At 68.2% G+C, this 111,973-nt stretch carries 107 protein-coding genes (2 of these 107 cut by a window edge); 60 read left to right on the top strand and 47 right to left on the bottom strand.

Features of this window, described 5'->3' with window-relative positions:
• The 4 genes in view from HPS01S_RS02165 to HPS01S_RS02150 are tightly spaced (at most 30 nt apart) and all read left to right on the top strand, a layout consistent with a single transcriptional unit that may run on beyond the window.
• On the top strand, positions 1–395 hold the 3' portion of the coding sequence (locus HPS01S_RS02165) for an amino acid ABC transporter permease (RefSeq protein ID WP_255284128.1). 805 nt of this gene lie to the left of the window's left edge; 395 of the gene's 1,200 nt are visible here — the last part of the coding sequence; its start codon lies off the left edge, out of view; it ends in the stop codon at positions 393–395.
• 1 nt (position 396) lies between these two features.
• On the top strand, positions 397–1,500 hold the full coding sequence (locus HPS01S_RS02160; protein ID WP_127803580.1) for an amino acid ABC transporter permease: 1,104 nt from the start codon (positions 397–399) through the stop codon (positions 1,498–1,500).
• A gap of 30 nt (positions 1,501–1,530) precedes the next feature.
• Complete coding sequence (locus HPS01S_RS02155) at positions 1,531–2,286, top strand: amino acid ABC transporter ATP-binding protein (protein WP_066150520.1); 756 nt, start codon at positions 1,531–1,533, stop codon at positions 2,284–2,286.
• 12 nt (positions 2,287–2,298) lie between these two features.
• Positions 2,299–2,583, top strand: coding sequence for a hypothetical protein (locus HPS01S_RS02150; protein WP_066150517.1), 285 nt, complete (start codon positions 2,299–2,301; stop codon positions 2,581–2,583).
• A 17-nt stretch (positions 2,584–2,600) separates the two neighbouring features.
• On the opposite strand, the gene HPS01S_RS02145 is transcribed toward HPS01S_RS02150, so the two are convergent.
• Positions 2,601–3,065: a Cd(II)/Pb(II)-responsive transcriptional regulator gene (locus tag HPS01S_RS02145; protein ID WP_157576038.1), complete on the bottom strand. Its 465-nt coding sequence runs from the start codon at positions 3,063–3,065 to the stop codon at positions 2,601–2,603.
• A 73-nt stretch (positions 3,066–3,138) separates the two neighbouring features.
• Between HPS01S_RS02145 and HPS01S_RS02140 the strand changes: the two genes are divergently transcribed.
• From HPS01S_RS02140 to HPS01S_RS02100, 9 genes are all read left to right on the top strand, one after another.
• Positions 3,139–3,774, top strand: coding sequence for a cation efflux transmembrane domain-containing protein (locus HPS01S_RS02140; RefSeq protein ID WP_079365022.1), 636 nt, complete (start codon positions 3,139–3,141; stop codon positions 3,772–3,774).
• Positions 3,775–3,805: 31 nt separating this feature from the next.
• The gene (locus HPS01S_RS02135) at positions 3,806–4,153 is read left to right on the top strand and encodes a hypothetical protein (RefSeq protein ID WP_066150510.1); all 348 of its coding nucleotides are present in this window, start codon (positions 3,806–3,808) and stop codon (positions 4,151–4,153) included.
• A 70-nt stretch (positions 4,154–4,223) separates the two neighbouring features.
• Positions 4,224–5,495: a TolC family protein gene (locus HPS01S_RS02130; RefSeq protein WP_157576036.1), complete on the top strand. Its 1,272-nt coding sequence runs from the start codon at positions 4,224–4,226 to the stop codon at positions 5,493–5,495.
• 1 nt (position 5,496) lies between these two features.
• Positions 5,497–6,885, top strand: coding sequence for a multicopper oxidase family protein (locus tag HPS01S_RS02125; RefSeq protein WP_066150506.1), 1,389 nt, complete (start codon positions 5,497–5,499; stop codon positions 6,883–6,885).
• Between the two features lie 47 nt (positions 6,886–6,932).
• Positions 6,933–7,418 (top strand): cupredoxin domain-containing protein, encoded by a 486-nt coding sequence (locus tag HPS01S_RS02120; RefSeq protein WP_066150929.1) that lies wholly within the window; start codon positions 6,933–6,935, stop codon positions 7,416–7,418.
• 23 nt (positions 7,419–7,441) lie between these two features.
• A complete protein-coding gene (locus tag HPS01S_RS02115) occupies positions 7,442–7,924 on the top strand; it encodes a DUF411 domain-containing protein (protein ID WP_066150503.1) in 483 nt (160 codons plus the stop codon).
• 15 nt (positions 7,925–7,939) lie between these two features.
• Positions 7,940–8,236 (top strand): copper-binding protein, encoded by a 297-nt coding sequence (locus tag HPS01S_RS02110; RefSeq protein ID WP_066150500.1) that lies wholly within the window; start codon positions 7,940–7,942, stop codon positions 8,234–8,236.
• Positions 8,237–8,397: 161 nt separating this feature from the next.
• A complete protein-coding gene (locus HPS01S_RS02105; RefSeq protein WP_066150498.1) occupies positions 8,398–9,972 on the top strand; it encodes a methyl-accepting chemotaxis protein in 1,575 nt (524 codons plus the stop codon).
• Positions 9,973–10,012: 40 nt separating this feature from the next.
• The gene (locus HPS01S_RS02100; protein WP_066150495.1) at positions 10,013–11,347 is read left to right on the top strand and encodes a TAXI family TRAP transporter solute-binding subunit; all 1,335 of its coding nucleotides are present in this window, start codon (positions 10,013–10,015) and stop codon (positions 11,345–11,347) included.
• A 22-nt stretch (positions 11,348–11,369) separates the two neighbouring features.
• Here HPS01S_RS02100 and HPS01S_RS02095 read toward each other — a convergent pair whose 3' ends face one another.
• The 5 genes from HPS01S_RS02095 to HPS01S_RS02075 form a co-directional block, all read right to left on the bottom strand.
• Entirely contained in the window at positions 11,370–13,442 is a 2,073-nt protein-coding gene (locus HPS01S_RS02095) for a DUF1631 family protein (RefSeq protein WP_066150492.1), read from the bottom strand.
• Positions 13,443–13,543: 101 nt separating this feature from the next.
• On the bottom strand, positions 13,544–14,095 hold the full coding sequence (locus HPS01S_RS02090) for a DUF1415 domain-containing protein (protein WP_218016578.1): 552 nt from the start codon (positions 14,093–14,095) through the stop codon (positions 13,544–13,546).
• A gap of 8 nt (positions 14,096–14,103) precedes the next feature.
• A complete protein-coding gene (gene ettA / locus HPS01S_RS02085; RefSeq protein ID WP_066150489.1) occupies positions 14,104–15,765 on the bottom strand; it encodes an energy-dependent translational throttle protein EttA in 1,662 nt (553 codons plus the stop codon).
• Positions 15,766–15,840: 75 nt separating this feature from the next.
• Positions 15,841–16,398 carry a hypothetical protein gene (locus HPS01S_RS02080; protein ID WP_066150486.1) on the bottom strand — a complete coding sequence of 186 codons (558 nt, stop codon included), beginning with the start codon at positions 16,396–16,398 and terminating at the stop codon, positions 15,841–15,843.
• Positions 16,399–16,425: 27 nt separating this feature from the next.
• Complete coding sequence (locus HPS01S_RS02075; RefSeq protein WP_066150483.1) at positions 16,426–18,588, bottom strand: DUF1631 family protein; 2,163 nt, start codon at positions 18,586–18,588, stop codon at positions 16,426–16,428.
• Positions 18,589–18,893: 305 nt separating this feature from the next.
• Between HPS01S_RS02075 and HPS01S_RS02070 the strand changes: the two genes are divergently transcribed.
• The 4 genes from HPS01S_RS02070 (at position 18,894) to HPS01S_RS02055 (ending at position 23,845) form a co-directional block, all read left to right on the top strand.
• The gene (locus HPS01S_RS02070) at positions 18,894–20,666 is read left to right on the top strand and encodes a DEAD/DEAH box helicase (RefSeq protein ID WP_066150480.1); all 1,773 of its coding nucleotides are present in this window, start codon (positions 18,894–18,896) and stop codon (positions 20,664–20,666) included.
• 87 nt (positions 20,667–20,753) lie between these two features.
• Positions 20,754–21,416, top strand: a complete 663-nt coding sequence (locus HPS01S_RS02065) for a response regulator transcription factor (RefSeq protein ID WP_066150478.1) — start codon at positions 20,754–20,756, stop codon at positions 21,414–21,416.
• Entirely contained in the window at positions 21,413–22,762 is a 1,350-nt protein-coding gene (locus HPS01S_RS02060; RefSeq protein WP_066150475.1) for an ATP-binding protein, read from the top strand. The genes HPS01S_RS02065 and HPS01S_RS02060 overlap by 4 nt, the downstream gene beginning before the upstream one ends.
• A gap of 45 nt (positions 22,763–22,807) precedes the next feature.
• Complete coding sequence (locus HPS01S_RS02055; RefSeq protein WP_066150472.1) at positions 22,808–23,845, top strand: endonuclease/exonuclease/phosphatase family protein; 1,038 nt, start codon at positions 22,808–22,810, stop codon at positions 23,843–23,845.
• Here HPS01S_RS02055 and HPS01S_RS02050 read toward each other — a convergent pair.
• From HPS01S_RS02050 to HPS01S_RS02035, 4 genes are all read right to left on the bottom strand, one after another.
• Complete coding sequence (locus tag HPS01S_RS02050) at positions 23,842–24,936, bottom strand: WD40/YVTN/BNR-like repeat-containing protein (RefSeq protein WP_066150469.1); 1,095 nt, start codon at positions 24,934–24,936, stop codon at positions 23,842–23,844. The two genes, HPS01S_RS02055 and HPS01S_RS02050, sit on opposite strands and share 4 nt — an antisense overlap.
• Before the next feature lie 31 nt (positions 24,937–24,967).
• Positions 24,968–25,237 carry a MoaD/ThiS family protein gene (locus tag HPS01S_RS02045; RefSeq protein ID WP_066150466.1) on the bottom strand — a complete coding sequence of 90 codons (270 nt, stop codon included), beginning with the start codon at positions 25,235–25,237 and terminating at the stop codon, positions 24,968–24,970.
• A 72-nt stretch (positions 25,238–25,309) separates the two neighbouring features.
• Complete coding sequence (locus tag HPS01S_RS02040; protein WP_066150464.1) at positions 25,310–25,693, bottom strand: cupin domain-containing protein; 384 nt, start codon at positions 25,691–25,693, stop codon at positions 25,310–25,312.
• Positions 25,694–25,752: 59 nt separating this feature from the next.
• Positions 25,753–26,235, bottom strand: coding sequence for a DUF4148 domain-containing protein (locus tag HPS01S_RS02035; RefSeq protein ID WP_066150461.1), 483 nt, complete (start codon positions 26,233–26,235; stop codon positions 25,753–25,755).
• A 226-nt stretch (positions 26,236–26,461) separates the two neighbouring features.
• Here HPS01S_RS02035 and HPS01S_RS02030 point away from each other — a divergent pair, with 226 nt between their 5' ends.
• From HPS01S_RS02030 to HPS01S_RS22340, 4 genes are all read left to right on the top strand, one after another.
• On the top strand, positions 26,462–27,394 hold the full coding sequence (locus HPS01S_RS02030; protein WP_066150458.1) for a LysR family transcriptional regulator: 933 nt from the start codon (positions 26,462–26,464) through the stop codon (positions 27,392–27,394).
• Between the two features lie 99 nt (positions 27,395–27,493).
• Positions 27,494–28,339 (top strand): hypothetical protein, encoded by an 846-nt coding sequence (locus HPS01S_RS02025; protein ID WP_066150455.1) that lies wholly within the window; start codon positions 27,494–27,496, stop codon positions 28,337–28,339.
• 32 nt (positions 28,340–28,371) lie between these two features.
• Complete coding sequence (locus HPS01S_RS02020; protein ID WP_143434181.1) at positions 28,372–28,947, top strand: RNA polymerase sigma factor; 576 nt, start codon at positions 28,372–28,374, stop codon at positions 28,945–28,947.
• Positions 28,944–29,981: an ankyrin repeat domain-containing protein gene (locus HPS01S_RS22340; RefSeq protein WP_066150450.1), complete on the top strand. Its 1,038-nt coding sequence runs from the start codon at positions 28,944–28,946 to the stop codon at positions 29,979–29,981. Before HPS01S_RS02020 ends, HPS01S_RS22340 begins: the two co-directional genes overlap by 4 nt.
• 42 nt (positions 29,982–30,023) lie before the next feature.
• Here HPS01S_RS22340 and HPS01S_RS02010 read toward each other — a convergent pair whose 3' ends face one another.
• Positions 30,024–31,025, bottom strand: a complete 1,002-nt coding sequence (locus HPS01S_RS02010; RefSeq protein ID WP_066150447.1) for a GlxA family transcriptional regulator — start codon at positions 31,023–31,025, stop codon at positions 30,024–30,026.
• Positions 31,026–31,117: 92 nt separating this feature from the next.
• On the opposite strand from HPS01S_RS02010, the gene HPS01S_RS02005 reads away from it, so the two are divergent.
• The gene (locus HPS01S_RS02005; RefSeq protein ID WP_066150444.1) at positions 31,118–31,462 is read left to right on the top strand and encodes a DUF2834 domain-containing protein; all 345 of its coding nucleotides are present in this window, start codon (positions 31,118–31,120) and stop codon (positions 31,460–31,462) included.
• 15 nt (positions 31,463–31,477) lie between these two features.
• On the opposite strand, the gene HPS01S_RS02000 is transcribed toward HPS01S_RS02005, so the two are convergent.
• Positions 31,478–32,461, bottom strand: coding sequence for a 2-hydroxyacid dehydrogenase (locus HPS01S_RS02000; RefSeq protein ID WP_066150441.1), 984 nt, complete (start codon positions 32,459–32,461; stop codon positions 31,478–31,480).
• Between the two features lie 8 nt (positions 32,462–32,469).
• Positions 32,470–32,817 (bottom strand): FKBP-type peptidyl-prolyl cis-trans isomerase, encoded by a 348-nt coding sequence (locus tag HPS01S_RS01995; RefSeq protein WP_066150438.1) that lies wholly within the window; start codon positions 32,815–32,817, stop codon positions 32,470–32,472.
• 173 nt (positions 32,818–32,990) lie between these two features.
• On the opposite strand from HPS01S_RS01995, the gene HPS01S_RS01990 reads away from it, so the two are divergent.
• Positions 32,991–33,806, top strand: coding sequence for a hypothetical protein (locus HPS01S_RS01990; RefSeq protein WP_066150435.1), 816 nt, complete (start codon positions 32,991–32,993; stop codon positions 33,804–33,806).
• Positions 33,807–33,821: 15 nt separating this feature from the next.
• Here HPS01S_RS01990 and HPS01S_RS01985 read toward each other — a convergent pair whose 3' ends face one another.
• From HPS01S_RS01985 to HPS01S_RS01975, 3 genes are all read right to left on the bottom strand, one after another.
• Complete coding sequence (locus HPS01S_RS01985) at positions 33,822–34,550, bottom strand: nitroreductase (RefSeq protein ID WP_066150431.1); 729 nt, start codon at positions 34,548–34,550, stop codon at positions 33,822–33,824.
• A gap of 72 nt (positions 34,551–34,622) precedes the next feature.
• Positions 34,623–35,075 (bottom strand): acyl-CoA thioesterase, encoded by a 453-nt coding sequence (locus HPS01S_RS01980; protein ID WP_066150428.1) that lies wholly within the window; start codon positions 35,073–35,075, stop codon positions 34,623–34,625.
• Positions 35,076–35,101: 26 nt separating this feature from the next.
• Positions 35,102–36,070: a histone deacetylase family protein gene (locus HPS01S_RS01975; protein WP_066150425.1), complete on the bottom strand. Its 969-nt coding sequence runs from the start codon at positions 36,068–36,070 to the stop codon at positions 35,102–35,104.
• 230 nt (positions 36,071–36,300) lie between these two features.
• On the opposite strand from HPS01S_RS01975, the gene HPS01S_RS01970 reads away from it, so the two are divergent.
• Complete coding sequence (locus tag HPS01S_RS01970) at positions 36,301–36,843, top strand: phasin family protein (RefSeq protein ID WP_066150422.1); 543 nt, start codon at positions 36,301–36,303, stop codon at positions 36,841–36,843.
• A 226-nt stretch (positions 36,844–37,069) separates the two neighbouring features.
• Here HPS01S_RS01970 and HPS01S_RS01965 read toward each other — a convergent pair whose 3' ends face one another.
• Positions 37,070–37,993, bottom strand: coding sequence for a patatin-like phospholipase family protein (locus HPS01S_RS01965; protein ID WP_066150419.1), 924 nt, complete (start codon positions 37,991–37,993; stop codon positions 37,070–37,072).
• 54 nt (positions 37,994–38,047) lie between these two features.
• On the opposite strand from HPS01S_RS01965, the gene HPS01S_RS01960 reads away from it, so the two are divergent.
• Both HPS01S_RS01960 and HPS01S_RS01955 read left to right on the top strand, forming a co-directional pair.
• On the top strand, positions 38,048–39,088 hold the full coding sequence (locus HPS01S_RS01960; RefSeq protein WP_066150416.1) for an extracellular solute-binding protein: 1,041 nt from the start codon (positions 38,048–38,050) through the stop codon (positions 39,086–39,088).
• 88 nt (positions 39,089–39,176) lie between these two features.
• Complete coding sequence (locus HPS01S_RS01955; RefSeq protein WP_066150413.1) at positions 39,177–39,935, top strand: 3-hydroxyacyl-CoA dehydrogenase; 759 nt, start codon at positions 39,177–39,179, stop codon at positions 39,933–39,935.
• A gap of 141 nt (positions 39,936–40,076) precedes the next feature.
• On the opposite strand, the gene HPS01S_RS01950 is transcribed toward HPS01S_RS01955, so the two are convergent.
• Entirely contained in the window at positions 40,077–41,900 is a 1,824-nt protein-coding gene (locus HPS01S_RS01950; protein ID WP_169803925.1) for a GspE/PulE family protein, read from the bottom strand.
• Between the two features lie 238 nt (positions 41,901–42,138).
• On the opposite strand from HPS01S_RS01950, the gene HPS01S_RS01945 reads away from it, so the two are divergent.
• Positions 42,139–43,974 carry a gamma-glutamyltransferase family protein gene (locus HPS01S_RS01945; protein WP_066150922.1) on the top strand — a complete coding sequence of 612 codons (1,836 nt, stop codon included), beginning with the start codon at positions 42,139–42,141 and terminating at the stop codon, positions 43,972–43,974.
• Here HPS01S_RS01945 and HPS01S_RS01940 read toward each other — a convergent pair.
• The gene (locus tag HPS01S_RS01940; RefSeq protein ID WP_066150408.1) at positions 43,971–45,617 is read right to left on the bottom strand and encodes an acyl-CoA synthetase; all 1,647 of its coding nucleotides are present in this window, start codon (positions 45,615–45,617) and stop codon (positions 43,971–43,973) included. The genes HPS01S_RS01945 and HPS01S_RS01940 overlap by 4 nt on opposite strands.
• A 43-nt stretch (positions 45,618–45,660) precedes the next feature.
• On the opposite strand from HPS01S_RS01940, the gene dnaG reads away from it, so the two are divergent.
• Both dnaG and rpoD read left to right on the top strand, forming a co-directional pair.
• Complete coding sequence (gene dnaG, locus HPS01S_RS01935; RefSeq protein WP_066150405.1) at positions 45,661–47,649, top strand: DNA primase; 1,989 nt, start codon at positions 45,661–45,663, stop codon at positions 47,647–47,649.
• 302 nt (positions 47,650–47,951) lie between these two features.
• Positions 47,952–50,276 (top strand): RNA polymerase sigma factor RpoD, encoded by a 2,325-nt coding sequence (rpoD, locus tag HPS01S_RS01930; RefSeq protein ID WP_066150403.1) that lies wholly within the window; start codon positions 47,952–47,954, stop codon positions 50,274–50,276.
• A 398-nt stretch (positions 50,277–50,674) separates the two neighbouring features.
• On the opposite strand, the gene HPS01S_RS01925 is transcribed toward rpoD, so the two are convergent.
• Positions 50,675–51,523 carry a class III extradiol dioxygenase family protein gene (locus HPS01S_RS01925; RefSeq protein WP_066150401.1) on the bottom strand — a complete coding sequence of 283 codons (849 nt, stop codon included), beginning with the start codon at positions 51,521–51,523 and terminating at the stop codon, positions 50,675–50,677.
• Positions 51,524–51,539: 16 nt separating this feature from the next.
• Positions 51,540–51,884, bottom strand: coding sequence for a protocatechuate 4,5-dioxygenase subunit alpha (locus HPS01S_RS01920; RefSeq protein WP_066150398.1), 345 nt, complete (start codon positions 51,882–51,884; stop codon positions 51,540–51,542).
• Positions 51,885–51,977: 93 nt separating this feature from the next.
• Between HPS01S_RS01920 and HPS01S_RS01915 the strand changes: the two genes are divergently transcribed.
• Together HPS01S_RS01915 and HPS01S_RS01910 are read left to right on the top strand one after the other, a co-directional pair.
• Positions 51,978–52,877 carry a LysR family transcriptional regulator gene (locus HPS01S_RS01915; protein WP_066150919.1) on the top strand — a complete coding sequence of 300 codons (900 nt, stop codon included), beginning with the start codon at positions 51,978–51,980 and terminating at the stop codon, positions 52,875–52,877.
• Between the two features lie 74 nt (positions 52,878–52,951).
• Positions 52,952–53,962, top strand: coding sequence for a lysylphosphatidylglycerol synthase transmembrane domain-containing protein (locus tag HPS01S_RS01910; protein WP_066150395.1), 1,011 nt, complete (start codon positions 52,952–52,954; stop codon positions 53,960–53,962).
• A gap of 3 nt (positions 53,963–53,965) precedes the next feature.
• Here HPS01S_RS01910 and arsA read toward each other — a convergent pair whose 3' ends face one another.
• From arsA to HPS01S_RS01885, 5 genes are read right to left on the bottom strand one after another with little or no spacing between them, the layout of a single operon-like run.
• Positions 53,966–55,756, bottom strand: a complete 1,791-nt coding sequence (gene arsA / locus HPS01S_RS01905) for an arsenical pump-driving ATPase (protein WP_066150393.1) — start codon at positions 55,754–55,756, stop codon at positions 53,966–53,968.
• Positions 55,757–55,799: 43 nt separating this feature from the next.
• Entirely contained in the window at positions 55,800–57,176 is a 1,377-nt protein-coding gene (locus HPS01S_RS01900; RefSeq protein WP_066150390.1) for a HAMP domain-containing sensor histidine kinase, read from the bottom strand.
• Positions 57,173–57,874, bottom strand: coding sequence for a response regulator transcription factor (locus HPS01S_RS01895; protein ID WP_066150388.1), 702 nt, complete (start codon positions 57,872–57,874; stop codon positions 57,173–57,175). Before HPS01S_RS01895 ends, HPS01S_RS01900 begins: the two co-directional genes overlap by 4 nt.
• A gap of 4 nt (positions 57,875–57,878) precedes the next feature.
• The gene (locus HPS01S_RS01890; RefSeq protein ID WP_241559589.1) at positions 57,879–58,169 is read right to left on the bottom strand and encodes a hypothetical protein; all 291 of its coding nucleotides are present in this window, start codon (positions 58,167–58,169) and stop codon (positions 57,879–57,881) included.
• On the bottom strand, positions 58,162–58,632 hold the full coding sequence (locus HPS01S_RS01885; protein ID WP_066150383.1) for a Spy/CpxP family protein refolding chaperone: 471 nt from the start codon (positions 58,630–58,632) through the stop codon (positions 58,162–58,164). Before HPS01S_RS01885 ends, HPS01S_RS01890 begins: the two co-directional genes overlap by 8 nt.
• A gap of 194 nt (positions 58,633–58,826) precedes the next feature.
• On the opposite strand from HPS01S_RS01885, the gene HPS01S_RS01880 reads away from it, so the two are divergent.
• Positions 58,827–60,179 (top strand): esterase-like activity of phytase family protein, encoded by a 1,353-nt coding sequence (locus tag HPS01S_RS01880; RefSeq protein ID WP_066150380.1) that lies wholly within the window; start codon positions 58,827–58,829, stop codon positions 60,177–60,179.
• Between the two features lie 12 nt (positions 60,180–60,191).
• Here HPS01S_RS01880 and HPS01S_RS01875 read toward each other — a convergent pair whose 3' ends face one another.
• The 7 genes from HPS01S_RS01875 to HPS01S_RS01845 all read right to left on the bottom strand — a co-directional run bounded on the left by HPS01S_RS01875 (position 60,192) and on the right by HPS01S_RS01845 (position 66,274).
• Positions 60,192–61,190, bottom strand: a complete 999-nt coding sequence (locus HPS01S_RS01875; RefSeq protein WP_066150377.1) for an aldo/keto reductase — start codon at positions 61,188–61,190, stop codon at positions 60,192–60,194.
• 76 nt (positions 61,191–61,266) lie between these two features.
• Complete coding sequence (locus HPS01S_RS01870; RefSeq protein ID WP_066150375.1) at positions 61,267–62,217, bottom strand: Gfo/Idh/MocA family oxidoreductase; 951 nt, start codon at positions 62,215–62,217, stop codon at positions 61,267–61,269.
• A 15-nt stretch (positions 62,218–62,232) separates the two neighbouring features.
• Complete coding sequence (locus tag HPS01S_RS01865) at positions 62,233–63,111, bottom strand: class III extradiol dioxygenase subunit beta (RefSeq protein ID WP_066150372.1); 879 nt, start codon at positions 63,109–63,111, stop codon at positions 62,233–62,235.
• A 2-nt stretch (positions 63,112–63,113) separates the two neighbouring features.
• Positions 63,114–63,557, bottom strand: coding sequence for a protocatechuate 4,5-dioxygenase subunit alpha (ligA, locus tag HPS01S_RS01860; RefSeq protein WP_066150370.1), 444 nt, complete (start codon positions 63,555–63,557; stop codon positions 63,114–63,116).
• A gap of 12 nt (positions 63,558–63,569) precedes the next feature.
• On the bottom strand, positions 63,570–64,505 hold the full coding sequence (locus tag HPS01S_RS01855) for an amidohydrolase family protein (RefSeq protein WP_066150367.1): 936 nt from the start codon (positions 64,503–64,505) through the stop codon (positions 63,570–63,572).
• 9 nt (positions 64,506–64,514) lie between these two features.
• Positions 64,515–65,198: a 4-carboxy-4-hydroxy-2-oxoadipate aldolase/oxaloacetate decarboxylase gene (ligK, locus tag HPS01S_RS01850; RefSeq protein ID WP_066150365.1), complete on the bottom strand. Its 684-nt coding sequence runs from the start codon at positions 65,196–65,198 to the stop codon at positions 64,515–64,517.
• 29 nt (positions 65,199–65,227) lie between these two features.
• Entirely contained in the window at positions 65,228–66,274 is a 1,047-nt protein-coding gene (locus HPS01S_RS01845; protein ID WP_066150362.1) for an amidohydrolase family protein, read from the bottom strand.
• 123 nt (positions 66,275–66,397) lie between these two features.
• Here HPS01S_RS01845 and HPS01S_RS01840 point away from each other — a divergent pair, with 123 nt between their 5' ends.
• Positions 66,398–67,300: a LysR substrate-binding domain-containing protein gene (locus HPS01S_RS01840; protein ID WP_066150360.1), complete on the top strand. Its 903-nt coding sequence runs from the start codon at positions 66,398–66,400 to the stop codon at positions 67,298–67,300.
• Between the two features lie 12 nt (positions 67,301–67,312).
• Here the strand turns inward: HPS01S_RS01840 and HPS01S_RS01835 are convergent, their stop codons facing one another.
• The 7 genes from HPS01S_RS01835 to HPS01S_RS01805 all read right to left on the bottom strand — a co-directional run bounded on the left by HPS01S_RS01835 (position 67,313) and on the right by HPS01S_RS01805 (position 74,318).
• A complete protein-coding gene (locus tag HPS01S_RS01835; protein ID WP_066150357.1) occupies positions 67,313–68,269 on the bottom strand; it encodes an AEC family transporter in 957 nt (318 codons plus the stop codon).
• An 18-nt stretch (positions 68,270–68,287) separates the two neighbouring features.
• The gene (locus HPS01S_RS01830; RefSeq protein ID WP_066150354.1) at positions 68,288–69,199 is read right to left on the bottom strand and encodes an NAD(P)-dependent oxidoreductase; all 912 of its coding nucleotides are present in this window, start codon (positions 69,197–69,199) and stop codon (positions 68,288–68,290) included.
• 12 nt (positions 69,200–69,211) lie between these two features.
• Positions 69,212–70,201: a Bug family tripartite tricarboxylate transporter substrate binding protein gene (locus tag HPS01S_RS01825; protein ID WP_066150351.1), complete on the bottom strand. Its 990-nt coding sequence runs from the start codon at positions 70,199–70,201 to the stop codon at positions 69,212–69,214.
• Positions 70,202–70,321: 120 nt separating this feature from the next.
• On the bottom strand, positions 70,322–71,638 hold the full coding sequence (locus HPS01S_RS01820; protein ID WP_066150348.1) for a TRAP transporter large permease: 1,317 nt from the start codon (positions 71,636–71,638) through the stop codon (positions 70,322–70,324).
• Positions 71,639–71,657: 19 nt separating this feature from the next.
• Complete coding sequence (locus HPS01S_RS01815) at positions 71,658–72,179, bottom strand: TRAP transporter small permease (protein WP_066150345.1); 522 nt, start codon at positions 72,177–72,179, stop codon at positions 71,658–71,660.
• A 156-nt stretch (positions 72,180–72,335) separates the two neighbouring features.
• Complete coding sequence (locus tag HPS01S_RS01810; RefSeq protein ID WP_066150342.1) at positions 72,336–73,364, bottom strand: TRAP transporter substrate-binding protein; 1,029 nt, start codon at positions 73,362–73,364, stop codon at positions 72,336–72,338.
• Between the two features lie 174 nt (positions 73,365–73,538).
• Complete coding sequence (locus HPS01S_RS01805; RefSeq protein ID WP_066150339.1) at positions 73,539–74,318, bottom strand: IclR family transcriptional regulator; 780 nt, start codon at positions 74,316–74,318, stop codon at positions 73,539–73,541.
• A gap of 123 nt (positions 74,319–74,441) precedes the next feature.
• On the opposite strand from HPS01S_RS01805, the gene HPS01S_RS01800 reads away from it, so the two are divergent.
• From HPS01S_RS01800 to HPS01S_RS01780, 5 genes are read left to right on the top strand one after another with little or no spacing between them, the layout of a single operon-like run.
• Positions 74,442–75,413 carry a Bug family tripartite tricarboxylate transporter substrate binding protein gene (locus HPS01S_RS01800; RefSeq protein ID WP_066150335.1) on the top strand — a complete coding sequence of 324 codons (972 nt, stop codon included), beginning with the start codon at positions 74,442–74,444 and terminating at the stop codon, positions 75,411–75,413.
• 30 nt (positions 75,414–75,443) lie between these two features.
• The gene (locus HPS01S_RS01795; RefSeq protein WP_066150332.1) at positions 75,444–76,127 is read left to right on the top strand and encodes an RraA family protein; all 684 of its coding nucleotides are present in this window, start codon (positions 75,444–75,446) and stop codon (positions 76,125–76,127) included.
• Complete coding sequence (locus HPS01S_RS01790) at positions 76,124–77,062, top strand: NAD(P)-dependent oxidoreductase (RefSeq protein ID WP_066150330.1); 939 nt, start codon at positions 76,124–76,126, stop codon at positions 77,060–77,062. The genes HPS01S_RS01795 and HPS01S_RS01790 overlap by 4 nt, the downstream gene beginning before the upstream one ends.
• Before the next feature lie 23 nt (positions 77,063–77,085).
• Positions 77,086–78,072 (top strand): Bug family tripartite tricarboxylate transporter substrate binding protein, encoded by a 987-nt coding sequence (locus HPS01S_RS01785; protein WP_066150326.1) that lies wholly within the window; start codon positions 77,086–77,088, stop codon positions 78,070–78,072.
• A gap of 33 nt (positions 78,073–78,105) precedes the next feature.
• Positions 78,106–79,032: an SMP-30/gluconolactonase/LRE family protein gene (locus HPS01S_RS01780; RefSeq protein WP_066150324.1), complete on the top strand. Its 927-nt coding sequence runs from the start codon at positions 78,106–78,108 to the stop codon at positions 79,030–79,032.
• Positions 79,033–79,105: 73 nt separating this feature from the next.
• On the opposite strand, the gene HPS01S_RS01775 is transcribed toward HPS01S_RS01780, so the two are convergent.
• Both HPS01S_RS01775 and HPS01S_RS01770 read right to left on the bottom strand, forming a co-directional pair.
• Positions 79,106–80,143: a TRAP transporter substrate-binding protein gene (locus tag HPS01S_RS01775; protein ID WP_066150321.1), complete on the bottom strand. Its 1,038-nt coding sequence runs from the start codon at positions 80,141–80,143 to the stop codon at positions 79,106–79,108.
• A 37-nt stretch (positions 80,144–80,180) separates the two neighbouring features.
• The gene (locus tag HPS01S_RS01770) at positions 80,181–80,975 is read right to left on the bottom strand and encodes a GntR family transcriptional regulator (RefSeq protein WP_066150318.1); all 795 of its coding nucleotides are present in this window, start codon (positions 80,973–80,975) and stop codon (positions 80,181–80,183) included.
• A gap of 139 nt (positions 80,976–81,114) precedes the next feature.
• Here HPS01S_RS01770 and HPS01S_RS01765 point away from each other — a divergent pair, with 139 nt between their 5' ends.
• Positions 81,115–82,242 (top strand): 5-methyltetrahydropteroyltriglutamate--homocysteine S-methyltransferase, encoded by a 1,128-nt coding sequence (locus HPS01S_RS01765; RefSeq protein ID WP_066150315.1) that lies wholly within the window; start codon positions 81,115–81,117, stop codon positions 82,240–82,242.
• Between the two features lie 9 nt (positions 82,243–82,251).
• On the opposite strand, the gene HPS01S_RS01760 is transcribed toward HPS01S_RS01765, so the two are convergent.
• On the bottom strand, positions 82,252–83,115 hold the full coding sequence (locus tag HPS01S_RS01760; RefSeq protein ID WP_066150313.1) for an amidohydrolase family protein: 864 nt from the start codon (positions 83,113–83,115) through the stop codon (positions 82,252–82,254).
• Between the two features lie 113 nt (positions 83,116–83,228).
• Here HPS01S_RS01760 and HPS01S_RS01755 point away from each other — a divergent pair, with 113 nt between their 5' ends.
• The 14 genes from HPS01S_RS01755 to HPS01S_RS01690 all read left to right on the top strand — a co-directional run bounded on the left by HPS01S_RS01755 (position 83,229) and on the right by HPS01S_RS01690 (position 98,471).
• The gene (locus HPS01S_RS01755) at positions 83,229–84,020 is read left to right on the top strand and encodes a crotonase/enoyl-CoA hydratase family protein (protein WP_066150310.1); all 792 of its coding nucleotides are present in this window, start codon (positions 83,229–83,231) and stop codon (positions 84,018–84,020) included.
• A 37-nt stretch (positions 84,021–84,057) separates the two neighbouring features.
• A complete protein-coding gene (locus tag HPS01S_RS01750; RefSeq protein ID WP_066150307.1) occupies positions 84,058–85,914 on the top strand; it encodes a feruloyl-CoA synthase in 1,857 nt (618 codons plus the stop codon).
• Positions 85,915–85,924: 10 nt separating this feature from the next.
• A complete protein-coding gene (locus HPS01S_RS01745) occupies positions 85,925–87,175 on the top strand; it encodes a thiolase family protein (RefSeq protein ID WP_066150305.1) in 1,251 nt (416 codons plus the stop codon).
• Position 87,176: 1 nt separating this feature from the next.
• Entirely contained in the window at positions 87,177–87,941 is a 765-nt protein-coding gene (locus tag HPS01S_RS01740) for an SDR family NAD(P)-dependent oxidoreductase (RefSeq protein WP_066150303.1), read from the top strand.
• 10 nt (positions 87,942–87,951) lie between these two features.
• The gene (locus HPS01S_RS01735; RefSeq protein WP_066150299.1) at positions 87,952–88,371 is read left to right on the top strand and encodes an acyl-CoA thioesterase; all 420 of its coding nucleotides are present in this window, start codon (positions 87,952–87,954) and stop codon (positions 88,369–88,371) included.
• A gap of 55 nt (positions 88,372–88,426) precedes the next feature.
• Positions 88,427–89,560 carry an ABC transporter substrate-binding protein gene (locus tag HPS01S_RS01730; protein WP_066150296.1) on the top strand — a complete coding sequence of 378 codons (1,134 nt, stop codon included), beginning with the start codon at positions 88,427–88,429 and terminating at the stop codon, positions 89,558–89,560.
• A gap of 113 nt (positions 89,561–89,673) precedes the next feature.
• Positions 89,674–90,714 (top strand): branched-chain amino acid ABC transporter permease, encoded by a 1,041-nt coding sequence (locus HPS01S_RS01725; RefSeq protein ID WP_066150293.1) that lies wholly within the window; start codon positions 89,674–89,676, stop codon positions 90,712–90,714.
• 1 nt (position 90,715) lies between these two features.
• Positions 90,716–92,485 (top strand): branched-chain amino acid ABC transporter ATP-binding protein/permease, encoded by a 1,770-nt coding sequence (locus HPS01S_RS01720; RefSeq protein ID WP_066150290.1) that lies wholly within the window; start codon positions 90,716–90,718, stop codon positions 92,483–92,485.
• On the top strand, positions 92,486–93,220 hold the full coding sequence (locus tag HPS01S_RS01715) for an ABC transporter ATP-binding protein (protein WP_066150287.1): 735 nt from the start codon (positions 92,486–92,488) through the stop codon (positions 93,218–93,220).
• 26 nt (positions 93,221–93,246) lie between these two features.
• On the top strand, positions 93,247–94,971 hold the full coding sequence (locus HPS01S_RS01710) for a tannase/feruloyl esterase family alpha/beta hydrolase (RefSeq protein ID WP_066150284.1): 1,725 nt from the start codon (positions 93,247–93,249) through the stop codon (positions 94,969–94,971).
• A gap of 32 nt (positions 94,972–95,003) precedes the next feature.
• Positions 95,004–95,687 (top strand): flavin reductase family protein, encoded by a 684-nt coding sequence (locus HPS01S_RS01705; RefSeq protein ID WP_066150281.1) that lies wholly within the window; start codon positions 95,004–95,006, stop codon positions 95,685–95,687.
• Positions 95,688–95,747: 60 nt separating this feature from the next.
• Entirely contained in the window at positions 95,748–97,427 is a 1,680-nt protein-coding gene (locus HPS01S_RS01700) for an acyl-CoA dehydrogenase family protein (protein WP_066150916.1), read from the top strand.
• Between the two features lie 43 nt (positions 97,428–97,470).
• Entirely contained in the window at positions 97,471–97,998 is a 528-nt protein-coding gene (locus HPS01S_RS01695; RefSeq protein ID WP_084396942.1) for a MarR family winged helix-turn-helix transcriptional regulator, read from the top strand.
• A gap of 125 nt (positions 97,999–98,123) precedes the next feature.
• Positions 98,124–98,471 (top strand): winged helix-turn-helix transcriptional regulator, encoded by a 348-nt coding sequence (locus HPS01S_RS01690; RefSeq protein WP_066150278.1) that lies wholly within the window; start codon positions 98,124–98,126, stop codon positions 98,469–98,471.
• Between the two features lie 7 nt (positions 98,472–98,478).
• On the opposite strand, the gene HPS01S_RS01685 is transcribed toward HPS01S_RS01690, so the two are convergent.
• Positions 98,479–99,324: a fumarylacetoacetate hydrolase family protein gene (locus HPS01S_RS01685; RefSeq protein WP_066150274.1), complete on the bottom strand. Its 846-nt coding sequence runs from the start codon at positions 99,322–99,324 to the stop codon at positions 98,479–98,481.
• 135 nt (positions 99,325–99,459) lie between these two features.
• Between HPS01S_RS01685 and grpE the strand changes: the two genes are divergently transcribed.
• From grpE to dnaJ, 3 genes are all read left to right on the top strand, one after another.
• Complete coding sequence (grpE, locus tag HPS01S_RS01680; RefSeq protein WP_066150271.1) at positions 99,460–100,008, top strand: nucleotide exchange factor GrpE; 549 nt, start codon at positions 99,460–99,462, stop codon at positions 100,006–100,008.
• 128 nt (positions 100,009–100,136) lie between these two features.
• Positions 100,137–102,083: a molecular chaperone DnaK gene (gene dnaK / locus HPS01S_RS01675; protein ID WP_066150268.1), complete on the top strand. Its 1,947-nt coding sequence runs from the start codon at positions 100,137–100,139 to the stop codon at positions 102,081–102,083.
• Between the two features lie 86 nt (positions 102,084–102,169).
• Positions 102,170–103,306 (top strand): molecular chaperone DnaJ, encoded by a 1,137-nt coding sequence (gene dnaJ / locus HPS01S_RS01670; RefSeq protein WP_066150910.1) that lies wholly within the window; start codon positions 102,170–102,172, stop codon positions 103,304–103,306.
• Positions 103,307–103,418: 112 nt separating this feature from the next.
• Here the strand turns inward: dnaJ and HPS01S_RS01665 are convergent, their stop codons facing one another.
• From HPS01S_RS01665 to HPS01S_RS01655, 3 genes are read right to left on the bottom strand one after another with little or no spacing between them, the layout of a single operon-like run.
• Complete coding sequence (locus tag HPS01S_RS01665) at positions 103,419–104,393, bottom strand: Bug family tripartite tricarboxylate transporter substrate binding protein (protein WP_066150265.1); 975 nt, start codon at positions 104,391–104,393, stop codon at positions 103,419–103,421.
• A gap of 44 nt (positions 104,394–104,437) precedes the next feature.
• Positions 104,438–105,697 carry an alkyl sulfatase dimerization domain-containing protein gene (locus tag HPS01S_RS01660; RefSeq protein ID WP_066150262.1) on the bottom strand — a complete coding sequence of 420 codons (1,260 nt, stop codon included), beginning with the start codon at positions 105,695–105,697 and terminating at the stop codon, positions 104,438–104,440.
• Positions 105,694–106,407 carry a TetR/AcrR family transcriptional regulator gene (locus HPS01S_RS01655; protein WP_066150258.1) on the bottom strand — a complete coding sequence of 238 codons (714 nt, stop codon included), beginning with the start codon at positions 106,405–106,407 and terminating at the stop codon, positions 105,694–105,696. Before HPS01S_RS01655 ends, HPS01S_RS01660 begins: the two co-directional genes overlap by 4 nt.
• A gap of 83 nt (positions 106,408–106,490) precedes the next feature.
• Between HPS01S_RS01655 and HPS01S_RS01650 the strand changes: the two genes are divergently transcribed.
• From HPS01S_RS01650 to HPS01S_RS01635, 4 genes are all read left to right on the top strand, one after another.
• Positions 106,491–108,641, top strand: a complete 2,151-nt coding sequence (locus HPS01S_RS01650; RefSeq protein WP_066150254.1) for an acetate--CoA ligase family protein — start codon at positions 106,491–106,493, stop codon at positions 108,639–108,641.
• The gene (locus HPS01S_RS01645) at positions 108,638–109,996 is read left to right on the top strand and encodes a DUF1254 domain-containing protein (RefSeq protein ID WP_066150250.1); all 1,359 of its coding nucleotides are present in this window, start codon (positions 108,638–108,640) and stop codon (positions 109,994–109,996) included. The genes HPS01S_RS01650 and HPS01S_RS01645 overlap by 4 nt, the downstream gene beginning before the upstream one ends.
• A complete protein-coding gene (locus HPS01S_RS01640; RefSeq protein WP_066150248.1) occupies positions 109,993–111,360 on the top strand; it encodes a DUF1254 domain-containing protein in 1,368 nt (455 codons plus the stop codon). The genes HPS01S_RS01645 and HPS01S_RS01640 overlap by 4 nt, the downstream gene beginning before the upstream one ends.
• 67 nt (positions 111,361–111,427) lie before the next feature.
• On the top strand, positions 111,428–111,973 hold the 5' portion of the coding sequence (locus HPS01S_RS01635) for an NAD(P)/FAD-dependent oxidoreductase (RefSeq protein ID WP_066150907.1). It continues 594 nt past the right edge of the window; the window shows 546 of its 1,140 coding nt (coding positions 1–546); it begins with the start codon at positions 111,428–111,430; its stop codon lies off the right edge, out of view.

The following is a 111,973-nucleotide window of genomic DNA, read 5'->3' as shown; positions in this document are numbered from 1 at the left end:
TGGCGCTGCTGCTGGGTCTGGTGACGTACACCGCCTCGTTCATCGCCGAGATCGTGCGCTCGGGCATCTCGTCGGTGTCGCTGGGCCAGCACGAGGCCGCCGCCTCGCTGGGCCTGAGCAAGCGCCAGTCCATGCGCCTGGTGGTGCTGCCGCAGGCGCTGCGCGTGATCATCCCGCCGCTGACCAGCCAGTACCTGAACCTGACCAAGAACTCCTCGCTGGCGGTGGCCATCGGCTACCCGGACCTGGTCTCGATCGCCAACACCACGCTCAACCAGACCGGCCGCGCCATCGAGGCGCTGTCGATCGTGATGCTGGTCTACCTGACGCTCTCCCTCCTCACCTCGGCGCTGATGAACTGGTTCAACGCCAGTGCCGCCATCCAGGAGCGCTGACATGCAGAGAACCTACCAACCGATCGAAGCCCGCCCGATGCCGGGCCAGCAGACCGGCGCCATTGCCTGGCTCAAGGCCAACCTGTTCTCCAGCGTGGGCAACAGCCTGATGACCGTGGCGCTGGTGGCAGTGGCATTCTGGGCGCTGTCCCACGCGCTGGACTGGAGCGTGTTCAACGCCGTGTTCGGTGCCAACCTCGAAGCCTGCAACAACCTGCGTGGCATCGGCGCCTGCTGGGGTGTGGTGGCCGAAAAGGGCCGCCTCATCGTGATGGGCCGCTACCCCGACACCGAACACTGGCGCCCGGTGATCGCCACCGCGCTGATGCTGGGCGTGGTGATCCTCAGCTGCATGCCGCGCTTCTGGAACAAGGCGCTGCCGCTGGTCTGGGTGGTGATGCTGGCCGTCTACTTCACGCTCATGAAAGGCGGCGTGCTGGGTCTGACCGAGGTGCCCACCGACCAGTGGGGCGGCCTGCCGCTGACCGTGATGCTCACCGTGGTGTCGATGACGATGGCCTTCCCGCTCTCGATCTTCGTGGCGCTGGGGCGGCGCTCCAACATGCCGGCCATCAAGACCCTGTGCACGCTCTATGTGGAGCTGATCCGCGGCGTGCCGCTGATCACGGTGCTGTTCATGGCCTCGTTCATGCTGCCGCTGTTCATGCCGCACGGCGTGAGCATCGACGTGCTGATCCGGGTCGTGGTGGGCATCACGCTGTTCTCGGCGGCCTACATGGCCGAGGTGGTGCGCGGCGGCCTGCAGGCCCTGCCCAAGGGGCAGACCGAAGCGGCGGCCACGCTGGGCCTGACCTACTGGCAGACCCAGCTCAAGATCGTGCTGCCGCAGGCACTGACCACCGTCGTGCCCTCGCTGATGAACACCTTCATCGGCATGTTCAAGGACACCTCGCTGGTGACCATCGTCTCGCTGTACGAGCTGACCGGCGCACTGGCGCTGGCGCTCAACGCCGACGCCGACTGGCGCCCGTTCAAGCTCGAAGCCTATTTCTTCATCACGCTGATCTATTTCGTGTTCTGTTTCGCCATGTCGCGCTACAGCCTGTGGGTGGAAAAACGCACAGCTGTCAGCAAAGTCCGCTGAACGCCCGCTACATCGCTACGAAAGCCTCTCATGACCCAACAAGAAGCTCCCATCATCCAGTTCGAAGGCGTCAACAAGTGGTACGCCAGCAATGGCTACCACGTGCTGCGCGACGTGAACCTCAGTTTCGCCAAGGGCGAGAAGGTCGTGATCTGCGGCCCGTCCGGTTCGGGCAAGTCGACGCTGATCCGCTGCATCAACGCCCTGGAGGAATACCAGCAGGGCAAGCTCACGGTGGACGGCACCGTGGTCGGCGACGACGTCAAGGGCATCGACAAGGTGCGCCGCGAGGTCGGCATGGTGTTTCAGCAGTTCAACCTGTTTCCGCACCTGACCGTGCTGGAGAACCTCATCCTCTCGCCCACCTGGGTGGCCAGGATGCCGCGCAACGTGGCCATCGAAAAAGCCATGGTGCAGCTGGAGCGGGTGCGCATCGCCGAACACGCCAACAAATACCCGCTGCAGCTCTCCGGCGGTCAGCAGCAGCGCGTGGCGATCGCGCGTGCGCTGTGCCTCACGCCCAAGATCATGCTGTTCGACGAGCCCACCTCGGCGCTCGACCCGGAGATGATCAAGGAAGTGCTGGACGTGATGATCGGCCTGGCCGACCAGGGCATGACCATGCTGTGCGTGACGCACGAGATGGGCTTTGCCAAGGCCGTGGCCGACCGCGTGATCTTCATGGACCAGGGCCAGGTGGTGGAACAGAACACCCCCGAGGAGTTCTTCAACCACCCGCAGACCGACCGCAGCAAGGACTTCCTGTCCAAGATCCTGGGGCACTGAAGGAGAACTGCCATGGGCACCGATCCCTCCGCTCGGCTGGCGGCGCTCACGCAGTCGCTGGACGCACTGCGCCGCGGTGAACTGTCCTTGCAGGACTTTTCGGCCGCGGCCCGTGGCGACGCGGTGCTGCTGGCCGCGCTGCCGCCGCGCTACGCCGAGGTGCTGAACAACCTGCTGGACCGTCTGGAGAGCAGCGCGCTGTTCAGCGAGGAGAGCTGCTCCTTCAGCCAGAACGACCTGACCGGCGCGGTGCAGCACTGGATCGACAAGGCCAGCGCCACTCTGGCCGGCCGCTGAGGCCGCGGCCCGCGCGCTCAGACGTGGCGCCGCGGGCCGGCGGTGGCCACTTCCGCCAGGGGCGCATCGGCCCGCTCGTGCAGGGCCTCGATGATGTGGCAGTGGTCGTCGGAGCCGTCGCAGCGGTCGCGCAGGCCGCGCAGGTCTTTCTCCAGCGCGCGCAGCTCGGCCAGCCGCTCGCGCACATGCGCCAGGTGCGCGTCCAGCACCTCGCGCGCACGCACGCAGTCGGCCTTGCGGCCCAGGTCCAGCGACAGCAGCGACCGCACCTCCTCCAGCGACATGTCCATCGCGCGGCACAGCCGGATGAAGCGCAGGCGGTGCACGTCGTCCTCGCTGTAGAGGCGGTAGTCGTTGTCGGCGCGGGCCTGCGGCGCCAGCAGCCCCTCGCGTTCGTAGTAGCGGATGTTGGCCGCGCCCACGCCGCTGCGGCGCGCAGCCTCGCCGATCTTCCACCGGGGTTCGTTTGAAGCGTACGACATCATGGGCTTGACCTTGAAGTGACTTGAAGGTTTCCAATCGTGGCACGAATTCATCTCCAGCGAAAGGTTTCCTGTGTCCTGCGAATGTCACGATCACTGCACCATCGAATCCCAAGGCCGGGACAGCGTCACCAACCCGGCCTGGCGCCGCGCGCTCTGGATCGCCCTGGTGCTCAACCTCGCAATGTTCGTGGTCGAGCTGGCCGCCGGCCTGCAGGCCGACTCGGTGTCGCTGCTGGCCGACGCGGTGGACTTCGCCGGCGACGCGGCCAACTACGGACTGTCGCTGGCCGTGCTGGGCATGGCGGTGGTCTGGCGCAGCCGCGCGGCCCTGGTCAAAGGCCTGTCCATGACCGCCTACGGCCTGTTCGTGATCGGCAAGGCGGCCTGGGTGCTGCACAGCGGCACCGTGCCCGAGCCGCTCACCATGGGTGTGGTGGGGGCCATCGCGCTGGTGGTGAACACGGGCGTGGCGGTGCTGCTCTACACCTTCCGCACCGGCGACGCCAACATGCGCAGCGTCTGGCTCTGCTCGCGCAACGACGCGCTGTCCAACCTGGCGGTGATGCTGGCGGCGCTGGGCGTGTTCGGCACCGGATCGGCCTGGCCCGACCTGGTTGTCGCCGGGGTGATGGCGGCGCTGGCGCTCAGCGCCGGGGTCACGGTGGTCCGGGAAGCCCGGCGCGAGCTGGCCGCCGTGCCCGCCTGAACTTTCCGCATCGGGACGTATCATTTCCCCCATGCGCCGCTGGTTCGTCGTCCTCCTCATCGTGCTCCTGCCCTGGCGGGCCTGGGCGGGTGACGCCATGGTGCTTTCGATGGCGGCATCTCCGGAGCAGGCTCAGGTCGCCGCGGTTGCCGATGCCGCCACCGCGCCCCACTGTGCCGACCACGCGGTGGCCGATCCCGCCAGCCCTGGCGAAACGGCCCTGCACGCCGCCTGCGACATCTGCAACGGCCCGCTGCTGGCGACCACGTCATGGGCAGCCGCCGGGCCAGAGCCCCTGCCCCCCTCGCGCCTGACCGCTGGCGCCGTACGCTTTGCCAGCGCCCTGCCCCACCCGGGGCACAAGCCGCCCATTTCCTGACCTCACCCACCCGTGGTGCGTCCGCTCGCTGGCCGGGCGGTGCACCGGTTCGTGACCTCAGGAGATTTCCATGAATGCAATGAAGCGGGCCTGGCCCGCCGTTGTTGCGCTCGCCGTGCCGTGGTGGCCGGCGTGGGCGCAGACACATACACCGACCCCGCCGGACAACCCGGCCCTGAGCGAAGCCCGGCAACAGTGGCGCGAGGCCAACGAGCGCGTGGGCGAGTTCCCGCGCGGGCACATCGACCTGCTGAAGTGGGAGCAGCGCAATCTGCCGCCAGCGGCCACGCCGGCGCGTCCCGGACCGGCGCTGACCGCCGACGAGGCGGTGCGCCGCGCCCTGCGGCTGCGGCCCGAGCTGTTCGGTGCCGCGCCCGCCAACCCGGTGCAGGCCCGCGAACGCCACCTGGCCCTGCTGGCCCACATCACCCGGGTGCGCCAGGCCTGGCAGGACGCGGTGCTGGCCGCGCAGGCGCTGGCGCTGCAGCAGGCGCGCAGCGAGGTGGCCGACAGCGGCGCCGAGCTGGGCCGGCGCATGGTGCAGGCGGGCAACTGGAGCCAGGCCCGGCTGCTGCGTGAGCAGGTGACGCAGGCGCGCGAGGGCCTGGCCCTGGTGCAGGCCCGGCAGGCCGAACGCGGTGCGCGCGAGCGCCTGGCGCGCGAGCTGGGGCTGACCAGTGCCAGCGAGGTCGCAGCACTGGCGCCGCAGCTGCCCGCCGAACTGCCAGAACCGCCCGCGACCCTGGACACACCGGATATCGACACCATCGCCTCGCGTGTCGTCGCGGCCGACGCGGCGCTGGCCCAGCAGCGGCTCGACACCGGACGACAGGTCGGCGCCCTGCCGGGCGGCCTGCTGGAGCAACTGGCCCGTGCCCGCGAAGGCGCCGTGGCCACCCTGCCGTCCGACGGCCTGCCCGCCAGCGCGCCGGTGATCACCGACACCCGCCTCACGCGCGAGCACGCGTTGGGCGAAGCCGCCGAGGCCCAGGCCGCCCTGGTCCGCGCCGAGACGGAACGCCGCTCGCAGGCGCGCGAGGCCTGGGGCCGGCTGCAGGACCAGCACGCCCTGGCCCGGCAGACGGGTACGCTGATGCTGCCGTTGGTGACTGCGCAGGAGCAGGAAACCCTGCTGCGCTACAACGGCATGCTGCAAAGCACCTGGGAGCTGCTCGACGCCACGCGCGAGCGGCTCGCCGCCGCCACCGCCGCCGCCCAGGCACGCCACGCCTACTGGACCGCCTGGCTCGACTGGCAGCTGCTGCTGGCCGGCGGCCCCTACCGCGCCACCGCCACCGATGCCCCGTCGGCCTCCGCCGGCACTGCTTCCGAGGACCACTGAGATGCAACGACGCCACTTCTTCACCGGCGCCGCCACCGCGCTCGCCGCCGCCGGCGTGGGCCGCGCCGCGCTCGCCGCCATTCCCGAGGCCGTGCAGCAGACCTCGGCCGACACCGCTCCGCCCTGGACGCCGCCCGGCGTCACCGGCGCGGGCCGCCCCTACAGCCCCGTGCTCACGCTCAACGGCTGGACCCTGCCCTGGCGCATGAACAACGGCGTCAAGGAGTTCCACCTGGTGGCCGAACCCGTGGTGCGCGAGATGGCGCCCGGCTTCCTGGTCAACATGTGGGGCTACAACGGCCAGAGCCCGGGCCCGACCATCGAGGTGGTCGAGGGCGACCGCGTGCGCATCTACGTGACCAACCGCCTGCCCGAGCACACCACCATCCACTGGCACGGGCAGCGCCTGCCCAATGGCATGGACGGCGTCGGCGGCCTGAACCAGCCGCAGATCCCGCCGGGCAAGACCTTCGTCTACGAGTTCGAAGCGCGCCGGCCCGGTACCTTCATGTACCACCCGCACGCCGACGAGATGGTGCAGATGGCCATGGGCATGATGGGCTTCTGGGTCACGCACCCGAAAGGCAAACACCCGCTCATCAACGAGGTGCAGCGCGACGTCTGCTTCCTGCTCAATGCCTTTGACGTCGAGCCCGGCAGCCGCACGCCGCAGGTCAACACCATGCTGGAGCAGAACATCTGGGCCTGGAACAGCCGCGTCTTCCCGGGCATCAGCCCGCTGGTGGCGCGCTTGGGCGACCGGGTGCGGGTGCGCATCGGCAACCTGACCATGACCAACCACCCGATCCACATCCACGGCATCGAGTTCGATGTGACCGGCACCGACGGCGGCCCGGTGCCCAAGACTGCGCGCTGGCCCGAGGTGACCACCGACATCGCCGTGGGCCAGATGCGGCAGATCGAGTTCATCGCCGACGAGCCCGGCGACTGGGCCATGCACTGCCACAAGAGCCACCACACCATGGGCGCCATGGGCCACAGCGTGCCGACCATGATCGGCGCCGACCACCGCGGCCTGGTGCAGAAGATCCAGCGCCACACGCCGGATTACATGCTCATGGGCGAGCGCGGCATGGCCGACATGGGCGAGATGCAGATGGAGCTGCCCGAGAACACCTTCCCCATGATGACCGGCACCGGCCCCTACGGTCCGATCGAGATGGGCGGCATGTTCACCACCCTCAAGGTGCGCGCCGACCAGAAGCCCGGCGACCACACCGACCCGGGCTGGTACACCATGCCGCCTGGTACGCAGGCGCGCGAGGTGCCGACGCCGGGCGCTGCTTCCCGCGCGCCTGGCAACACCACCGACCCGAACACCCCGACCGACGCGTCCGCCCGCAAACCGGCGGGCCACCACAACCACTGAACCGCAACGACACCATGACCGCTCTCACTCTCCACCGGCGCCAGCTGCTGCGCACGCTGGCCCTGCTGGCCACTCCGGCCCTGCTGCCCGCCACCGTGCGCGCCCATGGCGACAGCCATGCCGGCGGCCCGCGCGAGGTCGTGCGCGAACAGAAGCCCTGGGGCATCGCCGCCGCCCCGGCCGAGGCCACGCGCACCATTCAGATCCGCATGGACGACAAGATGCGCTTCACGCCCGCGCACATCAACGTGCGCGAAGGCGAGACGGTGCGCCTGCGCATCGCCAACCGCGGCAAACTGCTGCACGAACTGGTGATCGGCACGCGCGAAGAACTGCAGGCCCACGCCGAGCTGATGAAGAAGCACCCTGGCATGGAGCACGACGAGCCCTACATGGCCCACGTGTACGCCGGCAAGCGCGGCGAGATCACCTGGACCTTCAACCGCCCGGGCGACTTCGAGTTCGCCTGCCTGATCGCCGGCCACTTCGAGGCCGGCATGCGCGGCACCATCCGCGTCAACCCGAAATCCTGATCCTTTCCTGAATGGAGCACACCATGCAACGACGTTCCCTCCTCCTCGGCGCCACCGCCCTGCTCGGCGCCACTACGCTCGCGGCCCGCGCCGCGGCACCCGCCACCAAGACCGAGGCCCTGCCCGTGATGCAGGTCTGGAAAGACCCGAACTGCGGCTGCTGCAAGGACTGGATCGCCTACCTGCAGCGCGACGGCTTCCAGGTGCAGGTCTTCGAGACCGGCAACACCGCGGTGCGTCAGCGCCTGGGCATGCCGCAGAAGTACGCCTCCTGCCATACCGCACTGATCGGCGGCTATGTGATCGAGGGGCATGTGAACGCCCCGGAGATCCGCCGCCTGCTGGCTGAGAAGCCCCAGGCCCTGGGCCTGTCCGTGCCGGGCATGCCCATTGGCAGCCCCGGCATGGACGGCCCGGAGTACGGCGGCCGCAAGGACCCCTACGACGTGGTCCTGGTCCAGCGCGACGGCAGCAGCCGCGTCTACCGTTCCTATTTCCGCACCTGAACCCCGGAGCTACACATGAACCACCTCCTGCGCACGCTCATCGCCTCCACCAGCCTGATCGCCACGCTGGCGGCCGCCGCCGACCCGCTGCCGCTGGTCGACGCCGAAGTCCGCAAGGTCGACACGGCAGCCGGCAAGATCACGCTCAAGCACGGCGACATCCCGAACCTGGACATGCCGGCCATGACCATGGTGTTCCAGGTCAGGAACCCGGCCACCCTGCCCCCGCTCAAGGTGGGTGACCAGGTGCGCTTCCGGGCGGAGAAGGTCAACGGCGCCTACGTGGCTTCGGACATCGAACCCAGGCGCTGAGCCCCTCGAACAGCGGGCATTTGCTGGCGCTGCTCGGCCCTTTGCGCATCGGGGAAATTCCTAGACTTGATCCGCCCAAAGGTCTCAATTTGAGACAGGCGGCCTCAAGTCGGATGAGCCTTTGACGAAAGTCATTCAGCGAACTCCAAAGGATTTCTCTTATGCGCACCAATCTGCCCGTCACCCAGCAGGAGTTCGTCATCCCGGATGGCGTCACGCTGGTCTCCACCACCGACCTGACCAGCCACATCACCTACTGCAACCCGAACTTTGTCTCGGTCAGCGGGTACAGCCGGGAGGAGCTGCTGGGCCAGCCGCACAACCTGGTGCGGCACCCCGACATGCCGTCCGAGGCCTTCCGCGACATGTGGGCCACGCTGCAGAGCGGCTCGCCCTGGTGCGCAGTGGTCAAAAACCGGCGCAAGAACGGCGACCACTACTGGGTGATGGCCAACGCCACCCCCATGCTGGAAAACGGCCAGGTCATCGGCTACATGTCGGTGCGCACCAAGCCCACGCGGGAGCAGATCGAGGCGGCAGAGTCGCTGTACGCCCGCATGCGCGCCGAAGCCGAATCGGGGCAACGCACCCTGGCGCTGCGGCGGAGCCACCTGGTCCGCACCGGATGGCGCGGCAAGCTGCGCGATTGGACACGACCCACCTTGGGACGCAAGCTCTCGCTGCTGACCCTGGGGCTCGCATTCGGCGTCCAGTTCCTGGAAAGCGCTACCGAAGGCTCGCCGGAATGGGTGCACCTGACCGCGGTGGCCTTGACCGCTGTGCTGTCGCTGGTGACCGCCGCGGTCATGACGCGCATGCTGGTGGCGCCGGCCGGACAGGTGCTGGCGTTTGCCAACCGGATGGCGGCGGGCGACCTGTCGGCCCGGCTGGAATCGGACAGGTCCGACGAAATCGGCGAGCTGATCCGGGCGCTCAACCAGCTCAATGTGAACCTGATGGCGGTGGTCACCGACGTGCGCCACGAGGTCGAGGGCGTGCAGGTGGCCTCGGGCGAAATTGCCAGCGGCAACCAGGACCTGTCGGCGCGCACCGAGTCGCAGGCCAGCAGCCTGGAGGAGACAGCTGCGTCGATGGAAGAGCTCACCAGCACGGTCGAGAACAGCGCCACCTCGGCCCGGGAGGCCGCGGCACTGGCCGGCAAAGCCACCCACGTGGCCCGCCAGGGCAACGAGGCCATGGGCGCCGTGGTCCAGACCATGGGCGACATCAGCCGCTCGTCCAGCCGCATCGGCGAGATCATCCAGGTCATCGAAGGCATCTCCTTCCAGACCAACATCCTGGCCTTGAACGCCGCCGTGGAAGCGGCCCGTGCTGGCGAACAGGGCCGAGGCTTTGCCGTCGTCGCCGGCGAGGTGCGCAGCCTGGCCCAGCGCACCTCCGAAGCGGCCAAGGAAATCAAGCAGCTGATCGACGACTCCACCGGCCAGGTGCGGCGCGGCAGCGAGCTGGTCAACAACGCCGGCAGCACGATGGGCCATGTGGTCGAAGCGGTGCAGCAGGTGAACACCCTGATCGGCGAGATCACCAGCGCCGCGCAGGAACAGACCATGGGCCTGGCGCAGATCAACCAGGCCATCGGCCAGCTCGACTCGGTCACCCAGCAGAACTCGGCCATGGTCGAGGAACTGGCGGCCGCGGCGTCCTCGCTCAAAGGTCAGGCCACCGTGATGCAGGAATCGGTGAAAGTGTTCCGACTGAACAGTGTGTCGCGCTGACCGTCACGGGCGGCCAGTCCGCCCGTGCTAAGGTAGCGCGATGCCCCACAACATCCGCTACACCCTGCTGTCGCTGCGCGATCTGCTGGCGTCGATCGGGCCCTTCGTGCTGCTGACGCTGCTGTTGCTGGCACTGACCTACTGGTGGCTCGACCCGAACCCGCCCAAACGCGTGGTGCTGGCCACCGGCCCGGCGCAAAGCGCCTACGACGAGTTCGGCAAGCGCTATGCCCAGGCCCTGGCGCGCTACGGCATCACGGTCGAGCTGCTGCCCTCCCAGGGCTCCTCGGCCAACCTCGAACTGCTGCGCACCGGCCAGGCCGACCTCGGCTTCGTGCAGGGCGGCAGCGCCGACATCGGCTACGACGACGAAGAAGCCATCACCTCGCTGGGCAGCCTGTTCGTGGAGCCGCTGTGGCTGTTCTACCGCGAAGACTCGGCACAGCGACTCAGGCAGAGCCCGACCATCCAGTCGCTGGGCGATCTGGTCGGCTGGCGCGTCAACGTCGGCACACCCGGCAGCGGCGTGCCGCGCCTGTTCTCGACCCTGCTGGACGTCAACCGCATCGACCGCCAGCAACTGCAGCTCAGCGAGCTGGAGCAGACCCCCGCCACGGTGGCCTTCCTGGACGGCCAGATCGACGCCATCGTGTTCGCCTCCGCCCCCGAGTCGCTGATGGTGCAGATGCTGCTGCAGTCGCCCGGCGTGCGCCTGCTCAACTTCTCGCAGAGCGAGGCCTACTCGCGCCGCTTCGGCTACCTCACGCCGGTGGTCATGCCCCAGGGCGTGGTGGACCTGTCGAAGAACATCCCCGACACCGACATGCACCTGGTGGCCTCGACCACCAGCCTGCTGGCCGGCGCCAAGACCCACCCGGCCATCCTGCAGCTGTTCGCGCAAACCGCCACCGGCCTGCACAGCGGCGGCAGCTGGTTCAACCGGGCGCGCGAGTACCCGAGCCTGGAGCACAGCGAAGTGCCGATCTCGCCCGAGGCGGTGCGCGCCATCAAGAACGGCCCGCCCTTCCTTCAGCGCTACCTGCCGTTCTGGCTGGCCAACCTGGTCGAGCGCATGTGGCTGGCCATGGGCCTGATCCTGGCGCTGGCGCTGCCGCTCTCGCGCGTGGTGCCGCCGCTCTACACCTTCCGCATCCGCTCGCGCGTGTTCCGCTGGTACGCAGAGTTGCGCAGCATCGAGCAGCGGTTCACCGAACCGGGTGGTGCGCCGGTGCCGGTGGACGAGCTGGTCGAGCAGCTGGACCGGCTGGAGGCCCGGGTGGAGCAGGTGGTGGTGCCGCTGTCGTACACCGACGAGCTCTACGCCCTGCGCAGCAACATCGGGCTGGTGCGCAAGAAGCTGCTGCGCCAGGGCTGAAGGCCCCGGCGGACGGACCCTCTCAGGCCAGCCGGCCCGAGTTGACCCAGGCCAGGCGGGCCACGGCCGCGAGGGCTTCGTCCACCACACCGTGTTCGGCCACCACCCGCAGATGGCTGCTGGCCTCCAGGCGGTCCATGCCCTGCCGGGTGAGCGACACCGACTGCCCTTCGGCGGTGGCGAACAGGAACAGCGTGCGGTGCGGACTCGCCCAGCGCAGCTGGCAGCGCTGCACATGGTCCGGGTATTGCAGCTCGATCCAGGCGCCCACCGCCAACGTGTCCCCGCTGCCCAACGGCTGCTGGCAGGTGGCCGGCTCGGTGTCCGCGAACTCGGTGACCATCAGCTGGGTGTCGATGAACCCGGACTCCCGGGCCTCGTGGCCCTGCAACCAGGGTTCCGCTGTGGCCACCGGCTGCTCCTGGTGGCGCAGGCTCGTTTTCATCATCCCGCCGCTGCGGTGCGACTTGTAGGCCGCCTCGTGCAGACCCATCAGGGCCTGGAAGAAGGACTCGGCCTGCGGGCGGGGAAAGTCGATCGCGTCCAGCCCTTCCCGCAGCGTGCGCAGCACCACCGGCACCACGCGCACCAGGCGCGCCCGGTTCTGGCTGGCCTGCGCGAGCTGGCAGGACCAGAGCAGGTCGGTGAGGATGTCCATGTAGCGCTCCGAAGGCACATCGCGCACCTCCAGCAGATCGTGTTGTGTCGCCAGCTCCCCCAGAATGTCGGCCGACAGGCGGGCATGTGCCACCGCCTGCGCCCAGGGTCCACACAGAAAGCGCTTGACCAGGGCGGGCGCGCGGGCGAAGTCGTCCCGTGCCCGGATCTCCCGCGCCACGCGCTCGGCCAGCAGGTGCCGCTGTTCGACGCGCACCAGGGTCTGCATGGCCGGGCCCTGGTCGGTCAGCCCCAGGGACTCCATGCGCTGCATGCAGGCCATCACGCGCTCGGGCAGGTCGGCCGACGGCGTCTGCAGCGACTGCACCGTGTGCAGCACCTGCCCGGCGAACTCGCCGAACCCGGTGTCCTGCTCGTGGATGTAGGCCAGGCTGCGCGCGGTGATCGCGTCCAGCAGACGGCGGGCCGGGTTGTCGCGGTCGGCGAAGAAGCGCGGATCGGTCTTGGCCAGGTGCAGCAGCGCAGGCTTGAGCTGCATCACCAGATCCCGCACAGGCGTCAGCAGCCGCCGGTCTTCGGCGATCGTGCGCAGCATCAGCGTCACCACCTCGGCCGCCAGCGTCCGCACCAGGGCATTGCCCGAACCCGATGCGCCATGGTCGGACACGCCGGCACCGCCCTGGGCCAGGTTGCCCACCAGCAGCCGGTGCAGGTGGTCCAGCGTCAACACCAGCGGGGCGTCCGCAGCGACTGCTTCGGATGCGGGTTCTTCAACCTGATCGTCGGCAGGCGCGCGGGCCGGGCGCACCGGCAGCACCGTGGGTACCACCACATAGCCGGCCGGCTGCACACCGTCCGCTTCCAGATGCCTCACCAGCGCGGCATAGAACCAGCCGAGTTCCTGCCCCAGTGGCACAGCCCCCGCGTGCAGCCAGTGCAGCCGGGCCGTCTCGTCAATGCGCAGTTTGGTCAGCGCCGCCATCAGGGTGTCGATGACGACATCGGGGCGCAAGGGGTTGGCCTCGGCACGCACGGTGCGCAGGCCGCGCGCGGCGCTGAGCAGCGCGTCCAGTGTGATCAGTTCGTCGTCCACCGCCATCCTGACCACCTGCTGCAGCCGGGCCAGCTCCACCGAGGCCTGCACCTGGCCGTGGTCCATCAGTGTCAGGTCGTCCATGCTCAGCGCGACCCTCGGCTTGCGTGGGGAGGCCGTTGGCGAGCCGCGGTCGCGCGCCACGTCGGCGTGAACCGCGCTGGCAAACGCCGTCACCAGGCGGACTTCGAGCCGGTCCCGGCATGCCATCAGCACCGAGCGCGCATGTCCAAAGCCGCGCTTCTCGTGCGAGGCGCCCGCCGCAGCTTCCCGCTGCACCAGAGCGGCCTGCAACTGGTCCAGCCAGCGCGGAATCCAGTCGGCGGACAGGACCAGCGCGGCCTTCAGGCAGCTGTCGAAGGGGGTGTAGGTGCGGGCGTTCATGGGGTGGAGCACAGATCGTTCGGTCGGGACCTCATGACCGAGGATTGTGGGCAACCCCTCCGGGCGACAAAGCCCGGATCAGCCCTGGAATTTCGCGCAGTTCAGGGCTTAGAAAGCAAGGCTTTCCAGCCCTCGGCGCCCAGCGTGCGCAACGTGGCGATGTTGCGTTCCACGATCTTCTCGGCGTCCCCGCCCTCGCTGGCCACCGCGCGCTCCACGCTGTCCTCGCGCAGCAGGTGCAGCGTGGGGTACGGCGCGCGGTTGGTGAAGTGGCTGGGGTCGTCCGCCGCCTCTCCATCGAACAGGAACTGCGGGTGGAAGTTGGCCACCTGGATCACGCCTTCGAGCTCGTGTTCGGCCACCACGTCGTCCACCACGTTCATGAAGTCGTTGAAGACCTCGAAGTCCGGGAACAGCGTGGGGTGCACCAGCAGCGTGGTGTCGATCTCTTCGGCCGGCGTGTTCACCAGCAGGTCCAGCTCGCGGTCCAGCTCGTCCAGGAAGGCGTCCAGGTGCCGCGCGCGGCTGACCACGATGCGCACCTGGTTCTTCACGTACACCGAACGGGCAAACGGACACAGGTTCAGCCCGATCACCGCCTTCTCGATCCAGCGGCGGGTGTCGGCGAGAACCTGTTCGTCGGTCACATCCATGGCGGGCGTCAAATGCTTTTGAAACGGGTGCGCTTCGGACGTGCACCCTCTTCGCCCAGGCGCTTCTTCTTGTCGGCTTCGTACTCGGTGAAGTTGCCGTCGAAGAAGTACCACTGGGAGTTGCCTTCGCAGGCCAGGATGTGGGTGCAGATGCGGTCGAGGAACCAGCGGTCGTGCGAGATCACCATGGCCGAGCCGGCGAATTCCAGCAGTGCCTCTTCCAGAGCGCGCAGGGTTTCGACGTCCAGGTCGTTCGAGGGTTCGTCGAGCATCAGCACGTTGCCGCCCTGGGCCAGGGTTTTGGCCAGGTGCAGGCGGCCGCGCTCACCGCCGGAGAGGTTGCCCACCAGCTTCTGCTGGTCGTTGCCCTTGAAGTTGAAGCGGCCGATGTAGGCGCGCGAGGGCATGACGAACTTGCCCACGGTGATGTTGTCCAGCCCGCCCGAGACGTCTTCCCACACGGTCTTGCTGCCGTCCAGGCTCTCGCGGCTCTGGTCCACGAAGGCCAGCTTGGCGGTCTGGCCGATCTCGACCGTGCCCGAATCGGGCTGCTCGACGCCCTGGATCATGCGGAACAGCGTCGACTTGCCGGCGCCGTTGGGGCCGATGATGCCGACGATGGCGCCCGGGGGCACCGAGAAGCTCAGGTTGTCGATCAGCAGGCGGTCGCCGAAGGACTTGCTGACGTTCTTGAACTCGATCACCTGGTTGCCCAGGCGCTCGGCCACCGGGATGAAGATCTCGTTGGTCTCGTTGCGCTTCTGGTATTCGACGTCGCTCAGCTCCTCGAAGCGGGCCAGACGCGCCTTGCTCTTGGCCTGGCGGCCCTTGGCGTTGGAGCGCACCCACTTCAGTTCTTCCTTCATCGCCTTGGTGCGGGCGTCTTCGGACTTCTGTTCGGTCTCCAGGCGGCGTTCCTTCTGGTCCAGCCAGTCGGTGTAGTTGCCCTTGTAGGGAATGCCGTGGCCACGGTCGAGTTCGAGAATCCACTCGGCGGCGTTGTCCAGGAAGTAGCGGTCGTGGGTGATGGCCACCACGGTGCCGGGGAAGCGCTGCAGGAAGTGCTCCAGCCACTCGACCGACTCGGCGTCCAGGTGGTTGGTCGGTTCGTCGAGCAGCAGCATGTCGGGCTTGGACAGCAGCAGGCGGCACAGGGCCACGCGGCGCTTCTCGCCACCGGAGAGGTTCTTGATGATCGCGTCCCACGGCGGCAGGTTCAGCGCGTCGGCGGCCAGCTCCAGCTGCAGGTCCGAGTTCTCGGACCCGCTGGCGGCGATGATGGCTTCGAGTTCGGCCTGCTCGGCGGCCAGGGCATCGAAGTCGGCGTCGGGTTCGGCGTAGGCGGCGTACACCTCTTCGAGGCGGGCCTTGGCCTTGAGCGCACCGCCAATGCCCTCTTCCACCGCCTGGCGCACGGTCTGGTCGGGGTTGAGCTGCGGTTCCTGCGGCAGGTAGCCGATCTGGATGCCCGGCATGGCGATGGCTTCGCCTTCGATCTCCTTGTCGATGCCGGCCATGATCTTGAGCAGGGTCGACTTGCCCGAGCCGTTCAGACCGAGCACGCCGATCTTGGCGCCGGGGAAGAAGCTGATGGAAACGTCCTTCAAGATCTGCCGCTTGGGCGGCACGGTCTTGGTGACACGGTTCATGGAAAAGACGTACTGGGCCATGGCTGATGAGCTCGCTGGTGAAGGCGCGTTGTTCCGGCGAAAGGCACCGGATGGGGCAAAGGGGAAAACCAGGGATTATCGCCCGGAGGCCGGTTTGTCGAGGTCGGGCGGCAGCGGGCGGTCCAGCAGGTCCCGCACCGCTGCGGGTGTCATGGGCTCCTGCAGCCACTCCGGCAGCGGCTCGGGCAGGTTCCAGTGGGTCTGCGGGAGCACCAGCGCGAGCCCCCGGTACCACAGGTGCATGCCCTTGCGGCTGAGCCGCAGCACCAGCGGGCCGGCGCCGGTTTCGAAGTTCAGGGTGACGCCCTGGGGCGCGGCCTGGGTCGTGATCCGGGTGCACAGGCGCCGCTGCGGGTCGCTCTCCTGGCCGGGCTGTTCGCGGCCCGCCCGGATCTGCGCCGGTCGCTGGCCCGGGGCGGCCTCGTGCAGCGACAGCTGGTGCTCGATCGACGCCCGCGCCCGGGGTGCGGCGCCGCCCTGCTGCCCTGGAGTGGACTCCTCGAACACCTTCAGCATGGGCCCCAGGATGCTGCGCACCATGCGCCGGGTCAGCCAGAGCGTGACGTCCTGATCGTGCACCCGCATCCAGATGCGGTCCTGCGCCGGGTCGTAGCCGAAGGTGGTCGTGGTCAAGAGAAAAACCTGCGCGGGTCCGCCGTGTCAGAGACCGGTGTCCGGATCGGCCTCCTGCGCGTTGCGCAGGGCCTGCTGGGCCACCGCGTCCAGCGCCCCCTCGACCACCCCGCCGCGGGAGATGATGCGCAGGGCGTCCTTGCCCAGCAGCTTCTCCAGCGTGCGCCGGGTCATGGAATGGGCCAGGCCATTGGCGGAGATGAACATGAACAGGCCGCCCCGCGGGCTGGTCCAGGTCAGCTGGGCCCGCAGCCACTCGCCCTGCACCTTGAGGTCGACCCAGGCGCCAGGCGCCAGGTCCATTTCGACGACGTTCAGTCCTTCGAGGGGCATGGGGCCGGTCTCGGCCTCCACAAAACCGGCGTCTTCGGCCTCCTTGCCCGCGATCCAGAACGAATCGTCGATGGGCAGCTCCTCGACCGACATGCCCAGGGTGATCGGATCGTCGAGGGCGTCGACCTCCGCCCCGGCCCCGGACGCGTCGGTCAGCGTGGGCACGTCGAAGGCTTTTTCATGCACCGTCACCAGCGCGTCGAAGAACTGGCCGGTGAGTTCGGCGGGGTAGGCAATGCGCTGCAGGCCCTGGCGCATCTGGCCCAGCAGGCGGGGCACCAGCCGCGCCAGTCGGTCGGTGTCGCGCCGGATCAGGGCCGGCTGCACGCTCCAGATCAGGTCGTCGGCGACCACGTCCAGCGAATCGCCCTCGTTGCCCGGCAGGCTGCCTTCGAGCTGCGTTTCGGCCAGCACCTGGGCCCAGGGACCGGTGAGAAAGCGCTGCACGAACTCCGGCACGTCCTTGTCCTGCATGCGCTGCTGGAAATCGGCGGCCAGCCGCTCGGCCAGCACCTGCCGCTGCTCGGCGTGCAGCAGCGCACGCGCCGCCTCGGCCCGCCGCTGGTTCTTGCGGGCGTCGTCCTCTTCCCAGCGGCGGCGCAGGCGTTTGAGCAGACGGGCAAACACCTCTTCGCTGGCGTCGACGCGCTGCAGCGAACGCACTGCGCCGGTCACCGATCGCAGCAGGTCGCTGAAACCGTCTTCGCTCTGGCTCTGGTAGCCCAGGCTGCGCTGCGTGATGCTCTCCAGCAGCTGGCGCGCGGGGTGCTGCCGGTCGCTGAAGAAGCGGGGGTCGGCCTGCGAGAGCCGGGTCAGCGAGGGTTCGAGCAGTCCGATCTGCTGGCGGATGGCCGGCAGCAGGCGCTCGTCCTGCGTCAGGTTGTCCAGCATGAGGCGAACCACCTCCTGGCCCAGCAGCCGGCCCAGCTGATGGCCCGAGACCACCGGCAGCTCGGCCACAGGACCCTGACCAGCGGCCCGTTCCGGCCGCTGGCGCAGGCGCTGCATCAGGGGCTCGATGAGCCCCAGGTCCTCCAGCGCCGACATCGACGCCGGCACCGTGTGCAGGAAGATCTGCCCGCCTTCCTGCTCGCCATTGAGATCCCCGGCCAGCAACTGGCGCAGCCGGCTCAGCGTCAGCAGGGTGCGGCCCACCGCATTGCGCGGCGCCTTGTCGGCCTGCAGCGACTGCGTGGTGTTCTCGAGTGGCTCGACGCCGTGCGCCATCAGCCACTGGATCAGTTCGCGGTACACCTGCCGCAGGCTCTCGCCCATGATGCCGGCCACCGGCACGAACAGTGCGGTGCGCTGGTGCGGATCGGACACGTGCTGGACCATCACCGCGCGCAGCGCCCGGGCGTAGGCCGAGGGTCGCAGCGGGTTCAGGTCGGGCTGCACCGTGAGCCAGCCCATGAGGTTGCTCACCAGGGCGTTCAGACGCGGCAGCAGTTCCTGCGTGGACTTGGTCAGCGCCTGCTCGGCGATGGCGAATTCGATGCTGGCGTCCAGTTGCCGGTCGTCCAGCAGCCGCAGATCGTCAAAACGCACCGTGGCATGCAGGTCCGGGTCCTGGACCTCGCCGTGGTAGAAGACCTGGCGCAGCTGCTGCGACCAGGTGCGCTTGATGGCATCGGCTTCGTGGATCCAGCGGTCGATCTGCCCCACGTCCACATGCTCCAGTTCCATGGGCAGGTTGGCCAGGCGGTCCGGGTCGGCCACCGCCTCCAGCTGCGCCAGCAGCTCGTCGATCATGGTGTCGGCGATCGACAGAGCGGCCTCCAGGCAATGCTGGAGTGTCGGGCGCAGCTTTCCCGCGTCATTGGCCACACCGGACCGGATCAACTTGTGCGAATCCATGGCTTCTCGTGGAGGGTGGGATCGTCCCGGCCGGGGCCGGCGTGAGGGCGGACCGACATTATGGAGACAGGCACTGACAGCCGGCTCCCGCAATTCTCCAGACGGTCGCTGGGCAAGACGTGCGACAATACGCCCCGTTGCGTCGCATCAGTGGCCCGCAACACCGGCAACCCCGCCGGAGGGTCGGCCCCCAGTTCCTGGTCCTGCCACCCGCTTTGTAGACCCCGTCTGCCTTCAACTGAACAGTTGCTTCGGCAACCGCACAGGCAGATGCCCCCAGCGCCCTGGACGGGTGCCTCTCATTGATGAAATTCGAAGATCTGAACCTGGCTCCGGCCATCGTGCAAGCTGTGCGCGAGCACGGTTACGAGACCCCCACCCCCATCCAGGTTGAGGCCATCCCGGCCGTCCTGGCCGGCCGCGACCTGCTCGGTGGCGCCCAGACCGGCACCGGCAAGACCGCTGCCTTCACCCTGCCGATGCTGCAGCGCCTCTCGCAGGGCGAGCGCGGCCAGAACCGCTTTGGTGGCAACGCCATCCGCGCCCTGGTGCTCACGCCGACCCGCGAACTCGCGGCCCAGGTGGAAGAGTCCGTGCGTGTCTACGGCAAGCACCTGTCGCTGACCTCCACCGTGGTCTTCGGTGGCGTCGGAATGAACCCGCAGATCAACGCCATGAAAAAGGGCGTGGACATCCTGGTGGCCACCCCCGGCCGCCTGCTGGACCTGCAGCAGCAGGGCTTCCTGGACCTCTCGCAGGTGCAGATCCTGGTGCTCGACGAAGCCGACCGCATGCTCGACATGGGCTTCATCCACGACGTGAAGAAGGTGCTGGCCCTGCTGCCCCAGAGCAAGCAGAGCCTGCTGTTCTCGGCCACCTTCAGCGACGAGATCCGCGACCTGGCCAACAACCTGCTCAAGGACCCGCAGAGCATCCAGGTGACCCCGCGCAACACCACGGTGCAGCGCATCACCCAGGTGATCCACCCCGTGGGCCGCGGCAAGAAGAAGGCGCTGCTGGTGCACATCATCAACCAGCACAACTGGAGCCAGGTGCTGGTCTTCACCCGCACCAAGTTCGGCGCCAACAACGTGGCCGACTACCTGACCAAGAACGGCATCAAGGCCATGGCGCTGCACGGCAACAAGAGCCAAGGCGCCCGCACCCAGGCACTGGCCGACTTCAAGAGCGGCGAGATCCGCGCCCTGGTGGCCACCGACATCGCGGCCCGCGGCATCGACATCGACGAGCTGCCACACGTCGTCAACTACGAGATCCCCAACGTCTGCGAAGACTACGTGCACCGCATCGGCCGCACCGGCCGTGCCGGCCGCGAAGGCCAGGCGGTCAACCTCGTGAGCCTGGACGAAGAAGGCTTCATGATGGACATCGAGCGCTTCACCAAGCAGCAGATTCCGGTGGAGATCTTCCAGGAGTTCATGCCCGAGCCGGGTGAGAAGGCCGAACCCATCGCCATGGGCCGCCAGACCATCTGGGGCGGCGCGGGCAAGCCGCCCAGCCGCGACGTGATGGCCGCCGCCGCCAAGGCCGCACGCCAGGAAATGATGACCCGCATCCGCGAGAAGAAGGCCGAGGGCGGCAACAGCGGACGCAGCAACAACAACGGCGGTGGCCAGCCGCGCCAGCGCGCCGAATCCGGTGAGGGCCAGCCCCCCGCCGAGGGCCAGGGCGAAGGCCGGCGCCGCAACCGCAACCGCCGTGGCGGTGGGGGCGGCAACGGACAACCGCGCCAGGCCAACGCAAACGGCAACCCCAATCACAACGGTCAGCCGCGCCAGCACCAGGAGCGCACGCCGCGCGCACCGCGCGAAGACCGCTACGAAGGCGAAGACCGCCCCGAGCGCCAGCCCGGCCCCAATGCCCACCTGGGCAGCCTGCGCATCCGGGAACCGCGCGCCCGCGCCGCCTCGCCGGGCGGCCAGCCTGATCCGCTGCGCACCAGCATCGATTCGATGCGCACCGGCAACCGCAACAAGAACAAGGGCGGTGGTGGACAGCGCGGTGGCAACGGCGGCGGTGCCGATCCGCTGCGCACCAGCTACGGCCGCATCCGCTGAGTTCGTTTTTCGGTCCGATCGGCAGCACGGCGGGCACATGCCCGCCTTTTTTTCGTCGGTACCATTGCGCAATCAGAGGTCCACACCATGAAACTGCTGCTTGCCGAAGACGATGTGATGCTGGGTGCCAGCATGGAAAAAGGGCTGGATCTGGCCGGGTTCCAGGTGGACTGGGCCAAGACCGGTGACCAGGTCGTCGACGCCCTGGGCCGCCGCAGCTACGACGTGGTGCTGCTGGACATCGGCCTGCCGAAGCCCGATGGGCTGCAGATCCTGCGATGGATGCGCAACGAGGGCCAGACGACCCCGGTGATGCTGGTGACTGCGCGCGATGCCGTGCCCGACCGCGTGGCCGGGCTCAACCAGGGCGCCGACGACTACCTGACCAAACCCTTCGACCTGGACGAACTGTGCGCGCGCATCCATGCGCTGGCGCGCCGCCAGGGCGGGCGCGCCAGCGCCCACATCCAGCTGGGGCGCCTGGAGGTGCGGCCGGCCGAGCGCGAGGCCCTGCTGGGGGGCAAGCAGCTGGCGCTGTCGCAACGCGAGTTCGACCTGCTGACCACCTTCGCCCGGCAGCCTGGGGTGGTGCTCTCGGTCGAGCAGCTGGAGAAGCAGCTGTATGGCTGGAGCGAAGACATTTCCAGCAACGCCGTGGAGGTGCACCTGCACCACCTGCGCCGCAAGCTCGGTGAGCCCTGGATCGTCAATGTGCGCGGGGTGGGCTACAAGCTGGTGCAGCAGCCTTGAAACTGCGCTCGATCCGCTCCCAGCTGCTGATCTGGCTGATCTCCTCGGTGCTGATCACCACCCTGGTGGTCGGTTTCCTGACCGCGCGGCTGACCTGGAGCGGCTTCAACAATGTACGCGACATGGGTCTGGAGCAGATCGCCCAGACGGTGGTGCGCCACGACGAGGCCGCGCCCGCTCAACCCCCGGCGCCGCTGCCCTCGACCGCACTGGCCGATGACGACCTCGACCAGTTCGTCAGCCAGATCTGGGACCACTCGGGCCAGCTGGTCTATTCCTCGCTGGCCGATGTCGGCCCGCCCCTGCAGCGTCCGGGACACAACATCGTCACCTGGGAGGGCGAAAGCTGGCGTGTGTACACACAGGCGCACGACCGGCGCATCGTTCAGGTGGCGGTCACCACCAAGATCCGGCGCCAGCACTTCTACTCACTCACCCCATGGCTGCTGATTCCGCTGGTGCTGCTGGTGCTGGTGCTGGCGGTGCTCACCAGCACGGGCGTCGACCGCGTGCTGCTGCCGCTGGAACAGCTGCGCAGCGACATCGCCCGCAGCGACCCGGAAGGCCTGCAGCCCATCGACACCTCCGGCCTGCCCGCCGAGGTGGCGCCACTGGCCGACACGCTCAACCAGCTGCTGGCCCGCATCGAGCATATGCTCAACCACCAGCGCCGCTTCCTGGCCGACGCCGCGCACGAGCTCAATACACCACTGGCCGTGGTCAAGCTGCAGGCGCAGCTGGTCCGGCGCTCCAGGCCGGGCGAATGGGAGGGTGCGCTGGACCAGCTGGATGCGGGCATCGAACGGGCCTCCCGGCTGGCCTTCCAGCTGCTCCAGCTCGCACGCCTGGAGCCCGAAGCGCAGACGGCCCAGCAGCAGACCCTGCGGCTGGACGATCTGCTGCGCGAGGCCGTCGCCGGCTTTTCGGCGCGCGCCGAACAGCAGGGCTGCGACCTGGGACTGGTGAGCGCCGAGCCGGTGTCCCTGGTCGGCGACCCGCATGCGCTGCGCACCCTGGTCGACAACCTGATCGGCAATGCGCTGACCCACAACCCGGGGCCGGTGCGCATCGACGTGGGCTTGCACGTCGATGGCGGGGCCGCGGTACTGGAGGTCAGCGACAACGGCACCGGCATCGCACCGGAGGACCGCGCGCGGGTGCTGGAACGTTTCGTCCGGCTCTCGCCCGGCGACGGCAAAGGCAGTGGCCTGGGCCTGTCCATCGTCGGCGAGATTGCGGCCCTGCACGGCGGCAGGGTGGAACTGGCCGACACACCCGGCGGGGGGCTGACGGTGCGCGTGCACCTGCCGCTGTTCACCTCCCGCACCGAACCGCTGAGCCCCTGACGCAGACGGAAACCCGCCGCACCACTCTGTATATACAGTGCAGCCATGGCCAACACCTCTCCGCCGCCACCCTCCCGCTGGGCCACGCTGACCGTCGCCAGCGCCAACGTGCTGAACCTGGCGCAGCCGGGCCGCCACTTCTACGACGGACAGGACCCGTACAGCCAGAACGAGTTCGAGCGCAAGGTCGAGTGGCTCGGCGAGCGCTTTCGCGTGCTCAACGCCGACGTGCTGGCGGTGCAGGAGGTCTGGGACGAGGTGGCCCTGCGCGCCGCCATCGCCCGCAGCGGCCTGCAGTACAGCACCGTGGCCGTGCCCGGCGCCGAGAACGGCCCCGGACAACACGGCGCCCAGGGCACGCCGCGCGTGGGCCTGGTGACGCGGCTGAAGGTCGAGTCGCTGCAGTCGATCGCCGACTTTCCCGCCGCCGCCGTGGTGCAGGTGCCCGGCCTGGGGCCGCACACCCGCTTCGAGCGCCCGCCCCTGCTGGCCACACTGCGCATGAAACACGGGCAGGAAATCGGCGTGATCACCGCGCACCTCAAGTCCAAGCGCCCCAAGTTCCTGCAGGACGCCAGCGGCAAGACCCTGGAAGACACCGAAGACCCGACCGTGCAGGCGCTGGGCTCGCTGCGGTCGCTGCTCATGCGCGCAGGCGAGGCGCTGGCGCTGCGGCTGAAGGTGGTGGAGCTGCTGCACCGCACGCGGCTGCCCCTGATCGTGATGGGCGATTTCAACGACGGGCCGCACAGCGTGACCACCCAGCTGATCGCCGCCACCTCGCAGGTGGCCTACGACAAGGGCGCGCGCGACAACGCCCTGTTCAGCGCCTGGGACGTGCAGGGCGAAGCCGCACTGCGGCGCGACGTGGCGTATTCGCACATCCACCAGGGCTACCCCGAGGTGCTGGACCAGGTGCTGGTGAGCGAGGAATTCGTCGCCACCAGCCGCGCGGCCATCGGCGACGTGCGCCGGGTGGAGGTGTTCAACGACCATCTGCACGAAGGCCGCGACCGCAGCCGCAGCGACCACGGCTTCGTGCGCGCGCTGCTGCGACTGAAGCTGCCGGATGTGCCGGTCTAGGCAAATCGAACGGTCGACAGCGGGGGCAGGTCGCGCGAGAGTTCCTGCCAGTGCTCGCCGGCGTCGGCGCTGACCCAGAGCCCGCCCGTGGTCGAGCCCATAGCCAGCACCCGGCCGGTGGCGTCCACGTCCAGCGCGTGCCGGTACACCAGGTGGTAGGCGTGGGTCTGAGGCAAGCCGTCGCCGAAGGCCTGGAAGCTCCGGCCGCCGTCGTCGGTGCGCAGCACCACCATGCGCCCGTCCACCGGGATGCGGCAGACATCGGCCTGCGCCGGCACGAACCAGGCGCGTTGCGGGTTGCCCGGGTCACAGGCCACGGCAAAGCCGAAACCCGACGGCGCCGGCGCGGTGATGGGCTGCCACAGGGCACCGCCGTCGGTGGAGCGGTAGATGCCGCAGTGGTGCTGCACCCACAGCGCGTCGGGCTGGGCGCGGCACTGCACCAGGGCGTGCGGGTCCTGGGTGTTGCCGTCGTCGGCGCTCTCGGCCGGCAGGTAGTCGGCCTTCATGCCCTGGGCCGTGAGGGACCAGCTGGTGCCAGCGTCGCGCGTCTGCCAGACGCCTCCACAGGAGATGCCCAGCGTCACATGGCGGGCATCGCGCGGGTCGACCACGATGGAGTGGATGCCGGCGTGGTCGTAGCCGCCACCGAACCATTCGCGCCGGCCGGGCTCTTCCCACAGCGGCCGGTTCAGCGACCAGCTCGCGCCGCGATCCTCCGAACGGAACAGGCCCGCCGGCAGGCAGCCCGCCCAGAGCACCCCGGGCTCGTCCGCGCCGCCGGCCGCCATCGACCACACCAGGTCCACACTCCAGGGCGTGGTGTCGTCGGCCATCGGGCCTTCGGCCGGTTTGGGCGGAAACGCGGGCGCGGCCACCTCGGCCCATGAGCGCCCGCGGTCCGCACTGCGGTGCAGCTTGACGCCGAAGTGGCCCAGGCGCAGCGCGGCGTACCAGTGGCCGTCGCGCGGATCGGCCAGCACGCTGGTGACCGGCTCGCCAGCAAAGTGCAGCGCCGCAATGCGCCATGCGGCGCCCTCACCTTCCCACACGAACAGTCCTTTGCGGCTTGCCACCAGCATCGTCGCCATCGTTGTCTCCTTGCGTTGTGTGGGCAGCGGTTCAGCCGCCGCTCAGCGCCTGCACCACGAGCACCCGGTCACCGGCCAGCAGTGCCCGGTCCAGCCGGACCCGGTCGGCCACCAGTTCGCGGTTGACGAACACGGCCACGTGCTTGCGCACGGCGCGCTGGTCGTCGAACACATAGGCCGCCAGCGCCGGCGCAGCTCGCAAGGCCTCCTCCAGCGCATCGCGCAGCAACCCCGGTGGCACCTGCTGGGGTTCGCAGTCCACGTGGCGGCGCAAGGCGGGGGCGAATTCGACGGTGACCATGGTGAAGGTTCCGCACGCAGTGTCGATTCGCTCGCCCGCGCGCGCAAGCCCCGAACCCCTCTGGAGGCAGGGTCAGGCGCGCACGAACAGCGTTACCAGCGGCTGGTCGCCGACCTGGCGGCTCCAGTGGCCGTGCACCGCCGGGTCGAAGGTCGCGCCCTCGGGCAGGGTGTCGGCGGAATAGAAGTGATCGCCCGGGCCGAAGACGCGCGAGCTGCCGTCCTGCAGCCCGATCTCCATCTGCCCCTGCAACACGAACAGCCACTGGGGGGTACCGGTGCAGTGGAACTGGCTGCGAAAACCGACCGGGCTCTGGCGCAGCTGGTAACCGCCCGAGGGCATCAACGGCGAAAGGCACGCCGCTGGCGTGCCTTCGCTGAGTTCGACCGATTCCTCGCGGAACGCGGCCCGTCCGTCGGTGCCGGTGTAGAGCACCACCTTGGTGAAGGTCGTCATGGTCATCTCCTGAGGAGGAGCGTTGTACCAGACGACCAGACGGCGCCGGCCGGGGGGAATCAGTTTGCCTTCGGGTAACGGCTGGGGTAGAGCTCGTTCAGCTTCTTGCCGCTTTCGCCGTCGGCAATGATGTCGCCGGTGCGCTGGGCTTCGGCCAACTCGGCCTTGACCTGCTCACGCGTCTTGGCCTGGGCCACGTTGTCCTTGGGGTAGCGGTTCGGATACACCTCGCGCAGCGTGCGGCCCGACTCGTTGTCGGCGATCACGTTGCCATCGCGCTGGGCTGCGGCCAGCTCGGCTTTGACCTCGGCACGGGTCTTGGCATGGGCGGTGGTGGCGGCCGGATAGCGGCCGGGATACATCTCGCGCAGCGTCAGACCGGACTCGTTGTCGCCGATCACGTCACCGGCCTGCTGGGCCTGGATCAGTTCGGCGCGGACCTGCTCGCGGGTCAGGGGTGCGTCAGCGTCGGCGGCGAAGGCCTGACCGGCCGACAGGGCGGCCACGGCAAGGGCGATGCTGGAGAGGTAAGAGGCTTTCATGGTGCTTCCTTTCAAGAAGTGGTGAAACGGTGAAGTGATGGTGCCGGCCCGGGGGTCGGGTGTCTTTTCGCGGCGGTTTCGCTTCTTTGCGTTGTGTTTCGGAAGAGATTCGTTCGCGATGGGTGAACTTTAAAATTTCACTACAAGAAGAAAAATCACCGGATCGTCGTCAATCTATTTCTAAATCAGCAACAATCTCTCGATTGAAACCCTCCACCATCGACCCATGGACCGACTGACCTCAATGCGTGTGTTTCTTCGTGTGGCGGACGAAGGCGGTTTTGCCGCCGCTGCGCGGGCGCTGGACATGTCGCCCGCGGTGGTGACGCGGCTGGTGGCCGACCTGGAGGAGCACCTGGGCACCCGGCTGCTGCAACGCACCACACGCCGGCAGTCGCTCACCGATGCCGGCGAGGCCTACCTGGAGCGGGTACGCCACATCCTGCAGGATCTGGACGACGCGCACTCGCTGGTGAGTTCGCACACACAGGAGCTTTCGGGCACGCTGCGGGTGCTGGCGCCACCGGTGCTGGCCACACACGTGCTCGCGCCCATGGTCGCGAGCTTCCACCAGCGCTATCCGCAGATCCAGCTGGACATCGAGGTGGCCAGCCACCGCGAGCCCCCCATCGAAGCCTTCGACATCACACTGATGGGCACCGACGAGGGTTACGACGCCAACATCATTGCCCGCAAGGTGTACACGACCGAGGCCTTTCTGGTCGCGTCGCCGGCGTACCTGGCGCGCCGGGGCACCCCCGCCACGCCGCAGGACCTGCTGCAGCACGACTGCCTGCGCATCAAGCCGGACATGGGCCCTCGCAGCCGCATGCTGCGCCTGTTCCGCAGCGACTGCGACGACGAGGTGCTGCTGGACGTGCGCCCGGTGCTCTGGGCCAACCACACCGACACGCTGATGCGGGCCGCGCTCGACGGCGCCGGCATCACCGGCACCACGGTCGAGCTGGCTGCGCCCCACCTGGCCAGCGGTGCGCTGGTGCGCGTGCTCGCGCCCTGGATCACCGGCCGGTTCACGCTCTATGCGGCCCTGCCCAGCCGCAAGTTCCTGCCCCAGCGCACCCAGGTGTTTCTGGACCACCTGACCGAACGGACGCGCGAGCGCGTGGCAGAGGCGCTGGCCGGCTGCAGCGTCTGCTGAATCTGGGGGCGGCCCGGCGCTGAAATCTTCCACCAGGGTTCAACCCCTTTTCGCCGTTCCGTTCGTTTCAGTGGACTCCACACCCTTTCTGGAGTCCACATGAACACCTCCCTGCGCCGCCTCGCCCTGTCCGCCTTCGCGGCAGGTGCCTTGTTGTCCGCCCTGCCCGCCCAGGCCATCGGCCGGCTCGCCAATGTCCACCTGATCGACCGCGACAGCGGCGAGACCCTGCCGGTCTACCGGCACCGGGGCGAACACTGGGTCGCCGGCCGGCCGGGCGCCCGCTACGCCATCTCGGTGCGCAATGCCCAGCCGAACCGCCTCATGGGCGTGGTCTCGGTGGACGGCGTCAATGTGGTCTCGGGTGAAACCGCGGCCTGGCACCAGACCGGCTACGTGCTCGGCCCCTGGCAGCAGTACGACATCACCGGCTGGCGCAAGTCCGACCACGAGGTCGCGGCCTTCCACTTCACCGCCCTGCCGTCGTCCTACGCCGCACGCACCGGTCGCCCGGCGCATGTGGGGGTGATCGGGGTGGCGCTCTTCCGTGAGAAGGCCCCGGCCCTGGAGCCGCTGCCGGAGCCGGTCTACCCGTCCTGGCGCGAGCGGCGGGAACTCAATGAAGCCGAAAGCGGCTCACTGGGCAGGGGCCCGCTCGAACGCGGCGCACCCTCGGCCTCGGCCGCCGACTCGGTCGCCGAAGCCAGCCGCCCGGCACCGGCGGCGCCGAAGCTGGGCACCGGCCACGGCGAGCGCGAACACGACACCATCGGCCACACCACGTTCGAGCGCCGCAGCGACCGGCCCGACGAGCTGATCCGCATCCGCTACGACAGCCGCGAGAACCTGGTGGCGATGGGCATCCTGCCGCCCGATGTGTCACCGCACCGCCCGCAGCCGTTCCCGGGGTCGCGCTCGCCGCGCTACGCACCCGATCCGGACTGAAGGCGTGACCACCGCCGCCCATAATCGCCCGCATGACCGCGGCCGACACGCCCTCCGACGAAGAACTCATGCAGGCCTACGCCCGCGGGGACATGCGCGCCTTTGAAGCCCTGTACGACCGCCACGCCCTGCCGGTGTGGCGTTTCGTGCAGCGCAGCGTGCAGAACGCCGCGCTGGCCGACGACCTGGTGCAGGACGTCTGGTTCAGTGTGGTGCGCCACGCGCCGCAGTACGAGCCGCGTGCCAAGTTCCGCACCTGGCTGTTCACCCTGGCGCACCACCGCATGGTCGACCACTGGCGCACGCAGAAGAACCACACCAGCCTGGACGCCGAGAGCGAGGACGGCAGCGCGCTGGCCGAGATGCTGGCGGCCGAGTCCGGCTTCGGCCCAGAGCGGCGGCTCGATTCGCGCGAGCTGGCGCAGGCGCTGCTGGATGCGCTGGCGGCACTGCCCGAGGTGCAGCGCGAGGCCTTCCTGCTGCAGGCCGAAGCGGGCATGAGCCTGGCCGAAATCGCGCAGACCACGGGCGTCAGCATGGAAACCGCCAAGAGCCGCCTGCGCTATGCCCGCGCCCGCCTGCGCGAGACCCTGGAGGCCCACGCATGAACCGCGACCACCTTCCGCCGACGCCCGACGACGCGCTGCTGAAGCGCTACCGCGAGGCCAATGAGCTCGACGCCGCGCGGCCCGGTCCCGCGCTGAGAGAGAACGTGCTGGCGCATGCGCGCGCGGTCGCCGCCTCGCGCCTCGAAACGCCGCCCCCCAACGCGCGGCCGGCCGCCAACGACAGCGCCTGGACCTGGCGGGCCCTGGGCAGCCTCGCGGTGATCGGACTGGTCGGTCTGCTGGTGCTGCAGTTCGACCGCGGCACGCCGGAGGAGCAGGAACTGGCCCTGGGTGCCGGCAGCGCGCGCCCGGCCGCAGAAACGGCGGCGGCTCCGGCTGCACCGGCGGCTCCCGCCCAACCCGCGGAGTCCGCGGCGCCCCAGGCACAGCCGCCCCTACCGGCGTCACCGCAGCAGAAGCTGGCGTCGGAGGCGCAGACCCAGTTCATGAAGCGGCCGCCAGCGCCAACGACCACCGCTCCCGAGGCGGCGGACCGCATGGCCGACGCCGAGCCCGCGCAGGAGGCCGAGCGCGCAGCCCCCGCCGATTCGGCCGAAGTCGCTCCGCCACCGCGGGCGCCAGCGGCAGCGGTCGCACCGCCCCCCGCGTCCAAGGCCATGGCGCCCCAGGCCCCGGCCCCCATGCCCCGCGCCGCCACGGCGCCCGCGCCGGCCAGCGCCGACAGTGCAACACCCGCAGGGACCTCGCGCAACGCCGCCGAAGGGGTGCTGCGCGAGCGGCGGGAGATCACCACCGCCCGCCCCGCAGCACCGCCTTCGCCCCTCTTCGCCGCCATCGCGTCCGGCAACGCGGAAGCCGTGCGGCAACGGCTGGCCGAAGGGGCCGATCCGAACGCGCCCGACGCCACCGGCCGCACGCCGCTGATCGCGGCGGTGCGGACCGGCAACGAAGCGGTGGTGCAGCGGCTGCTGGCCGCAGGGGCAGACCGCACGCTGCGCGACCACAACGGCCTCAGCGCCGCGGACCACGCCGAACAAAGCGGCCACCCGGGCCTGCTGCCGCTGCTGCGCTGAAAAGACGGGCCGCGGCCTGCACCGTCGCCGCGCCGGAGGCGTTCAGCCCGATGACCGGGCTGGGTCGGCCACGAGGCGCTGCCGCCGGACCTGGCGCGGCGTGGCCTCGGTCAGCCGCTGCAACATCCGGCGCAAGGCCGTGGCGTCCTGGTAGCCCACGGCGGCCGCCACCTGTTCCACCGGCAGGCGCGTGTGTTCCAGCAGGGCGCGCGCGCGGCGCAGACGCACGCTCTGGATCAGCGCCATGGGCGACTTGCCGGTGGCGCGCTGCACATGGCGCGCCAGCGTGCGGGTCGACATCGCGGCCTGCTGCGCCAGCATCGACACGGTCACCGGTTCCGGCCAGCGCGCCTCGATCTGCGCCACCAGCCCGCTGACGAAGTCGTCGCCCGCCACCAGGGCCTGGGGCACCACGTAGGGCGACTGCGCCGCACGGGCGTCGATCAGCAGCACCCGGCCGACCCAGTCGGCCAGCGCGTGCCCACCGTGCTCGCGCAGCAGGTGCAGCATCAGGTCGGTCTGCGCCAGGGCCGCCCCGCCGGTGGCGACAGGGCCGTCCACGCACACCATGCGGTCGGCGTCCACGCGGCAGGCGGGAAACCGCTGCTGCAGCAGGTGGGCCAGCCACCAGGTGGTGGTGGCGCGGCGCCCGTCCAGCACGCCCGCCAGACCCAGCACGAACACCGAGAAACACGACGCCGCCACGCGCCCGCCCGCGGCCACATGGCGGCGCACCGCCGCAGCCGTCGCCTGCACGCATGGGTTATCCAGGTGTTGCGCCAGTTGCGCGGTGTCGGCCAAACGCAGGCCCGGCAGCACCCACACCGAGGAGTCGGCGCCCGCGCGCCGCGGCAGGGGGCGGGTGTCCACGGTCAGGCCCATCGACAGCGCCACCGGGCCACCCGCAGGCGAAAGCACCCGCCAGGTCGGCGCCGGCACACCGCAGCGCGGCGCCATCACCTGGGCGGCCGACAGCATGTCCAGCGTCACGGCCACGCCGCTGGTCAGGCTGCCGGGCAGGACGATCAGGCTGAAATCGGGCATGTCTGAAATCGCTCCAAAGATGTCATTCCGGACACTTTAAGACCCGGCGGCGCCCGGGTCCAATGCGATCCATCGATTCAAGGAGCCGCCGCATGACAACACCGCCCCCAAAACCCATCACCCGCTGGTACCTGGCGCTGGCACTGGCCGGGCTGGTGGGCACCTGGCTCTTCAACCTGCAGTACTTCCTGTCGGGGGGCAGCGTGGCGCCCGACCGCTTCTGGGCCGATGCCATGGTCAACCCGCTGACCAGTGCGATCACGGTCGACGTGTACCTGTCGGCGCTGGTATTTGCGGTCTGGGTGTGGCGCGAAACGGCGCCGCTCAGCCGCTGGCGGGCCCTGGCCTGGATCGCGCTGTGTTTCGGGGTGGGGCTGGCGGTCGCTCTGCCGCTGTACCTCGCGCACCGGGGCGTCGCCATCGCCCCTCGGCGCTGACTGGGCCGCAAGGCCTCAGCGGGGTGCGACGCGGTTGAGCGGTGTCTTCGCCTGCCCGGTGGTCAGGTAGGCGATCAGGTTGTCGGCCGCGAGCATGGCCATGGCCATGCGCGTGGGCAGCGTGGCGCTGGCGATGTGCGGCGTGAGCACCACGTTGGGCACGGTCAGCAGCGCGGGGTTGACCTGGGGCTCGCCCTCGAACACGTCCAGCCCCGCCGCCGCGATGCGTTTCTCGCGCAGCGCCGCGACCAGCTCGTTCTCGTCCACGATGCCGCCGCGCGCGATGTTGACCAGGGTCGCGGTCGGCTTCATCAGCGCCAGTTCGGCCGCGCCCACCGTGTGGTGCGCCGCGGGTGTGTAGGGCAGCACCAACACCACATGGTCGGCCTGTGAAAACAGGTCTTCGCGCGAGACATAACTCGCGCCACACGCGGCCTCTTTCCCGGTGTCGAGGCGCGAACGGTTGTGGTAGACCACCCGCATGCCGAAGCCGTGCGCACCGCGGCGCGCGATGGCCTGGCCGATGCGGCCCATGCCCAGGATGCCCAGCGTCGTGCCGTGGATGTCGGCGCCCGCGAACAGGTCGAGCGACCACTGCTTCCACTGGCCGGCGCGCAGGAAGTGTTCGCTCTCGGTGATGCGCCGCGCGGTCGCCATCAGCAGCGCAAAGCCGAAGTCGGCCGTGGTCTCGGTGAGCACGTCGGGCGCGTTGGTGGCCTGCACGCCGGCCGCCGTCATCGCGTCCAGATCGAAGTTGTTGTGGCCCACCGCGAGGTTGGCCACGATTTTCAGCTGCGGGCAGGCCGCCAGCAGCGCCGCGTCGATGTACTCGCTGCCGGTGGTCAGCACCCCGTCCTTGCCCTGCAGGCGCTCGATGAGTTCGACCGGGGACCAGACCACGCCGGGCGGCGTGGTCTCGACCTCGAAGTGCTCGCGCAGGCGCTCCACCACCTCGGGGAACACGGCACGCGCGATCAGGATGGCGGGGCGCTGGCTCATGTGCGTGCTCAGACGGCCAGCAGGTCGACTTCGAACAGCAGCGTGGCGTTGGGCGGGATCACGCCGCCGGCGCCGCGCGCGCCGTAGCCCAGCGCGGCCGGGATCACCAGGCGGCGCGTGCCGCCGACGGCCATGCCCTGCACGCCCTCGTCCCAGCCCTTGATCACGTGGCCGGCGCCGAGCGGGAATTCGAAAGGCTGGCCGCGGTCCTTGCTGGAGTCGAACTTGGCGCCCTGCACGCCGTCGTTGTAGAGCCAGCCGGTGTAGTGCACCTGCACGCGGCGGCCGGCCTGGGCGACCTCGCCGTTGCCGACGGTGGTGTCTTCATACTGCAGGCCGCTGGGGGTGGTGATCATGGTGTGTCCTCGGGTTGAAAAAACGAAAGACCGATTATTCCAGCCCGACACCGGCCCGGCGTCGGCACCACTTCAAACACCTGTTTACACAGGCTTTGCACGCCATGGGGCAAACGTTGACGCAGCCGCGATGTACTGCAGTCCTCGCAACCACCGGTCCCAGGAGACCCACGATGACCACCTCCACCCCCCTCTTCTCCCGCCGCCTGGCGCTGGGCGCCATCGCCGGCTCGGCCCTGCTCACCGCGTTGCCGGCCATGGCCGAGGGACGCCTGACCGACGTGCGCGTGATCGACCGCGACCGCGGCGCGGTGCTGCCGCTCTACCGCTTCCGCGGCGAGTACTGGGTGGCGGGCGACCCGGGCGCACGCTACGCCATCGAGCTGCGCAACGACAGCCGCGAGCGCCTGCTCAACGTGGTGTCGGTCGACGGCGTGAACGTGATCACCGGTGAGACCGCCGACTTTGACCAGGCCGGCTACGTGCTGGAACCCATGCAGCGCTACGACGTGGCTGGCTGGCGCAAGAGCAAGCGCGAGATCGCGGCCTTCGAGTTCACCCGCCACTCGCGCTCCTACGCGGCGCGCACCGGGCGCCCGGACGATGTGGGCGTGATCGGCGTGGCGGTGTTCCGCGAGCGCGAGGTCTTCCACCTGCCCCGCCCGCCCCTGCCGCCCTTCCCGCCGTTCGACCGCAGCGAACCCCGCTCGGGCAGCAAGTCCAGCCCGCAGTTGCAGGAACGTTCCCACGGCGGCGCCCAGGCCGGGCCTCAGCTGGGCACTGGCCATGGAGATCGCGAACGCGACCGCGTGGGCGAGACCGATTTCGTGCGCCGCAGCAACCGGCCCGACGAGATCATCCGCATCCGCTACGACAGCCGCGAGAACCTGGTCGCACTGGGTGTGATTCCGCCTGAGCGCCGCCGCTGGCGCGACCGGCCCAGCGCCTTCCCGGGTGCGAACCGGGGCTACGTGCCCGATCCGAACTGAGTTTGGCCCCCCCGCTCACTCCAGCCAGTGCGTGAAGCTGGCCACCGGCTCGCGAGGTGTGATGAACCCATTCACCTTGTCAGCCGGGTCGGCGTAGCCCAGCGCCATGCCGCAGACCAGCATCTCGTTCTCGCCCGCGCCGATGTGCGGCAGGATGATCTTGGCGAAACCGTTCCAGGCCGCCTGCGGGCAGGTGTGCAGGCCGTGGCCGCGGGCGGCGACCATGAGGTTCTGCAGGAACATGCCGTAGTCCACCAGCGAGCCGCGGCCCATGACCCTGTCCAGCGTGAACATCAGGCCCACCGGCGCGTCGAAGAAGCGGAAGTTGCGCTGGTGCTGCGCGTGCATCTTGTCCTTGTCCCCCTTGGTGATGCCCAGCAGGCCGTACAGGCTCCAGCCGTTCTCGCGCCGGCGGTCGATGTAGGGGCTGACCCACTGCGTCGGGTAGTAGTCGTATTCCTCCCGGTACTGCTCGGCCAGCGACGGGTCGGCGCGCAGCGCGTCGTGCGCGGCGCAGCATTTGGCCACCAGGCTGTCGCGGCTGGCGCCCTGCAGCACATACACCTTCCAGGGCTGGGTGTTGGTGCCCGACGGCGCGCGAGAGGCCACTTCCAGCAGATGCTCCAGCGTGGCGCGCGGCACCGGCTGCGGCAGGAAGGCGCGGGCCGACATGCGGCTGGTGATGGCGGCGTCGACGCTGGCGGCGTCGATCACGGGCGAGGTGGCGGGCGGGTTCTGGCTCATGGTGTCTCCTGGATGTGACGTTTACGTCAACGTCAATTATGGCAAGCGGTGCCGCCCGGCGCTGGCCGGCGGTCAGGTGATGGTCTGCAGGGTGGCCTTGAGCTTGTCAGGCAGCGGCACTGGCCGGCGCGTCTCGCGGTCCACATACACGTGGATGAAGTGGCCACAGGCGGCGGCCAGTGGCTCGCCCTGGGCGAAGAGGCCGACCTCGTAGCGCACGCTGGAACTGCCCAGATGAGCGACGCGCAGGCCGGCTTCGATAGTCTGCGGAAAGGCCAGCGGCGCGAAGTAGTTGCACTGCGTTTCGATCACCAGACCGATCACGCCGCCAGCGTGGATGTCCAGCGCGCCCTGCTCGATCAGCCAGGCGTTGACCGCGGTGTCGAACCAGCTGTAGTAGACGACGTTGTTGACGTGGCCGTAGATGTCGTTGTCCATCCAGCGGGTGCCGATGGAGCGGAACACGCGGTAGTGGTCGCGCGGCTTGGCCTGGGGTCGGGTGCTGGGAGCGGCGGGGGCATTCATGGCGGCGGATTCTGCCTGCGCAGCCCTCAGGCGGCTGTCACCGCCGCGCGTTCGCTGCCTCGCGCGGCCGCAGCCCAGCGGGCGTGGTACTCCAGCGCCACCCGGTAGGTGTTCATCTGCACCTGCACCGTGGCTTCCATGTCCGTGCCGTAGCCGCCGGCCATGGCGAAGGCCAGCGGCAGGCGGCGCTGCCAGGCCCAGTCCATCACCCGCCGGTCGCGCGCCTCCAGCCCGTCGAACGTGAGCTTCAGGCGCCCCAGCCGGTCGCCCTCGTGCGGGTCGGCGCCCGCCAGGTAGATCACCAGCCCGGGTTCGAACCGGCGCTCCAGCTCGTCCAGCGCGCGTTCCAGCGCTTCCAGGTACGGAACATCGCCGGTGCCGTCGGGCAGTTCCACGTCCAGGTCGCTCGGCTCCTTGCGGAACGGGAAGTTCTTCTCGCCATGCAGCGAGAGCGTGAACACCGAGTCGTCGTCCGCGAAGATGCGCGCCGTGCCGTTGCCCTGGTGCACGTCCAGGTCGACGATGGCCACCTTCAGCGGGCCGCGCGCGCGGTGCTGCCTTGCGTGTTCGGCCTGCATCAGGCGCGCGGCCACGGCCGCGTCGTTGAACACGCAGAAGCCGCTGCCCTTGTCGGCGTAGGAATGGTGGGTGCCGCCCGCGATGTTGGCCGCCAGACCTTCTCCGGACATCGCGGCGCGGCAGGCCTGGATGGTGGCGCCGACCGAGCGCCGCGCCCGCTCGGCCATGGCCGGGCTCCACGGGAAGCCGATCTCTCGCTGGGCAGCAGCGCTCAGCGAGCCGGTCTGCACCGCCTGGATGTAGGTCGGCGCATGCACCAGCGCCAGCTCACCGTCGCTGGCCGGCAGGGCCTGGCCGAGCCGGATCTGCGGGCACTCGGTTGCCAGCCGCTCGCGCAGGCGCCCGTACTTGGCCATGGGAAACCGGTGCCCGGCGGGCAGCGGCAGGATGAAGTGGTCGGCGTAGAAGACGTGCACGGCCCATTGTGGCCGGCGCAGCAAATCCAGCCGGTGCGGCCCGGTTTTAGAAAACCGCACCTAGATTGCTGCGGCGCAGCAAAAAAGCCTTGCATCCGCTCGTCCAGTCCCTATAATTCGAGTCATGTTGCAGCGCAGCAAAGCGAACGAAAACAACAGCGTCCAGACAGCGCGGTGTTCTCGAAGCAGCCTTCAACTGCCCTTTAAAACCCTCTACAGGAGCTAAAAACATGTTGACCGCTGAACAAATCGTTGCCGCCCAGAAAGCCAACATCGAAACCCTCTTCGGCCTGACCCAGAAAGCCTTCGAAGGCGTGGAAAAGCTGGTCGAGCTGAACGTGCAAGCCACCAAAGCCGCCCTCAGCGAGTCCGCCAACAGCGCCCAGGCCCTGCTGTCCGTCAAGGACGCCCAGGAACTGCTGACGCTGCAAGCCAGCCTGATGCAGCCCCTGGCCGAGAAGACCGTGGCCTACAGCCGCCACCTGTACGACATCGCTTCGGGCACCGGCGCCGAGTTCGGCAAGGCCGCTGAAGCGCAAGCCGCCGACGCCCAGAAGAAGTTCATGGCCGTCGTCGACAATGCCGCCAAGAACGCACCCGCCGGTTCGGAAACCGCCGTCGCCGTGATGAAGAGCGCCGTGTCTGCCGCCAACAACGCCATGGAATCGGTGCAGAAGGCTGTCAAGCAAGCCACCGAAATGGCCGAAACCAACTTCAACACCGTCACCGCCCAGGCCGTGACCGCCACCAAGGCCGCCGCCAAGAAGCGTTGAACAACACAGGGTTTCTGCGGATGTTCCGGCCTTTGACTTCGATCAAGGCCAATACGATTGAACTCAAGCAGACTGGCGCCTGACCTGTGAAGGCGGCGCTGAACCCTCAGACCGTTTTTCTGGTTGTCTCCTCGGGTCCTTTTCGAAATTCCGATTTCATCGGACCCCTTCAAGCCCTCGCCGCAACGCGAGGGCTTTTTTTATGTCCGCAGCTGGCAGCGGCTGGTCAGTGGGGTTCTGCCGGGCGCAACCGCGCCAGCAGTTGCTTGAGCTTCGGCAGGGCCGCCTGCATCGCGGCCCGGCCCGCCTCGATGGACCGCTGGCGTGAGGCGAAATCGGCGCTGCCCACCCCCGCCAGCGAAGGCCGCACGACCACGTCGGCACGGGCCAGTTCCAGCCGGTTGATGCTCTGACCCATGATGGCCGTGGTCTTGGGCAGCAGGCTGAACAGGCCGTTGGCCGGGATGTCCTGCGGATCGGCCGAAATGTCGATCGCCAGCACCACCTCGGCCCCCATCTCGCGTGCCTGGCGCACCGGCACCGGTGCCACGAGGCCGCCATCGACGTACTCCCGGCCGGCGATCGACACCGGATTGAAGACACCGGGCACCGCGCTGGACGCGCGCACGGCCTGCGCGGTGTCGCCCCGGCGGAACAGCACGCCGCTGCCATTGGCGAGATCGGTCGCCAGGATGCCCAGCGGCAGCGCCATCTGCTCGATCAGCTTGCCGTCCACCGCCTGCCGCACATAACGCGCCAGCGCCTCGCCGCGCAGCAGGCCCCGGCTGGCCAGCGGCATGGTCCAGTCCGTGAGCAGCGCCTCGTCCATGCCCATCGCCACGCGCTCCAGTTCGGCGGAGCGCTTGCCGCTGGCGTAGAGGGCCGCCACCAGACTGCCGGCGGAGGTGCCCGCCACCACATCGGCGCGGATGCCGTTCGCCTCCAGCACCTGGATCACCCCCACATGGGCAAAACCCCGCGCCGCGCCCCCGCCCAGAGCCAGCCCGAGCCGCGGCGGGCGCTGGGGCACCTCCACCACGGGCGGGGTCAGTACCGGGGGTTCTGCGGGCGGTGCCACGGTGGAGCAACCAGCCAGCACGACCAGCAACAGGGCATTGACCCAGATCAAGAACTTCTTATCAAGAACCATTCGCATTTGTGTTAGCATCCGCCGCAACTCATTCCCCACATTGAAAGACAACCCATGCGCTCATTCGCCTTGCTCCCGATTGTCCTGGCTGCCGCCACGTCCCTGAACGCCCTGGCCCAGGACAAGGTCCTGAACATCTACTCCGCCCGCCACTACCAGACGGACGAGGCGATGTACGAGAACTTCACCAAGACCACGGGCATCAAGATCAACCGCGTGGACGCCGACGACGCCGGCATCGTGGCCCGCCTGAAGGCCGAAGGCTCGGCATCTCCGGCCGACGTGATCCTGCTGGTGGACGCCGCCCGCATGGCCAGCGCCGACAAGGACGGCCTGTTCCTGCCGATCAAGTCCGCCAAGCTGGACGCTGCGATCCCCGCCAACCTGCGCGCCGACGCCACCAAGGACGGCGTGACCTGGACCGGCTTCTCCACCCGCGCCCGCGTGATCGTGTACGACCCGCTGCGCGTCAAGGCCGCCGACGTCGCCACCTACGAACAACTGGCCGACCCCAAGCTCAAGGGCCTGCTGTGCACCCGCTCGGGCTCGCATCCCTACAACCTCTCGCTGTTTGCCACCGTGGTCGAGCGTCTGGGCGATGCCAAGGGCGAAGCCTGGCTCAAGGGCCTGGTCGACAACATGGCGCGTGCCCCTAAGGGTGGCGACACCGACCAGATCAAGGCCGTGGCGTCGGGCGAGTGCGGCGTGGCCATCTCCAACACCTACTACATTGCGCGGCTGGTCAAGTCGAGCAAGGCCGACGAAAAGGAAGTGATGGAGAAGGTGAAGGTGGTGTTCCCCAACCAGGGCACGACCGGCACGCACGTCAACATCGCCGGCGCCGCCGTGGCCAAGCACGCCAAGAACAAGGACAACGCCATCGCGTTCATGGAGTACCTGGCCAGCCCGTATGCCCAGGACTATTTCGCCAACGGCAACAACGAGTTCGCAGCCGCCAAGGGCGTGAAGATCGAGAACGCGGCCCTCAAGGCCATCGGTGGCGACAACTTCAAGGCCGAGCAGATTCCGCTGGGCGTGGTGGCCAAGAACATGGTGAAGGTGCAGCAGATGCTGGACCGCGTCGGGTTCAAGTGATCGACCGAAAGCCCGCTTCTCGCGGGCTTTTTTGTGGGCGATAATTGACGTTTACGTTAACGTCAATTCCATCCAAGAGGAGCATTCCATGGAAATCGCAGGCAAGGTCTTCATCGTCACCGGCGGCGCATCGGGCCTGGGCGAAGGCACAGCGCGCATGCTGGCGGCCAACGGCGGCAAGGTGGTGATCGCCGACATGCAGGCGGAAAAAGGCGAAGCGGTCGCCCGGGAGATCGGCGGTGCCTTCGTCAAATGCGACGTGAGCAACGAGGCCGACGGCCAGGCCGTGGTCGCCAAGGCCGTGTCCATGGGCAAGCTCATGGGCCTGGTGAACTGCGCCGGCATCGCCCCGGCCGAGAAGACCGTGGGCAAGAATGGCGCCCACTCGCTGGCCGTCTACACCAAGACCATCATGGTCAACCTGGTCGGCAGCTTCAACATGATCCGCCTGGCTGCGGACGCCATGTGCAAGAACGAACCCGAGGCCACCGGCGAGCGCGGCGTGATGATCTCGACTGCCTCGGTGGCTGCCTACGACGGCCAGATCGGCCAGGCGGCCTACGCCGCGTCCAAGGGCGGCGTGGTGGGCATGACCCTGCCGATCGCGCGCGACCTCGCTCGCAACGGCATCCGCAACATGACCATCGCCCCCGGCATCTTCGGCACGCCCATGCTGTTCGGCATGCCGCAGGAGGTGCAGGATGCGCTGGCCGCCAGCGTGCCCTTCCCCAGCCGCCTGGGCACGCCGAACGACTACGCCAAGCTGGCCAAGCACATCATCGAGAACGACATGCTCAATGGCGAGGTGATCCGCCTGGACGGCGCCATCCGCCTGGCGCCTCGCTGACAGGGCCCACCCCTGCCGCGCTGCACGCGCCCCCTCCAGGGGGCGATGCGAGTGGCCCGGCAAAGCCGGTTCCACCGCATCCTGGGTGGGATGTCTCGCGCCGGAGGGTTCTTCCCTGACCGTGCCAAGCTTCTGGCGGGCTCAGCGGTAAGCCGTGCGGGCCTGCTTGAGATCGATGCGGCCCCGCACCACCTTCTCCAGCGCGTCGTGGCGCAGGCTGCGCATGCCCTCGCGCACGGCAACATCGAAAATCTCGGTCGGTCGGGCACGGTCCTGGATCAGCTGCTTGACGCTGCGGCTGTTCTGCAGGATCTCGTAGATGCCCAGCCGGCCTTTGTATCCTTTGCCGCCGCAGTGGTCGCAGCCCACCGCGTGGCGCATCCGAACCTCGGCAGGTGTCGACACCCCGGCCGCCGTCAGCAAGCGGTCCTGCGCCTGTGCCAGACCCAAGTCGCTGCCCTCGCGGTATTCCTCCAGCAACGCCGTCCAGGCCGTTGCATCCAGCGACCCAGGCTCGGAACAGTGCGTGCACAGGGCCCGCACCAGGCGCTGCGCCACCAGGCCCAGCAGAGAATCGGCGAAGTTCATCGGGTCCATGCCCAGGTCCAGCAGGCGCACCACGCTCTCGCTGGCGTTGTTGGTGTGCAGGGTCGAGAGCACCAGGTGACCGGTGAGCGAGGCTTCGATGGCGATCTTCGCGGTCTCGGCGTCGCGAATCTCGCCGATCATGATGATGTCGGGATCGGCGCGCAGAAAGCTGCGCATCGCGCTTGCAAACGTCAGACCGATCTTGGCATTCATCTGCACCTGGCGCAGTCCGGCCTGCGTGATCTCGATCGGGTCCTCGGCGGTCCAGATCTTCTTGTCGGCGGTGTTGACCTCGGCCAGCATCGAGTGCAGCGTGGTGGTCTTGCCTGAGCCGGTCGGCCCCACGGCCAGCACCATGCCGAAGCTGCGCTGCGAGAAACCGGCGATGGTGTCCAGGTCGCGCGGCTGCAGGCCCAGTTGCGACAGCGGGATCGGCTTGGCCGATTCCAGCAGGCGCAGCACCACGTCCTCCAGGCCATCGTGGGTGGGCATCACGGCCACGCGCAGCTCCAGCGCCGTGCCACCGAACTCGGCGAAGTCGATCTTGCCGTCCTGCGGACGCCGCCGCTCGGCGATGTCCAGCCGCGCCATGATCTTGATGCGCGAAACCAGGGGCGCGCGCAGCTTGGCGGGCAGCCACAGGTAGGGTTCGAGATCGCCATCGCGGCGGAACCGGATCGCTGTCAGCGCCTCCCCGGGGTTCGACTCGATGTGGATGTCGGAGGCGTGCACCCGCTGCGCCTCCGCGATCATCTGATTGACCAGGCGCACCATGCCGGCCGACTCGCTGGCAGAGGCCATCTGCTCGGACTCGGCCGCCGACCCGACCTCGACCATCGCCTGCATCACCAGGTCGTCCACCAGTGCATGACCGGCCACACTGGCCCCCCCTTGTGGAGAAAGGCGTCGGCGTGCCTCTTCAACGATGGCTGGTGCGCTGTGTGCATGGGCTGCCCGCTCCACCCGGTCCTGCACTTCGAGCCGCCGTTCAATGGCTTCACGACTGGCCCAGACCAGTTCCACCGTATGCCCCGTACAAGAACAGAGGGCGCGGTGCAGATCACCACTGGTGGGCGTCCAGGAGGCCACAAGGAACCGGTCGGCAGCCATGCCCAGCGGCAGCACGGTGTGGGCGTGGGCCACCCGCAAGGGGAGGATGTCGAACGCACCACGCTCCACCTCGAAACCCAGGGCCTCGACCTCGACCACCCCGGCCACCCGGGCCAACGCCCGCTGCAGCTCGTCGTCCGTCAGCACCATGCGTGTGACCAGTTCGTGCGAGCGCGACCGGAACAGATCGGGGTCCTCTGCCAGCAAGCCGTCCACGGTGCCCTGATCAAGGATGCGCAACCGCAGCAACGCCTCGCTCAGACTCACAATGGGCCACCGATGTTGCAACTCGAAAGCCTGCACCAATTGCGTCAGGTTGTGCACTGGCCCCTGCACGGGCGGACGATGGTTGGGGGTTGGAGGGGCGGCGGTGCTTGTCAGCGTCATCAGGGTTTTCTCGTATCAGCGGCTGGTTGCCGATGAAGCCAAGATAGCCCAGCGGGCCACCAGCCGGATTGACCTCGGGCAAGTATCTGCAACATCAAGTTACAAAATGGACCACTTCATGAAAGAGTGCACGAAACGGACGGGGCATCGCGTGCTGGTCCTTGCCATCGGCGCGATCATGGCGGCCTGTGCCGGATCGGCGGACACGCACCGGTCGACCGGCGTGGCATCGTCACCGGCACAGCCCGAATTGGCTTCCGGCCTGCAGGCCAAACCCGGCTGGGTGTTCAGCCAGCAGGCGGTGGCGGCGGCCAACCCGCTGGCCGCCGAGGCGGGTCTTCAGATACTGCGCGCCGGTGGCAGCGCGGTCGACGCCGCGGTGGCGGTGCAGATGGTGCTGACCCTGGTCGAGCCGCAATCGAGCGGCATCGGCGGCGGCGCCTTCCTGCTGCACCACGACGGCCGCCGCGTGCAGGCCTTTGACGGGCGCGAGACCGCGCCCGCCGGCGCCACGCCACAACTCTTCCTGGCCGGCGACGGCAAGCCCCTGCCCTTCATGGACGCGGTCGCCTCCGGCCTTTCCGTGGGCACACCCGGCGCAGTCGCCATGCTCGCCCTCGCCCACCGCCAGCGCGGCCGCCTGCCCTGGGCGGCGCTGTTCGAACCCGCCATCGTGCTGGCCGAGCAGGGCTTTGCCGTCAGTCCGCGCCTGCACACGCTGCTGGCGGCCGAGAGTGCGCTCAAGGCCGACCCGGTGGCCGCGGCCTACTTCTACCAGCCAGACGGCTCGCCGCACCCGGTCGGCCATGTGCTGAAGAATCCCGAGCTGGCGGCGGTGCTGCGCGGCATCGCGGCGCAGGGCCCCCGGGCGCTGCACGAAGGCCCGGTGGCGCAAGCCATCGTGGACAAGGTGCGCCGGCATCCAAAAGCGCCGGGCACGCTGTCGGCGGACGACCTGGCGCGCTACCAGCCCCGCGAGCGCGAAGCGCTGTGCATGGACCACACCGCGGCGGCGAAGGCGCTGCGCATCTGCGGCTTCCCGCCCCCGAGTTCGGGCGCCATCGCGGTCGGACAGATCCTCGGGCTGCTGGCCCGCACGCCGCTGGGCGCCGCACCGCTGACCGGGACACCAGGTGCCGACTGGCTGCACGCCTACATGGAGGCCTCGCGCCTGGCATTCGCGGACCGCGCACAGTACCTGGCCGACCCGGACTTCGTGGCCGCCCCGGCCGGCCGCTGGGACAGCTTGCTGGATGCACGCTACCTGGATGACCGCGCGCGCCTGATCACGCCGGCCCGCGCACCGCAGGTCGGCCCTGGCAGGCCCGGCGGCGCCCCCCTGGCCCATGCGCCCATGCCCGACCAGCCCGAATACGGCACCAGCCACATCAGCATCACCGACCGCTTCGGCAACGCGCTGGCCATGACCACCACCATCGAGGCCGGCTTCGGGTCGCGGCTGATGGTGAACACCGGCCAGGGCCGCAGCGGCGGCTTCCTGCTGAACAACCAGCTGACCGACTTCAGCTTCGCCCCCACCGACGCGCAAGGCCAGCCCATCGCGAACCGCGTGGAGCCCGGCAAGCGGCCGCGCTCGTCGATGTCGCCGACGCTGGTGTTCGACAAGGCCACGGGCCAGTTGCTGATGAGCGCGGGCAGCCCGGGCGGTGCACTGATCATTCACTTCACGGCCAAGACACTGCTGGGCACGCTGGGCGGCGGTCTGTCGCCGCAGGCCTCGATCGACCTGCCGAACTTCGGTACGCTGGGCGGGCCGGTGATGCTGGAGGCGGGCCGTTTTCCGGCTGCGACGGTGCAGGCCCTGCAAGCCAGGGGCCACACGGTCAGCGAGACGCCGATGCCCAGCGGGCTGCAGGCGATTCAGCGGGCACCCGATGGCCGTTGGCTGGGCGGCGCCGACCCGCGGCGCGAGGGCGTGGTCGCAGGTGACTAAACGTCAATCGCGCTGGCCGACCCCGCCTGCTTGCGCAGCTCGAACTTCTGGATCTTGCCGGTGCTGGTCTTGGGCAGTTCGCCGAACACCACGTAACGCGGCACCTTGAACCCGGCCAGGTGCTGCTTGCAGTGCTTCACGATGTCCTCGGGCGTGGTGTGCGCGCCGAATTTCAGCTCCACAAAGGCGCAAGGGGTCTCGCCCCACTTCGGATCGGGCCGCGCCACCACGGCAGCAGCCAGCACGTCGGGGTGGCGGTAAAGCACGTCCTCGACCTCGATGGACGAGATGTTCTCGCCGCCCGAGATGATGATGTCCTTGCTGCGGTCCTTGATCTTGAAATAACCGTCGGCGTACTGCACCGCCAGGTCGCCGCTGTGGAACCAGCCGCCCGCAAAGGCCTCCTGCGTCGCCTTCGGGTTCTTCAGGTAGCCCTTCATGGCGATGTTGCCCTTGAACATGATCTCGCCCATGGTCTCGCCATCCAGCGGCACCGGCTGCATCGTCTGCGGGTCGAGCACGCGCACGTCGCGCTCGAGGTGATAGCGCACGCCCTGGCGCGCATTCAGCCGGGCGCGCTCGCCGATGTCGAGCTGATTCCAGCTGTCGTGTTTGGCGCAGACCGTGGCGGGGCCGTAGACCTCCGTCAGGCCGTAGACATGCGTCAGGTCAAAGCCCATCTGCTCCATGCCCTCGATCATCGAGGCCGGCGGCGCGGCTCCCGCGACCATGGCCTTGATGCCCGATGGGATGCCGGCCTTCATTGCGGCGGGTGCGTTCACCAGCAGGCCCTGCACGATGGGCGCGCCGCAGTAGTGCGTCACGCCGTGCGCGCGCATCAGGTCGAAGATGGTCTGCGCCTCCACCCGGCGCAGGCAGACGTTGACACCCGCGCGCGCCGCCACCGTCCAGGGAAAGCACCAGCCGTTGCAGTGGAACATCGGCAGGGTCCAGAGGTAGACCGCATGCTTGGGCATGTCCCATTCGAGGATGTTGCTGATCGCGTTCATGGCCGCACCGCGGTGGTGGTAGACCACCCCCTTGGGGTTGCCGGTGGTGCCGCTGGTGTAGTTCAGCGCGATGGCGTCCCACTCGTCGCCCGGCAGCTGCCAGGCAAAGGCCGGGTCACCGCCAGCGATGAACGCCTCGTAGGTGGTGCTGCCGATGGGCTGGCTCTCGCCAGTGAACAGCGCGTCCTGCACGTCGATCACCAGCAGCGGCTCGGTTCGCGTGCGCAGCTTCAGCGCCTTGGCCATCGTGCCAGCGAACTCGGGGTCGACAATCACCGCCTTGGCTTCGCCGTGGTCGAGCATGAAGGCGATGGCTTCGGGGTCGAGCCGGGTATTGAGCGCGTTGAGCACCGCGCCGGCCATGGGCACACCGAAGTGCGCCTCCACCATCGGCGGCGTGTTGGGCAGCATCACCGCCACGGTGTCGTTCTTGCCGATGCCGGCTTTCTGCAGCGCACTGGCCAGCTGGCGGGTGCGGGCGTAGGTCTGGGCCCAGGTCTGGCGCAAGCCGCCATGCACGATGGCCAGCCGGTCCGGGTAGACCTCGGCGGTGCGCTCAATGAAAGACAGCGGCGAGATCGGCGCGAAATTGGCTTCGTTGCGGGGCAGGTCCTGGTCGTAGATGCTGGTCATGCGGTTCTCCGTGTTCAGAAAGGGCTTGCGAGAGAATAGCCCTGTGGCCATACCGCAATCTTTCATCCAGGAACTGCTCAACCGCGTCGACGTGGTCGATGTGGTGGGCCGGTACGTCCAGCTGAAGAAAGGCGGCGCCAACTTCATGGGGCTGTGCCCGTTCCACGGCGAAAAGTCGCCGTCGTTCAGCGTCAGCCCGACCAAGCAGTTCTACCACTGCTTCGGTTGCGGGGCCAACGGCAACGCCATCGGCTTCCTGATGGAACACGCGGGCATGAACTTCGTCGAGGCGGTGAAGGACCTGGCACAGCAGGTTGGCCTGCAGGTGCCCGAGGACGATGTATCGCCGCAGGACCGCGAACGCGCCGCCCAGCAGCGCCAGAAGCAGGCCACCCTGACCGATGTGCTGGAGAAAGCCGCCAAGGCTTACCAGAAAGACCTCAAGGCCTCGCCGCGCGCGGTGAACTACCTCAAGGGTCGGGGCCTGTCGGGCCAGATCGCCAAGACCTTCGGCCTGGGCTACGCACCCGAAGGCTGGCGCCACCTGGCGGGCGTGTTTCCGGATTACAGCGAGCCCCTGCTGGTCGAGTCGGGCCTGGTGATCGAGCATGAAGATGAAAAAGGCCAGGACGGCGAGGCCAAGCGCTACGACCGTTTCCGCGACCGCATCATGTTCCCGATCCGCAACGTCAAGGGCGAGTGCATCGGCTTCGGCGGCCGCGTGCTCGACAAGGGCGAACCCAAGTACCTGAACTCGCCCGAGACGCCGGTGTTCAGCAAGGGCCGGGAGCTGTATGGCCTGTTCGAGGCCCGCACCGCCATCCGCCAGCACGGCTATGCCCTGGTCACCGAAGGCTACATGGACGTGGTCGCCCTGGCGCAGCTGGGTTTTGCCAACGCCGTGGCCACGCTGGGGACGGCCTGCACGTCCGACCATGTGCACAAGCTGTTCCGCTTCACCGACGCCGTGGTGTTCAGTTTCGACGGCGACGCCGCCGGCCGCCGCGCCGCCCGCAAGGCGCTGGACGCCGCCCTGCCACTGGCCACCGACACGCGCAGCGTGAAGTTCCTCTTTCTGCCGCCCGAGCACGACCCGGACAGCTACATCCGTGAACATGGTGCCGACGCATTCGCAAATTTCGTCAAGCAGGCGGTGCCGCTGTCGAAGTTCCTGGTCGACGCGGCCAGCACCGATTGCGATCTGGTCAGCGCCGAGGGCCGTGCCCGCCTCTCCAGCCAGGCGCGGCCGCTGTGGAGCGCCCTGCCCGAGGGTGCGCTCAAGCGACAGCTGCTGGCCGAGCTGGCCCAGCAGATCGGCATCGGCACGCCCGACCTGCAGCAGCTCTGGCAACGGGACGAACGCGGGCCGCGCCGGCCGCGGGAAGAGCGCCAGCCGCCCACCGCACACGGGCCGCAACCGCCCGTCGACGACGGAGTGGCACATCATGCGGGCTTCTCCCCTGCCCCCTCACCCCAGAAACCGCCCGGGGCATGGAGCCCCCCGCCGGGGTCCGCCAGCCGTGGCACCTGGACCGGCGGCAGCGGCCGCAGCAACTGGCGCAAAGGCCCACCACCGCCGCCGCGCATGCTGGGCCGTCAGACTGCGAGCAAAAGCCGCACGGACCGGGCCGTGGGCCTGTTGCTGGCCAACGCCGCCGCCTGGGACAGCCTCTCGGCCGACGACCATGCCATGCTGGCCCACCTGCCAGCGCCCCACGGCCCCGTATTCGCCTGGCTGGAGGCACAGCTGCACGAGCACGGCCCGCAGCCCTGGGCGGCGCTGCGCGAGGGCTTGCGCGGGGAAGCGTTCGAGGCCTATGTCTGCGCGGAGGTGGAGCAGGCCACCATCGCCGCCGACTCGGCGTCCGAACTGGAGGAGCTGGCCGGTGTGATGGACCTGCTGCGCCGGGACGAACTGATGCGCCAGAGCCAGGCGCTGTCCCTCCAGGCCACCACCGACCCGGAGGCCCGCGAGCGCCTGCGGGAGATCAATGAACGCATCAAGGCACTGAAACCAGGCTCAGCGGTATAATTGAGTGTTTTGCACCGCAAGCGCGACAGCAGCACCTCCGGCACCGGCCACCCCCCAGCACAGGGGTTTCGGATACAGACATCCCGGCCACCTCGGCGCCCCCGGCCCGACGGAACCCCGCAAGGACTGCACACCAAATGTTCGCCCACACAGCTTGCAGGCCCGCCCTTCCCCGGCGAAGTGCGGGCCCCAGTGTTTGATTCGCCCGACAAAAACCACCGGATTTGCGCCCAGATAGGCGGAATTCTGGCGATTTTTGTGTGTCTCAGCCGGTATCTTTCCTGACGTTTTTTGAGGTTCCCATGCCCGCGAAGAAAGCCAGTACGCCTGCCCCCAGCACCAAAGCCGCCCAGAAGCCCGCCGCCAAGGCCGCCGCCCCGGAGCCCAAGAAGAAAGCCCCCGTCCCCGTGACCGACAAAGCCCCTGCCAAGACCGCCGCCAAGCCGGCCGCCAAAACGACCAAGGCCGGCAAGACCAAAGCCGAAGAACTCGACACTGTCGACGCCGACGAACCAGCCAAGAAAAAGCCCGGCCGCCCCGCCAAGGCCGCGGCCGACAAGCCGGCCGCCAAGCGCGGCCGCAAGCCCAAAGCCGCCGCCAAGGAAGAAAGCGACCTGGACGATGCCGACCTGAGCGACATCGAAGAGGATCTGGTCGAAGAAGTCGTTGAGGAAGTCGCCGACCCGGCGGCACCGGCCGAGAAGGTCAAGCCGCTGCGCATGAAGATCAGCAAGGCCAAGGAGCGCGCGCTGATGAAGGAATTCGGCCTGGACGAAACCGTCCTGTCCGAAGAAGAAGCCAAGCTGCGCCGCGAACGCCTGAAGACCCTGATCAAGCTGGGCAAGACGCGCGGCTACCTGACGCACGGCGAAATCAACGACCACCTGCCCGACAAGCTGGTCGAGGCCGAGACGCTGGAAGTGGTGGTCTCGCTGCTCAACGACATGGGCGTGGCGGTCTACGAACAGACGCCGGATGCCGAAACGCTGCTGCTGTCCAACGCCGGCCCCACCGCAGCGACCGAAGAGGAAGCGGAAGAGGAAGCCGAAGCCGCCCTGTCCACCGTGGACAGCGAATTCGGTCGCACCACCGACCCGGTGCGCATGTACATGCGCGAAATGGGCACGGTGGAACTGCTGACCCGCGAAGGCGAAATCGAGATCGCCAAGCGCATCGAAGGTGGCCTCAACGACATGATGGCCGCGATCAGCGAGAGCCCGGCCACCATTGCCGAGCTGCTGGCCATGTCGGAAGAGATCCGTGAAGGCAAGGTCGTCATCTCCACTGTGGTGGACGGCTTCGCCGACGCCGATGCGGCCGACGACTACGTGGCCGAAGAAGACTTCGACGACTACGACGAGGCCGACGACGACGATGGCAAGGGCGGATCCAAGGCCCTGACGCGCAAGCTCGAAGAACTCAAGCGCGAGGCGCTGGAGCGCTTCGACACCATGCGCAACCTGTTCGAGAAGCTGCACAAGATCTACGACAAGGAAGGCTACGGCACGCCGTCGTACATCAAGACCCAGCAGGCCATCACCGAAACGCTGATGACCATCCGCTTCACCGCCAAGGCGATCGAGAAGCTGTGCAGCACGCTGCGCGGCCAGGTCGACGAGGTGCGCAAGAAGGAGCGCGAGCTGCGCCGCATCATCGTGGACAAGTGCGGCATGCCGCAGGAAAAGTTCATCGCCGACTTCCCGGCCAACCTGCTGAACCTCAAGTGGGTCGAGAAGCAGGCCGCCGCCGGCAAGCCCTGGAGCGTGGTGATGGAACGCAACATCCCGCCGATCCAGGAACTCCAGCAGGGCCTGATCACGATCCAGAACAGCGTGGTGGTGCCGCTGTCCCACCTCAAGGACATCCACAAGCGGATGAACGAGGGTGAGGCCAATTCGCGCGACGCCAAGAAAGAGATGATCGAGGCCAACCTGCGCCTGGTGATCTCCATCGCCAAGAAGTACACCAACCGTGGCCTGCAGTTCCTGGACCTGATCCAGGAGGGCAACATCGGCCTGATGAAGGCGGTGGACAAGTTCGAATACCGCCGCGGCTACAAGTTCTCGACCTACGCCACGTGGTGGATCCGCCAGGCCATCACCCGCTCGATCGCCGACCAGGCGCGCACCATCCGCATCCCGGTGCACATGATCGAGACGATCAACAAGATGAACCGCATCAGCCGCCAGCATTTGCAGGAACACGGCTTCGAACCCGACGCGTCCATCCTGGCCGAGAAGATGGAGATGCCCGAGGACAAGATCCGCAAGATCATGAAGATTGCGAAGGAGCCGATCTCGATGGAAACCCCCATCGGCGACGACGACGATTCGCACCTGGGCGATTTCATCGAGGACCAGGCCAACACCGCGCCGATCGAAGCCGCGATGCAGGCTGGTCTGCGCGAGGTGGTCAAGGAGATCCTGGACAGCCTGACGCCGCGCGAGGCCAAGGTGCTGCGCATGCGTTTCGGTATCGAGATGTCGACCGACCACACGCTGGAAGAAGTGGGCAAGCAGTTCGACGTGACGCGTGAGCGGATTCGTCAGATCGAGTCGAAGGCGGTGCGCAAGCTCAAGCACCCGAGCCGTTCGGACAAGCTCCGCAGCTTCATCGATTCGCTGTAATTCCTTTCAGCGATTCACTCTTCAGAACGGGGGCCTTCGGGCTCCCGTTTTGTTTTTGTCACGTCACCTTGGCTGGCCAGCGCCTGAATCGCCGGGTATCCGACTCCGCTCATGTCCCCCGAACCGGCTGCGCCGGTTCTCCTCCTTTACTTCGCTGCGCGGACACCCGACGCTTCAGGCACCACAAGGTTTCGGCTCGCCAATGGTGGTGCGCCATCACCTCGCCGGTTCGGCGTGTGCGGGTGCCCTGCAGAGCGAAGTAAAGGAGGAGGCGGCCGCAGGCCGCCGGGGGACATGAGCGGCGCAGGGCACCCGTGCGCGCCGAACCACACCACACAAGCAGGCATGAAAAAGGGGCCACAAAGGCCCCTCTTCGACTCGGCGACAGGAACAACAGGTCAGACCGTCTCCAGCGCCAGCACCCCGGTCGCGGTATTGGAGATGGGGATGTGGTAATTGCTGTGCACCTTGCGCACACCCGAGCCGGCCACCGTCAGCGCCGCCCGCATCGCCAGCCACATCAGCAGCTCCACACCCTGCGTGCCCGCCTTCTCCACCAGCTCCAGATCGCTGAACTGCGTCGCCCACTCCGGGTTCGTTTCCATGCTGTCCAGGAACTGCAGATCGAACTGCTTGTTGATGAAGCCCGCGCGCTCGCCGTCCAGCTGGTGCGACAGACCACCCGTGGCCATCACCGCCACGCGCTTGTCGCTGTCCCAGCTCTGGATCGCCTCCCCCACCGCCTTGCCCAGCTTGTAGACGCGCTTCGCGGTCGGCAGCGGGAACTGCACCGTGTTGATGTTGATCGGCACGATCTGCACCGGTGCGATCTCGTGCTCGGGCCAGAACAGCTTGAACGGCAGCGTGCAGGCGTGATCCACCAGCATCTCCTGGCAGGTCACGATGTCGAACTCCTTGGCGATCAGCTCGCGTATCAGGTGCCACGACAGGTCCGGGCAGCCCGGGATCGGCGGCAGCGTCGGGATGCCCCAGCCCTCGTCGGCGTTGCTGTAGGTCGCGGCGGCACCGACGGCGAAGGTCGGCATTTTGTCGAGGAAGAAGTTCAGGCCGTGGTCGTTGTAGAACACCACCACCACGTCGGGCTGGACCTTGCCCAGCCACTGGTGGATCGGCGGAAAGCCATCGAAGAAGGGCTTCCAGTAGGGGTCGTTCTGCTTGCCCTTGTGGATGGCGCCGCCGATGGCGGGGATGTGCGATGTGGCCAGGCCACCGATGAGTTGTGCCATGGGGGTGTCTCCTGGTTCAGCACTGCTCGTTGGCAGCAACGAGCTTGGCCTTGAATTGATCTTTGGTCATGCCCGTCTGCTGGGCGCCGATGTCCTGCATGTCCAGGCCGAAGATGCCGGCGAACTTGGCGAGGTAGTAGGCGTTGCCGCCGGCCGCGATCAGGGCCAGTACCTGCTTGGAACGGATCGCCTCGGCCTGCTGTTCGTTCAGGCCGTACTGCTGCATGTAGGCCTCGGGATCGGCCACGAACGCGTCGCGGTTGGCCTTGTGGTTGAAGGAAAAGCACATCTTGTTCAGCGCGTAGCCCTTCTGGGCCGCGTCGCCGTCGAACGGCGTGGTGCCGGGGATGGTCTTGCTCACATCTGTCTCCTGCGTGGGGTGGATTGACGTCGGTCAAGCCGGAGTATTCCGCCCGCATTGCCAAAGATAAACAGATGAATGATCATCGAACACATGAGTGATTTCGATTGGTCAGACCTCGACGCGCGCCTGCTGCAGCTGCTGGTGGCCGTCGTCGAGGCGGGCAGCATCACCGGCGCGGCGCAGTCCCTGGGCGTCACCCAGTCGGCGGTGAGCCACCAGCTGGACAAGCTGCGCGCCATCACCGGCGACGCGCTGTTCGTCAAGAGCGGGCGCGGCATCGTTGCCACGGCCCGCGCGGCGGGGCTAGCGGTGCAGGCGCGCGAGCTGCTGCGCCAGCTGCAGGGCTTTGCGCAGAGCGGCGCCTTCGACCCGGCGCGCTGGAAGGGCACGGTCACCATCGCAGCCAACGACTTCCAGCGCGAGGTGCTGCTGCCGACCCTGGCGCAGCGGCTGCGCGAGCAGGCGCCGGGCCTGGCGCTGCGCATCATCCCGTCCGACGTGCCGAGCCTGGAGATGCTGCGCGATGGCGTGTGCGACCTGGCGATCAGCCCACGCCCGCCCGAGGGCAGCGACATCGTGCAGAAGCGCCTGTTCGAGGACCGCTACGTGGTCTATTTCGATGCCAGCGTGCGCACGGCACCGACAACGGTCCAGGACTACCTCGCGGCCGACCACATCACCGTGGTTTACGAGCCCCGGCGCACCCTGCACCTGGACCGCACGCTCGAAGCCCGCGGCCTGCACCGCCGCTTTGCGGTCATGGTGCCGGGCTTCGGCGCCCTGCCGGCCTTCCTGCGCGGCAGCCCGCTGCTGGCCACCGCGCCCTCGCTGCTGGCCCGGCGTTTCATGGCGGGTTTCGGCAGCTGCGAGGTGCCCGTGCCCTGCCCGCCGCTGCCGATGTACCTGATCTGGCACCGCCGCCACCAGGACGACGCCGCCCACCGCTGGTTGCGGGAGCTGCTCGCCTCGAACAGTCCGCCCACGGCCTGAGCGCGGTGCCGGATCGTGGGAACACCCCCCAGTAAAATCCCGGGCTTCTTCCAACTCTGTGCAGAACGCAGAACATGACCCACGCCTCTGCGTCCACCCTCAACGGGGAAGCCGCGCCCCGTCCCTCCCGATCCGCCCGCTACTGGCTTCTGCGCGGGCTGGCGCTGGCCCTGCTGCTCGCCTCCTGTGGCTACTTCGGTTTCCACCTCTGGGACAACCTCCACCAGTTGCCGCCGATCGAATGGGGCTGGTCGGCGGCCGGCGTCATCGCGCTGGCGGTACTGGGCTGCCTCACCAGCGTGCCGCTGATCGCGCTGATGTGGCAGCTGCTGCTGCGGGACCAGGGCGTGAAGCTGCCCTACGGCCAGGCGCTGCAGATCATCGCCGTCTCGCAGATGGGCAAGTACCTGCCCGGCAACGTGGGCCACTTCGCGGGCCGGGTGCTGCTGGGCAGCCAGGCCGGCATCCCGGCCGGCAAGACCATCGCCACCATGGCCATGGAAACCTTCTGGGTGCTGGGCATCAGCGGCATCTTCGCCGTGGCGGCCCTGCTGTTCGTGGTCAACGACCTGCACGAGGGACTGGTCGACACCAGCCACCCGGGCTATCTGGCCGCCGTCGCCGTCACCATGCTGATCGCGCCCTTCCTGGCGGTGCAGGTGGTCAACCGCCTGCTGCCGGGCCTCAGCCGCAAGCTCGGCCGCGGCCAGCTGCTGGCCGAACCCCGGCTGCTGACGGCCATGAGCGTGGCCGGCCTGATCGCCTTCTCCTTCGTCGTGCTCGGCGCCGTGGTGGAGCTGCTGGCGGCCGAGCTGTTCCAGCACCCCGAGATCAACCTGCTGGAGATGGTCCTGCTGTTTGCCGTGTCGTGGACGGCCGGTTTCCTGGTGCCCGGGTCGCCGGGCGGCATCGGCGTGCGCGAGGCGGTGATGATCCAGCTCATGGGGCCGGCCATCGGGCTGGAAACCGCCTTGGGCGTGGCCCTGGTGATGCGCCTGTGCTCGATGGGTGCGGACGCGCTGGCCTTTGGTGTCGGCCTGCTGTTCAGGCCCAAGCCGCAGCCCCCCGCCGACGACGGCCTCTGACGCTCAGAGGCCCGGCGCCACCAGGGCGCCCAGCGCCGCCACACCCACCGGTGCCTGGGGCAACCAGGGCAGCACAAAGGTGCGGTTTGCCAGCCCGTTGGCAATGCGCGCTGTCTGCCGGGCTTCGCCTGCCAGACGCGCCTGCAGCAGCGGGTCGGTGGTGCCGGTGGCGGCAATGCTCTTGTTGATGACCCAGGCCCAGGGCTCGATGCTCGCGCGTCGCAGGTCGTCCTGCAGCGCAGCCGCCTGGCTCACCGGGGTGACCTCGGGCAGGGTGACGATCACGACCTTGGTCGTGTCCGGGTCCTGCAGGCGCATGAGCGGCGTGATGATGTGCTTGGCATTCGCCATGCCCTCGTACTGCCGCGTCATCTGGCGGTGGTAGGCACCCGTGGCGTCCATCAGCAGCAGGCTGTGGCCGGTGGGTGCGGTGTCGAGCACGACGAAGGACGTGCGCGCCTCATTGACCACGCGGCTGAAGGCGTGGAACACCGCCACCTCCTCGGTGCAGGGCGACTGCAGGTCCTCCAGCAGCAGGGCCCGGCCCTCTTCGTCGAGGTCCTTGCCGCGCGTGGCCATGATCTTGTCGATGTAGGCGGCGGTCTCGGCCTTCGGGTCGATGCGGCCGACCTTGAGGCCGTCCAGGCCGCCGCTCAGCGCCTCGGCCACGTGGGCCGCTGGGTCGGTGGTGGTCAGGTGCACGCTGTGGCCACGCTGCACCAGGCCGACCGCCAGCGCGGCGGCGATGGTGGTCTTGCCCACGCCGCCCTTGCCCATGACCATGATCAGCCCGTGACCGGCCGCGGCCAGTTCGTCGGTCAGCGCGGCCAGCGAGCCGGCCGGCAGTTCGGTGGCGCCCGCGGCGGGCACGACGTCCGGCGCCGGGCCGCCACCGAGCAACGCACGCAGCGCGGGCAGGCCGACGGTGTCGAAGGCCCGCAGCGGCACCTCATCGCGCGGGAGTGCGGCCAGCGCCCCGGGCAGCTGCGCCAGCGCCTCGCGGCCCAGGGCTTCGATGGACGCCGCCACGCGGTCGGCCGGATCGCTGGCGTGGAACACGCCGTTGATGGCCAGCCGCTGGTTCGCCAGCCCGAGCTGTCGCAGCTCGTCCGAGGTGCGCGCGGCTTCCTGCATGGGGCGTGGGTCGGGCCGCGTGACCAGCACTACGGTGGTGAGCGACGGGTCGCTCAGGGCCCGCAGCGCGGCATTGAAACGCGTCTCCTGCATCTTCAGCCCCGAATGCGGCCCCAGGCAGGAGGCGCCGCGGTCGTTGCCGGCCAGGAAACCGCTCCAGGCCTTGGGCAGGCTGAGCAGGCGCAGGGTGTGGCCGGTGGGCGCGGTGTCGAAGACCACATGATCGAAGTGCCCGTCCGTCGCCTCGCCGGCCAGCAGCGCGGCGAACTCGTCGAAGGCGGCGATCTCGGTGGTGCAGGCGCCCGAGAGCTGCTCGCGCACCGTTGCGCGCTCCTCGTCGCTGGCGCCCGCCTCCAGCTGTGCCAGCACGCGCTGGCGGTAGGCCTCGGCGGCGCTGTCGGGGTCGATGTTGAGCATCTGCAGCCCCGGCACGCCAGGCACCGCCACCGGCTGGTTGGACAGCGGGACCCCCAGCATCTCGTCGAGGTTGGAGGCGGCGTCGGTGCTGACCAGCAGCACGCGCCGGCCGGCGTCGGCCAGCGCGATGGCGGTGGCGGTGGACAGCGAGGTTTTGCCCACCCCGCCCTTGCCCGTGAAGAACAGGTAGCGGGTGGGATCGGTGGCGAAACCGGGCAAGGGGGTGTTTGAGGAATGGGCCATACCTCAGCATCGCACAAGCGCGACGCCCTGGCGATGACCCGCGTCAAGCCGGCGGCAGCGTGACCGTGACCGCCAGCCCCGGCTGCGCATTGCGCACCGCGAAGCTGCCGCCATGGGCCTGCGCCACCAGTCGGCACAGATAGAGACCCAGCCCGACCCCGCCAGCCGCACGGGTGCGCGCGCTGTCCGGGCGGTAGAAGGCCTGTGCGAGGTGGGCCAGCTGTTCCTCGGGCACGCCCGGCCCGTGGTCGCGCACCTCCAGGGTGACGGTCCCCGCGTCCGACGACAGCGTCACCGACGGCGGCTGGGCGGCGTCGGCGCCGTGGCGCAGCGCGTTGTCCACCAGGTTGCGCAGCAGCAGGCGCACGCGCGAGGCGTCCACCGACGCGGCGGGCATGTTCCCGGGCGCATGCACCGTCACCTTCGCCGCGGCGGGGTGCCGCGCCCGGAGTTCGTCGATCACCTGCCGGGCCAGCGCGGGCAGGTCGGTGGGGGCTCGCTGCAGCGCCGTGTGGTTGCCGGCCAGCCGCTCGCTTTCCAGCAGGTCGCTGATCAACGAGGCCATTTCCTGCAGGTCGCGCATCAGGGCGTCCCGCTGCGGGTTCACGTCCGCGGTTTCGGGCAGCAGCTCGGCGTTGAGGCGCGCCCGGGTCAGCGGGCTGCGCAGCTCGTGGCTGATCGCCAGCAGCAGCGCGCGCTTGGCTTCGAGCATCTGGTGGATGTCCTGACCCATGGTGTTGATGGTGGTCGCGAGCTCGCCCAGCTCGTCGGGGCCGTGGATGCAGCGCTCTGGAATCGGCTGGCTGAAGTCGCCCTTGCCAAAGCGGCGCGCGCCTTCGCCGATCGCGTCCAGCGGCTTGAGCAGATGCCGCACATACATCCAGGCCAGCAGGGTGAGCACCAGCAGTGCCGCCAGTGCGACGCCGATCATGCGCGGCTTGCGCTCGAAGGCCTGGCCGTTGATACCGAAGGTGAGCACATGCCCGTCGGCGGTGGTGCGCTGCAGGATGCCCTGCCAGTCGGGTCCGCTGTCCGCGTCGTCGCGGCGCCAGGAGGTCCCTGCTCCGGGCTTGTCCCTCAGCCAGTCGGGCGGCGGCTGGTCGGGGTGGGACGACCAGTTGATCTGCGGGCCGGTGATGGTGACCGTCAGCGGCAGGCGCCCGATGATGGCCCGCGCGCGCTCGACGCTGGGCGTGGGGCCGCCGGCGGTGCACTCCCGGGTCAGCTGGTCGACGTAGTCCATGAGCAGCGGGCGTGCGGCCTCGCGCCAGCCCATGGAGAACGCCCTCTGCGCACCCGTGAAAAACACGAAGGTCATCGCCGCCGCGAGCAGCAGGAACAGCAGCACCATGCGCAGCTTGATCGAATGCGCGACGCGGTGCTTGGCCCGTTTCCAGGCCGAGATGCGGGCCGGGCTCACTCGGCCTCCCGCCGCAGCGCCAGCGAGTAGCCGGCGTTGCGCAGGGTCTTGATGCAGTCCAACGGCTCCAGCTTCCTGCGCAGGCGGCTGACCACGATGTCCACCGCGCGCGTGTAGAGATCGGCCTCGTGGCCGCGCAGCTGGTTGAGGATGTCGTCGCGGCTGAACACCCGGCCCGGTTCGCGCGCCAGCATGGCCAGCAGCTCGTACTCGGTGCCGGTCAGTTCGATGGCCTCGCCCTGGCGCAGCACGCTGCGGCGCGCGGTGTCGATCTCCAGGCCTTCGAACTTCAGCGTCGGCGCGGCGCTGAGCACCGCGGCGTGGCCGTTGCCGTTGGGCTTGAGCCGGCGCAGCACGGTCTGGATGCGCGCCACCAGCTCGCGCGGCTCGAAGGGCTTGGGCAGGTAGTCGTCGGCGCCGATCTCCAGACCGACGATGCGGTCCATCACCTCGCCTCGCGCGGTCAGCATGATGATCGGGATGTCGCTGTCTTTGCGGATGGTGCGGCACAGCTCGAAACCGTCCATCTCGGGCAGCATCACATCCAGGATGGCGGCGTCGAATCCGCCGCTGCGCAGCTGGGCCAGCCCGGCGCTGGGCCGGGTCGCATGGACCAGCTGGATCTCGAAGCGCTGGAAGTAGGTGGCCAGCGGCGGTCCGAGGTTTTCGTCGTCGTCGATCAGCAGGATGCGGTTCATCGGCTCATTCTGACAGGGCACGGTGGCGGACGATCAGCCGGCGCAGCCGGTCTTTTTCGGTGCGTTCGAGCGCATCGAAACGCTCCCCCACCGACAGCAACGCTGGCAGCATCGGCACCGCCTCGACCGGCTGGCGTTGCGAGAAGCGCGCCCACAGGGCGAGCGCGTGTTCGCGGTCGAACTGCGGGCCCCAGAACAGGGTCAGCAGCTCGGCGTGCGGATCGTCGGCGTCGGCCAGCAGGGTCGCCGTGTGCGGGCGGACCTGCCGGGCGATCGCGTGGATGGCGTCAGCCACGGCCCCACCACCCATGGCCACGGCGCTCCAGCCTCTCGCGCACCTGCTTCTGCTGCTCGGGGTTGAGGCTGTCGTAGAAGTCGCCGAAGGCGGCGAGCATCTTCGGGCCGTTGCCCTGGGCGGCCTGCAGCTTCTGGTCCAGCAGCTGCTGCGCCTTGCTGCGGTCGAACTTGTCACCGGCGATCAGCGCCGCCATGTCGGCGCGCGGGTTGGCGGACTCGCCGCGGAAGGCCTTGCGCGAGGCGATCATCTCGTCGGCCAGTACGCCCAGCTTGGTCTTCTGTTCGGCGTTCAGGTTGAGCTTGCTGCTGATCTTCTCGATCGCCTTGCCGCGCACCTCGGTGACGCGCTCGTCGCTCCAGCCGCGGGCGTGGTCGCCGCGCGTGCCGCAGGCGGTGAGACCGCCGAGCACGACGGTGGTGGCCGTGAGGCCGATGAGGGTGCGCTTGATCCAGGGTTTCATGGCGGTGCTCCTTCGAGGGAACGTGTTGAACATGAGCGCCATGGTGCCGGCCGCCCTACCCCGGCGGGTGTCGGCGCGGTCTCGCTTTTTTTCGGTTTGTTTCAGCGCGCCGTCACGGCGTTTTCAAGGAGCGTTCATTGAGGCGTCACAGCCGGCGGGCACGCTACCGGGGTTCCACCAACCGAGACCCGTCCATGCGATTCACACCACTCGGCCTGAGCGCCTCCGTCGCCCTGGCATTCAGCGCCTACAGCGCGCAGGCCCAGACCGCCTACCCCGCCACCCTCGCGGGCCACGCCGTGCTGCCCGCGAAGACCTTCATCGCCGCGCCGAAAGACGCGCCGGCCGACCTGCAGGTCAGCGGCAAGTTCACCACCGGCCAGCGCGTCGAGGCGATCGGCTCGGTCGAAGGCAAGTCCGCCGGCCGCCCCACCGGCGTGTCGCTGCCGTTCAAGGGGCAGCCCATCCAGGGCCACTCGGGCATCAAGCGCCTGGCCGACGGCAGCTTCTGGCTGCTGACCGACAACGGCGCCGGCGCCAAGGCCAACTCGCCCGACTTCGCGCTGTTCCTCAACCGCTACGCGGTGGACTTCAGGAGCGGCCAGTTCAAGCGCCTGCAGACCGTGTTCCTGCACGACCCCGACAAGAAGGTGCCGTTCCGCATCGTCCACGAAGGCACGAAGCAGCGCTACCTCACCGGCTCCGATTTCGACACCGAAGGCTTCCAGATCGCTGGCGGGCACTTCTGGATCGGCGACGAGTTTGGCCCGTACCTCATCAAGGCCGACATGAAGGGCCGGGTACGGGCCGTCATCGACACGAAGGTGGACGGCAAGACCATCGTCTCGCCCGACCATCCTTCGATGGTCACCCCAGGTGCGCCGAATGGTGAACTGAAGTTCCAGTCGCGCCGCTCCAAGGGCTATGAAGGCCTGGCGTCCTCGCCCGACGGCAGCAAGCTCTACGCCCTGCTCGAAGGCGCGCTGTGGGACGAAGCCACCAAGGCGCCAGAGACGCTGGACGGCAAGCAGTTCCTGCGCGTGCTGGAGTTCGACGTGAAGGCCGAGCAGTGGACCGGCCGCCACTGGAAGTACGTGCTGGAGGCCAACCACCACGCCATCGGCGACTTCAACATGATCAGCCCCACCGAAGGCCTGATCATCGAGCGCGACAACGGCGAAGGCACACCCGACAAGGCCTGCCCCGAAGCCGAAAAGCGCAGCGACTGCTTCCACGACCTGCCGAAGTTCAAGCGCGTGGTGAAGGTGGAGCTGAGCGATGCCAACGCGGGCGGCCCGCTGCGCAAGATCGGCCACATCGACCTGCTCAACATCGCCGATCCGAACAAGCTGGCCCGCAAGCCACTGGTGGACGGCAAGCTGAGCTTCCCCTTCTTCACCATCGAGAACGTGGAGATCGTCGACGCGACTCACATCGTGGTCGGCAACGACAACAACCTGCCGTTCTCCAGCAGCCGCGAGCCGAACAAGGCCGACGACAACGAGCTGATCCTGCTGGAGGTGGGAGAGTTTCTGAAGGCGCGGTGAGTGTCCCGGGGGTCAGAACACCTCGGTATCCACCTCGCTGTTGGCCTGTGCGTTGTAGCGGTCGCCGTGCACGGTGTGCTGGTTGATCAGTGCGTTCAGCCGAGCGATCACGTCGGCCGACAGCGTTACATCAGCCGCGCCGATGTCGTCCATCAGGTGGTCCACGCTCGTGGTGCCGGGGATGGGCAGGATGTCGTCACCCTGTTGCAGCAGCCAGGCAATCGCCAGCTGCGACGGCGTGCAGCCGGCCTCGGCTGCGATGGCGCTGTAGGCCGGCAGCAGGGCCTGGTTCTTCGCGTAGTTCTCGGGCGAGAAGCGCGGCATGCTGCGGCGGATGTCCTTGGCGTCGAAGGCGTTCACGTCCATCGGGCCGCACAGGAAGCCGCGCGCCACCGGGCTGAAGGCGACGAAGCTCACGCCCAGTTCGCGGCAGGCCTGGAGCACCGCGATCTCGGGGTTGCGCGACCACAGCGAATACTCGGTCTGCAGCGCCGCGATGGGGTGCACCGCGTGCGCCTTGCGCAGCGTCGGCGCAGAGACTTCGGAGAGGCCGATGGAGCGGATCTTGCCCTCGCGCACCAGGTCGGCCAGCGCGCCCACACTGTCTTCGATCGGTACCTTCTTGTCCCAGCGGTGCAGGTAGTAGAGGTCGATCACGTCGGTCTGCAGGCGGCGCAGCGCGTCTTCGCAGGTGGCCTTGATGGTTTCGGGGCGACCGTCGATCACGCGCACCTTCACGCCCTGTTCGTTGGGTACGCCCTGCATGCCGCACTTGCTGGCCAGGGTGAACTTTGAGCGGTGCTTGGACAGGTATTTGCCCACCAGCGTCTCGCTGGCGCCGAAGCCGTAGAGCGCCGCGGTGTCGAAGTGCGTGACACCCGCGTCCAGCGCAGCCAGCAGCACGCGTTCGGCCTGCTGTTCGTTGACCGGTGCGCCGTAAGCGTGGCAGATGTTCATGCAGCCCAGGCCGATGGCGGAGACCTGGAAAGGGCCGAGTTGGCGTTGTTGCATGTGAAGAACTCCTGAAATGGAAACGGCCCCAGCCGCGAGGATGGAGCCGTCGATGCGAAAGCTTGCGTGAGGCGGCTCAGCCGTTCAGCTGTTGCTCCAGCTGGTGCAGCACCTGGTAGCAGTTGAACACCTTGGCCACGCTGGAGTTGGGCTCGCGGCCTTCCTTGATCGCGGCGAAGAACTCGCGGTCCTGCAGCTCGATGCCGTTCATGGACACCGCCACCTGGGACACGTCGATCTTTTCTTCCTTGCCGGTGAACAGGTCGTCGTAGCGCGCGATGTAGGTCGCCGTGTCGCCGATGTAGCGGAAGAAGGTGCCCAGCGGGCCGTCGTTGTTGAACGAGAGGCTCAGCGTGCAGATCGCACCGTTGGCAGCCTTGAGCTGGATGCTCATGTCCATGGCGATGCCCAGCACCGGGTGGATCGGGCCCTGGATGGCGTTGGCCTGCACGATGGGGCTGTTGCACTGGTAGGCGAACAGGTCCACGGTGTGGGCGGCGTGGTGCCACAGCAGGTGGTCGGTCCAGCTGCGCGGCTGGCCGGCGGCGTTCATGTTGGTGCGGCGGAAGAAGTAGGTCTGCACATCCATCTGCTGGATGTTGAATTCGCCGGCCTGGATCTTGTTGTGCACGTACTGGTGGCTGGGGTTGAAGCGGCGGGTGTGGCCGCACATGGCCACCAGCCCGGTCTGCTTCTGCAGAGCCACCACCTCTTCGGCGCCCTTGAGGCTGTCGGCCAGCGGAATTTCCACCTGCACGTGCTTGCCGGCCTTCAGGCAGGCCAGGGTCTGCTCGGCGTGCATCTGCGTGGGCGTGCAGAGGATGACGGCGTCGACTTCCTTGAGTGCCAGGCTGTCTTCGAGCCTGGTGGTGATGTGCTTGATGCCGTACTGGTCGGCGACTGCCTTGGTCTTCTCCAGGTCGCGGCTGATCAGCGACACGACTTCGACACCGTCGATGTTCTTGATGCCGTCCAGGTGCTTGATGCCGAATGCGCCGGCGCCGGCGAGTGCGACTTTGATGGTCATGGTGTGTTCCTCGGGTTATGCATTCTCAAGAATCGCGTGACCGACGGCCGTGTTGGACGCGGGCACATGGTAGAAGCGGTGCTTCACAGTGGGCGCCGGGCCGACGACCTTGCCGTCGACCACATCGGACATGGCGCCGCGGGCGATCAGCCACATCACCAGCTCGATGCCTTCGCTGCCTGCCTCGCGCACGTAGTCGATGTGCGGCACGTTGGCGCAGGCCACCGGGTCGTTGATCATCAGGTCGAGCCAGTTGTTGTCCCACTCGCGGTTGATCAGGCCGGCGCGCGCGCCCTGCAGCTGGTGGCTCATGCCGCCCGTGCCCCAGATGTGCACGTTCAGGTTGTCGTCGTAGCTCTCCACCGCCTTGCGGATGGCCTGGCCCAGCATGAAGCAGCGCTTGCCCGAGGGCACCGGGTACTGCACCACGTTGACCGCGAACGGGATCACCGGGCAGGGCCAGGCGTCCTTCTTCGGGTCGAGCTCGCCGCACATCAGCGACAGCGGCACGGTCAGGCCGTGGTCCACGTCCATCTTGTTGACGATGGTGAGGTCGAAGTCCTGCTGGATCACGCTCTGCGCGATGTGCGAGGCCAGGTCCGGGTGGCCGATGACCTTGGGCACGGGGCGCGGGCCCCAGCCTTCGTCGGCCGGCTGGAACTCGGCCGCGGTGCCGATGGCGAAGGTGGGGATCATCTCCAGGCTGAAGGCCGTGGCGTGGTCGTTGTAGACCAGAAAGATGACGTCGGGCTTGTTGTCCTTCATCCACTGCTTGGAGTACTCGTACCCCTTGAACAGCGGCTTCCAGTAGTCCTCCTGGGTCTTGCCCAGGTCCATGGCCGCGCCGATGGCGGGCACGTGCGAGGTGAAGACGGATGCGGTGATCTTGGCCATGCTCAGGCTCCTTTGTTCTTGCCGGCCGCACCCTGGGGTTGCCGGTGGGGTTGTGCGTCGCCGTCCTCGCCGAGGTAGCGGTTGCCCTCTGCCGAGCGGCCGCCGGCCAGCATCATGGCGCGGTATTCCTCTTCGGTCATGCCGGTCATGGAGCCTGCCATCTGCTGGAAGCTCTTGCCGTCGGTGGCACCGATCTTGGCGAGGAAGTAGATGTTGCCGCCCGTGCGCATGCACCAGTTGAGGTCGCGCGCCAGCACGGCCTGCTTCTGCTCTTCGGTCATCGGCCACTGGTCGAGGTAGGCGCGCTCGTCGGCCTTGAATTTCTCGCGGTTCTCGGCCTTCATCAGGCTCATGCAGAATTGGTTGAGCCAGTAGCCTTTGCGCGATTGTTCGGCGTCGAAGATGATCGTGCCGGGCACGTCCTTGTAGGGTTTGTCGAGTGCCATGGATGTCTCCTCTTACTTGACTTCTTCGGGCCAGTACAGGCGCATCGGGTTGTCCACCAGCAGCTTGCGCTGCAGTTCTGCGGTCGGCGCGATGTGCGGGATGAAGTCCACCAGCAGACCGTCGTCGGGCATGTGGTCCTTCAGGTTCGGGTGCGGCCAGTCGGTGCCCCAGAGCACGCGGTCGGGGAACTCCTCGACCACCTTGCGCGCAAACGGCACCACGTCCTGGTAGGCGGCCTGCTCACCTTTCAAGGCCTTGGGTCCGGTGACCGACAGGCGCTCGGGGCAGCTGACCTTGCTCCACACGTTCTGATGTTCGCGCATGAACTTCAGGAACAGTTCGAACTCGGGGCCGTCGATGGGCTTGCTCACGTCGGGACGGCCCATGTGGTCCACCACCACCGTGGTCGGCAGCGCGGTGAAGAAGTCCCACAGCTCGGGCAGGTCCACCGCCTCGAAGTAGATGACCACGTGCCAGCCCAGCTTGTTGATGCGTCCGGCGATTTCCAGCAGCTCGTCCTTGGGCGTGAAGTCGACCAGGCGCTTGACGAAGTTGAAACGCACACCGCGCACGCCGGCGGCGTGCAACTGCTGCAGCTCTTCGTCCGTCACCGAGCGCTTGACCGTGGCCACACCGCGCGCCTTGCCGCCGCTGGACAGGCAGGCGTCCACCATGGCGCGGTTGTCGGCACCGTGGCAGGTGGCCTGCACGATCACGTTGCGCGCAAAGCCCAGGTGGTCGCGCAGCGCGTACAGCTGATGCTTGCTGGCGTCGCAGGGCGTGTACTTGCGCTCGGGCGCGTAGGGGAACTCGGCGCCAGGGCCGAACACGTGGCAGTGCGCGTCCACCGCGCCCGCGGGCAGCTGGAAGGTCGGCCTGGACGGACCGGTGTACCAGTCGAGCCAGCCGGCGGTTTTCGTGAAGTCACCGGAAGTGGGTTTGCTCATGCTGTGTCCTCAGTCGATGTATTTGAGGCCCTTGGCGGCCAGCGGTTCGCGCATCTTGTACATGTCCAGGCCCAGCACACCGCTGGCCAGCTTGGCGCGCTTCTCGCCCTCGAAGCTCTCACGCTTCTGCGCGGCGGCCAGGGTCTCGACCGCGCGGGCCGCGGGCACGCAGACCACGCCGTCGTCGTCGGCCACGATCACGTCGCCCGGGGTCACCAGCATGCCGGCGCAGACCACGGGGATGTTCACCGAGCCGATGGTTTCCTTGATGCAGCCCTTGCTGGAGATGCACTTGCTCCAGACCGGGAAGTTCATCTCGTTGAGCGTCTTCACGTCGCGCACGCCGGCGTCGATGACGAGCGCGCGGGCGCCACGTGCCTGGAAGCTGGTGGCCAGCAGGTCGCCGAAGTAGCCGTCGGTGCACTCGGCCGTGATGGCCGCGACCACGATGTCGCCCGGCTGGATCTGTTCGGCCGCCACGTGCAGCATCCAGTTGTCGCCGGGGTGCAGCAGCACGGTCACGGCCGTGCCGCTGACCTGCACGCCGGTCTGGATCGGCCGCATGTAGGGCTTGAGCAGGCCGACGCGGCCCATGGCTTCGTGCACCGTGGCCGAGCCCAGCGCGGCCAGGCCGTCGGCGGCTGCGCGGTCGGCGCGGTTGATGTTGCGGTAGACAACGCCCAGTTCGTACATGTTCTTTTCTCCTCGGGTTCTGTGATGGATTACTTGCCTTGCGCCTTCAGGCGGGCGTCCAGGCGCGGGAACACGCGGCGCGCGTTGCCTTCGTAGACCTGGTAGCGCTGCTCATCGCTCAGGTTGCCGGTGGCCTGCACGTAGCGCTTGGTGTCGTCGTAGTAGTTGCCGGTCTCGGGGTCGATGCCACGCACCGCGCCAATCATTTCGGAGGCGAACAGGATGTTGCCCACAGGGATCACCTTGGTCAGCAGGTCGATGCCCGGCTGGTGGTAGACGCAGGTGTCGAAGAACACGTTGTTCAGCAGGTGGTCCTTGAGCAGGGGCTTCTTCATCTCCTGCGCCAGGCCACGGAAGCGGCCCCAGTGGTAAGGCACCGCACCACCGCCGTGCGGGACGATGAATTTCAGCGTCGGGAAGTCCTTGAACAGGTCGCCCTGGATCAGCTGCATGAAGGCCGTGGTGTCGGCGTTCAGGTAGTGCGCGCCCGTGGTGTGGAAGCAGGCGTTGCAGGAGGTGGAGACGTGGATCATCGCCGGGATGTCGTACTCGACCATCTTCTCGTAGATGGGGTACCACGACTTGTCGGTCAGCGGCGGGCTGGTCCAGTGGCCACCCGACGGATCGGGGTTGAGGTTCAGGCCGACGTTGCCGTACTGCTCCACGCACTTGACCAGTTCGGGGATGCAGGTCGCGGGGTCCACACCCGGCGACTGCGGCAGCATGGCGGCCGGCACGAAGTGGTCGGGGAACAGCTGGCTGACGCGGTAGCAGAGCTCGTTGCAGATCGCGGCCCAGGTGGACGACACATTGAAGTCGCCGATGTGGTGGGCCATGAAGCTGGCGCGCGGGCTGAAGATGGTGATGTCCGAGCCGCGCTCTTTCATGAGCTTGAGCTGGTTGGTCTCGATGGACTCGCGCAGCTCGTCGTCGCTGATCTTGAGGTCACTGACCTTGGGCATCGCGGCCGGGTCCTTGATGCCGGCGATCTGCTGGTTGCGCCAGTTCTCCAGCGCCTTGGGGGCCGTGGTGTAGTGGCCGTGGCAATCGATGATGAGGGGCTTCTGCAGGCTCATGCGCGGGTCTCCTTGTGGTTCAGCCGACATTCTGGGCGGACGGCCCATGGTCAACCAGCACCGCGCCCCGCTACCAGATAGAGCGAAAATGCATATCTTGAGCAGCGTTATTCCAGATCAGAGATGGACCTCAAACAACTCGAATATTTCGTGCGCGTCGCCGAGCTGGGCAGCTTCACCAAGGCCGCACTGGCGCTGGACGTGGCCCAGCCCGCCCTCTCTCGCCAGGTGCGCCTGCTGGAGGTCGAACTCCGTCAGAACCTGCTGATCCGCAACGGCCGCGGAGCCACGCCCACCGACGCCGGCAAGCTGCTGCTGGAGCACGGCCGCGGCATCCTGCACCAGGTGGAGCGCGCGCGCGAAGAGCTGGGCCGGGTGCGCGGTGCGCTGGCCGGGCGCGTGGCCATCGGCCTGCCTCCCAGCCTGGCGCGCGTGATGACGGTGCCTCTGACGCGCGCCTTCCGGGCCCAGCTGCCCGAGGCCAGCCTCTCGATCAGCGAGGGTCTGTCGGCCACCATGCAGGAATGGCTGCACACCGGCCGGCTGGACATCGCCGTGCTCTACAACGCCGCGCCGGCGCCCGACATCGAGATCACGCCGCTGATGGAGGAAGAGCTGCTGCTGGTGCAGCCGCGCCCGCCTGGCCTGGCGGAAGAACCGCCACCACCACCCGTGCCGCTGGCCGAAGTGGCCGCGCTGCCGCTGGTGATTCCGAGCCGGCCCAACGCGCTGCGCATGCATGTGGAGGCCGAGATGGCCGCCATCGGCCTGCGGCCCACTGTGGCGCTGGAGATCGACGGCGTCTCGGCCATCCTCGACCTGGTGGCCGATGGCGCGGGCGCGGCCCTGCTTTCGCGCCAGGCCGTGATTTCTTCGATCCGGCCTTCGGCCTACCGCATGCGACCGACCGAACCGCGGCTGCGCACCCGCGTGAGCCTGGCCACCAGTTCGCAGCGCCCGGCCACGCTGACGCAGCGCGCGACGCTGGACCTCATCACCCAGGTGCGCGCCGAGTTGGGACTCTGAACAGGTGGTTGGTCAGCCCAGCCAGCCAGCGCTGTGGCGCAGCAGCCAGAGCAGGCCGCTTAGCGTGAAGAACGAGGCCAGTGTGCCCACCAGCAGCGCCGCCGAGGCCAGGCCCTCGTGGCCGTGGCGCTGGGCCAGGATGGCGTAGATGCCCATCGTCGGCAGGGCGCCGGTCAGCAGCAGCGCCACCTTCAGCTGCGGATCGCCGATCGGCACCAGCCAGGTCATCACCGCCAGCAGGCACAGCGGGTGCAGCACCAGTTTGCCCACGCCAATCTGCGCCACCGCCGCGCGCAGGCCCTGCAGCTTCAGGCCCACCAGGCTGCCGCCGATCACGAACAGCGAGAGCGCACTGCTGGCCTGCGCGAACAGCGTGACGGTGCGCGAGACCGGCGACGGCATGGGAATGCCGAGCGCCGACACCAGGAAGCCCGCCACGATGGCGATGATCAGCGGGTTGCGCGCCAGCCCCTGCAGCGTCTGCATCACCAGCTGTCGCCAGTGGCCGGCCTCGTGCCGTTCCATGTCGGCCAGCGCCAGCAGGATGGGGATGATCAGCAGGTTCTCCACCACCATGTTCAGCGCCAGCGCGACACCGGCCACCGGCGCGCCCAGCGTGAGCAGCATCACCGGGTAACCGACATAGCCGCTGTTGGGGCAGGTCATGCCCATGGCCATGATGGCCGAGCGGGCCATGCCTTCATGCGCCACCTTGCGGTACCAGAGCACGGTGCCGGCCAGCATGATCAGGCCGCCCAGCGCATAGGCCGCCAGGTAAGGGCCGTTGAAGATCTCGCCCACGCTGCGCTGCGACAGCGCGTTGAACAGCAGCGCCGGCAGCGCGAGGTTGATGAGGAACTTGCCGAACACGCGCATGTCGCCGCGGTCGAACAGGCCACCGCGGGTGGTCAGATAGCCCAGGGCGATGCAGAGGAAAATCGGGCCGGTGATGGCCAGGATGTCGAGCATGGGAGGCAGTCCTGGCGATCAGGACAGCGGATCGTTCGCGGCGGGACGGTGGGCGAGCAGTTGGTCCGCGTAGTCCTTCCACGGCGGATTGGGGCCCAGGCCCGCGAAGTGCCCCGCGCGCGCCTGCGCCGCCATCCAGTCGTGCTTGAGCGCAATCGCCGACGCCATGAAGGGCTCGAAGCCGGCCTCGCGCACGGTGTTTGCCACCTCGCGCATCTCCTCGGCGCGGCGCTTGCCGTGCTGGGCCACGCGGCTGAAGAAGTAGGCGCCCTGCCTGGTCCAGTCGATGCCGGGAAAGGTTTCCTGCAGCGTGGCGATCATCGCGTCCTCGACACCATAGTGCCGCGCGGTGGCGTAGCTCTCGATCACCAGCGCTTCCAGCCCCTTGATCATCACGCTGCGGCACATCTTGGTGGCCGATGCGATGCCCAGCTGTTCGCTGGCGACCTGGGCGTCCATGCCCAGCGCCGCCAGCACCGGCTGCAGGCGCGCGGCGTGCGCGCCGCCGAGCAGCATGGGCACGCGGATGCCGTAGGGCGGCACCGAGGTCATGACCCCGGCCTCGACATAGTGCGCGCCGGCCGCATCGATCAGCGCCGCGGCCTTCTGCTTGGTACCGGGCGAGGCCGAGTTGAGGTCCAGGAACACACTGCCCGGCCGGACGTGCGGCGCCACCGCTTCGGCCACCGCGAGCGTGTTGCTCGCCGTCACCGCCGAGATCAGCAGCGTGGCCTGGGCGCACAGCGCAGCGGCGCTGTCGCAGGCAACGACGCCGGCCGCCGCCGCATGCGCCAGCGGCTCCTCGCGCAGCGCCGGGTCCGAGAACTTCAGGTCCCAGGCACCGGTCCAGGCGGCCTGGTCCTTGAGGCCGGCCGTGAAGGCACGGCCCACCTCGCCGTAGCCGATCAGGCCGATGCGCACGTCGCTCATACCGTGTCCTTCTTACTGTTTGGGGATACCGGCCTTCTCGATGACGGCGCCCCAGCGCTTGATGTCCGAAACGAGCAGCTGCGCTGCCTCATCGGGGGTGCTGGCATCGGCGTCGATGTTCAGGTCGGCCAGCTTCTTCTTCACCTCGGGCTTGGCCAGCGCGACGGCAATGTCCTTGTTCAGCCGGTCGATCACCGGGCGCGGCGTCTTGCCTGGCACGGCCAGCGCGTTCCAGGACGAGGCCTGGAAGTCCTTGACGCCCTGCTCCACCGCGGTCGGCACATCGGGCAGGATGCTCGAACGCTTCTTGCCGGTGACGGCCAGGGCGCGGAAGGCACCGGCCTTGATCTGGGTCAGCGTGGGCCCGAGGATCTCCACGCCCACGTCCACCTGCTTGCCGCGCAGCGCGCCGACCAGTTCCGGCGTGGCCTTGAACGGCACGACCTGCGCGTCGATGCCGGCGCTGGACTTGAACAGCTCGGCCGCCAGGTTCTGCGTGCTGCCGATGTTGATGCTGCCGATGTTGAGCTTGTTGGGGTTGGCCTTGGCGAACGCGACCAGTTCGCCCAGGGTCTTGAACGGCGACTCGGCCGGCACCACCACCACCAGGTCGAAGGTGCCCAGGGTCGAGACCGGCGCCAGGTCCTTGAGCGTGTCGTAGGGCAGGCTCTTGAACAGGCTGGCCGTGACGGCGGTGCCGTTGGACATCAGGAACATCGTGTGGCCGTCGGGCTCGGCGCGCGCCACCGTGTCGGCAGCCACCACGCCCCCGGCACCGGGCCGGTTCTCGATCGTCACCGGCTGGCCCAGCGAGGTGCTCAGCTCGGCGCCCACGATGCGGGCCGTGAGGTCGCCCGCACCGCCCGCGGCGAACGGCACCACGATGCGCAGCGGCTTGCTCGGGAAGGTTTGCGCCTGTGCGGTGGAAGCGATGCCCAGCGCGGACAGCGCCAGGGCCGATGCCAGCAGGCCGCGGCGCAGCGGAGAAACGGAACAGCTCATGGAAGTCTCCTTGTGGTGGTGTGGTCGGGAACGAAAGTCAATGTATCCAGCAGAAAAAAGGCCCGCAATCGCTCGCGGGCCCATTCAGCTATTCAAGGTCTCGATAGCCGGTGCACAGGATCACAGGCGCAGCACGAACAGCGTGATCGACGGGAACGCCACCAGGATGGCGGTGCGCACGAAGTCGCTGGTGACAAAAGGCAGGATGGCGCGGTAGGTGTGGGTGATCGGCGTGTCCTTGGCCATCGAGTTGATGACAAACAGGTTCATGCCCACCGGTGGCGTGATCAACCCCACCTCCACCACGATCAGCACCAGGATGCCGAACCAGATGGCCAGCTCTTCGGGCGGCAGGCCGAAGTCCAGCGCCATGATGATGGGGAAGAACACCGGGATGGTCAGCAGGATCATGGACAGCGAGTCCATGAAGCAGCCCAGGATCACATACAGCACCAGGATGGCGATCAGCACCAGGATCGGGCTCAGCCCCCAGCCGGCCACCGCACCGGCGGCTTCCTGCGGCAGCTGCGACAGCGCCAGGAAGGTGTTGTAGAGGCCGGCGCCCAGCACGATCATGAAAATCATGCCGGTGGCGACCGCGGTGCCCAGCACCGAGTCCAGCAGGGTCTTGCGGTTGAGACCGCCGCTGGCCCAGGCCGCGATGCCGGTGCAGAAGGCCCCGATGGCCGCGCCCTCGGTGGGCGTGAAGATGCCGGTGTAGATGCCACCGACCACCACCAGGAAGATCGCGATCACGGGCCAGGTGGCCACGGTGGCGGCGATGCGGTCCTTCATGGGCATGGGCGCCATGGTGCCCATCTCCTGCGGCTTGAGGCGCGCGTAGATGGCGATGGTGATCATGTAGCCGATGGCCGCCAGGATGCCGGGCACGAAGGCGGCCAGGAACAGCTTGGCGATGTTCTGCTCGGTCAGGATGGCGTAGATCACCAGCACCACCGACGGCGGGATCAGGATGCCCAGCGTGCCGCCAGCCGCCAGGCAGGCGGTGGAGATGCCACCGGCGTAGCCGGCGCGCTTGAGTTCGGGCAGGGCCACCTGTCCCATGGTGGCCGCGGTGGCCAGCGAGGAACCGCAGATGGCGCCGAAGCCGGCACAGGCACCCACGGCCGCCATCGCCACACCGCCCTTGCGGTGGCCGATCCAGGCCTCGGCCGCCTTGAACAGCGCGCGGGAGAGCCCGCCCAGCGCCGCGAACTGCCCCATCAGCAGGAACAGCGGGATGACCGAGAGGTTGTAGTTGGAGAAGGTGGTGAACGTGACCTGCTTGAGCTGGTTGAGGATCGGGTCGGCGTTGCCGTAGATGACCCAGGAGCCGCCCAGGCCGCACAGCAGCATGGACAGGCCGATCGGCACGCGCACAAAGATCAGCAGCAGCAGGAAGGGGAAGGACCAGAGGGCCAGTTGGATGTTGCTCATGATGCTCGGGCTCTCGGTCTCAGTGGCTGACGTTGGCTTCGACGGTCCAGCCCTTGGGCTCGGACGCCAGGCCCAGACGGGTGAGGGTCTTGGCGACGTAGCAGATGCAGCCGATCACCGCACCCACCAGGCAGAAGGCATAGGCCCACCAGATGGGCATCTGCAGGATGAAGGTGGTCTCCAGGTATTCCTTCTTCTCCAGCATGCCTTCCCAGAGCTTCCAGGTCAGCACCAGCCAGACCAGCAGCATGGCCACATCGCTGAACAGGTCCACGCCCTTCTTGAACCAGGCGGGCATGTGCATGTAGAGCAGGTCCACCGTGGCATGCCCGCCGCGCAGGTAGCACCAGGGCAGGAAGTAGAAGATGGCAATGCCCACGCCGACCTCGACCAGTTCGAAGTCGCCGGGCACGGGCCCCAGACCCAGTCCGATCATGGCGCGACCGGCCACGCTGGCCACCACCATCAGCGTCAGCGCCACCAGCACGATCCCGCCGACGATGGCCGTCCAGTTGGCCAGGCGGTAAATGAACGAAATCATCCTCAGGTCCTTTGTTGTCTTGAGCGTCACGGGGCGCTCATTGTCTCTCACACGGTCTGCGCGCGCCCTCCGGGGGGCGCGCGAGACTCTATCTCATGATTTCACATGGGTAAACTGATTTCTAATTAAGAAATCGAAGACCCTGACCTCAGGCTGTTATTTGTTGTGCTTCGCCACCAGGGCGCGGGCCTCGGACGCCAGCTTGGCGCCATCAATGCCCTTGCCCTTCATTTCCGTCACCCAGTCGGACTCGACCACCGACGCGGTGCGGCGCCAGCGCTGGGTCTCGGCCACGTCGAGCGCCACCAGGTTGTTGCGGGCCTTCTGCGCCAGCGCCAGTCCGGCCTTGTCGCCCTCGTCCATGGCGCGACCGAATGACGCCGCCAGTTCGATGCCCGAGTTGTTGTCGATCACCTTTTTCAGGTCGGCCGGCAGCTTGTCGTAGGCCGCGCGGTTCATCACGAATGCGAAGGTCTGCGTGAACAGCCCGTCCTTGCCGGCGAAGCTGGTGTGGTTCTTGACCAGTTCGGTGATCTTGATCGACGGCGCGACTTCCCACGGCACGGTGGTGCCGTCGATCACGCCCTTGGACAGGGCTTCGGTCACCGCCGGCACCGGCATGCCCACGGGTGTGGCTCCGAGCTTGACCAGCATGTTGTTGATGATGCGCGAGCCACCGCGGATCTTCATGCCGCGCAGGCTTTCCAGCCCTGTCACCGGCTGCTTGGTGTGGAACAGGCCAGGGCCGTGGGTGTGGGCGGCCAGCAGCTTGACCGACTTGAACTCGTCGGCTGCGTTCTTCTCCACGTACTCGTGGAAGGCGCGCGAACACTTCTCCGGGCCGCCGGTGCACATGAACGGCAGCTCGAACACCTCGGACTTGTTGAAGCGGCCCGGCGTGTAGCCCAGCACCGTCCAGGTGATGTCGGCCACGCCGTCGCGCGCCTGGTCGAACAGCTGGGGCGGCGAACCACCCATCTGCATGGCGTGGAAGTCCTGGATCTTGATGCGGCCGCCGGACTCGGCCTCGATCTTGCGGGCCCAGGGAATGATCGCCTTGGCGGGGATCACCGCCTGCGGCGGCAGGAACTGGTGCAGGCGAAGGGTGACGGTCTGGGCCTGGGCCAGACCGGAGAAACCGAGGGAAGCCAGCGCGATCAGCGCGCCGCGGCGAAGCATGTTCATGAAAGCGAAGTCCAGGGGAAAGGGTGAAACTCAGTCGGCTGCTTCCGGAGCCCGGAAGAACGGCTGCACTGTGCGCGCTTTGCCACCTATTGAAAAGCAGCAGGTGCGACTTTCAGCTATGCCGGTTTGCTCTGTACCAGACAGTTAATTTCACGACATTCCGACCGGGCCGGGTCATGGGTGCCAGGTCGCCGCGGCACCCCCGGCAGGCGACGGCCGCCGTGTGCCGGCGATCGCATACGACAGTTCGTTGGCCGCGGTCATCACCGTCTGCGCCAGCTCCATCAGCCGCGCCTCCGGCAGGCGCGCCGTCGGCCCCGAGATGCAGACCGAGCCCAGCAGCCGCCAGTGCAGCCCGAACACCGGCGCCGACACGCTGGACACCTCCGGCTCGCGCTCGCCCATGGACAGGTGGAAGCCCCGGCGACGGATCGACTCGTAGGGCTCGCCCGGCTCGCCCGAAAACGCCAGGATCACGCGCCCCGGCGCCCCCAGGTTCAGCGGCAGGCCGATGCCCACGCGCACGTGGTGGCGGATGGTCTGCGGCCCGTCCACCCGCGCCAGGCACTGGCGCTGCTGGCCTTCGCGCACGTAGAACGAGGCGCTCTCGCCGGTCTGCACCGTCAGCGCGCGCAGCACTGGCTCCACCACCTCGTGCACGTCGAACACCGCCTGATAACACGCGCCCAGCCAGCCCGCCGCGCGGCCCAGGCGCCAGCTGCCGTCCTCCTTCTGCACCAGGTAGTTCTCGGCCGCCAGGGTGCGCGCCAGCCGCAGCGTGGTGGTCTTGTGCATGCCGGTGCGCCGGCTCATCTCGGCCAGCGTGAGCTGGGGGTCGTCCATGCCGAAACACTCCAGCACGCGCAGCGCCCGGGTGACGGCGGTCACGCTGCCGGTGCTGCTCTCGGCGTCGGCCGTCTCGGGCGCCTCGGCGGTCTTTCGGGAGGGTTTCATGCTTTGGCCCGTGTTTCAACTATTGAAACAGCATTGTATTGAACGAAACACGTCCGTACAGTCCGCCCCAGCCGCAACCCAGCGCTGCGGCCACCACCATCCACCGACATCCGGAGACAAGACATGAACCTTTCCCGCCGCCACGCCCTCGCCGCCGCCAGCCTGCTGCTGGCCACCGGTGCCGCCTTCGCCCAGGCCTACCCCGCCAAGCCCATCAAGGTCATCGTGCCCTTCCCGGCCGGTGGCGGCACCGACCTGATCGCCCGCGAGGTGACCACCAAGATCCAGACCACCAAGGGCTGGAACTTCGTGATCGAGAACCGCCCGGGCACCGGCGGCAACATCGGCATCGACGTGGTGGCCAAGTCGCCGGCCGACGGCTACACCATCGCGCTGGGCCAGACCAGCAACCTGGCGATCAACCCGACGCTCTACAGCAAGATGCCGTACGACTCGGTCAAGGACCTGACCCCCGTCGGCCTAGTCGCCAATGCGCCGCTGGTGATGGTCGTGGGCGAGTCCTCGCCCTTCAAGTCGCTGACCGAGGTGGTGGCCGCGTCCAAGGCCAAGCCGGGTTCGCTGAACATGGCCTTCTCGGGCAACGGCACCGTGGCGCACCTGGCCAGCGTGCTGTTCCAGAAGTCGGCCGGCGTCGACTTCACCCACGTGCCCTACAAGGGCGCTGCCCAGGCAGCCACCGACGTGGTCAGCGGCCGTGTGGAGCTGTACCTGTCCTCCGTGCCCACACTGATCGGCCAGATCAAGACCGGCAAGATGCGCCCGATCGCGGTGACCTCGCTCAAGCGCGTGGACGACCTGCCCCAGGTGCCCACCATCGCCGAGTCGGGCGTGAAGGATTTCGAAGCCGTCACCTGGTTCGGCTTCGTCGCACCGGCGGGCACACCCAAGGACATCGTCGCCGTGCTCAACGCCGAGATCAACAAGGCCCTGCAGTCGGCCGACGTGAAGAAGAAGCTGAGCGACCAGGGCGCCGACGTGCTCGGCGGCACGCCCGAAGCCTTCGGCAGCCTGATCAGGAGCGACCTTGCGCGCTGGGCCCCCATCGTCAAGGCCTCGGGCGCGACTCTGGACTGATTCCCTCCCCTTCACGACCGAGAGTTCCCCATGTCCCAGCCCGACATCGTCAAAGACTTCCCGCGCGTCGCGCCCGATCTGGTGGCGCAGGCCGCCCGGTTCCAGCCGGCCATCTTCTCCGACATCAACGGCCGCCGCGGCGCGCTGCACGGGCGCATCCAGGCGCTGCGCCCGCGCATGAAGGTGGCCGGCCCGGCCTTCACCGTCGAGGTGCGCCCCGGGGACAACCTCATGATCCACGCCGCCATCGCGCTGGCCAAACCCGGCGACGTGCTGGTGATCGATGGCAAGGGCGACCAGACCTCGGCCCTGATGGGCACGATCATGATGACCGCCTGCCGCCAGCTCGGACTGGCCGGCGTGGTGGTGGACGGCGCGGTGCGCGACAGCCTGGAGATCGACGAGATGGACTACCCGGTCTTCTCGGTCGGCACCAACCCCAACGGCCCGACCAAGAACAACGGCGGCCGCATCGGTCACCCCATCAGCATCGGCGGCGTGACGGTGCATCCGGGCGACTTCGTCATCGGCGACGGCGACGGCGTGGTGGTGGTCGAGCGCGAGGTGCTGCCCGGCCTGCTGCCGCTGGCCGAGCACAAGGTGCAGGCCGAAGCCAAGCGCATCGCCCAGATCAAGGAAGGCAACACCTCGGCCTCGTGGCTGACGGCTTCGCTGGTCGCGGCCGGTGTGCTCAAGCAAGGAGAGACGTTGTGAGCGGCAAACCCGTCATCCTCATCACCGCCGCCGACCTCGCGCCGCAGGCCTTGGCCCTGCTCGCAGACCATGAAGTGGTCTTTGCCGGGAAGACGCCGACACAGGCCGACATCGTGGCGCTGGCGCGCGCGCACAACCCGGTCGGCATCATCGTGCGCTACAGCGGCGTGAATGCCGAGACCATGGACGCGGCGCCCGCGCTGCGCGTGGTCTCCAAGCACGGCAGCGGCACCGACACCATCGACAAGGCGGCCGCCGCCCAGCGCGGCATCGCCGTGACAGCCGCCGTAGGCGCCAACGCCGCGGCCGTGGCCGAGCAGGCCCTGGCCCTGCTGCTGGCCTGCGCCAAGTCGGTGGTGCAGCTGAACCAGCGCATGCACGACGGCCACTGGGACAAGGCCACGCACAAGAGCCTGGAGCTGGGCGGCCGCACGGTCGGCCTGGTCGGCCTGGGCGCCATCGGCCTGCGCTTTGCGAAGATGGCCGACGCCATGGGCCTGCGCGTGATCGGCTTCGACCCGTTCGCGAAGAACCTGCCCGATTACGTGAGCGCAGTGGACCTGGAGACGATCTGGCGCGAGTCGGACGCGATCTCGCTGCACTGCCCGCTGACGCCCGAGAACAAGGGCCTGATCAACGCGCAGACGCTGGCGCGCTGCAAGCCGGGCGTGATCGTGGTGAACACCGCGCGCGGCGGCCTGATCGACGAGCCCGCCCTGCTGGCGGCCGTGCAGTCGGGCCAGGTGCGCATGGCCGGGCTGGACAGCTTCGCCGTCGAGCCCATGACCGTGCCGCACATCTTCCACGGCCAGCCCGGTTTCATCCTCAGCCCGCACATCGGTGGCGTGACCAGCGACGCCTATGTGAACATGGGCGTGGCCGCCGCGCAGAACACGCTGGCGGTGCTGGCCCGCAGCGAAGCCGCCACCGCCTGACCCACATTACAACGGAGACATTCATGAACACATTCAATGCACGCCGCGCGCTGCTCTCGACCACCGCCCTCGCCGCCTTCGGCCTGCTGGCCGGCACCGCCCAGGCCCAGTCCATCTGGCCGTCGAAGATCGTCAAGATCGTCGTGCCCTACGCGCCCGGCGGCGCTGTGGACGTGGTCACGCGCAAGATGGCGCAGAAGCTGACCGAGCAGACCGGGCAGAGCTTCATCGTGGAAAACAAGCCCGGCGCGACCGGCACCATCGGCGCCAACCTCGTGGCCCAGGCCCAGCCCGACGGCCACACCCTGCTGGCCAACGACACCACCTACTCGCTGCTGCCGCACATCTTCAAGAAGCTGCCCTTCGACCACGCCACGCAGCTGGTGCCGGTGAGCGCCTATGTGTTCGCACCCATGGGCCTGGCGGTCAACGCTGGCTCGAAGTACAAGACCCTGGCCGATCTGACCGAGCAGGCCAAGGCCGCGCCCAACACCGTCACCTACGGCACCGGCGGCCCGGGCACCACGCCGCACTTCGCGAGCGAGGCCCTGGGCATTGCCAGCGGCGTGAACTTCATGCACATCCCCTACAAGGGTGCGGGCGAAGCCACGGCCGGCCTGCTGTCCCAGACCATCGACTTCCAGATCGCGTCCACCACCGGGCTGATGGGCAACGTCAAGGGCGGCAAGCTGCGCCTGCTGGCCGTCAGCGGCGACCAGCGACTGGCCGCCCTGCCCGATGTGCCGACCTTCCACCAGGCCGGTGTCCCATGGCGCGGCGTGGTCAACTGGACCGGTCTGTGGGCGCCCAAGAGCACGCCGGCCGAGGTGGTGCAGCGCCTGCAGAAGGAGATCGCCACCGCCATGGCGTCGGACGACATGAAGCAGTTCGCGCAAGGCATGGGCGCCGAGCCGCGCCACGCGGGCGCGGACGAGTTCGCGAAGCTGCTCAAGGACAGCACCGACGGCTGGGGCAAGGTGGTGGCCAACACCGCGTTCGAGAAGCAGTAAGGTGCGGGCATCGCCCACCGCCTGAGGCCCGCCATGTTCCTGCTCACCCCACCCGAAGTCCGCACGCTGGACGTGTTCACCACCCTGCCCGCGCGCTTCCGCCAGCGCCAGCGCACGGTCTGGAGCGACGCCAACATGGGCGGGCGCGAGGTCGATTGTTTTCTGGAGGGCCCGGTGTTCGACGACGCAGGCAACCTCTACGTGACCGACATCCCGTTCGGCCACGTGTTCCGCATCGACCCGCAGGGCGGGTGGGAGCTGGTGGCGCAGTGGGACGGCGAGCCCAACGGCATGAAGTTCCTGAACGCCACCGAGCTGCTGGTGACCGACTACCGCAACGGCCTGATGGTGGTGGACAGCCGCAGCGGCGCGGTGCGGCCCTACCTGGGCCGGCGCAACACCGAGAGCTTCAAGGGCCTGAACGACCTCACGTTCGACTCACAGGGCAACCTGTATTTCACCGACCAGGGCCAGACCGGCCTGCACGACCCCACGGGCCGCGTCTACCGGCTCAGCCCCGGCGGCCGGCTGGACCTGCTGCTGGCCAACGTGCCCAGCCCCAACGGCATCGTGCTGTCGCTGGACGAGAAATTCCTGTTCGTCGCGGCCACGCGCGGCAACTGCGTCTGGCGCATGCCGCTGCTGGCCGACGGTGGCGTGTCCAAGGCCGGGCAGTTCTTCACGTCCTACGGCCCCAGCGGCCCGGACGGCCTGGCCATGGACAGCGCCGGCCAGCTGCTGGTGGCCAACCCGGGCCTGGCCTATGTGTGGGTGCTCAACCACCGCGCCGAGCCGATGCAGGTGCTGCGCGCCGAGACCGGCGCCTCGCTCACCAACCTGGCCTTCGGCGGGCCGGAGCGCCAGACGCTGTACTGCACCGAATCCACCAGCGGCACCGTGCTGCGCGCAGAGATGGGCCATCCGGGAGCAAAGGTCCACCGACCCGACCAAGTCGTTTGATGCGATTCCCCCCAACAGAAAAGGGCTGCCGACCTTAGCCGGCAGCCCCTCGTCTGATCACTGATCGGGCGGTTTACTTGTTGTACTTGGCGATCAGCGCACGCGCCTCGGACGCCAGCTTGGCGCCGTCGATGCCCTTGGCCTTCACCTCGTTGACCCAGTCGGTCTCCACCGTCGAGGCGGTGCGCTTCCAGCGCTGCACCTCGGCCAGCTCCAGCTCGGTGATCTTGTTGCCGGCCTTGACCGCGATCTCGCGCCCGGCCTTGTCGCCGTCGTCCATGGCCTTGCCGAACAGCGCCGCGGCCACCTGGCCCGAGTTGTTGTCGATCACCTTCTTCAGGTCCGGCGGCAGCTTCTCGTAGGACGCCTTGTTCATCGAGAAGGCAAAGGTCTGCGTGTACAGGCCTTCCTTGCCGGCGAAGGTGGTGTGGTTCTTCACCAGCTCCGTGACCTTCAGCGAGGGCGTCACTTCCCAGGGAATGGTGGTGCCGTCGATCACGCCCTTGGACAGGGCTTCGGTCACCGCCGGCACCGGCATGCCCACCGGCGTGGCGCCCAGCTTCGTCAGCATGTTGTTGATGATGCGCGAACCACCGCGGATCTTCATGCCGCGCAGCGACTCCAGGCCCACCACCGGCTGCTTGGTGTGGAACAGGCCGGGGCCGTGGGTGTGCACGGCAATCAGCTTGACGTCCTTGAACTCGTCGGCGGCGAACTTCTCGACGTATTCCTGGATGGCCTTGGACGAAGCCTCGGCCGAGCTGCTCATGAACGGCAGTTCGAACACCTCGGTCTTGGGAAAGCGCCCCGGCGTGTAGCCCAGCACCGTCCAGGTGAGGTCGACCACACCGTCCTTGGCCTGGTCGAACAGCTGCGGCGGCGCGCCACCCAGCTGCATGGCGTGGAACAGCTGCACCTTGATCTTGCCGCCGGACTCGGCCTCGACCTTCTGCGCCCAGGGAACGATGGCACGGGCGGGAATGGTGGCCTGAGGCGGCAGCATCTGGTGCAGGCGCAGCGTCACGGTCTGGGCCATCGCGGTCCCGGCCGTCGCCAGGGCAGCCACCGCGCCGAGCGTGGCCAGGGCGGTGCGACGGGGAATGAGCTTCATGGGTGTCTCCTTGGGTTGAAAAACGGGATGGATGGACTCAGCGGCGGCGCCGGATCATGCGGATCGCCGGCATGTTGCCGGTCAGAGGTTCGGAGGGGTGCGCGGCCAGCACCTCGACCAGGTTGCGGCGCGCCAGCCGCGAGTGCTCGCGCATGATGGACTCGGCGCGCGCGCCCTCGCGCTGCTCGATCGCGTCCAGCACCTGCCGGTGCTGGTCCTGCGCGACGATGAGCATGTCGCGCGCCCGCGTGGACTGCGCCTGCAGCAGCACGAAACCCGAGGGCGAGGCGAACGGCAGGCTGGCGGCGCGCTCCAGCTGGCGCGTGATGGTGGGGCTGTCCGCCAGTTCGTAGAGCAGCGCGTGAAAGTGGCTGTTGAGCGCGACGTAGGCCGAGAACGCCTCGTCGTCGAGCTTGGGCGCGGTCAGCAGCGCGTCGATGCGGTCCAGGCACTGGCGCGCCTCGGCCAGCACCACCAGGGGCGCGCCGCGTTCGGCCGCCAGCCGGGCCAGCAGGCCTTCGAGCGTGCCGCGCAGTTCGATGGCGTCGGCCACGTCGCGCTCGGAAAAACTCTGCACCACATAGCCGCCACTGGGCAGGGCTTCGAGCAGGCCCTCCTGCTCCAGACGCACCAGCGCGGCTCGGATCGGGGTGCGCGACATGCCCAGCCGCTCGACGATGGCCAGCTCCGCGATGCGGGTGCCACCGGGCAGTTCGCCCGAGAGGATCAGCTCGCGCAGTTGCAGCAGCGCGCGCACCTGGGCAGTCTCGGACGACCCGCTGGGTGTGGAGGCGAGCGCTGCATCGGCTTGAAGGTCCTGGACCGTGTTCATGGATACCCAATGTATACAGAAACCCTGAAATTTCCCTCAGAGAGAACCCGATATCAGGGAAATCCATGAGTCTCTGTATCCAGTCAGAACGCCGTTGTGTTGGCTACGATGCCGCTGGCAACCACCACACGGAGACACCATGAGCACCCGCATCCCGTTCCGTGCCGACCACGTCGGCTCCTTCCTGCGCCCGGCCTACCTGCTGGAAGCGCGCGACCAGTTCTTCAACAAGAAGTCGATCACGGCCGAGCAGTTGCGCGCCGTGGAGGACAAGGCCATCACCGAGATCGTGAAGTTCCAGGCCGACGTGGGCCTGAAGTCGATCACCGACGGCGAGTTCCGCCGCACCTATTTCCACATCGACTTCCTGGAGCAGCTCGGCGGCGTGAAGACCGACATCCCGGTCACCATCGTGCGGCCCGACGGCACCGAGGAACTGGCGCCGCCGGTGATCCGCGTGATCGACAAGGTGCGCCACGCCAAGAACATCCAGCTGGCCGACTTCCAGTACCTCAAGTCGCAGGTGGAGGCGCTGGGCATCAGCGGCCTGGTGCCCAAGGTCACCATCCCCTCGCCCACCATGCTGCACTTCCGCGGCGGCCGCGCCGGCATCAGCAAGGAGGCCTACCCCGAACTGGACCCGGTGTTCTACGACGACGTGGCCAAGGCCTACGGCGACGAGCTGCAGAGCCTGGCCGACGCGGGCTGCACCTATGTGCAGATGGACGACACCAACATGGCCTACCTCTGCGACGAGAAGATGCGCGAGGCGGCGCGCCAGCGCGGCGACGACCCCAACGAGCTGCCGCACCGCTACGCCGCCTTCATCAACAAGGTGGTGGCGCGCAAGCCGGCCGGCATGACGCTGTGCATGCACCTGTGCCGCGGCAACTTCAAGAGCACCCACGCGGCGGCCGGCAACTACGAACCGGTGGCCGAAGCCCTGCTCTCGGAGATGCACCTGGACGCCTATTTCATGGAATACGACGACGACCGCTCGGGCGACTTCCGGCCGCTGCGTTTCCTCAAGCCCGGCAAGACCGTGGTGCTGGGCCTGGTCACCACCAAGTTCGGGCAGCTGGAAAGCAAGGACGACCTCAAGCGCCGCATCGCCGAGGCCGCGCAGTACGCACCGCTGGACCAGCTGGCGCTGAGCCCGCAGTGCGGCTTCTCGTCCACCGTGCACGGCAACAACATCGCCGTGGAAGACCAGCGCAGAAAGCTCGCGCTGGTGGTGGAAACCGCCCGGGAAGTCTGGGGCGACTGACCGCCCCGGTCAGGCCAGCCCGAGCAGGCGCACGGCATTGCCCTTGAGGATGCCGGGCATCACCTCGGGCTTGAAGCCCGCGACCTCGAAGTCCTTCATCCAGCGCTCGGGTGTGATCAGCGGGTAGTCGCTGCCGAACAGGATGCGGTCCTTGAGCAGCGTGTTGGCGTACTGCACCAGCTGCTTGGGGAAGTACTTCGGGCTCCAGCCCGAGAGGTCGATCCAGACGTTGGGCTTGTGCGTGGCCACCGACAGCGCCTCGTCCTGCCAGGGGAAGCTGGGGTGCGCCATGACGATCTGCATGTCGGGGAAGTCGATCGCCACGTCGTCCAAGTGCATGGGGTTGCTGTACTCCAGCCGCAGCCCGCCGCCGCAGCGCATGCCCGATCCGATGCCGCTGTGCCCGGTGTGGAAGATGGCGGGCAGCTTGTGGGCGTTGATCACCTCGTAGATCGGCCAGGCCATCTTGTCGTAGGGGTGGTAGCCCTGCACCGTGGGGTGGAACTTGAAGCCCTTGATGCCCTCTTCCTTGATCAGGCGCTCGGCCTCGCGCGCCCCCATCTTGCCCTTGTGCGGGTCGATGCTGGCGAAGGCGATCATCATGTCGCTGTTGTCGCGCGCGGCCTTGGCGATCTCCTCGTTCGGAATGCGCCGGCGGCCCAGCTTGGACTCGCTGTCCACGGTGAACATCACCAGGCCGATCTTGCGTTCGCGGTAGTAGGCCACCGTCTCTTCGATGGTCGGTCGGCGGTTGCTGCCGAAGTACTTGTCGGCGGCGCGGTCGTACTCCTCGCCGTAGTTGTCGAACGGGTTCCAGCAGCTCACTTCGGCGTGGGTGTGGATGTCGATGGCGATCAGGTTCTGGTGGTCCATGCTGTTTCCTCACTAGGGTAAGTACTGATGAGATTGGAGGATGTCTCGCTTGATTTGGTTATTGTTTATAACAATAATTTCAACACTCAACAAGCGCAGAAATCCTCACCATCATGACGTTCCAACACCCCGACCTGAGCGTGCAGCTGCACGGCGAGCAACAGGAAATCGCCATCGTCACCATGAACAGGCCCGCCAAGCGCAACGCGCTGAACGACGGCCTCATCCTGGCCATCCGCGACGCCTTCCAGAACCTGCCCGCCAGTGTGCGCGCGGCCGTGGTCGATGGCGAGGGCGAACACTTCTGCGCCGGCCTGGACCTGTCGGAACTCAGCGAGCGCGACGCCGCCGAAGGCGTGTTCCATTCGCGCATGTGGCATGCCGCGCTGGAATGCGTCGAGAAGGGCACCGTGCCTGTCATCGCCGCCCTTCACGGTGCGGTGGTGGGTGGTGGCCTGGAGCTGGCCAGCGCCTGCCACATCCGCGTGGCCGACGAGACCACCTTCTATGCCCTGCCCGAAGGCACGCGCGGCATCTTTGTCGGCGGCGGTGGCGCGGTGCGCGTGCCCAAGCTGATCGGGGCCGCCCGCATGACCGACATGATGCTCACCGGCCGCGTCTACAACGCCGCCGATGGCGAGCGCGTGGGCCTGTCGCAGTACCTGGTGCCCGGCGGCACAGCGCGCGAGAAGGCCATCGAGCTGGCGACGCGCATCGCCACCAACGCGCGCATGACCAATTTCGCGCTCATGCACGCCCTGCCCCGCATTGCCGAACAGCCGGCCGACCATGGCCTGTTCACCGAAGCGCTGATGGCATCCATTGCGCAGTCGGCGCCGGAAGCCAAGGAGCGCGTGCGCGCTTTCCTCGAAGGCAAGGCGGCAAAAGTCAAGAAAGCCGACTGACCGAACAGACGCCGCACAGAAGACCCGAGGAGACTACGTGAGCACAGCGAAATACCGCCCCCTGAAGTTCGGCGTGACCCGCGCCACCGTGCGCGACGGCGAGACCGGCGTGCACTACCTGCGCGCCGATCAGGACCTGGGCCCCTACCCCGAGCGCCTGACCGACCGGCTGGTGCACTGGGCGAAGGAGCGCCCGGACCAGACCCTGTTTGCGCGCCGCGTGAAGAACGCCGACGGCAGCAGCGGCGACTGGAAGCACATCAGCTTCGCGCAGGCGCTGGACGCCGCGCGCCGCATCGGCCAGGGCCTGCTCAACCGCGGCCTCTCGGCCGAGCGCCCGGTGCTGATCCTCAGCGAGAACGACCTCGAACACGCGCTGCTCGCGCTGGGCTGCCTCTACGCCGGCGTCGCCTACTGCCCGACCTCGCCGGCCTACTCGCTGATCAGCCAGGACTACGACAAGCTCAAGCACGTCATCAAGACGCTCACGCCGGGGATGGTGTTCGCCAGCGACGCGCTGCGCTACAGCCGCGCCATGCTCGCCACCGTGGCCGAGGACGTGGAACTGGTCTGCACGAACGGCACGGTGCCGGGCCGCGACACGACCTCTTTCGCCGCCCTGATGGCCACCGAGCCGACACCCGCGGTCGACGCCGCGATGGCCGCCACCGGCCCCGACACCATCGCCAAGTTCCTGTTCACCTCGGGCTCGACCAAGATGCCCAAGGCGGTCATCAACACGCAGCGTCTGTGGTGCGCGAACCAGGCGCAGATGGCGGCCTCGATGCCGGTGCTGGCCGAGAAGCCGCTGGTGCTGGTGGACTGGCTGCCCTGGAACCACACCTTCGGCGGCAACCACAACTTCGGCATGGTGATCTACCACGGCGGCACGCTCTACATCGACGACGGCAAGCCCACGCCCGCGCTGATGCACGAGACCCTGCGCAACCTGCGCGAGATCTCGCCCACGGTCTACTTCAACGTGCCGACCGGTTTCGAAGCGATTGCCAACGCGATGAAGACCGACGACCTGCTGCGCAAAACCCTGCTGGCCAAGGTCAACATGTTTTTCTACGCCGGCGCCGCGCTGGCCCAGCCGATCTGGGACAGCCTGTTCGAGAGCGCCGAGCGCGAGGTGGGCGAGCGCATCGTCATGGGCACCGGCCTGGGCATGACCGAGTCCGGTCCTTTCGGCATCTTTGTCACCAGCCCCAACGTGAACGCCGGCGACCTGGGCCTGCCGACGCCGGGCCTGGAACTCAAGCTGGTCGACATGCAGGGCAAGACCGAGGTCCGCTACAAAGGCCCGAACATCACACCCGGCTACTGGCGCCAGCCCGAGGAAACCGCCGAGGCCTTCGACGAGGAAGGCTTCTTCAAGACCGGCGACGCGGTCAAGTGGATCGACGAGACCGATGTGCACCAGGGCCTGAAGTTCGACGGCCGCATCGCCGAGGACTTCAAGCTCGCCACCGGCACCTTCGTCAGCGTGGGACCGCTGCGCGGCAAGATCATCGCGGCCGGCGCGCCCTACATCCAGGACGTGGTGCTGACCGGTCTGAACATGAAGGAGGTGGGCGCCATGGTGTTCCCGACCCCGGCCGTGCGCCAGCTCTCGGACCTGCCGGCCGACGCGTCGCTGCACGATGTGCTCGACACCCCCGGCGTGCTCGCCCAGTTCCAGAAAATCGTGGACGAACTGGCGCGCAACGCCACCGGCTCGGCCAACCGCATCGCGCGCCTGTGCCTGCTGGCCGACCCGCCCACCATCGACCGTGGCGAGATCACCGACAAGGGTTCGATCAACCAGCGCGCCGTGCTGACGCACCGCGCCGACACGGTGGCCAAGCTGCACAGCGACGGCCTGCGCTACATCATCAAGCCGTCGATCTGAGGAGCTTCCGATGGCCAGCAAAGGCTTCTTCAACGCGTTCGCCGATGTGGTGATCCTCGACGGCGTGCGCACGCCGATGGTGGACTACTGCGGCGCGCTCGGCCACATCTCGCCGACCGACCTAGGCATCAAGGCCGCGCGCGCGGCGCTGGCCCGCGCCGGCGTCGCGCCCAGCGAGATCGGCTCGGTGGTCACCGGCAACATGGCGCCCGGCGACTTCGACCAGTTCTTCCTGCCGCGCCACATCGGGCTGTACGCTGGCGTGCCGGTCGAGGTGCCGGCGATCATGGCGCAGCGCATCTGCGGCACCGGCTTCGAGCTGTTCCGCCAGGCGGGTGAACACATCCAGGGTGGCGCCGCCGACGTGGCGCTGGTGGTCGGCACCGAAAGCATGACGCGCAACCCCATCGCCGCCTTCGACCACCGCACCGGCTTCAAGCTCGGTTCGCCGGTGGGGTTCAAGGACTACATGTGGGAGGCGCTGAAGGACCCGGCGGCCGGCATCAACATGATCCAGACCGCCGAGAACCTGGCGAAGAAATACGGCATCACCCGCGAGGAAGTCGACGTGTTCGCCTCCTCGTCCTTTGCCAAGGCCGTGGCCGCGCAGGAGAGCGGGTTCCTGGCCGGCGAGATCGTGCCCGTGGTCAGCGAGAAGTTCGAGATCGAGGGCTACAAGGCGCGCGGCATTCGCCTGCAGGGCAAGCTGACCGAGGTGTCGACCGACACCCACCCGCGCCTGTCGCCGGTCGATGTGCTGGCCAGGCTCAAGCCGGTGTTCGAGAACGGCGTGCAGACCGGCGGCAACAGCTCGGCCCTGGTCGACGCGGCCGCGGCCTGCGTGGTGAGCTCGGGCGCTTATGCGAAGGCGCAAGGCCGCAAGCCCCTGGCGCGCGTGGTCGCCGCGGCCGCCGTGGGCGTGCCGCCCGAGATCATGGGCATCGGCCCGGCCCCCGCCATCCGCCTGCTGCTGGAGCGCACCGGCCTGAAGCTCGACGACATCGCGCGCTTCGAGGTCAACGAAGCCCAGGGCGCGCAGACCCTCGCGGTCGCGAAGGAACTGGGCATGGACATCGACAGGCTCAACGTCAACGGCGGCGCCATCGCCCTGGGTCACCCGCTGGCCGCGACCGGCGTGCGCCTGACGCTGACCCTGGCGCGCGAGCTGCAGCGCAGCGGCAAGAAGTACGGCATCTCCAGCGCCTGCGTGGGCGGTGGCCAAGGCATTGCCCTCCTCATTGAGAACCCGGAAGGACACTGACATGAACATCCAAGGACAAGCGGCCCTCGTCACCGGTGGGGGTTCCGGCCTCGGCGAAGCCACGGCGCGTGAACTGGCCCGCCTGGGCGCCAGGGTCGCGGTGCTCGACCTCAACCTCGAGAACGCCCAGCGCGTCGCCAAGGACATCGGCGGCGTGGCGGTGCAATGCAACGTGTCGGACCCGGACAGCATGCAGGCCGCTGTCGAGGCCGCCGCCGCGGCCCACGGCCCGGCGCGCATCCTGATGCAGATTGCCGGCATCGGCAGTGCCAAGCGCGTGGTCGGCAAGGACGGCAACGCCGCGCCGCTGGCCGACTTCGCCCGCGTGATCAACGTCAACCTGATCGGCACCTACAACGCGGCCCGCCTGTTCGCCGCCGCCTGCGCCAAGCTGGAGCCGATGGAAGACGGCGAGCGCGGCGTGATGGTCTTCACCGCCAGCGTCGCCGCCTTCGACGGCCAGGTGGGCCAGCAGGCCTACAGCGCGTCCAAGGCCGGCGTGGCCGGCATGACGCTGCCGATGGCGCGCGACCTGGCGCAGCACGGCATCCGCGTCTGCACCATCGCACCCGGCCTGTTCGCCACACCGCTGCTCAAGGAACTGCCCGAGCCGGTGCAGGAATCCCTGGCCAAGAGCATCCCGTTCCCGCAACGTCTGGGCAAGCCCGAGGAGTTCGCCCAGCTGGCTGCACACATCGTCAGCAACGGCCACCTCAACGGCGAGGTGATCCGCCTGGACGGCGCCCTGCGCATGGCCCCGCGCTGAACAGACCACCATGAGCAAGACCGTTGTCTACGAGGTGGAGGTGATGTTCGGCGACTGCGATCCCGCCGGCATCGTCTTCTTCCCCAACTTCAGCAAATGGATGGACGCCTCGTCGCTGAACTTCTTCGTGCAATGCGGCGTGCCGCCCTGGCGCGAGCTGGTCAAGACCACCGGCATCATCGGCACGCCGCTGCTGGAGATCCACACCAAGTTCATGAAGCCCGCTACCTACGGCGAGCGGCTGCAGGTGCAAACCAGCGTCATCGAATGGCGCGACAAGGTGTTCATCCACCGGCACGTGGTGAAACGGGGCGATGACGTGCTGTGCGAGGGCACGGAAACACGCGCCTTCGTGATACGCCCGCCGGAGACGCCCGACCGCATCAAGGCGATTCCCGTGCCTGCAGACATCAGGGCCCTGTGCAGCTGAACCCACCCGTTTCCCCCTGAGTTTTTCCACCACCACCCCAAGAAGGAGACATCCAGTGAAAACCGTCAAGACCCTCGTAGCCGTGGCCATTGCAGCCCTCAGCAGCACCGCGGCGCTGGCCGACATCAACATCGGCGTGAGCCTCTCGCTCACCGGACCGGGCTCCGGCCTGGGCATTCCGATGCAGAACCAGTTCAAGCTGTTCCCCACCACCATCGCGGGCGAGAAAGTCAACCTGATCATCCTGGACGACGCCAGCGACCCGGGCAAAGGTGCGGCCAACGCACGCCGTTTCGTGACCGAAGACAAGGTCGACCTGATCATCGGCTCCTGCCTGACCCCTGTGGCTGCCGCCATGACCCCGGTCGCCACGGAAGCCAAGACGGTCCAGCTGGCCGCGTCGCCCGTGGGCGTGCCGCCCGGCGCCGATCAGTGGATGTTCCGCCTGCCGCAGGGCAACGACGTGATGGCCCACGCCATGGTCGAGCACATGAAGAAGCAGAACATCAAGACGATCGGCTTCCTGGGCTACACCGACGCCTACGGCGAGCTGTGGCTCAAGGCACTCACGCCGCTGGCCGAGAAGGCCGGCATGAAAGTGGTGGCCACCGAGCGCTTCGCCCGCACCGACACCAGCGTGACGCCGCAAGCGCTCAAGCTCAGCTCGGCCAACCCCGATGCGATCCTGGTGGTGGCTTCGGGTTCGGGCGCCGCGATGCCGCACAAGGCGGTCATCGAGCGCGGCTACAAGGGCAAGATCTACCAGACGCACGCGGCCGCCACGCCCGACCTGGTGCGCATCGGTGGCAAGGACGTCGAAGGCTCTTTCGTCGTGTCCGGCCCGGCCGTCATCGCGGAGCAGCTGCCTGACAGCCATCCTTCCAAGAAGCTGGCGGTGGACTTCGTCACCAACTACGAGAAGCTGATGGGCCCCGGCACGCGCAACCAGTTCGCCGGCCACAGCTACGACGCGGCCATTGCCCTGAACAAGGCCGTGCCGCTGGCGCTCAAGAGCGGCAAGCCCGGCACGCCGGAGTTCCGTGCCGGTCTGCGCGACGCGCTTGAAACCATGGGCCGCACCGTGTTCGCGCACGGCGTGATGAACTGGACCAAGAGCGACCACTGGGGCTACACCAACGAGACCGGCGTGATGCTCAAGGTGGTGGACGGCAAGTTCAAGGTGGAGTGATTCGGAACGCCTCCCCCTCCCGCCTCCGGCGGGAGGGGGAGCGACACCTGGTTTCGGCGCGCCTGCGTTCGAGGTTCTTCTTGGACGCGCCCCTTTTCTCGCTAAGGCTTCCTATGGATTTCTCTATCGCCAGCATCCTGGCGCTGGATGGCCTCACCAACGGCGCCGTGTACGCGCTGCTGGGCCTGGCCATCGTCCTGGTGTTCACCGTCACCCGGATCATCTTCATTCCCCAAGGTGAGTTTGTCGCGTACGGCGCGCTCACCCTGGCCATCTTCCAGACCGGCAAGGTGCCCGGCACGGTCTGGCTGCTGCTGCTGCTCGCCGGTCTCGCCGCGCTGATGGATCTGACCGAATGCTGGCGCCAGCAGCGCGGCACATGGCCCGCGCTGAAGGCCGCGGGACGCATGCTCGTGTTGCCCGTCGTGGTCTCCGTCGTGGCCATCTGGGCCGCGCCGCAGCAGTTCCCGCTGTGGGTGCAGGCCGCGCTCAGCGTGGCCGTGGTGACAGTCTATGGCCCGCTGATCTACCGTGTGGCCTACCAGTCGCTGGAGAGCTCCACGCCGCTGGTGCTGTTGATCGTCTCGGTCGGTGTGCACTTCGCCATGACCGGCCTGGGACTGGTGTTCTTCGGTGCGGAAGGTTTCCGGAATCCGGCCTTCTGGGATGAGCGCTACACCATCGGCCCCGTGATGCTGTCGGGCCAGACCATCATCACGTTTGCAGCCACGGTGGCCCTCATCGCCATGCTCTGGCTCTACTTCGAACGCTCGCTGCGCGGCAAGGCCTTGCGTGCCATCGCAGTGAACCGAACGGGCGCACGGCTCATGGGCATCTCGTCCCAGGCGTCGGGCCAGCTCACGATGACCATGGCGGCCTTCATCGGCGCGCTCTCGGGCCTGCTGATCGGCCCGACCACCACCGTGTTCTACGACTCGGGTTTCCTGATCGGCCTCAAGGGCTTCGTGGCCGCCGTCGCGGCCGGCCTCTCGAGCTACCCCGGCGCCCTCATCGCGGCGATGGGCGTGGGCGTGATCGAGTCCTTCGGTTCGTTCTGGGCCAGCGCCTTCAAGGAAGTGATCGTGTTCACCTTGATTCTCCCTGTCCTGCTTGTCAGGTCCTTGCGCAGCAAGCACTCCGACGAGGACCACTGACATGCCCAAACACCAACATCTCGGCCTGCTGATCCTGGCTCTGGCGATTCCCGTGATCGCCCTGCTCCCGCTGCCCGACTTCTGGATCACCCAGCTCAACATGATCGGCATGTACAGCATGACGGTGCTCGGCCTGGTCCTGCTGACCGGCGTGGGCGGGCTCACCTCCTTCGGTCAGGCGGCCTTCGTCGGCATCGGGGCCTACACCACGGCCTGGCTCACGCTCAACCTGGGCATGTCGCCCTGGATCACGCTCTTCATCGGCCTGGCCCTCACCGCCGGCAGTGCGCTGATCGTCGGTCTGATCACGCTGCGCATGTCGGGCCACTACCTGCCGCTGGCCACCATCGCCTGGGGCCTGTCGCTGTACTACCTCATGGGCAACCTCGACGCACTGGGCAAGTACGACGGCCTGCTGGGCATCCAGAGCCTGTCGGTGGCGGGGTTCGACATCGGCCAGGGGCGTGCGTTCTTCGTGCTGACCTGGTTCATCCTGCTGGCCTTCGCCGCCGCGCTGCTGCACCTGCTCGACTCGCGCGCCGGCCGCGCGATCCGCTCGCTCAAGAGCGGCTCGCAGATGGCCGAGGCCATGGGCATCAGCACCTTCCGCTACAAGGTGACCATCTTCGTGCTGGCCGCACTGTTTGCCTCGGTGGCCGGCTGGCTGCTGGCGCACTTCCAGCGCACGGTGAACCCCTCGGCCTTCGGCCTGAAGATGGGCATCGAGTACCTGTTCATGGCGGTGATCGGTGGCGTGGGCCACGTCTGGGGTGCGATCGTCGGCGCCGGCCTCATCCGTGTCCTGGAAGACCAGCTGCAGGTGTTGCTGCCCAAGCTGATGGGCACCAGCGGCAGCTACGAGGTGATCGTCTTCGGCGTGGCGCTGGTGGTGATGCTCAAGTACCTGCCCGACGGCCTGTGGTCGATGGTGGGCAAGCACATGCCGGCCAAACCGCGCAAGGTGGACTGGCAGAACGCGGCCGCGCTGCCCGAACGCGCCAAGCCCGCCAATGGAGAACTGGTTCTGGACGTGCAGAAGGCGCGCATGCAGTTCGGTGGCCTGGTCGCGGTGAACGACATCAGCTTCCAGATCCACGCCGGCCAGATCGTCGGGCTGATCGGCCCCAACGGTGCGGGCAAGTCCACCACGTTCAACCTCATCACCGGCGTGTTGCCCGCCACCAGCGGCGAGGTGCGTTTCCAGGGCCGCAACGTCATCGGCACGCCCTCGCGCGACATCGCACAGCTGGGCATGGCGCGCACGTTCCAGCACGTCAAGATGATTCCGGACATGACCGTGCTGGAGAACGTGGCACTGGGTGCGCACACGCGGGGCCGCAAGGGCGTGCTGCCCGCCATGCTGCGCACCAACCGCGCCGAGGAGCGGCAACTGTTCCGCGAGGCGCAGCGCCAGCTCGAGCGCATCGGCATGGGCGAGTACCTGCACGAACAGGCCGGCAACCTGGCCATGGGTCCGCAACGGTTGATGGAAATCGCACGGGCCTTGTGCGCCGATCCGACGCTGCTGCTGCTCGACGAGCCCGCCGCCGGCCTGCGCCACAAGGAGAAGCAGGCCCTGGCCGACGTGCTGCGCCAGCTCAAGGGCGAAGGCATGAGCATCCTGCTGGTGGAGCACGACATGGATCTGGTGATGCAGATCTGCGACCACCTGGTGGTGATGGAGTTCGGCACGCTGCTCACGCAAGGACCGCCCGAACAGGTACAGCAAGACCCGAAGGTGCGCGCGGCCTATCTGGGAACGGAACACTAAATGAGCAACCCGATTCTTCAAGTCAAGGGACTGCGCGCCGGCTACGGCCGCGCCGAGGTGCTGCACGGCATCGACATCGAGGCCCAGCCGGGCGGCGTGATCACCGTCATCGGTCCCAACGGCGCGGGCAAGTCCACCCTGCTCAACACGCTCATGGGCATCCTGCCCGGTCAGGGCTCGATCCTGTTCCGTGGCCAGGACATCACCACCCTCACGCTCGAAGAGCGCGTGATGAGCGGCATGGCGCTGGTGCCCGAGAAGCGCGAACTCTTCGGCACCATGCCGGTGGAAGACAACCTGCTGCTCGGCGGCTTTCGCCAGATGCGCCAGGGCAACGCGAAATGGCGCAGCCGGCTCGACGACGTCTATGCCATCTTCCCGCGCCTGCAGGAGCGCCGGCTGCAACTGGCCGGCACGCTCTCGGGCGGTGAACGCCAGATGCTGGCCGTGGGACGCGCCCTGATGTCCGGCCCCGACCTGCTGATGCTCGACGAGCCCAGCCTGGGCCTGGCGCCGCTCATCGTGCGCGAGATCTTTTCCATCATCGAGCGGCTGCGCCAGACCGGCGTGACCATCGTGCTGGTGGAACAGAACGCACGCGCCGCACTGCAGGTGGCCGACCACGGGTATGTGCTGGAGATGGGCGAACTCAGCGCACAAGGGCCTGCCATGGAGCTGGCCAGCGACCCCCGCGTGATCGAAACCTACCTTGGCACCGCGAGAAAGCGCCCCTGATCCCAACCACCCCCAAGGAGACTCCGATGAACCACACTCTGCGCCGCCTGCAACTGCTGCCCTTGCCGCTGGGACTGGGTCTGCTCGTTGCCGCCTGCGGCACCACCCCGCCTGGCGCATCGCCAGCGCCGCTGGCACCCGCCATGGGGGCCAGCCTGAACCAGTGTGCGACGCTGACCGGCCAGTTCCGGTTCGAGCAGACGCACATCGATTCCGCCGAGTCCGTGGCCGCGGGTGGCCTCATGCTGGCTGGCCAGCCCGTGGCCGAACACTGTCTGGTCAAGGGCGCGATGCACAAACGCAAAGGCAGCGACGGCCGCGACTACGCCATCGGCTTCGAGATGCGCCTGCCCAAAGCCTGGAACGGCCGCTTCTACTACCAGGGCAACGGTGGCCTGGATGGTGCAGTGAAGACGGCCGACGGTGCACTGGGCGGCGGACCGCTGACCGGCGCGCTGATGCAGGGCTTTGCCGTCATCAGCTCCGACGCCGGTCACACCGGCCCGCAGACGCCCTACTTCGGCCTCGAAGCCCAGTCGCGGCTGGACTACGGCTACCAGGCGGTGGCCAAGCTCACCCCGATGGCCAAGGCGCTGATCGCCGCGGCTTACGGCAAGGGCCCGGACCGCTCCTACCTGGGCGGCTGCTCCAACGGCGGGCGCCACGCCATGGTCGAGGCCGCGCGCGGCCAGGCCTACGACGGTTACCTGGTCGGCGCGCCCGGCTACCGCCTGCCCAACGCCGCGCTGGCCCAGCTCTGGGGCGCGCAGCAGTGGGCGCCGCTGGCGGTGCCCGGCGCGACCACCCAGCACCCGCTCAACCCCAATGCCAAGATCCCGGACCTGAGCGGCGCCTTCACCAAGGCCGAACGCCAGCTGGTGGCCGACGCCATCCTGGGCAAGTGCGACGCACTGGACGGAGCCAGGGACGGCATGGTCCAGGCCATGCAGGCCTGCCAGGCGGCCTTCAACCTCAAGACCGACGTGGCCACCTGCACCGGGGATCGCAACGGGCAGTGCCTGAGCGCGGCGCAGAAGGACGTGGTCGCCAGCGTGTTCGCCGGTGGCCGCACCGGCTCGGGCCAGGCCATCTACTCGGCCTTCCCGTTCGACCCGGGCCTGGCCGGTGACAACTGGGGCACCTGGAAGTTCGCCAACTCGGTGGCGCTGGACCCGCTGTCGGTCGGCACCGTGTTCAGCGTGCCGCCGGGCATGTTCGACCCGCTCAAGGTCGACATCAGCGCGCGCCTGCCGATGTTCAGCGCCACCAGCGAGGTCTACCGCGAATCCGGCCTGTCGCTGATGACGCCGCCCGGCCACGAGAACCCGGTGAACCTGGCCAAGCTCAAGGACCGTGGCGCGAAGATGATCGTCTACCACGGCGTGGCCGATGCGATCTTCTCCGCAGAGGACACGCGCCAGTGGCTGCTGCGCCTGGACCAGGCGCTGGGCGGCAAGGCCAACAGCTTCGCCCGCTTCTTCCCGGTGCCGGGCATGGCGCACTGCAGCGGCGGCCCGTCCACCGACCAGTTCGACCTGCTCTCGCCGCTGGTGAAGTGGGTCGAGCAGGGCGAAGCCCCGCAGGCCGTGAAGGCCACCGCGCGTGGCGCCGGCAACCCCGGCGGCGCCAACAGCGAGCTGCCCGCCAGCTGGGCGCCCAACCGCAGCCGACCGCTGTGCGCCTACCCCACGGTCGCGACCTACAAGGGCAGCGGCAGCATGGAAGACGCGTCCAGCTTCGCCTGCCGCTGATCCCCCACACGTCCACCGAACGGAGCTCCGCCATGTATTACGAACCAGGCAAGACCCCCCACGGCCTGCCACACGACCCGTTCAAGTCCTGCGTGGTCCCGCGCCCCATTGGCTGGATCTCCACGGTGGACGCGCAGGGCCGCGACAACCTCGCGCCCTACAGCCAGTTCCAGAACGTGACCTTCGACCCGCCCATCGTCATGTTCAGCGCCAACCAGAGCACGCAGGGCGAGCGCAAGGACTCGGTGCGCAACGCCGAGCAGATGGGCCAGTTCGTCTGGAACATGGCGACCTATGCGCTGCGCGAGGCGGTCAACATCAGTGCCGAGGAGCTGCCACCGGGTGTCGATGAGTTCCAGCGCGCCGGGCTGGAGAAGCTGGACAGCCGTCTTGTGAAGCCCAAGCGCATCAAGGGCTCGCCGATCCAGTTCGAGTGCGAGTACCTCAACACCGTGCGCTTTCCCGGCCGCCCGCCCATGGGCACGGTGGACGTGGTGTTCGGCCGCGTGGTCGGCATCCACATCGACGACGACTGCATCGACGGCAACGGCCTGGTCGACGTGCTCAAGATCCAGCCCATCGCGCGCATGGGCTACTACGACTACACCGTGGTCGACAACAAGTTCCAGATGGTCATTCCCGGCAGCAACAAGGCGCTGCTGGCCGGTCTCGAAGGATCGCCCGACAAGACCCAGGACGCCACCAGCGGCCGCTGACGTTTTCCCCTCTCTCCGCTTCTGCTCACCGTGAACCACTTCCAGCCCGCCACCGCCGACATGGCCTTCGTCCTGCAGTCCGTTCTGCAGGCCCCGCAACAGCTGCAGGCGTTGCCCGCGCACGCCGAGGCCGATACCGACCTGATGCAGCAGGTGCTGGAGGAATCGGGCAAGTTCGTGGCCGAGGTGGTGGCCCCGCTCAACCGCGACGGCGACGAGATCGGCGCGCAATTCAGGGACGGCGCCGTCACCATGCCGCCGGGTTTCCGCGACGCCTACCAGGCCTTCTGGCAGGCCGGCTGGCCCGCCCTCGCCTGCGCCACCGAAGACGGCGGCCAGGGTCTGCCGACGGTGCTGGAGGCCATGCTCTACGAGATGCTCAGCGCCGCCAACCACGGCTGGACCATGGCGCCCGGCCTGCTGCACGGCGCCTACGAGTGCATCAAGCACCACGCGTCCGACGAGCTCAAGGCGCGCTATCTGGAGAAAGTCGCCACCGGCGAATGGCTGGCCACCATGTGCCTGACCGAGCCGCACGCCGGATCGGACCTGGGCCTGTGCCGAACCAAGGCCGTGCCGCTGCCCGACGGCCGCTACGCGCTCAGCGGCACCAAGATCTTCATCTCCGGCGGCGAGCACGACCTGAGCGACAACATCGTGCACCTGGTGCTCGCGCGCCTGCCCGATGCGCCGCCCGGCCCCAAGGGCCTGTCGCTGTTCCTGGTGCCGAAGTTCTACGAAGACGGCACCCGAAGCGCCGCGGTGTGCGAGCGCATCGAAGAGAAGATGGGCCTGCACGGCAGCCCGACCTGCGTGATGCGCTTTGACGAGGCGCCGGGCTGGATCGTCGGCGAACCGGGCAAGGGCCTGAACGCGATGTTCGTGATGATGAACGCCGCGCGCCTGCACGTGGGCCTGCAGGGCATCGGCCTGCTGGAAGCCGCCTGGCAGAAAGCCGACGCGTACTCGAAGGAGCGGCGCCAGATGCGCGCGCCGGGCGGCAGCGCGAAAGCCGGCGAAGCCGATCTGATCGAGCAGCACCCGGCCATGCGCCGCATCCTGGACGCGCAGCGCGCCTGGATCGACGCCGGCCGCGTGGTCGCCTACCGCACAGCGGTCGAGCTGGACATCCTCAAGCACCACGGCGACGCCGCGCGCCGCGAGGCCGCCGGCCGCTGGTGCGCGCTGGTCACGCCGGTGCTCAAGGCCGCCTGGACCGACCAGGCCTTCCACGGCGCCAGCGCCTGCCTGCAGGTCTTCGGTGGCCACGGCTTCGTGCGCGAATGGGGCATCGAGCAGATCGTGCGCGACTCGCGCGTGGCCATGATCTACGAGGGCACGAACGAGATCCAGGCCATCGACCTGCTGCTGCGCAAGACCCTGCCCGACGGCGGCGCCGCGCTGCTGACCCTGCTGGGCGAGCTGTCCGCCGACCTGGGCGGCGACGAGCAGGCGCTCCGCACCAAGGCACAGATCGACGGCTTCGCGACCTTCCTGCGCGAGCGCCTGCTGCCGCGCGCCACCGCCAAGGATGCGCCGGCCGATCTGCCGCACTGGCTGGCCGACGACTTCCTGCGCGCCGTGGCGCTGCTTCTGATGGCCTGGGCCTGGGCCCGCATCGGCGCCACGACCGGCGCCGACACCGCCCGCTGGCAGACCGCACAGACCGGCTTCTGGCGCTGGGTCTGGCCCGAGTTCGGCATGCGCCTGGCCATGATGGAGACCACCCTGGCGGGTTGAGCCCCGCCAGCGCAGGGCCTTGATACCGGTATCCTCTGCAACCATGTCCGAAACGACCGTCGCCAACGCCCTGCGCCGCCCGCGCAGCCCACGCAAGACCACCGAACCCGTGGCCCGAGCCACGCCCGTGGCCGACAGCGAGGGCCGGATCGACACCAGCTACCTCGAAACCCTGCTGGGCTACAACGCCCGGCGCGCCGCGCTGGCGGTCATCGGCGTGTTCCTGCAGCGCATGGCGCCCTACGGCCTGCGCCCGGTGGATTTTTCGGTGCTGACCCTGATCGCCCACAACCCCGGCATCACCTCGCGCCAGATCTGCGCCGCGCTGGACATCCTGCCGCCCAACCTCGTGGGCATGATCAAGAGCCTGGACAAGCGCGGCCTGATCGAGCGCCGGCCGCACCCCACCGACCGGCGCGCCCAGGGCCTGCACCTCTCGCCCACAGGCCGCAAGCTGCAGAAAGACGCCCAGGCCACAGCGACGAAGCTGGAACGGGACGTGGCCAGCCGCCTGTCGGAGCAGGAGCTGGACCAGCTCAAGGAGCTGCTTCAGCGCGTCTATTCCAGGTGATGCAATCCGGGTAAATCCCGAGCGTGCTTTCCCGGTGGGACTGGCTTTCCAGCTAGCGAACTGCTAGCGCCCGCCGTATAGTGGTTTCAAGCCTCGACGCAGAAGGCTGGTCCAGGAGACAAACCATGAGTGCCAAAGACCATGCGGCGGTCATTCAGCTGTTCGACCTGCTCGAGTCGCGCTACGCGATGCGTGTGATCTGGGCCTTGAGCGACGGGCATCCGCAGACCTTCCGCCTGCTCCAGGACAGCATCGGTGGCGTCACCCCCAACACGCTCAACACCCGTCTGAAGGAACTGCGGGCCGCCCGACTGGTGGACCACACCGGCGACGGCTACCGCCTCACCCACCAGGGCGCCGACCTGGCACGCCGCATGGTCGACGTGCAGCAGTTCGCCGGCCGCTGGGCCCATCAGCAGGCCCGCGCGGCGATGGCGGTTTCCACCCCAACGGCCGCCGCGCACGCCCCCTGAAACCGGGTCAAGGCGTCGGCACGACCTTCTGCCGCTGCTGGCCCAGTCCCCGTCCGCCCAGCGTCACCACATCGCCCACCTTGAGGAACACCGGCGGCTTCTGGCCCATGCCCACGCCGGGCGGCGTGCCGGTGGGGATCACATCGCCCGGCTGCAGCGCCATGAAGCGGCTGAGGTAGCTCACGATCTGGGCCACGCCGAAGATCATGGTCCGGGTGTTGCCGGTCTGGCGGCGCACACCGTTCACGTCCAGCCAGAGGTCCACGTCCTGCGGGTCGCCCAGTTCGTCGGGCGTGACCAGCCAGGGGCCGACCGGGCAGTGCGTGGGGTAGCTCTTGCCCTTGGTCCACTGGCCCTCGTACTCGGTCTGGTAGGCGCGCTCCGAGACATCGTTGACCAGGCAGAAGCCGGCCACGTGCTGCAGCGCGTCTGCTTCGCTGACATGAAAGGCACGCTCGCCGATCACGATGCCCAGTTCCACCTCCCAGTCCATCTTCTGCGAGCCGGGCGGCAGCCAGATGTCGTCGTCCGGGCCGCTGATGGCGCCGTTGTGCTTGTTGAACACGATGGGCTGGCCGGGCACCTTCATGCCAGACTCGGCCGCGTGGTCGGAATAGTTCAGGCCGATGCAGACCACATTGCCCACGCCGCCCACACAGGCGCCGATGCGCCGGCCCTCGGCCACCAGCGGCAGCGTGGACGGGTCTAGCGCGTGCAGCCGGGCCATAGAATCACGCCCCAGCACGGTGCCGGCGATGTCCGGCACCACGCCCGAGAGGTCGCGCAGCCCGCCGCGGGCATCGATCAGACCGGGTTTCTCGGCGCCCAGCGGGCCATGGCGAAAGAGTTTCATGACAGGGTTCCGTGCAAAAAGCCCCGATTCTCACCGCCATCGCGTGTTTCTGGACGTCACCTCTTGAACGGGCCGGCGGCGCCCCCACCTAATGCACACGGCGATCTACGCCCTTGTTTTATTTGAATTTTTGACATGACCCAAGCCCAGAACCCTGCTGAAAATGCCCCGCAGAGCACCGAGGAAGCCCTGGCCGCCGCCGCGGTGGCAGAAGCCGACGCACTGGCCGCCCTGACCAACGAGGTCGCCGAGCTGAAGGCCAAGAACGCCGAGCTGGCCGAGCAGTTCCTGCGCGCCAAGGCCGAAGCCCAGAACACCATGCGCCGCGCCGAGGAAGAAATGGCCAAGGCCCGCAAGTTCGCGGTGGAGAGCTTCGCCGAGGGCCTGCTGCCGGTGCTCGACAGCTTCGAAGCCGGTCTGGCCGTCCAGGAAGCGACGCTGGAGCAGATGCGCGAGGGCTCGGAAGCCACGCTGCGGCAGCTGCGCAGCGCCCTGGAGCGCAACAAGGTGGTGGCGATTGCGCCCGAGGTCGGCGCCAGGTTCGACCCCACCCAGCACCAGGCCATCAGCCTGGTGCCGGCCGACCAGCCCACCAACACCGTGGTGACCGTGCTGCAGAAGGGCTACCTGATCGCCGAGCGCGTGCTGCGCCCGGCCCTGGTCACGGTCGCGGCCCCCAAATAAAGAACCGCGGACGGAGAAGAAAACCGGTGCTCAGGACTTGAAAAGCCCACCGGTTATCCACATCTCCTCCACAACGGGTCCACACCCACCCCACACACTTATTCAAACTTTCGAAAACGGAGCAGAACATGGGAAAAATCATCGGCATCGACCTGGGCACCACCAACAGCTGCGTGTCCATCATGGAAGGCAACACCACCAAGGTGATCGAGAACTCGGAAGGTGCGCGCACCACGCCGTCGATCGTGGCCTACCAGGAAGACGGTGAAGTGCTGGTCGGCGCCTCTGCCAAGCGCCAGGCCGTGACCAACCCCAAGAACACGCTCTACGCCATCAAGCGCCTGATCGGCCGCAAGTTCACCGAGAAGGAAGTGCAGAAGGACATCGACCTGATGCCCTACTCCATCGTGGCCGCAGACAACGGCGACGCCTGGGTGGAAGTGCGCGGCAAGAAGATCTCGGCCCAGCAGGTCAGTGCCGACATCCTGCGCAAGATGAAGAAGACCGCCGAGGACTACCTGGGCGAGCCCGTGACCGAAGCCGTCATCACCGTGCCGGCCTATTTCAACGACGCCCAGCGCCAGGCCACCAAGGACGCCGGCCGCATCGCCGGTCTGGAAGTCAAGCGCATCATCAACGAGCCCACCGCTGCGGCCCTGGCCTTCGGCCTGGACAAGCAGGAAAAGGGCGACCGCAAGATCGCCGTGTACGACCTGGGCGGTGGCACCTTCGACGTGTCCATCATCGAGATCGCCGACGTCGACGGTGAAAAGCAGTTCGAAGTGCTGTCCACCAACGGCGACACCTTCCTGGGCGGCGAAGACTTCGACCAGCGCATCATCGACTTCATCATCGGCGAGTTCAAGAAGGAACAAGGCGTCGACCTGTCCAAGGACGTGCTGGCCCTGCAGCGCCTGAAGGAAGCCGCCGAAAAGGCCAAGATCGAGCTGTCCAGCTCGGCCGCGACCGACATCAACCTGCCCTACATCACGGCCGACGCCTCGGGTCCGAAGCACCTGAACATCAAGCTCACCCGCGCCAAGCTGGAAGCCCTGGTGGAAGAGCTGATCGAGCGCACGATTGCGCCCTGCCGCACCGCCATCAAGGACGCCGGCATCAGCGTGGGCGACATCCACGACGTGATCCTGGTCGGCGGCATGACCCGCATGCCCAAGGTGCAGGAGAAGGTCAAGGAGTTCTTCGGCAAGGACCCGCGCAAGGACGTGAACCCCGACGAAGCCGTGGCCGTGGGCGCCGCCATCCAGGGCCAGGTGCTCTCGGGTGACCGCAAGGACGTGCTGCTGCTGGACGTGACCCCGCTCTCCCTGGGCATCGAGACCATGGGCGGCGTCATGACCAAGATGATCGCCAAGAACACCACGATCCCGACCAAGTTCTCGCAGGTCTTCTCGACCGCCGAGGACAACCAGCCGGCCGTGACCATCAAGGTGTTCCAGGGCGAGCGCGAAATCGCTTCCGGCAACAAGCTGCTGGGCGAATTCAACCTCGAAGGCATCCCCAGCGCACCGCGCGGCATGCCACAGATCGAAGTGACCTTCGACATCGACGCCAACGGCATCCTGCACGTGGGCGCCAAGGACAAGGGCACCGGCAAGGAAAACAAGATCACCATCAAGGCGAACTCCGGCCTGTCCGAGGCCGAGATCCAGCAGATGGTGAAGGACGCCGAGCTGAACGCCGCCGAAGACCACAAGAAGGTCGAACTGGTGCAGGCCCGCAACCAGGCCGAGGCCTCGGTGCACAGCGTCAAGAAGAGCCTGGGCGAACACGGCGACAAGCTCGAAGCCGCTGAAAAGAGCGCCATCGAGGACGCGATCAAGGCCCTGGAAGAAGCCGCCAAGGGCGACGACAAGGCCGCCATCGAAGCCAAGACCGAGGCCCTGATGACCGCCAGCCAGAAGCTGGGCGAGAAGGTGTACGCCGCCTCGCAGGCCGAAGCCGCCGCCGCGGCGGGTGCCGCCGGTGGGGCCGAACAGGCCAGCGCCGGTGCCTCGTCCAGCGCCAAGGACGACGACATCGTCGACGCCGAAGTCAAGGAAGTGAAGAAGGGCTGATCGGCCGCCCCGCCGATTGACCGTTACCGCCGCGTCGGGGCAACCTGGCGCGGCGTTTGTGCTCAACAGAACCCCGATTGACCACCATGGCCAAACGCGACTTTTACGAAGTGCTGGGCGTGCCCAAGAACGCTTCGGACGACGAGATCAAGAAGGCGTATCGCAAGCTGGCGATGAAGTACCACCCGGACCGCAACCAGGGTGATGCCGCCAAGGGCGCCGAAGAAAAATTCAAAGAGGCCAAAGAGGCCTACGAGATGCTGTCGGACCCGCAGAAGAAGGCGGCCTACGACCAGTACGGCCACGCCGGCGTGGACCCGAACATGCGCGGCCCGGGCGGCCCCGGCGCGGAAGGTTTTGCCGGCTTCGGCGAGGCCTTCGGCGACATCTTCGGCGACATCTTCGGCGGCGCCCGCCGCGGCGGTGGCGGCCGGCAGGTGTACCGCGGCGCGGACCTGTCCTACGCCATGGAAATCACGCTGGAAGAAGCGGCCACCGGCAAGGAAACGCAGATCCGCATCCCCAGCTGGGACGACTGCGAGACCTGCAAGGGCACCGGCGCCAAGCCGGGCACCAGCGTCAAGACCTGCAGCACCTGCCACGGCCAGGGCGTGGTGCAGATGCGCCAGGGTTTCTTCAGCGTGCAGCAGACCTGCCCGCACTGCCACGGCACCGGCAAGATCATCCCCGAGCCCTGCACCGCCTGCAGCGGCCAGGGCAAGATCAAGAAGCAGAAGACGCTGGAGATCAAGATCCCCGCGGGCATCGACGACGGCCAGCGCATCCGCTCCAGCGGCAACGGCGAACCGGGCCAGAATGGCGGCCCGTCCGGCGACCTCTACATCGAGATCCGGCTGCGCAAGCACGACATCTTCGAACGCGAGGGCGACGACCTGCACTGCCAGGTGCCGGTGAGCATGACCACCGCCGCCCTGGGCGGCGAGATCGACGTGCCCACGCTGCAAGGCAAGGCCACCATCGACCTGCCCGAAGGCACGCAGAGCGGCAAGACCTTCCGCCTGCGCGGCAAGGGCGTCAAGGGTGTGCGCAGCAGCTACCCCGGCGACCTGTACTGCCACGTGGCGGTGGAGACGCCGGTGAAGCTGACCGAACACCAGCGCAAGCTGCTCAAGGAACTCGACGAGTCGTTCAAGAAAGGCGGCCACAAGCACAGCCCGAACGACAAGGGCTGGTTTGAAAAAGCAAAGAGCTTTTTCAGCTGATTGCCACTAAAGGGGTCAGACATGCAAAAGGGGCGACGGGTGACCGTCGCCCCTTTTTTTCATGGCGCTCCGATGAGGTCACCGGAGCGTGCCGGCTTCCCGGCTGCGCGCCTCAATCCACTTTGATGTTGCCTTTGCGCACGATGTCGCCCCACTCCTTCACGTCGTTGCGCACCGTGGCCGCGAATTCTTCAGGCGTTTTGACGGGCCAGTCGCTCAGGCCGACCTTGCCCAGGGTTTCGCGCATTTCGGGCAGTTGCAGGAGACGGTGCACCTCGGCGTTGATGGCATTGACGATGGCCGGCGGCGTGCCAGCGGGCGCGAACATGCCGTACCACGAGGCCAGGTCGAACTTGACGCCCTGCTCGGTCATGGTCTTGACCTCGGGCATGGTGGACAGGCGGTTCGGTCCGCTGATGGCCAGCGCCTTGACCTTGCCCGCCTGGATCAGCGGCAACGCTGAGGCCGTGGCGGAAAACGCCACCTGGATGACACCACCGGCCAGGTCGGTGTTGGCTGCGGCCGACGACTTGTACGGCACGTGGCGGATTTTCACGCCTGTCTGCTGCTTGAGCGCCTCCATGCTGAGGTGGCCCCCCGAGCCGTTGCCCCACGAACCGTAGGCCAGCTCGTCTTCAGGTTTGGCCTTCACGTAGGCGATGAACTCCCTGAGGTCCTTGACCGGCATGGACGCGGGCACGATGAGGAAGTTGCCACCCGAACCGATCTGCACGATGGGCGCGAAGTCCTTGGCACCGTCATAGCCGGTCTTGGGGTAGAGGCTCTGGTTGACCACCTGCGCCGCGGTGTACGAGAACAGCAGGGTGTAACCATCGGCCGGCTGCTTGGCCACGTATTCGGTGCCGATCATGCCGTTGGCACCCGCCCGGTTGTCGACCACGAAGGGTTGGCCGAACTTGCGGCTGAGCGCGTCGGTGAAGATGCGGGCGGTGATGTCGGTGCCGCTGCCGGCTCCGCCGGGCACCACCACTTTCACGGGCTTGGTGGGCCATTGTTGTGCGAGCGCGCTGCCGGACCAGGCCAGTGGCAACGAGACGGCCAGGGAGGCCACGATGGACTTGAACATGTTTGTCTCCTTTTTAGGGTGGGTGTGATGGGCGAACAGGGAAGTCAATGAATACCGAAGCGGGCCTGCTGCCCTTTTTCGAGCAGGTCCGCGCAACCGTGGTAGAGGCTCTTGGACACATAGCTGCGCACATCGCTGGCCCGCCGGCGCAGCCAGTGCGCCTTCAACTGCCGGGCGGTGTGCACATCAGGGTCGTCGACATCGAGCAGCGCCAGCAGGTCGACGACGTGCAGTGCCAGCTGCCACTCGGACCGGTCGGCCAGGCGCCGGGCCTCGGCCAGGACCGCGGGTTTGTCGGTGAGGGCCCGCGCCAGCGCGGCCGACACCGCCGACGGCGCCGCGGGGTGCAGCTGGGTCGGGTTGCGGTCCCACCAGCCATTCTCGGAACGGTAGACGTCGCGCACGATCCAGTGCGGGTCGCCATAGGTGGGTTGCATCCAGGGCTGAGCGAACAGGTCGGCTGGAAAGCGCACGGCCTCCAGGATCTCTCGCTCGCCCAGGCCCTGGTTCATCAGCCGCACCACCTCGTCGCGCACCCAGCGCAGGGCGCGCGCGGTGTCCAGCAGCACGCGCTGCACCTCCTGTTCGCCCTCAATGCAGGGACCGAATTCGCGCACCACGCGCTGTGGCCGCAGGTGCGCCAGGCGCTCCAGCGTGCCGGCCCAGCGCACCGTGTCGCGCTGCGTGCGAAAGGGCGTGCCCAGATTGGGAATCGAGTCGATCACTGCCGGCCCGCCGTACAGCACCCGTTCGGCCGGGCACCAGAGCGCCACCGCGTCGTCGGTTTCCGACGGGCTCCAGATCAGCACCACGTGGCGGCCGTTCAGGTCCCCGAGCACGAGCGCCGTATCGAACACTTCAGCCGGGTCGTGCACCGGGAACTTGCCGGTCATGGTGCCGGGCTCGCGGCGGAACTGCAGTTCGGCCATGCGTTCCTGCAGCGCCATGGTCTCGCGGTAGCGCGCAGCGCGCCGTGGCAGATTGGCATGGGCGATCACGCGCGGCGGCGCGTCGCCGCGCTGCCGCGCGTGTTCCAGCCACAGCGGCAGGCCGCTGTTGTAGCCGATGTGCCCGTGCGAGAAGCAGATGGCATGCACCGGCCGATCGGACACAGTCCGGAGCGAATCGATCATGCCCCTGGTGACCTTTCCGCCAGGGCCGCTGTCGATCACCACCAGCCCGGCGTCGATCTCTGCGACGAAGGTGTTGCCCTGACCACGCACGATCCACAGGCCGGGAGCCACCGCGTCGACGCCTTCGCCCGTGATCAGAAACGCATCGCTTGTGGAAGGCTTGGTGTTCATGTCGGTTCTCCGGAGGGGGCTTTCATGCCGGCGACGAGGAACTCGATGGTGTGTCGCACCAGAGCGTCGTAGCGGCGGCGCGTGGGTGATGTCACAGGTCCGTGGTCGCTGATCCAGCGCGCCAGCGTGAACACGATTTCGTTGCTGATCAGCCGCATGCGGTCATGGAAGGTGCGCTCGGGCAGATCCGGCAGTGCCGCGCGCAGCAGCCGGGCAATGCGCGTGTGGCCGCTCAGATAGATCGGGTCGACGATGTCGTAGGGGTTCAGCCGGGGACTGAAAGTGGCCTGTGCCGCCACCCGCACGTAGTCCGCACCCCAGGGCTGGTCGCGCACGGTGCTGGCGAGTGCGTCCAGCGACTCGCGCACCAGCGCCTCCACATCGCCAGCACGCCCGGCGGCTTCAAGCGCGTCCAGCCGCGCATGACGGTCCTCGTTGATGAACCATAGACGCCTGGCCAGCAACAGGGCTATGAGCTGTTCGCGGCTGCCGAAGTGGTAGCGGGCGGCAGAGAGGTTTCGCTGCCCGCTGGCCGCGACGATCTCCCGCAGAGACACCTGCTCGATGCCTTTTTCCGCAAACAGCGGCTCGGCCACGTCGAGCATGTGGCGAGCCGTCGCCGACAGCTGTGCGTCGGGCGATTCGGTCGCACGCTGGATGGTGACCTGGCTGACGCGTTTGCGACTGAGAGTGGTGCTGGTGTTTGACATTTGTGCAATCCGGCTGTTTTAATTCGCTCGAATTACTTTAATTCAGTCACATTAAATTGACAAGAGCAACGGACAGGAGACACATGAGCGACAAACCCCAGAACGACACCGGCCAGCGGCTGCAGACGCTCTCGGCCATCTTTGCCCCCCGCTCGGTCGCGGTGGTCGGTGCCTCCGACACGGTGAGCAAGATCGGTGGCATCCCGGTCGATTTCATGAAGCGCTTTGGCTACGCTGGCCGGGTGCTGCCGGTCAACCCGAAACAGACCACGGTGCAGGGCCTGCCGGCCTTCCCCTCACTGCAGGCCATTGGCGAGCCGGTGGACCTGGCCATCTTCGCCATCCCTGCCTCGCTCTCGCGCGCCGCGCTGGAAGACGCTGTGGCCGCTGGCGTCAAGGGCGTGGTGATGTTCACCTCGGGCTTTGCCGAGACTGGCGACGACGGAGCGGGCCAGCAGGCCGAGCTCACTGCCATCGCCCGCCGTGGCGGCGTGCGCCTGCTGGGTCCGAACTGTCTGGGTTTCATGAACGTGGGCGAACAGCTCTACGCCACCTTCTCGCCGGCACCGGCCAGCGGCCAGGTGCGGCACGGGCCGATCGGCCTGGTCAGCCAGTCGGGTGCATTCGGTGCCTACGCCTACGCGCTGGCGCGCGAGCGCGGCATCGGCCTGTCGCACTGGATCACCACCGGCAACGAGGCGGACATCGACTTCGCCGACTGCGTGGAGTGGCTGGCGCACGACCCGCAGACGCGGGTGATCATGGGCTACATGGAGGGCTGCCGCAACGGTCCGCGACTGCGCCAGGCACTGGCCGCAGCACAGGCCGCGCGCAAGCCGGTGGTCATCGTCAAGGTCGGCCGCACGGAGGCGGGCGCCAAGGCAGCCGCCTCGCACACCGCGGCGCTGGCGGGCAACGACGCCGTCTACGACGCGGTGTTCCGCGAATACGGTGTGCACCGCGCCAAAGACATCACCGAGTTTTTCGGCGTTGCCGCAGCCGCGGCGATCGGCGGTCTGCCGCGCGATGCGTCCTTGGGCCTGTTCACCGTCTCGGGGGGTGTCGGCGTGCTGATGGCCGACGAGGCCAGCCAGGCCGGGCTCGACCTGAGGCCGATGCCTGACACGGCCCAGGCCACCATCCGCGAATGGGTGCCGTTCGCTGCACCCACCAACCCGGTCGACATCACGGGCCAGGTCACCAACGATGCCACGCTGATCGAACGCACCGCGCGCCTGATGCTCGACCAGGGCGGCTACGCGAGCTGGATCGGCTTCCTGGCCGCCGCCGGCACCGCCGAACGCTTCTGGCCGGTGCTGGAGTCGCTGGTCACCAACCTGCGCAGAGACTACCCCGACAAGCTGCTGGCCCTGAGCACCTTGCTCACGCCCGCACGCCGGCAGGCCCTGGAGGCCCTGGGCTGCATGGTGTTCAGCGAACCCACCGAGGCCGTGCGCACCGTGTCCGCACTGGCGCGCCTGGCCCAGCGCCTGGACGCCCCGGTGGCGCCCGCCGACGAGCCGGCGTCACCGCTCAGCCTGCCGGCGCGGGCGCTGAACGAGCCCGAGTCGCTGGCCGCGCTGGCGCAGGCCGGCCTGCGCGTGGTGCCGCACGCCCTGGTGCACAGCGCCGACGAAGCCGTGGCCGCGGCCGGACGCCTGGGCTCGGCGGTGGTGCTCAAGATCGTGTCGGCCGACATCCTGCACAAGTCCGATGCAGGTGGCGTGGTGCTCAACCTGCAAGGCGCCGAGGCCGTGCGCGACGGGTACGCCCGCCTGATGGCCGCCGTGCGCCAGAACGCCCCCGAAGCGCGGCTGGACGGCGTGCTCGTCGCGCCCATGGTCGACCGCCACGGCACCGAGTGCCTGCTGGGCATTCAGCGCGACCCGGTGTTCGGCCCCATGGTCATGTTCGGCCTGGGCGGTGTGTTCGTCGAAACCCTGCACGACGTGGTGCTGCGCCCGGCACCGGTGGGCCTGGCCCAGGCGCACGAAATGATCCGGGCCACCAAGGCACACGCCTTGCTGGCCGGCGCCCGCGGCCGTGAACCGGCCGACCTGGACCTGCTGGCACAGCAGATCGTGGCGCTGTCGCGCTTTGCCGTGGCCTGCGGCGACACGCTGGAGAGCGTGGACATCAACCCCTTCATGGCCCTGCCGGCCTCGCGCGGCGGTGGCTGCGCGGTCGATGCTGTCGTGATCGGCCGCGCTCCCGACGAACAGGAGCCCGCATGAACCCGCCCATCACAAGCACCCGCCACGCCCTGGGCCAGGCCATCGGCCTGACCGCCTTCGTCTGGGGATATCCGCTGGTGGAAAGCCTGCGCACCTGTCGCCTGCAGACCTTGACCGGCAACGGTGAGCACGCCAGCTGGCGCTCCGAAATCGACCAGTTGCAGCACGTGCGCCGGGTGTCCACCGACGCCGACCGCGACGTGGTCACGCCCGCCAACGACCTGCTCTACACCACCGGCTGGATCAACCTGGCCAATGGCCCGCGCCTGCTGCACGTGCCCGCCGCCGCCCGTCATCCGGGCCGCTACTTCGTGCTGGCGCTGTACGACGCCTGGACCAACAACTTCGACAACCCGGGCCTGCGCAACTGTGCGGCCGGGGGCGAGGCGATCTGGCTGGTCGGCCCGGACCACCCGGCCGACGCCTTGCCCGCCGACGGGCGTCGCGTGCTGCGTGCGCCCACCGACCTGGTGTGGCTGATCGCGCGGGTGCTCGCCGGTGCCGGAGACGATGTGATCGCCGCGCAGGCGCTGCAGGCCGAGATCCGGCTGGAACTGCCCGAGGGGACGCGCAGCGGCGCGCGCCCCGGTGTGGTGGACCACTGGAGCGGCCCACCGGAAGACACCATGGCCGCATGGATGGCCCGGCCCGACGACCTCGACAGCTTCGGCCCGCACTTCTTCAACAACCTGTGCCATGGCCTGGCCAGCCAGAAGGTGCCCGAGTCCGACACTGGCCTGGCCCGCTGGATCGCGAGCCAGGGCCTCATGCCCGACCTGTCCTTCGACTTCTTCCAGCTCGACGAAGCACTGCGCGCCGGGCTGCTGCAGGGGCTGTGCGACGGTGCCGCACTGTTGCTGGAAGGCTCGCGCAGCCGCAAGGCCCGGCCCTGGGCGACCCATTTCGGCCTGGGCCGCTATGGTTGCGACTATCTGGTCAGGGCCCTCACCGCCTACAAGGGGCTGGGCGCCCTGGCCGCGGACGAAGCGGTCTACGCCATGGGCGACTTCGATGCCGCCAGGGCGCCGCTGCAGGGCGGTCGGCGCTACCGGCTGCGCTTCGAGCCCGGCGAGCTCCCGCCGGTCGACGCATTCTGGTCGGTCACGCTGTACGACGCCGACCGTTTTCTGTACCCGAACGCCCTCGGCCGCCATTCCATCGGCGACCGCACGCCCGACCTGGTGCACGACGCCGACGGCGGCCTGACGCTGGCCATCTCTCACGAGCCCCCCGCAGACCAGCGCAACTGGCTGCCCGCCCCCGCCGGCCAGTTCTACCTGGTGCTGCGCATGTACCTGCCGCGCCCCGAAGTGCGCAGCTGGACCATTCCCCCCCTGCTAGCGGAGTCTGCATGAACGCCCGACACGAGTACCTCTACACCCAGGCCGTGCAGGCCCTGGTCTACGCCTGGCCGCTGTACGAGATGCAGCGCATGCGCTCCGCCACCTCACCGCGCAAGCTGGCCGGCCATGGCTTCGCAGGCGAGAGCCCCGACAGCAGCCTGCGCTGGTGCAACGCCTTTGTGCACGAACGCGAACTGCTCACCGCCGGTCGCAGCCGCGTCGTGATGCCCAACAACGACACGCTCTACACCAACGCCTGGCTGGACCTGTCGGCCGGCCCGCTGGTGCTGGACATGCCCGACATGGGCACGCGCTACCACGTGCTGGGCATGCTGGACTTCTTCACCAACCCTTTCGGCCACCCCGGCACCCGCACCCTGGGCAACGGCGGTGGCGCCGTGCTGGTCACGCCCCCTGGCTGGCAGGGCGGCTTGCCCGAGGCCTTCCAGGCGCCGGGGCGGCACATCGAGGCGCCCACACCCTGGGTCTGGGTCATCGGGCGCCTGCTGATCGACGGCGCCCACGAACTGGACCAGGTGCACGCCCTGCAGGACGGGTTCGGCATCCGCAGCCTGGCCGACTGGCAGGCCGGCCGCCCCGGCGCCCCACGCCGCTTCGATGCCCGCCACGACCCGCGCGCGCCCTTCGCCCCCCAGCGCTTCCTGGCCATGGCCAACGACGCCCTGCGCGAGAACCCGCCACCTGCTGGCGACAGCGCCCTGCTCACCGGCCTGCGCGCGGTGGGCCTGGGAGCCGACGACGCCACCGTGGCACAGATGTGGGCCAACCCCGCCATGGTCGAGGTGTGGCGCCGCGCCGCCGACACGGTGCAGGCCCTGCTGGACCACCGCGCCGACGCGCTGGGCCAGCACACCCCGGCCACCGGCTGGAGCCGCTCCATGATGTCCCTCACCGGCGGCTTCGGCCACGACCACCTGCTGCGTGCCTTCGTGGCACGCCAGGGCATCGGCGCCCTCTCGCCCCATGAGGCGATCTACCCCCGCTGCGAAACCGACAGCACCGGCCGCATGCTCGACGGCGCCCAGCGCTACCGCCTGCGATTCGCACCCGGGCAGTTGCCGCCAGTCAACGCCTTCTGGTCGATCACCCTGTACAGCACGCGCGACTTCATGCTGGTCGACAACCCCATCGCGCGCTACGCCATCGGCGACCGCACACCCGGTCTGCAGCACGATGCCGACGGCGGCCTGACCCTGCACATCCAGCACGCCCCACCCCTGGACGAAACGGCCCGGGCCAACTGGCTGCCCGCGCCGGCCGACGGCTTCTTCCTCTGCCTGCGGGCCTACCTGCCGCGCGAAGAGATGCTGGACGGGCGCTACGTGCTGCCAGCCCCTGAGCCGGTCGGGGACTGAAGAAACGGCGTCCTCGGCACGCCCCGACCGGTCGCCACGGGTGGCGGCGGGCCGTACCATGGACGGCATGAACGCTTCATCCACCGACTTCCTCATCCTCGGCGCCGGCATCGCAGGTGCCTCCATCGGCCACTTCCTGACGCCGCACGGCCGCTGCGTCATGCTCGAACGCGAGAGCCAGCCGGGTTACCACAGCACCGGGCGCTCGGCCGCGCAGTTCATCGCCAGCTACGGGCCGGCGCAGGTGCGGGCGCTCTCGCGCGCCAGCGAGCCCTTCTTCCTGAACCCGCCACCGGGCTTTGCCGAGGCACCGCTGCTCACGCCGCGCGGGCTGCTGACGGTGGCCGGGCCGGACGAGATGCACCACCTGGACGAGGCCTGGGCCACCCTGCAGCAGACCAGCCCGCGCGGTGTCCGACTGAGCGCCGAGGAGGCGCTGGCCAGGGTGCCGGCGCTGCGGCCGGAGAAGGTGAGCGCGGCGATCTACGAACCCGACAGCTTCGACATGGACGTGCACGCCATCCACCAGGGCTACCTGCGCGGCTTCCGGCGCGCGGGCGGCACACTGGTGTGCGATGCCGAGGTGGTGGCCATCGAGCGCCGCGACGGGCTG

The sequence above is a fragment of the Hydrogenophaga pseudoflava NBRC 102511 genome (assembly GCF_001592285.1).
Taxonomy (GTDB): domain Bacteria; phylum Pseudomonadota; class Gammaproteobacteria; order Burkholderiales; family Burkholderiaceae_C; genus Hydrogenophaga; species Hydrogenophaga pseudoflava.
This window is presented reverse-complemented; position numbering and strand designations above follow the sequence as displayed.

Excerpts from the sequence above, each read along its gene's own strand:
- HPS01S_RS02160 (WP_127803580.1), top strand. The coding sequence starts at position 397 with ATGCAGAGAACCTACCAACCGATCGAAGCCCGCCCGATGCCGGGCCAG.
- HPS01S_RS02155 (WP_066150520.1), top strand. The coding sequence starts at position 1,531 with ATGACCCAACAAGAAGCTCCCATCATCCAGTTCGAAGGCGTCAACAAG.
- HPS01S_RS02150 (WP_066150517.1), top strand. The coding sequence starts at position 2,299 with ATGGGCACCGATCCCTCCGCTCGGCTGGCGGCGCTCACGCAGTCGCTG.
- HPS01S_RS02145 (WP_157576038.1), bottom strand. The coding sequence starts at position 3,065 with ATGTCGTACGCTTCAAACGAACCCCGGTGGAAGATCGGCGAGGCTGCG.
- HPS01S_RS02135 (WP_066150510.1), top strand. The coding sequence starts at position 3,806 with ATGCGCCGCTGGTTCGTCGTCCTCCTCATCGTGCTCCTGCCCTGGCGG.
- HPS01S_RS02130 (WP_157576036.1), top strand. The coding sequence starts at position 4,224 with ATGAATGCAATGAAGCGGGCCTGGCCCGCCGTTGTTGCGCTCGCCGTG.
- HPS01S_RS02125 (WP_066150506.1), top strand. The coding sequence starts at position 5,497 with ATGCAACGACGCCACTTCTTCACCGGCGCCGCCACCGCGCTCGCCGCC.
- HPS01S_RS02115 (WP_066150503.1), top strand. The coding sequence starts at position 7,442 with ATGCAACGACGTTCCCTCCTCCTCGGCGCCACCGCCCTGCTCGGCGCC.
- HPS01S_RS02110 (WP_066150500.1), top strand. The coding sequence starts at position 7,940 with ATGAACCACCTCCTGCGCACGCTCATCGCCTCCACCAGCCTGATCGCC.
- HPS01S_RS02105 (WP_066150498.1), top strand. The coding sequence starts at position 8,398 with ATGCGCACCAATCTGCCCGTCACCCAGCAGGAGTTCGTCATCCCGGAT.
- HPS01S_RS02100 (WP_066150495.1), top strand. The coding sequence starts at position 10,013 with ATGCCCCACAACATCCGCTACACCCTGCTGTCGCTGCGCGATCTGCTG.
- HPS01S_RS02095 (WP_066150492.1), bottom strand. The coding sequence starts at position 13,442 with ATGAACGCCCGCACCTACACCCCCTTCGACAGCTGCCTGAAGGCCGCG.
- HPS01S_RS02090 (WP_218016578.1), bottom strand. The coding sequence starts at position 14,095 with ATGGATGTGACCGACGAACAGGTTCTCGCCGACACCCGCCGCTGGATC.
- ettA (WP_066150489.1), bottom strand. The coding sequence starts at position 15,765 with ATGGCCCAGTACGTCTTTTCCATGAACCGTGTCACCAAGACCGTGCCG.
- HPS01S_RS02075 (WP_066150483.1), bottom strand. The coding sequence starts at position 18,588 with ATGGATTCGCACAAGTTGATCCGGTCCGGTGTGGCCAATGACGCGGGA.
- HPS01S_RS02070 (WP_066150480.1), top strand. The coding sequence starts at position 18,894 with ATGAAATTCGAAGATCTGAACCTGGCTCCGGCCATCGTGCAAGCTGTG.
- HPS01S_RS02065 (WP_066150478.1), top strand. The coding sequence starts at position 20,754 with ATGAAACTGCTGCTTGCCGAAGACGATGTGATGCTGGGTGCCAGCATG.
- HPS01S_RS02055 (WP_066150472.1), top strand. The coding sequence starts at position 22,808 with ATGGCCAACACCTCTCCGCCGCCACCCTCCCGCTGGGCCACGCTGACC.
- HPS01S_RS02050 (WP_066150469.1), bottom strand. The coding sequence starts at position 24,936 with ATGGCGACGATGCTGGTGGCAAGCCGCAAAGGACTGTTCGTGTGGGAA.
- HPS01S_RS02045 (WP_066150466.1), bottom strand. The coding sequence starts at position 25,237 with ATGGTCACCGTCGAATTCGCCCCCGCCTTGCGCCGCCACGTGGACTGC.
- HPS01S_RS02040 (WP_066150464.1), bottom strand. The coding sequence starts at position 25,693 with ATGACGACCTTCACCAAGGTGGTGCTCTACACCGGCACCGACGGACGG.
- HPS01S_RS02035 (WP_066150461.1), bottom strand. The coding sequence starts at position 26,235 with ATGAAAGCCTCTTACCTCTCCAGCATCGCCCTTGCCGTGGCCGCCCTG.
- HPS01S_RS02030 (WP_066150458.1), top strand. The coding sequence starts at position 26,462 with ATGGACCGACTGACCTCAATGCGTGTGTTTCTTCGTGTGGCGGACGAA.
- HPS01S_RS02025 (WP_066150455.1), top strand. The coding sequence starts at position 27,494 with ATGAACACCTCCCTGCGCCGCCTCGCCCTGTCCGCCTTCGCGGCAGGT.
- HPS01S_RS02020 (WP_143434181.1), top strand. The coding sequence starts at position 28,372 with ATGACCGCGGCCGACACGCCCTCCGACGAAGAACTCATGCAGGCCTAC.
- HPS01S_RS22340 (WP_066150450.1), top strand. The coding sequence starts at position 28,944 with ATGAACCGCGACCACCTTCCGCCGACGCCCGACGACGCGCTGCTGAAG.
- HPS01S_RS02010 (WP_066150447.1), bottom strand. The coding sequence starts at position 31,025 with ATGCCCGATTTCAGCCTGATCGTCCTGCCCGGCAGCCTGACCAGCGGC.
- HPS01S_RS02005 (WP_066150444.1), top strand. The coding sequence starts at position 31,118 with ATGACAACACCGCCCCCAAAACCCATCACCCGCTGGTACCTGGCGCTG.
- HPS01S_RS02000 (WP_066150441.1), bottom strand. The coding sequence starts at position 32,461 with ATGAGCCAGCGCCCCGCCATCCTGATCGCGCGTGCCGTGTTCCCCGAG.
- HPS01S_RS01995 (WP_066150438.1), bottom strand. The coding sequence starts at position 32,817 with ATGATCACCACCCCCAGCGGCCTGCAGTATGAAGACACCACCGTCGGC.
- HPS01S_RS01990 (WP_066150435.1), top strand. The coding sequence starts at position 32,991 with ATGACCACCTCCACCCCCCTCTTCTCCCGCCGCCTGGCGCTGGGCGCC.
- HPS01S_RS01985 (WP_066150431.1), bottom strand. The coding sequence starts at position 34,550 with ATGAGCCAGAACCCGCCCGCCACCTCGCCCGTGATCGACGCCGCCAGC.
- HPS01S_RS01980 (WP_066150428.1), bottom strand. The coding sequence starts at position 35,075 with ATGAATGCCCCCGCCGCTCCCAGCACCCGACCCCAGGCCAAGCCGCGC.
- HPS01S_RS01970 (WP_066150422.1), top strand. The coding sequence starts at position 36,301 with ATGTTGACCGCTGAACAAATCGTTGCCGCCCAGAAAGCCAACATCGAA.
- HPS01S_RS01965 (WP_066150419.1), bottom strand. The coding sequence starts at position 37,993 with ATGGTTCTTGATAAGAAGTTCTTGATCTGGGTCAATGCCCTGTTGCTG.
- HPS01S_RS01960 (WP_066150416.1), top strand. The coding sequence starts at position 38,048 with ATGCGCTCATTCGCCTTGCTCCCGATTGTCCTGGCTGCCGCCACGTCC.
- HPS01S_RS01955 (WP_066150413.1), top strand. The coding sequence starts at position 39,177 with ATGGAAATCGCAGGCAAGGTCTTCATCGTCACCGGCGGCGCATCGGGC.
- HPS01S_RS01945 (WP_066150922.1), top strand. The coding sequence starts at position 42,139 with ATGAAAGAGTGCACGAAACGGACGGGGCATCGCGTGCTGGTCCTTGCC.
- HPS01S_RS01940 (WP_066150408.1), bottom strand. The coding sequence starts at position 45,617 with ATGACCAGCATCTACGACCAGGACCTGCCCCGCAACGAAGCCAATTTC.
- rpoD (WP_066150403.1), top strand. The coding sequence starts at position 47,952 with ATGCCCGCGAAGAAAGCCAGTACGCCTGCCCCCAGCACCAAAGCCGCC.
- HPS01S_RS01925 (WP_066150401.1), bottom strand. The coding sequence starts at position 51,523 with ATGGCACAACTCATCGGTGGCCTGGCCACATCGCACATCCCCGCCATC.
- HPS01S_RS01915 (WP_066150919.1), top strand. The coding sequence starts at position 51,978 with ATGAGTGATTTCGATTGGTCAGACCTCGACGCGCGCCTGCTGCAGCTG.
- HPS01S_RS01910 (WP_066150395.1), top strand. The coding sequence starts at position 52,952 with ATGACCCACGCCTCTGCGTCCACCCTCAACGGGGAAGCCGCGCCCCGT.
- arsA (WP_066150393.1), bottom strand. The coding sequence starts at position 55,756 with ATGGCCCATTCCTCAAACACCCCCTTGCCCGGTTTCGCCACCGATCCC.
- HPS01S_RS01895 (WP_066150388.1), bottom strand. The coding sequence starts at position 57,874 with ATGAACCGCATCCTGCTGATCGACGACGACGAAAACCTCGGACCGCCG.
- HPS01S_RS01885 (WP_066150383.1), bottom strand. The coding sequence starts at position 58,632 with ATGAAACCCTGGATCAAGCGCACCCTCATCGGCCTCACGGCCACCACC.
- HPS01S_RS01880 (WP_066150380.1), top strand. The coding sequence starts at position 58,827 with ATGCGATTCACACCACTCGGCCTGAGCGCCTCCGTCGCCCTGGCATTC.
- HPS01S_RS01875 (WP_066150377.1), bottom strand. The coding sequence starts at position 61,190 with ATGCAACAACGCCAACTCGGCCCTTTCCAGGTCTCCGCCATCGGCCTG.
- HPS01S_RS01870 (WP_066150375.1), bottom strand. The coding sequence starts at position 62,217 with ATGACCATCAAAGTCGCACTCGCCGGCGCCGGCGCATTCGGCATCAAG.
- HPS01S_RS01865 (WP_066150372.1), bottom strand. The coding sequence starts at position 63,111 with ATGGCCAAGATCACCGCATCCGTCTTCACCTCGCACGTGCCCGCCATC.
- ligA (WP_066150370.1), bottom strand. The coding sequence starts at position 63,557 with ATGGCACTCGACAAACCCTACAAGGACGTGCCCGGCACGATCATCTTC.
- HPS01S_RS01855 (WP_066150367.1), bottom strand. The coding sequence starts at position 64,505 with ATGAGCAAACCCACTTCCGGTGACTTCACGAAAACCGCCGGCTGGCTC.
- ligK (WP_066150365.1), bottom strand. The coding sequence starts at position 65,198 with ATGTACGAACTGGGCGTTGTCTACCGCAACATCAACCGCGCCGACCGC.
- HPS01S_RS01845 (WP_066150362.1), bottom strand. The coding sequence starts at position 66,274 with ATGAGCCTGCAGAAGCCCCTCATCATCGATTGCCACGGCCACTACACC.
- HPS01S_RS01840 (WP_066150360.1), top strand. The coding sequence starts at position 66,398 with ATGGACCTCAAACAACTCGAATATTTCGTGCGCGTCGCCGAGCTGGGC.
- HPS01S_RS01835 (WP_066150357.1), bottom strand. The coding sequence starts at position 68,269 with ATGCTCGACATCCTGGCCATCACCGGCCCGATTTTCCTCTGCATCGCC.
- HPS01S_RS01830 (WP_066150354.1), bottom strand. The coding sequence starts at position 69,199 with ATGAGCGACGTGCGCATCGGCCTGATCGGCTACGGCGAGGTGGGCCGT.
- HPS01S_RS01825 (WP_066150351.1), bottom strand. The coding sequence starts at position 70,201 with ATGAGCTGTTCCGTTTCTCCGCTGCGCCGCGGCCTGCTGGCATCGGCC.
- HPS01S_RS01820 (WP_066150348.1), bottom strand. The coding sequence starts at position 71,638 with ATGAGCAACATCCAACTGGCCCTCTGGTCCTTCCCCTTCCTGCTGCTG.
- HPS01S_RS01815 (WP_066150345.1), bottom strand. The coding sequence starts at position 72,179 with ATGATTTCGTTCATTTACCGCCTGGCCAACTGGACGGCCATCGTCGGC.
- HPS01S_RS01810 (WP_066150342.1), bottom strand. The coding sequence starts at position 73,364 with ATGAACATGCTTCGCCGCGGCGCGCTGATCGCGCTGGCTTCCCTCGGT.
- HPS01S_RS01805 (WP_066150339.1), bottom strand. The coding sequence starts at position 74,318 with ATGAAACCCTCCCGAAAGACCGCCGAGGCGCCCGAGACGGCCGACGCC.
- HPS01S_RS01800 (WP_066150335.1), top strand. The coding sequence starts at position 74,442 with ATGAACCTTTCCCGCCGCCACGCCCTCGCCGCCGCCAGCCTGCTGCTG.
- HPS01S_RS01795 (WP_066150332.1), top strand. The coding sequence starts at position 75,444 with ATGTCCCAGCCCGACATCGTCAAAGACTTCCCGCGCGTCGCGCCCGAT.
- HPS01S_RS01785 (WP_066150326.1), top strand. The coding sequence starts at position 77,086 with ATGAACACATTCAATGCACGCCGCGCGCTGCTCTCGACCACCGCCCTC.
- HPS01S_RS01780 (WP_066150324.1), top strand. The coding sequence starts at position 78,106 with ATGTTCCTGCTCACCCCACCCGAAGTCCGCACGCTGGACGTGTTCACC.
- HPS01S_RS01775 (WP_066150321.1), bottom strand. The coding sequence starts at position 80,143 with ATGAAGCTCATTCCCCGTCGCACCGCCCTGGCCACGCTCGGCGCGGTG.
- HPS01S_RS01770 (WP_066150318.1), bottom strand. The coding sequence starts at position 80,975 with ATGAACACGGTCCAGGACCTTCAAGCCGATGCAGCGCTCGCCTCCACA.
- HPS01S_RS01765 (WP_066150315.1), top strand. The coding sequence starts at position 81,115 with ATGAGCACCCGCATCCCGTTCCGTGCCGACCACGTCGGCTCCTTCCTG.
- HPS01S_RS01760 (WP_066150313.1), bottom strand. The coding sequence starts at position 83,115 with ATGGACCACCAGAACCTGATCGCCATCGACATCCACACCCACGCCGAA.
- HPS01S_RS01755 (WP_066150310.1), top strand. The coding sequence starts at position 83,229 with ATGACGTTCCAACACCCCGACCTGAGCGTGCAGCTGCACGGCGAGCAA.
- HPS01S_RS01745 (WP_066150305.1), top strand. The coding sequence starts at position 85,925 with ATGGCCAGCAAAGGCTTCTTCAACGCGTTCGCCGATGTGGTGATCCTC.
- HPS01S_RS01740 (WP_066150303.1), top strand. The coding sequence starts at position 87,177 with ATGAACATCCAAGGACAAGCGGCCCTCGTCACCGGTGGGGGTTCCGGC.
- HPS01S_RS01735 (WP_066150299.1), top strand. The coding sequence starts at position 87,952 with ATGAGCAAGACCGTTGTCTACGAGGTGGAGGTGATGTTCGGCGACTGC.
- HPS01S_RS01725 (WP_066150293.1), top strand. The coding sequence starts at position 89,674 with ATGGATTTCTCTATCGCCAGCATCCTGGCGCTGGATGGCCTCACCAAC.
- HPS01S_RS01720 (WP_066150290.1), top strand. The coding sequence starts at position 90,716 with ATGCCCAAACACCAACATCTCGGCCTGCTGATCCTGGCTCTGGCGATT.
- HPS01S_RS01715 (WP_066150287.1), top strand. The coding sequence starts at position 92,486 with ATGAGCAACCCGATTCTTCAAGTCAAGGGACTGCGCGCCGGCTACGGC.
- HPS01S_RS01710 (WP_066150284.1), top strand. The coding sequence starts at position 93,247 with ATGAACCACACTCTGCGCCGCCTGCAACTGCTGCCCTTGCCGCTGGGA.
- HPS01S_RS01705 (WP_066150281.1), top strand. The coding sequence starts at position 95,004 with ATGTATTACGAACCAGGCAAGACCCCCCACGGCCTGCCACACGACCCG.
- HPS01S_RS01700 (WP_066150916.1), top strand. The coding sequence starts at position 95,748 with ATGGCCTTCGTCCTGCAGTCCGTTCTGCAGGCCCCGCAACAGCTGCAG.
- HPS01S_RS01695 (WP_084396942.1), top strand. The coding sequence starts at position 97,471 with ATGTCCGAAACGACCGTCGCCAACGCCCTGCGCCGCCCGCGCAGCCCA.
- HPS01S_RS01690 (WP_066150278.1), top strand. The coding sequence starts at position 98,124 with ATGAGTGCCAAAGACCATGCGGCGGTCATTCAGCTGTTCGACCTGCTC.
- HPS01S_RS01685 (WP_066150274.1), bottom strand. The coding sequence starts at position 99,324 with ATGAAACTCTTTCGCCATGGCCCGCTGGGCGCCGAGAAACCCGGTCTG.
- grpE (WP_066150271.1), top strand. The coding sequence starts at position 99,460 with ATGACCCAAGCCCAGAACCCTGCTGAAAATGCCCCGCAGAGCACCGAG.
- dnaK (WP_066150268.1), top strand. The coding sequence starts at position 100,137 with ATGGGAAAAATCATCGGCATCGACCTGGGCACCACCAACAGCTGCGTG.
- dnaJ (WP_066150910.1), top strand. The coding sequence starts at position 102,170 with ATGGCCAAACGCGACTTTTACGAAGTGCTGGGCGTGCCCAAGAACGCT.
- HPS01S_RS01665 (WP_066150265.1), bottom strand. The coding sequence starts at position 104,393 with ATGTTCAAGTCCATCGTGGCCTCCCTGGCCGTCTCGTTGCCACTGGCC.
- HPS01S_RS01660 (WP_066150262.1), bottom strand. The coding sequence starts at position 105,697 with ATGAACACCAAGCCTTCCACAAGCGATGCGTTTCTGATCACGGGCGAA.
- HPS01S_RS01655 (WP_066150258.1), bottom strand. The coding sequence starts at position 106,407 with ATGTCAAACACCAGCACCACTCTCAGTCGCAAACGCGTCAGCCAGGTC.
- HPS01S_RS01650 (WP_066150254.1), top strand. The coding sequence starts at position 106,491 with ATGAGCGACAAACCCCAGAACGACACCGGCCAGCGGCTGCAGACGCTC.
- HPS01S_RS01645 (WP_066150250.1), top strand. The coding sequence starts at position 108,638 with ATGAACCCGCCCATCACAAGCACCCGCCACGCCCTGGGCCAGGCCATC.
- HPS01S_RS01640 (WP_066150248.1), top strand. The coding sequence starts at position 109,993 with ATGAACGCCCGACACGAGTACCTCTACACCCAGGCCGTGCAGGCCCTG.